The following is a 115343-nucleotide window of genomic DNA, read 5'->3' on the forward strand; positions in this document are numbered from 1 at the left end:
TGACGTGCATACTGTACCATGGCTGGATCAGACAGTGTTAATGCGATTTTAACTTGATTCTCTCGTGCAATTTGACGTGCTTGTTTGACAGCTAGACGTGCACTATCACTGGTAGATAAATATCCTTCAATATATAACCATTTGGCTGTTTTTAATGGCTCAAAGTCAATTTGAGCTGCACTTAATTCTGCTGTAATACCGAGATAAGTATGCATGGTTCGTTCAGAATCCTGACTGATCAGTACCATACATGTACCTGTAACACCTTGGCTCACAGATTGTGTAGATGTTTCAATATTGGCTTGATTGAGACCGTCTAGATAGACTTTACCTAAATCATCATCACCGACACGACATGCATAAAATGCACGACCACCTAAAGCGCTGAAGGCAAATGTCGTATTTGCAGCCGAACCGCCAGATGCTTGACCTTTATAGTTTTGAGTTTTGAGTAAGTTGTTGTATAAGTGACTTTGTGCTTCACCATCGGCGAGCTGCATGGTTCCTTTTTGTAGGTTTTGTTGAGTTAAAAAGTCATCAGATACACTGAATTCTTGGTCAATTAATGCATTACCGATTGCAAAAAGATCAACAGTTGCCATGTTTTTTGAATCACATTGAAAAATAAATGTAAGTGTACACGAATGCTCATGATTTCAGTAGATTAATCAATAAAATTCAACTTTCTTGATTTTATATGGTGAGCATAGTGAGTAGATGAAAATTGAGAATTATCAATGAATATAGAAATTAAAGAAGTCAATCAATTGCCCGCAGATATTAAGGATCTTGCTCAAGCTGCACAACATGAAGGATTAACACTGATTGATACATTGATAGATGAATACCAGAGTGGAAAAAACCGTTTTAGTTTATCAGGAGAATATTTGTTGATGGCTTATCATGAGCAAAAGTTAATTGCTTGTGGTGGATTAAATTTACAGTGGAATGATCAGCAGATTGAAAATCGTATTGGGCGGGTGAGACGTTTTTATGTATTGCCTGAATATCGTAAGACAGGGGTTGGTAAACAAGTATTACAGTATCTAGAACAAAAAGCACGCGAACACTTTTCAGCCTTATGTTTATATACATCGACGACTTCTGCAGTGCATTTTTATCAAAAAATGAATTATGTCTATGTGGACCATCATCCTAATTATAATTATTTTAAATATTTGACCTAGAATTTTTCGTCTGATTGATTTTGATAGCACACAGCTGTTATTGAATCCAAGTAACAAAATGATATTGATCATCGCCTTGGCTTGAAAATCCTGATTGAAATACAAGGAATATAGAGACTGTATCATTTTTACCTTATTTTTAAGGTATAATTGCCCATATTATATTAATATTGATTTAGGAGATGACATGACTGTAGATGTCGCTGAAACCACTTCTCAAATTGTTCATCCAGCGTTTCAGTTGGTACGTCAACACCATGTTGAAGCCTTAGATATTTTAGTCGAAGAATATCAACATAAACAAACTGGTGCCGTTCATTATCATTTAGCAACCAATCACGATGAACATGTCTTCTTGGTTGCATTTCGTACTCAACCGATGGACTCGAAAGGAGAAGCACATATTTTAGAACACACAGTATTATGTGGTTCTGAAAAATTTCCTGTCCGTGATCCTTTTTTCTTAATGATTCGTCGCTCACTGAATACGTTTATGAATGCATTCACAGCAGCAGATTGGACAGCATATCCCTTTGCAACACAAAATAAAAAGGATTTTCAAAATTTACTCTCAGTCTATTTAGATGCTGCATTTGCAGCAAATTTAAATCCTTTAGATTTTGCACAGGAAGGCATTCGTGTTGAGCTTGAAAATGATCAACCTGTATATAAAGGGGTGGTATTTAATGAAATGAAGGGAGCAATGAGCTCACCGACCGATCAGCTTTATCATCAATTGGCTTATCATCTATTCCCTGAAACCACTTATCATTATAATTCTGGTGGCGATCCTAAAGACATTCCTGATTTAAGCTATGATGAGTTACTACAATTTTATCAATCACATTATCATCCGAGTAATGCGGTCTTTATGACCTTTGGTAATCAGTCCGTTTATCAATTACATGAACAATTTGAAGCATTGGCTTTGCATAAATTTAAACAAGGTCAAACACTGTATTCCAAACCTGAGCGTCGTTTAACTGCACCGATTGAAGTATCTGAAACCTATGCTGTTGACTCAGAAGATCTTAATAACAAAACCTATCATATTTTGGCCTGGTTATTGCCACAGGCAAGTGATATCAAACTACGCTTAGGTATGCGTTTGGTTGAGGGTGTTTTATTAGAGGATTCAGCATCACCGTTACGTCATTACTTAGAAACTTGTGGTTATGCACAATCTACTGGCCCAATTATGGGGGTGGATGATTCTAATTTTGAAATGACATTCTATTGTGGTATTCAAGGATCAAATCCACAATATGCACAGCAATTTAAGGAAGGCGTCTTTAAGGTTTTACAGCAGGTTGCTGAAAACCCAATTGATCCTACCTTAATCAATGCAATTTTACATCAAATTGAGCTACATCAACGTGAAATTAATGGCGATGGCATGCCATATGGTTTAAGCCTAATTATGAGTGGCCTAAGCAGTGCAATTCATCATGCTGATCCAGTCCATGTTTGGGATGTTGATTCAGCCATTGCGCAAGTGAAAGAAGAATTAAAAGATCCAATGTGGTTATCTCGGTTAATTCAAACCTACTTGATTGATAATCCACATCGTGTACAAATGACTTTGCAACCCGATGCGACTAAATCTGCACAAGATGCCGCTGCAGAAAAAGATCGTTTAGCGTTACTGGCTCAGCAACTCACAGATGCGGATAAAGCAGCCATTCGTGCACAAACAGAAGCATTGAAATTACGTCAAGATACCCCTGATGATTTAACTTTATTACCTAAAGTGGGTCTGGAAGACGTGCCACCTACGCTACAGATTGTCCAAGGTCAATTAAGAGAAATTCTTTGCAATCATGTGGATACACCTTTAAATTTGTATTTTGCAGGAACCAATGGAATTTATTATCAACAAGTACTGATTAAAATTCCTGATGAAATCATCAAATCACCTTATTTTAATTTATTATCTATTCTGCTAGGTGAAGTGGGTGCAGGTTCATATAACTATCTTGAACTGCAACAATTACAAACAGCTGTAAGTGGTGGCCTCGGTATGGGGGCGTCTGTACGTTCTAAAGTGGATGATAAAGCACAAATCAGTGCTTGGTTAACTTTAACCACTAAATCCTTGGTTCATCACCTTGATGCAATTCAATTGTTAAAAGTAGCCTTTGAGCAACTAAGGTTTGATGAGAAAGATCGTATTATTGAGCTATTACAGCAGCGGAAAACACGTTGGGCATCACGTATATCAGGCTCAGGGCATAGCTATGCCATGCAAATTGCCAGTCGTCATCATAGTGCCTTAGCATTACGTGATTACCATAGTACTGGATTGGGTGCATTAAATTGGCTGAATGATTTAGTGACGAATATTGAGCAAGATGAAACGGCCTATGAACATTTGATTACTGAGTTAAAATCGATTCATGAACAGTTATTAAAAGCACCAAAACAATTTTTATTGGTGTGTGAAGAGCATCAAGCTGATCGTTTGGTTGATGAAATTCAAGTTGTTTGGGATAAATTAGCGATTCCAGATACCCAGAATGCACTCACTCCAGTCGCTTTTGCAAACACTGCTGGAGATGAAGCATGGTTGATTCAAGCCAATGTACAATTTTGTTCTTCTGCATATGCTGCTGTCGAAGTGTCACATCCAGATGCAGCAGCGTTAATGGTACTTGCAGCATATTTACGTAATGGTTTTTTACACAGTGCTATTCGTGAAAAAGGCGGAGCATATGGTGGTGGTGCCAGTTATGACGGTAATGCATGTTCATTTAGATTCTATAGTTATCGTGATCCACGCTTAACAGAGACTTTCTATGATTTTGATGCCAGTATTGAATGGTTATTGTCTGCACAGCAGCAACCCTACCAGCTTGAAGAAGCAATTTTAGGTTTAATCGCTAGTATGGATAAACCAGGTTCTCCAGCAGGTGAGGCAATCACAGCATGTTATTCTTATTTGCATGCACGTACACCAGCATTTAGAAGTCAACTCCGTGAACGCTTATTAAATGTGACTCTGGATGATTTAAAACGTGTTACTCAGCAGTATTTACGTCAGCAGCAGCCAGTTAAAGCAGTCGTGGCACCTGTCACAAAACGTGATGAATTATTGGCTTTAGGTTTTAATATTCAACAGGTTCATTAAAATGGCTAATCAATAGGAAAAAATATGGCGTTTCATTTTTTTGAACGCACAACATTGTCACTGAGCATTATCATGCTCAGTGCTTTGTCTGTTGCAAAAACATATGCAGAAGATTTTACAGTTTCAGTACAACCTTCAACACCACAAGCATGTGCTTATTTAGAATCTAATGTTGATCGTTTAAATTGCTATGATCAATTATTTAAACCGGATACAGCAGCAACCCTAAACTTTGTTTCGGAACGTCAAGCAGCGAGAGAGTTGAGTCCAGAAGCAGAGCGTAGCTGGACGGCTAAAGTAAAAGATACAGCGGAAACATTAATTCCAACCGCTGGCGCACCTTTAAGCACCAATACATCTTGGCTGGATCAACGTTGGGAACTGAGTCCTGAGAGTAAATTAGGGACGTGGAACTTACGTGCTTATCAACCTATTTATTTATTGCCACTCTTTTGGACCTCAAAGAAAAATGAACAGCCCACGAGTGCCAATCCAGTTAATCGCGTCTCTACAGATGAAAAACAAAATTTAGACTCTATGGAATCTAAATTTCAAATTTCATTTAAAACCAAAGCACTGGAAAATATTTTTGGTGACAATGGTGACCTTTGGTTGGGCTATACACAATCCTCACATTGGCAAGTTTATAATTCTGATGAATCACGACCATTTCGTGAGACCAATTATGAGCCTGAAGCCAGTTTAATGTTTAGAACCAATTATGAGATATTGGGTTTAAATGCACGTCTATTAGGACTTAGCTTTAATCATCAGTCAAATGGCCGGTCAGATCCATGGTCGCGTAGTTGGAATCGCGCTATGCTCAATATCGGTTTAGAACGTGATAATTTTATCTTGATGATTCGTCCATGGTACAGAATTCCTGAAAAGGCCAAAGATGATAATAATCCGGATATTACAGATTATATGGGCCGCGGTGATTTGACAGCATTGTATCGTTGGCATGAACATCAGTTTTCATTGATGCTACGTCACAGTTTAAAAGGTGGTAGCCAGTCCCACGGTGCAGTTCAATTTGATTGGGCCTTTCCAATCGGGAAGCGATTGCGAGGTCATTTTCAACTGTTTGATGGATATGGTGAAAGTTTAATTGATTATAATCATCGTGCGACCTATGTGGGTATAGGGATGTCATTATTAAACTGGTTTTAAGTTAAATATGATAAAAATGCCAATCGAATCGATTGGCATTTTTCTGCTAGATGAGTAAATCAAGATTAACCAATTTGAATATCAGCTTGAGGATATTTAATGCGTGATTTTTTGGGTGTTGCAATCAGATAGGCTAAGGTTAACGGACCTAAACGGCCTGCAAACATCAATAACATTAAAATACATAAACTGCCAGGGCTAAGTTGATCGGTAATACCACGTGATAAGCCCACTGTACAGGCTGCAGAAACAGCCTCAAACAATAAGTCTAGAAATCTTTGTTTTGGTTCTAAGATTAATAAGCTAAATAAACCTATAAAAATTAAACTGACTGTAATAAAAATAACGGCTAAGGCTTTAAATGTGGTAAGTCTTGGTACAGAATGATTAAAGACATGTAATTCTTCAGAGCGTCTTAAAAAGGTAATGACACTTAAAATGACAATTACAAAAGTACCAACTTTAATACCACCTGCTGTACTTAAAGAGCCGCCACCAATAAACATCAGTAGCATGGTGACCAGTGCTGATGCATTGGTCATATCAGACAATTCCAGACTATTAAAACCAGAAGAACGAGGAACAGTGGCATGAAACCAAGCATTAATGGCTTGATCACTGAGAGACATGGGTGCAAGTGTTAAAGGATTAAATGCTTCTAATGACCAAATGGCAATAAATGCAATCAAATTAATAATCGCAATTGAACTTAAAATCAACTTACTATTAGGAGACAGCGTACGCCAGCGTTTAGCGCGTTTAATATCCATTAACACCACAAATCCAGTACCCCCAATAATATACATCATACTAATGGTAAACGTAATTAAGTGCTTGTCAGCAAAGCTCATAAGACTATTGGGAAATAGAGAAAACCCTCCATTATTAAACGCTGAAACGCTATAAAATGCGGCATAGAAGAATGCTTTTAAAAAATCGTAATCTTCCATCCATGCAATAGTGAGAATGACGGTACCAATACTTTCAAAGAAGAGTGAATAAAGTAGTACCCCTTTAATTGTAAACGACACTTTGGCCAGACTGGTTTGACCAATCGTTTCTTGTGCCATCATTTGTTGTTTTAAGCCGATTTTGGCTGATAAACTTAACGCGGCCAATATGGCAAAAGTCATAAATCCTAAACCGCCAAACTGCAGTAATAACATAATGATAATTTTGCCAAATACGGTATATGTTTCTCCAATGTTAACGACAGATAATCCAGTAATCGTCACAGCCGATGTGGTGGTAAACAATGCATTTAGCCAGCTTAATTCCCCATAGTGGGCAAAGGGAAGTTTAAGTAGTAACGTCCCCAAAATAATAAAACTTAAAAAACCCAAAGCCAGCAGCGTAGGTGGGCTTAAATTAATCGTATTGTTTTCTGTATTGCGCATCTTTATCATGGCTTCAATTTACAGCAGTAAAGTATTTAGATAATCGACGTAATGATTCCAGTTGTCCTTCAACCACTAAAATATCATGTTGTTGTAAGACTAAGTTGGGATCAATGGTAAATAAAAGCTCAGTCTCTCTTTTATGTAAAATAGTTTTTACTTCTGGTACATGGTCCATGATGCTATGTAGGCGTGTTCCAACGAGATTTTCTTTAATTTCAACTTTAACAATATAGTGATTATCGCCAATAGACATATAGCGACTGACCATTGGATAACTAAGGGATTGTGCAATACGAATGCCCATATCTTCTTCAGGATGAATAATTTTATCGACGTCTAAGTGTGCTAAAATCATATGGTGAGCTTTAGACTTTGCTTTGACCCATATTTTTTTAACGCCCATGTTTTTTAAATTCAGTACACATAGAATGCTGGCTTCTAGACTTTCACCAATCGCAACAATGACAGCATCATAATTGCGTAGATTAAGCTCATTTAAAACATGTTCGTCGGTTGCATCTGCAATCACTGCATAGGTAATTTGGTCTGAAATATTTTCGACATATTTTTTTTCAGCATCAATGCCAAGTACTTCATGTTTTAAGCGTACCAACTCTGTCGCAACAGTTGCACCAAAGCTGCCCAGACCAATCACAGCAAATTGAGCCATATATTTATCACCCTTTTTTAAATTGCATACATTATTTTATTATGTTGAGTTATATCTTATCGTGATGTTAAAGATATTCAACACTAACATAGATTCAGTAAATCAATGTTATGGATTGATATGAATCTGACCACTTTAGGTAAATGGTCATATCAATACGGTAAGATCTGTTTTATGATCAAATAAATACCAGAAAAATATCTGTTGAATTGATATTTTGAATAAACTTGACCTGTTGCAATAGACAGCTCATTTGCGCAATGATAAAAGCATATGTTAGATCTTGCATCACACTCAAATGGTTTAATCAATCATATCAGCATAAAAAAACAGCCTATATTAAAATAGGCTGTTTTTTTATATTTTGAATTACACGTTTATTTTAAGAAACGTTGATAACCTAAATTATCTGTAATTTCACTATAAGGATAGCTAATCTGTTCAAGTGTTTCAATCAGCCCATCTGGATTTTGCTGTGCATCAGTCGCTTCTAGACCTACCAATACGCGACCTTCTGCAGCGCCATGATTACGATAATGAAATAAGGTGATATTGTGCGTAGGTCCAAGGCGTTCAAGGAAGGTGAGTAAGGCACCTGGACGCTCTGGAAACTCAACACGGAATAGGCGTTCATTTTGAATATCGGCATGACCACCAATTAAGTAGCGAATATGTAGTTTCGCCACTTCATCGTCAGATAAGTCGTCAACATCAAACTGTGCTTTCAGTGCTTCGTAAATATCTACACGTTCTTTGTCACCAGCTTTTAAACTAATACCAACAAATACCTGTGCAGAAGAGGCTTCACTGGCACGATAGTTAAACTCAGTAATATTTCTGCCTTGTAATACACGGCAAAAATGTAGAAAAGAACCTTTTTCTTCTGGAATAGTCACTGCAAAAATAGCTTCACGACGTTCACCCAGTTCAGTGCGTTCAGCGATATAACGTAGACGGTCAAAATTCATATTCGCACCACAAACGATGGAAACAATATTTTTGCCTTCTAAATGATGCTCAGCTACATATTTTTTAATTCCAGCCAATGCCATGGCGCCAGAAGGTTCAACAATACTGCGACACTCATCAAAAGTATCTTTAATCGCAGCACAGATTTCATCGGTGTTAACCAATACAACATGCGGTTCAACGATAGGTCCTGATTCATCTGATTTTTGTAAACGAATGACGTCAAATGGTTTTTCGCCAATTTGTGCCACAGCGGTACCATCTGCAAATAGGCCTACTGACGGTAAAATGACACGTTCACCTGTTTCTAGTGCTGCTTTTAAGCACGCAGATTCATCATATTCCACAGGAATGACTTTTACATGTGGCGCAACATCGCCTAAATAAGCGGCTACACCAGCAATTAAACCACCACCACCAACAGCAACAAAAACATATTCAACATCACGCCACTGGCGTAAAATTTCGTTAGCAATTGTGCCTTGCCCAGCCATGACCAGCTCATCATCATAAGGTGGAATAAATGTCATACCATCAGTGCTAGCGCGTTGAATGGCATATTTATTTGCGACATCAAATGAATCACCATGTAAAACCACTTCACCGCCTAAGCGCTTTACCGCTTGAACTTTAATGTCTGGCGTGGTTTTAGGCATGACGATAATGGCACGAATACCTAACTTTTGACCAGATAATGCCACGCCTTGAGCATGGTTACCTGCTGAAGCAGTAATAACGCCACGTTCCAACTGAGATTTCGGTAATTGACTAATACGATTATAGGCACCGCGTAGTTTGAAGGAAAAGACAGGTTGTAAATCTTCACGTTTAAAGCGAATATTATTGTTTAGCCTTTCACTAATTCGTGGCGCTGCTTCGAGTGGAGTTTCGATTGCAACATCGTATACCGTTGCTTGTAATATTTGTCGAACCAAACGAGACAGCATGTTAATTTTCCATCTAACAGTTTAAAATAGTCTTTTATTGTAACAAACCCGATCACATTTGCGTTTTAAAATTAAAGCAAATGTAAAAAATAGTTGAGTGATATCCTATGAGTCTATATGCAACCCAAGATGAAAAAAAGCAAGCAGCAGCTCAGGCTGCTTTAAAACACTTGCCTAAAGGTGGCATTTTGGGGGTTGGAACTGGGAGTACTGTTAATTTTCTGATAGATCTTTTACCTGAATTACAGTTAGAAGCTGCAGTTGCAAGTTCTGAAGCAACTGCACAACGACTTAAAAAACTAGGTATTGAAGTTGTGGATATGAACCATGTTGGTGGTTTAGATGCTTATGTTGATGGTGCAGATGAAATTGATCGTCATCTTCATATGATTAAAGGTGGCGGTGCTGCACTGACACGTGAAAAAATTGTAGCATCAATTGCCAAAAAATTTGTTTGTATTGTTGACGATTCTAAATGGGTTGAACAGTTAGGACGTGATTTTCCTTTACCTGTTGAAGTGATTCCAATGGCACGCTCTGCAGTGGCACGTAAATTGGTCGCTTTAGGTGGTGATCCTGTATACCGTGAAGGTGTTATCACTGATAATGGTAATGTCATTCTAGATGTTTTTAACTTGAATATTCTCAATGCACTTGAAGTTGAAAAAACCATCAATGATATTCCTGGTGTGGTTTGTAATGGTATTTTTGCTTTAAATCGAGCAAATATTGCGATTGTTGCAACCAATCAGGGGATTGAGGAGCGTACTGCGGATTAAGATCATGATAATCTTGCTGCACTTACAAAGTCCATAAATGTGGACTTTGTAAGACAATGATTATTTTGCTGTTATGTCGCAATTTAAACGATAATTGATTATTTTTAGTGCTGAGTATAAAACACTGCAATGTATATCAAAAAATTTTGTAGTGTGTATTTTATATCTTATTAGCTTGACTGTATAAATATCAAAAAATAAAGTGCTGGTTATCTTCATGGACAATTGAATCATGCGCTGTTAAATGAAAGTACATCGGGTTAAAAATTTTAAATGAAGCTTCGGTATTGAGAATCACAATGGTTTTAAGTGCATGAGATGGAGATAAAAGCATAACGATGACGCTAAAGGATCTTCCACATATAAAAATTCGCCGTCACTCACGAGCTAAACATTTACGTTTACGTATCGATATTGATCAGATTTATTTAACGGCACCGCAATTTTGCAGTCAAAGACAAATTCAGCAGTTTATTCAACAATCTGAAGATTGGTTAATCAGCACATGGCAATTACAACAACAAAAACGACATGATCTGCAACACAATTTACCAAAGTACTTGCGACTTTTTAATCAGCAACAGCCAATGACCATTATTTACCAACCACAAAAAGCAGTATTTCAGTGGCATGAGAGAGAGCAAATTTTATATATTCGCCAACAACAGCCGATTCTATCCTTAAAGCAGTTTGTGATTGCTTATGCCAAAATACATTTACCGCGCTATCTACAAGATATAAGCCAACAAATAGGCTTGAAGTTTCAACAATGTACAATTCGTCAAGTTAAAACACGTTGGGGAAGTTGTAGTCGTAAACAGGATATTATGCTCAATAGTGCTTTGGTATTATGTGATCAAGATGTTGTAAAATATGTATGTATTCATGAGTTGGTACATACAAAGCATTTCAATCATGGTACTGATTTCTGGTTAGAAGTACAACGTCATGATCTTGACTATAAACAACATCATCATGATTTAAAGCAATATCATTTGCCTGATTGGTGGAGCGAAAAATAAATAATTGTGGTGTTATTCAAATATATAAAATCTGAATTTCGGATAAGAGTTTTTCTTTAAAATCATGAAACAAAAGCAAAATTATGATCAGTTTCTAGTATTATAAAATCAAAATATTGACGTTGTTATGCTTAAAAGATAGCGAGTCATCCAGATCAAGAACTCTATTGCCTTCAGTGGTATTCAGATAAAGATATTTAAATGATAAATAAAGCGAGATTAAAATCGCTTGATGCGATTGAATAGCGCGATATATTCGTGTTGATAAGCGATTTAAATTTAGCCTAAGCCATTTAGTTTAGTAGGATAAATACTGCGGTATATATACTAAAAATATCATATAATAAGCAAAGTTATTTTCATAAAAATAAGATTCATATTATTGATTTTTACTCACATTAGGATTTCAGCCCAAAAAAGATACAAAACAATGAAAAAAGCTTAGAAAGCTGATTTATATTGTCATACTATATAGCATAGCCAAGAAATTGATATTTATAAAATACTGAGGTAATGCGTGTGATTTCTGTCGGAATAGTTGGTGGTACGGGTTATACGGGTGTTGAGCTGTTACGTCTTTTGTTAAGTCATGACCATGTAAAGGTAACTGTTTTAACGTCGCGTACTGAAGCAGGCCGTCGTGTCGATGATATGTTCCCGAGTTTACGAGGTCATACCGATTTAGAATATTCAGATTTAGATCTTGATGTTTTAAAACAATGTGATGTGGTGTTTTTCGCAACACCACATGGTGTTGCTATGAAGTATGCAAAGGAATTGTTGGCAGCAAATACTAAAATTATTGATTTAGCAGCAGATTTCAGATTGAAGAATCTTCAGCAATTTGAAAAATGGTATGGTTTAGCGCATGCTTGTCCTGAAATTTTAGCACAATCAGTCTATGGACTATCTGAACTCAAACGTGAACAAATTAAGCAAGCTAGAGTAGTTGGAAATCCAGGCTGTTATCCAACCACTGTACAGTTGGGTTTAGCACCAGTATTGCAATCACTTGAAGCATTAGTCAAACCAGAAACAATTATTATTGATGCAAAATCGGGTGTATCAGGTGCTGGACGTAAAGCCAGCCTTGCGATGATTTATAGTGAAAATGCGGATAATTTCAAAGCTTATTCAGTGGCTGGCCATCGCCATCATCCTGAAATTGTTGAGGCCTTAGAAAGTATTTCGGGTCAAAAAGGTGTGTTTGATCATATTCTGTTTGTACCGCATTTGGTTCCTATGATTCGTGGTATGCTTAGTACCATTTATATCGATCTAACGGATCAAGGCTGTCAGCAAGATTTACAAAGTTTATATGAACAATTTTATAAAAATGAACAATTTGTTGATGTTATGCCGGCAGGAAGTTCGCCAGAAACACGTAGTGTCCGTGGTGCTAACCAATTGCGTATTGCACTATATAAACCAAGTCCAAAAAAATTGGTCATTTTAGTCGTACAGGATAATTTAGTAAAAGGGGCAGCAGGGCAAGCAATTCAGAATATGAATATCATGTTTGGCTTTGCTGAACATATGGGATTAAGTGGCATTGGCCTTTTACCCTAAATAATAATTTCCTTGGCACACATTTAGCATCAGTAGTACGGGCTGAATGTGTGTTATAAATATTTTGATATGAGATGATGATGAACAAAACTGAATCAGACAATACACAACCTCTAGATGTAAAAAAACCGTTTTTAAGTACCAATATACCGATTGTGATTGGGGCTATGGTATTGGTATTGGGCAGTGGTTTAATTGGTTATACAGTAGGACATCGTCAAGGTTTATCGACATCAGGTTATGATGCAGATACTGAACAGTTGGCGGAAGTCGTTAAATTACAAAAAGAACGGCTTGATGTACAAAATAAAATTATTAATTCATCAGTACAAGAGCGTGATGTTGCGATTGCAAATGTAGATGATTTATTCAAAAAATTACAACAGGCTAAAGCTGATCAGGTGCAGATGCAAGGCATGACCAGTTTATATCGTAGTATTTTAAAACAGCGCGGTGGTTTAAGTCTAACCGTACAAAATTTATCAATTAAACCTTTGCCTGAAAATGCGTATGAATATCAACTAGATTTAGTTCAAGTATCTCCAAATAATCGCAGTGCATCGGGTCAAGTTGAATTGCATTTAATCCGTGGTAATGAAATCTTAGTTGTGCCAATGGAAAATAGTCGATTTAATTTTGATGATTTTGAACGTCTAACAGGACGCTGGACGATGCCAAAAGGTTTTACACCGCAATACATTGAAGTACGGCTTACTGGTGCAACTCCTGTTGCCAAACGTTTTAATTGGGCCAAAGGAGAGCGTGTTGAAGTTCCTTCAACAGTTCTTTCGGAAATTCCACAAGTAGAGCCTCGTGCTCAATAATTCAAGTATTTAAAATTTATGTCTGTACAAAAACGTCACATTTGCTTAAATCAAGTTAAAAAATCATTTGTGCAATCAGGATATATTGATTGGCACTTAGATGTACGCTTAGGCCAAGATCATGACGCAGAGGCTGATCACGAAGGGGATGTTGTGGCTCAAACAGCACCTCCAGTACTTAAACGTCCGCCGTTATATGTCGTTGTGTTATTGAATGATGATTATACGCCGATGGACTTTGTTATTGAAATTTTACAACAATATTTTGCAATGAATCTTGACCAAGCTACTGAAGTAATGCTAACTGTACATTATGAAGGAAAAGGTATTGCTGGGGTTTATCCAAGAGATATTGCAGAGACCAAAGCAAATCAAGTTAATCATTATGCTCGTTCTAAAGGACATCCGTTATTATGTCAGATTGAGCCTAAAAACTAAGGGGGTTGCATGCTAAGTCGACAATTAGAAGTATCATTACGCTTGGCTGTTAGCATGGCTCGTCAAAAACGGCACGAGTTTTTGACGGTTGAACATTTGTTATTAGCCTTACTTGATAATGATTCAGCAGTAAATGCTTTAAAAGCATGTGGTGCAGATATTATTTTATTACGCAAAGAACTTGAAGATTACGTTGAACAACATACGCCAAAACTGGCTGAAAATAGTGATCAAGCACCTCATCCAACGGAAAGTTTTGATCGTATCTTACAGCGTGCAATTTTTCATGTGCAATCAAGTGGTGGCGATCGTGCGGTTGAAGGTGCAGATATTTTAGTGGCGATGTACTCTGAACGGGATTCATTTGCAATTTATTTATTAAAACGTCATCAAATTAATCGTTTAACTTTAACTCAATATCTTTCTCATGGCTTACATACTAAAGAAGAACAACAAGTTGAAGAGGAAATTGAAGATATAGAAAGTGAGCAGGTATCGTCTTCTAATGCTGGCCCATTAGAACTTTACACAACCAATTTAAATACGGAAGCCAGTAAAGGTAAAACAGATCCACTAATTGGACGAGAAAAAGAAATTGAACGTGCAGCACAAATTTTATGCCGCCGTCGTAAGAATAATCCTCTATTGGTTGGTGATCCAGGTGTAGGAAAAACCTCGATTGCTGAGGGGCTCGCTTGGTTAATCGTGAATGGAAAAGCACCCAAACCACTTGCTGATGCGGTAATCTATAGTTTAGATATTGGTGCCTTAGTCGCAGGTACAAAATATCGTGGTGATTTTGAAAAACGCTTAAAACAATTGTTAAGTACGTTAAAGAAAAAGCCAGAGTCTATTTTATTTATTGATGAAATTCATATGATTATTGGTGCTGGTTCTAGTATGGGCAGTACAATGGATGCATCAAACTTGATTAAACCTGCCTTAGCAAATGGTACTTTACGTTGTATTGGCTCAACCACATTTCAAGAATATCGTCAAGTTTTTGAAAAAGATCATGCATTATCACGCCGTTTTCAAAAAGTGGATATTAACGAACCTTCCATTGCTGAAACGATTGATATTTTACGGGGTCTAAAATCAAAATTTGAAGATTTCCATCATGTAAAATATGATGATCAAGCATTGGTCGCAGCGGTAGAACTTTCGGCAAAGTTTATTAATGATCGTTTTCTACCCGATAAGGCAATTGATGTGATTGATGAGGCTGGAGCACAGCGTCGATTAAAATCTGAGCAACAAGATAGTCTAATTACAGTTGAAAATATTGAAGATATTATTGCTAAAATCGCAAGAATTCCTCCAAAAACAGTTTCTAAAGATGATAAAGCAATTTTATCGAATTTAGAGCGCGATTTAAAACGTGTGGTATTTGGTCAAGATGAGGCGATTGATGCATTATCTTCAGCGATTAAATTATCTCGTGCGGGATTAAAAACACCAGATAAACCTGTGGGAAGTTTTATTTTTGCTGGACCAACTGGTGTAGGTAAAACAGAAGTTACTAAACAGTTAGCCAAGTTTTTAGGGGTTGAACTGATTCGTTTCGATATGTCTGAGTATATGGAGCGTCATGCCGTTTCACGCTTGATCGGGGCACCGCCAGGTTACGTCGGTTTTGATCAAGGTGGATTGTTAACCGATGCGATTCATAAAAATCCTCATTCTGTATTATTACTTGATGAAATTGAAAAAGCACATCCAGATGTGTTTAATTTATTGCTTCAAATTATGGATCATGGTTCATTAACAGATAATAATGGTCGTAAGTCAGATTTTCGTAATGTGATTTTAGTATTAACGACGAATATCGGTGCTGAAAGTATTTCGCGTGTAAGTATTGGTTTTACTGAGCAAGATCATAGTCGTGATAACCAAGAAGCAATGAAAAAAGCATTTTCACCAGAGTTTCGTAATCGTTTAGATGGGATTATTCAGTTCCAGTCGTTGCCAAATAATATTATTGAAAATGTGGTTGATAAATTCTTAACTGAACTACAAGCACAGCTAGATGATAAAAAAGTGGTCTTGGATGTAGATAAACATGCTCGTGCTTGGTTGGCTGAGCAAGGTTATGATCGTTTAATGGGTGCTCGACCAATGCAACGTTTAATTCAAGAGCATTTGAAAAAACCACTGGCAGAAATGATTTTATTTGGCGAATTGGCAGAACATGGTGGCAATGTAGCCGTTTCTGTAAAAACTGAAAAAGGTCAGGTGATTGGGCTTAAACTAGAAGTATTTGAAGATCAAGTTGCAGAGCCTGCAGAAGTATAGTAGTCATTCATGATAAAAAATCACCTATCATATAGGTGATTTTTTTTATCTATAAAATCATTAAGGTATGATGTCATGTGTTTGATCACATATCATTAGCATACGATGATGAATGTATCGATAATGTCATATCGTAAAGTAATTAACCGCAAGTTAACTCAGAGTTTTTATCATGGATATAAATATCACCAAAGTAATGATGACCTTCTTTTTATTTTTCATTACGGCCGTTGCTGAAATATTGGGATGTTATTTTCCGTATTTGATTTTAAACCAAGGAAAAACGCACTGGTTATGGCTACCAACTGTATTGAGCTTGGCTATTTTTGTTTGGTTATTGACACTACATCCTGCGGCATCAGGTAGAATTTATGCAGCTTATGGCGGGATTTATATTTTTACTGCTTTATTATGGCTTAAGTTTGTTGATCAGGTTGCCTTATCTAAGTGGGACCTTATGGGGGGCTGTGTAGTACTATTTGGTGCTGCGATTATTATATTACAACCCCAAGGTCTAATACGCTAATTTAAGATTAAAGTGCGCTTTTTAACTCAGATCTATGCGCTTTGACTTGTTTCGCATATTTTTTTCCTTGTTTTTTCATTTGTCTGTTGGTGTTATACGCTGTTGGCCCTACGTTGTAGTGTGCCAGTGCTTTTTTTAGGCTATTCGCATTATGTTGATATGTATTTAAAATATATGCACCACAATGAATATTAACTGATTCATCAAATAGATCGCCTTGACAAATATTTTGCCAATATTTAGGCATGACTTGAGTCAGACCCACAGCACCAGCAGGTGATACAACTTTGCTGCGATAAGATGATTCCTGTCGAATAAGTGCTGCCAACATTAAAGGATCTAAATCATATTGATCTGCTGTCTCTACAATAAGTGGTGCAATCCGGTCTGCAGTGGAGGGTTGGACGGTATATGCTTTTTGTAATCCAATTGAAAGTTTAGCAGAGCGTTTAGCCACAGATCCTGAACCTAATGGAGCACATCCTGTAATCAGTCCGATAGTGATAACAACCAGACTTATTTTAGCCATAAGAGAATTACATAATTTAAATTTTTTTAAATTCAACAAAATAATCGCCATATTTCACAATAATAAAATTTTATTACCAGTGACTAGTAATGAGGTACTAAATAGTATTCAGACTTTAATCTGAGGTCAATTCATGTTGTATGATTTATTTTTAAATAAACGTTTTTATTGTATGATTTTTTTGCTATTACAAGCAAAATTGATGTGATAGCAACAAAATACTCCAACATAGACCTAGAAAAGTTTTATAATCGAGCTGTTATCCGGCTCTATCTACGATATTCATATGACACCCGCATGTAAAATTTTAAAATCACATAAAATAAGTTTTTCAATTCATGAGTATGAACATGATCCTCATGCCAAAAGTTTTGGTTTAGAAGCTGCTGAAAAGTTAGCTTTATCTGTAGATCTGGTTTTTAAGACTTTAATGCTGAGTGATGATAAAAATTATTTTATTGCGATTTTACCTGTTAACCATCAGCTTAATTTAAAGAAGGTTGCCCAAGCATTTGGCTGTAAGAAACTGCATATGGCAGATCCTAAAGATGCTGAGCGATTGACGGGATATTTAGTTGGTGGAATTAGTCCATTAGGGCAGAAAAAGCGTTTAAAAACAGTTATTCATGCTTCTGCTGCTGACTATGAAAAAATTTATGTGAGTGGTGGGAAACGCGGTTTGGATGTGGGTTTAAATCCTCATGATCTGGCTCAGATTTTATCTGCTCAGTTTGTCGATATTGTGGATGAATAATCTGGTTTTTTGTTGATCAATTTTTCTTATTTTTATTCTTGTTACTCACAATATTACTCACAAAATAATTGCTAAATAAAAAAAGCCACCCGAATTGGTGGCTTTATAATTTTAACTAATTGTGCAAAATTCCCCATCATAAACTTTGATTTAATGATAGGAGTAAGTCAATCTACATCACGTATCACTGATTGAACATATGAATTTAACCAGTAACTTTTCCGACCATCTTTATATGGCTTAGTATAGCGACCATCTCTAATTCGAGCATCAAGCGTTTCAGGTTCGATATTTAATAATCTCGCAAATTCTGCACGACCAACTCGACTTTCATGTTTAGTGAGTAATGCTCGTTTCAAATATTGCATTTCATCAAAAATAGCTTGGAGTAAGTCATTATCACTTTCTTTCATAGATCCCATTCAACTAATCTCCTTTAATTTCACTTCTTTCAGCAGCTCTCGTACCCGATTAATTTCTGATTCAGTGTGATATGTGCCTCCAGCATTAATATCTAAATAAAAACTTAATAAGTCAGCTTTGTTTGCGAAATCATACATTTTTATGACAACAGTTAGATCTCGCAAAATAATTCGTGCTGGTAGTAAGCTATAAGAGATTCCAAAAATATTTAGCTCACCAGCAATAAATTTTCTAATTGCTGTTAGTCGCTGCAATCCATCAATACAAACAACTTGTTCAATCAAGTCACCAGTTATTTTTGTTTCACGCCATGTTGGATTGTTAAATCGAATAGTTAATCCACTTTCATCAACGATGCGTCGAAGCACATTTTCAATGTAATGTACCTGTTGATCTTGAGTCCAAACATGGCCGCGTTGAAAGTCAGGATTTAAGTCAATTCCATATTTCGTATCTTTATTTTCATTTTTGATCCATGTCTCTAAATAACTAAATCCACAATGAAAAGTTCGGATAGGACGTTCAATAGGTTTAATATGGCTATAGAATTGATCCGCTGTCATTTTCACATTCACTATACTTGCTCCTGTGCTTCGATCATGGCTTGTAGCTCTTTCTCAATATGTTTAATTTCAGCAAAACTATCAGCACTATATTGCTTTGCTTCATAAGCATAATCACAAAGTGATTCAATTTTAGATTTCTCAACCAAAACAAACCCTTCAGGCACAGCTACTTTTTGGGCTTTAGCCTCATCCAATTCCTCTAATGTAACTTCAACTAGATTTTGAAAGCTTAAAGATTCACTCTCACTTCCATTTTCTGTATTGTTAATTTTGAATTTGATAGATGAAATATCTACATTTTCGTTTTCAAGTAGCACAATTAAAGATTTAATAACTACTTTTGCGCTAATCATTGTATTTTTAATATCCATCACGCCACCTTTTCCTTAGCCCACCACGCAACTGGACCATCTTCGGTATCATTTATTGAAACTAAAAACCATCCATCACCATTGGGTGAAGTAGGTTGCCAATCTTTGGTGGCATCAATGTCACCGTCACCCCAATATTTATCAGCCAATTCTTCTGAGCAATCCCATTCCATTTCTTTTCGGGATAATGAAATATTGAAATGTTTCAACATTCTTTCATGCTCAGAATATGTCATAAATTCACGACCATTAAGCACTTGGCTTAGGTATTCATCTAAAACTGGATGAACCCAAAATCCATATTCATCACGAATAATCTCAGCAGGTGCTAATTGTTTTATTTCCATCACGCCGCCTTCATTTCTTTTTTGCATTCTTTAACAGCTTCTTTTAGCAAAGTAAGAGCACATGGATCAGGTAGAGAAACACACATTAATAAAATTGACATAGCGTGTTTAGCTTTTTGTGTACCACTGCTCATCATGTGATTCGCAATGTCTCTATCGATACCAGCAAACTGCTCAATTTGAAATTGATTCATTCCCATCACGCTCTCCAAATCGCTTCTTTAAATTTTGCATCAACAATAAGACTGTCAACTTCACTAAAATTCACGTCGTTGAAAACATGTGTCATCTTTGCACCGAATACAGTCAGTATTCGAGTAATGGTTGAGTATTCAAATCTCATGACATGCTCTCCAACTCTTTGCGACGTTTGAGGACACACGCCATTAACTTCGGTTGAATATCAATATGACGACCAGCAACATCAATCTCTAGCGCGTCCAACTCGGTCAGATCCGCTGCGTTCTTAATTTGAACTATTAATGACGGTGGCTCACTCTCAACTTTATTCAATTCATCAAGCTCAACAAGTCTTACATTAATAGCTCTCATCAATGGCTTGCGCTGTTCTTCGGTCCACTGCGTTGTATATTTAACCAATGCATTGGCTTCAGCCGGTGAATTTGCTTCTTTTGCACGTGCAACAAGATCATTAAGACGTTCTTGGTAAATCATATTCTCAGCTTCTTGCTGCAGTTTTCTTAGCTCAACTACTGAAAGTTCACCAGAATCATTTTTAGGTGTATGTTGCTCAGGATCCAATTCAGCTAATTTTTCACTAAAACATGCATTAAGATCATTATGCTCTTTATCACTTAAGGTACCATTCGCTGAAAAAACAGAGCGGATCTTCACTAAAGCTTCGGGTGTCGTTGCTTGCTGAATTTGATACTCAAATGAAGCATAGAGATCATCAATCGTACCTTGCACGACAGTAAGTTTTGGCTCTTCAGTTATTTTTTCACTCAAGCTATCTTCAACAACATCGATAGGGCCTTGCTCAACGATAGTGATTTCAGATTTTGGTCCTTCAGTCTTTTTGCGTGAAGTACGTTTCTTTGGTTCTTTAGGTTCTTCACCTAAGCGCACAACACTCAAATCATTATCAAGTTCGCAACCAAGGATTTTAGATAAAGCTTTTAATTGAAGCTTGGCATTTTCAGCATCACGTTGAACAAAGCCACTGTTTATAGCTTCAATTAATGCGCTAGTTTTGAAATTAACAACACAGATAGAAGGGGAATATGTATTGATAACAAAAACTTCTTGGCCCTCCTGGTATTCATCAAGAGTAAGTGGCTTAGTAAATTCAATACCAGCAACACTGATCATTTCAATCTTGATGCAAAACTCATAACCGGCTTTAGCGAAAATCGTAGCAGGGAACTGATCAATATCATTGAAATCAAGCATTTCACCGATAGCACGGCACATTACATTTTTGCCAGAAAGCATGGCATTAAAAGCTTCTTGAGCAGAGATTAAATTATTCATTGTATTGGCCTTAGTGATGAAGTTGATTTGAATTTTGTTTTTGACTATTGTTGTGCAAAGGATTTGCCCAACCCATTTGATCTGCACGTGCATCACAAGCACGCTGAATCGCTTCACTGTACTCAGTTGGGCCAAATGTATTTATAGCCTTGTCTAAAGTTGCCGGATTTTTTGCAGTAGAGATTGCTTTGAGAGCATCATGAAATCTTTGCTTTAATGTTTTAGGCTGTTGCTGTTGCTGTTGCTGTTGCTGTTGCTGTTGCTGTTGCTGTTGCTGTTGCTGTTGCTGTTGCTGTTGCTGTTGCTGGCCAGCATTACGACTATTATTTCTAGACTGCTGATTATTGTTTGATTTACCATTTATCTGATTGTGATATTCATCAGAGTCATAATCTTTGGTGTCATCGATAAGGAATAGGCCATTTAAAGCATACTTTCTAGCATATGAGCTAGATGCACCAAAGGTTTGAGCGATATCCATACCTTTTTTATTTATATCGATACCAGCATGTGCTGTAGCAATAGTCTCTTTACCTTGGGCATCTGTGAATACAACTTTTGCAGTCACAACCAATGTTGAGCCAATTTCTCTTATTTCATCAGAAATAACTAAGGTAGCGTTATGAGCAGCAAGTAAAGGTTTAACTGCTTCTAATATGTCCTCGCAATTACGATAGTTATATTTACCAAAAGTATTGGTTTTGCTTTTAGGTGCTTTAAGTTCTTGCTGGATAGTAAGAAGTGCGTTAACAACTTGATTATTAGAAGACATTACACAGCCTCCGCTAATTTATTTTTTTCAATGAAATCAGATAGCAATAAGTTGATATTGCGATGATCGTTGTGATCAGTGAAATCGTTATAAGATTTGCCGTTTATATCTGTGATGCTTTCAATTGCAAGATTTGTGATATCAATTGCTGTGTAGTCGGAACCTATAGGCCCATAGCTATCAGGATGTGCATCAAAGTTAAAACTAACTTGAATGCGAAATTCATCAACTTTTATTACTGCGATACCGGTGTTATTTGGGAAAACTTGTAAAGTTTGTACGCCGTAATCAGTCGGTTGACTAATACTGTAGTCAGGCTGATATACAGGTTGTTCGGGAATAGCGAGAGCTGCTAGGCTGCCAAAAGTTACAACGGCGGTAAGTACCATTGCTTTAGGGTTGAAAGGAATTGAGTTTACGTTCATAATTGCCTCGTTGTTAGAAAAAAGCTCCGTTGATTTCTCAGGTCTGTCGGGGCTTTTTTATTGTTGGTGAGATAAATATAGATATTCCGATATTATTAGTCAATAGGTAAAGCGATATTTATATAGAAAAACCGATATTTTTTTAAATTTGCTTTATAATAGACAAAAGAAAACCCACACGGCGTGGGTTAAGGAGTTTGTTATGCATCCAACTAAGTCAGAATTAGAAGATATTCGAGAAATGCTGGTAGATATTCAATTAGCACTAAGCTCAAGTCACAATACTATCACTACAGATGATGTAAGTGCTCAGCCTGATGAAACGCATTGGCGAATTAATCATAAGGAATACTTAGAAAAGACTAATAAAATTGCGGATATTCTAGGTATTAACCTCTGTAGTTCCCCTCGATGTGTTGGTGATACTGAGGGTGAGGTTGCATCGCTTGTACCAACAAAAAATACAGAAGCGGATATTCTTACACAACAGGCTAATGGGTGTCGTCTACTGCAACACATATTGAGTCAAGCTAATCTAAAAAAAGATCAGCTTGATGATATTAAGCTCTATTTAAATCCAAATGAATTTCTAAATTCTAAAAAGAGCTGAGTTTTGGAAGGGGTGGCATAGATGGAGCATTGATAATTTTCGCAAATACACCATAAACGTGTCCACATTGCGAGCAATGAGCGATATTAAACCACGTATCACCTCTTTTTGACTCCTCTACACTATTTGAAGAAACAATATATTTTAAGCCTTGAACTTTGCAATCAGGGCATTTAGGTTCAGCTATATTTTGACTCATTATCTTCTCCACCCGATCTGTTGTAAGGACTGTGTCGGGTTCACAGTTTATTTATTCTTAATTGCATATTGGAATATTTTACGTTACACTGTTACCCATGGATTGGGCATTCCCGGTCGGCAAAGAGCTTTGGTGCAAACATCAAGGCTCTTTGTTTTTTATGAGGGATAAATTTTCAAACCATATCCTAGATAGTTAGAACCAGTGTTAGATCTACCACCTCTGCAATAAAATTTATTTTTTAATATTTCAAATGCCCTATTTTGTTGAGTTGGATTAATCACATATCTACCAATAGGTCTCGCAACAAGATCTGCAAATTGAAGACCAGATGAGTTGGTTTTCTTAGATGCGAAAATTATCTCAAATGGAAATACTTTATTTAGATAATTTCCTGTCGGGTCGCAAATTCTCCTAAAACCTAACTCTAGTTGTGAGTCTTCATTTTTACCACGAGATTCAACAATGATATGAGTTTGCTTCTCGTGCTGACTTTTTTCCTTTAAGAAGAAAAATAGTCGCTCCAAGCAAAACTTCATAGCAACCTCATATGGATTAGCATCTCTATTAATTAGCCTATCTTTTCTGATTACTGCACTAATTAATATGAAGTGATTACGCTCCATAAGCTCATTTAAATCAGTCATTAATAGGTTCATGCGAGTCTTATCAAAGCCTGCAAAATGAGATGTTCTTTTTCTTATATCTCTTTCATGAAGAATAATAATATCGTGACCAAAATGCTTGAACTTTAAATCTTCTACAAATTTAACAATGGTGTTTGTATAGTATTTTTTATGAAAAACACAGAAAGATAAAACAAAAACAGGGAAGTCAGTATCATTGTTGAGCATATCAACACTGCCACTTTCATCCACATAAACAATATAATCACTATAATCCATAGACTTTCACTTGTTGAATTAATATTTATACTCAAACCCCGTAAAGCAGGGCATCCCCAATCAAGACTTAGAATACTTTTCTAAAAACTCATCTACCCATACTTGAGCCGTTTCAAGGTTGGTAATATCTGATAGCTTTAGATTAATGCCTTCTACTTCATTAACGCCCTCAATAATAGCTTCAAAGATATTCAATTCATTGATAGTCTCATTAGCCATTTCCGCAGCGTCATAGCTCTGTTTGGCTTTTTTGAGTGACGCTATTTGCTTGTCAATTCCTGCGCCGATTTTATCCAATGCCAATTTAAATTCTTGACGATTAATTGTTAGCGCCGTTTTAGATTTATTCAGTGTTGCGATCATTTTGGGTTCCTTTTTATGGGGTTATGTTGATTAAGATTTTCTTGTTTTCCTGCGCTTTGATTTGTAGATGTATCGAATACAATCCACAACTTCACCAACAAAATTACAATCCTCATCAAGCTCTATGATATTAGGTTTAAATTCTGGATTAAGTGCTTGTAAATACTTAGAACCATCGGTTTCTATTACTAATTTTTTAAAAGTGGCATCATCAAATTTTCTAACAACAATCATATCGCCAGACTGCATATCACTAAACTGAACACATGGATCCACAAGGATGTAATCACCTTCCTGAAATGTAGGAAAGTTACTTAGCCCTTGAACTTTTAAATAAAAACAATCTTCACACTCTTCTGGTAATGGCAACCATTCTTCAACTTCTGACATATTTACAGACTGAACATTAGTGAATACGCCAGCCTGCACCCAAGATAATACTGGAGCCATCTTAGGGGTAACTACTTCAACATTTGATAAGACATCTTCGCCAATAACTCCTTTTTTGAGTTCTTCGGCTGTCACACCTAATGCAGCTGCAAGTTCCAAAATAGAGCCTGTAGTTTTAGCATTACCTGTCTCAAGATCAGAAATAACAGACTGTTTTACGCCTGACTTTAAAGCTAAATCCTTTTGAGTCATCTTTTTGGCTTTTCGAATTTTTCTAAGATTTTCACCCAAAGTGGTCATAGTTAAGTCCTTAAATAAACTATCGGAATTGTGATACATATTTCAATCGGTTTGGCTATTGCATAAATATCGGAAAACCTATATATTCATTAAAAATATAGGAGACTCTTATGAATAGATGGCAAAAAATGATAGTGGAGCTAAAAGATCATGGTTTCACACAAAAACAAATCGCCGAAAAAATTGGTTGCTCTCAGAACTATGTAAGCAATCTTGAAAATGGCCTATGTGGTAAGCGTCTTGGTTACGACAAAGGGAGGAATCTTGAGAACCTTTGGGTTGAACACACTCAACACGAATATGTTGCATAAAGGAAAAATTATGAGTCTTGAAAAAGAAGATCTTCGTACAAAGCACGATCCTGAAATCATGGATAAGCTCCGTGATATTTCTGCTTATTACGGTATGGAGATGAGTAGACAAGCTGCAATCCTTTTTGAAAAAGCCATTGTTGGTGAGTGGCATATCGTTAATTTAGGGCTTGAACGCATCAAAAGAAATGAGCGGATGAGGGGAATTGTGGTCGGTGATGGGAGTGATGGGGATAGTCGGGTCAAGTTCCCGCTACAAGTTGTAGACAATAAAAAAGCCTGATGTAGAAGATCAGGCTTTTAGGTCATTCATTTAATTAATTAGGAAAAAAATGAACAATCAAATATTAACAGAGATAGAAATTAATCGAAAGATCTATTTCTTTCAAAAAGCTATCGAACAGCATTTTGAAAACAATACGGCGCAAAACTCTCAAGCTGTAGAGAAAGCAAAACGCGAATTGATTGAATTCGCAATGAAGGTGAGACTATGAGTCTTGATGCTACAAACTGGGCTTGGCGTGTCGAGCTTAAGGAAAAACAAGGTGGAGCAAGAAAGGCGCTTAAGCGTCTTATCTTGCTTTCACTAGCAGATCGCGCTGGTGAAGACCATTGCTGTTATCCAAGCATGCAACGCTTGGAAAAAGACACAGGACTTGAGCGTAAAACAGTTTTAAAAATTATTTCTGAGCTATTGGACGATGATTTAATTGCTGATACTGGTGAGCGAAAAGGCGTAACCAAGCGTGTAAAAGTTTATAAATTGAAGGGTGTAAATGGCCGAGAAACAATGCCAGAAACGGCACAATTACAGGATAAAAATTTATCTGAAATAGTACCAACATTGGAACAGTTCCAAAAACGGAATGGTTCCGTTAACGGCATGTTGAATAGTGCCAACAACGGTACTTTGAATAGTGCCGTTATTGGCACACAGAATCTCCCAATAGAATCTACCAATGAATCTAAAAATAAAAAAACTTGGCTTTGCTTAAAAAAACTTCGTGAAGAAATATTTTTTGCAGATGCGAGCATCAATTTTGAAATCATCGTGAATTCAAATTGGCTTGAACGCGAAAGACGTGCATTTGAAATTTACAATGCTGAAAAACCAATGAGTGATGAATTGATGATTTATCACTTCACCGACTGGTTACTCAACGCATATGCGAAATACGAAAAACAAGCCAGTGCAAAATTAAATACTGGCCACAATCAAAATTCTGGTGATCAAGTTAAACCAACTCAACTCTCTGAAAAACAAATCTACGCATTTGCTCAAAAACTTTCACATCATCCTGAATTCTCAGGCAAGTACAGCGAACCAGGTGATTCTTACGAAAAACTGGCAGCAAAAATTGCATTGAAACTTTCAGATCCAGTACAGGCTAAAAAATGGGAATCGTATTTGAAGGAAGTGGGTTTTAACGGCGTACTGGAGGATGTTGCATGAAAAACAAATTAACTCTGACCACTCAACCGAATTGTGTTGTTCACAAGTTTCAGCGTCTAGGCTTCATGTGTTCAGAAACTAACGCTGTGTATGTTCTTGATCAACTTGGGTACCAGTTGTACATGCCGTTGGATGAAGCTGTGCAGTACGGCGAGGTGGTGTCTATTTGTGATTTGGGAGAAGTGGCATGAACACCAAAACAAAACAGCCAAGTACATGTAAGCACTTTAAGAAATTTACATTTGATGATCAGTTGAATATTTTACTTTTTGCTTGCTATGCAACAGAACCGTTTTCTATTCAGGATATTCAAGATGCTGTGATCGATGCACATAAAGCAACGATTCATAGTCAATTGCAGAATTTTGTTGAGCAACGTTACTTGGAAAAAATTGCTGATAACAAGTATCGGGCAACGTTGTATGCAAAAGACATTATGAACGTCAAAGGAGTGCTGATCGCATGACAAATCACGACCAAATTTCTTTAGAAGAAGAATTGTTATTAGAACAGGGGTGGGAAGCGAATGAAAATTGATTTAACAATTGAGCAAATGCGCCAGATTTTAGATGGCGCACCTGAAAGAGCTACCCATTGTTTTTATTATGGGAAAAGCTTTGATTATCGCATCGATTACTACAAGTATTTCTATAACTACTTGCAAATGTGGTTAAGCGATCATGGTTGGTTTCCAGTTCATGAAGACATGATTGAGGGCACTATAAATTTAAATGATATTCGTAGTGCATTAGCAAATGACAACTTACTCACTTGCTGAATACAAAAAACTAGTTAAAACCACACGGCGATCCAAGCGCCGTGTTTCTGCTCCTGGTCATAAAGCGGTTAATGAGTTTGAAGAGAAGTTGGCCAGAGAGCTAAAAGCATTAAATATCGAATTTGAGCGTGAATTTAAATTTCATCAAGCAAGAAAATGGAGAGCTGATTTCTACCTAGTAGGAAAAATGATTTTAATTGAAGTAGAAGGTGGTATTTGGTCAGGTGGTCGGCATACCAGAGGTAATGGCTATTTAGGTGATATGGAAAAGTATAACGCAGCTCAAGAGTTGGGTTATTCAGTAATACGGTTTAGTACTGCACAAGTTAAGTCAGGTATGGCGATTGGTCAGATTGAGAAGATGGTGAATGATGCGTAAGAAAAAACATAAATCATGGTTGTATGTCTTGATATTTATAATATTTCTTGTTGTAGCTTTGACATTAAAAACAATCAACACAATACAGGTCTGTAAAACACAAGATGTCTTCTGGGTAAGTGGTACGCAATACACGTGTGAATGGTTTAAGTGAGGGGAATAGAATGAATGCAGCAGTGACGATTATGCAAGCAGTAGATTGGTCTCGTTTTAGTACTGAGGATTGGTTTAGACAGTTTGGTGCATGGATGAATGGTGATACAGAAACAAAAAAAATGATTTATAAAACTATTCCAACTCGGAAGCTATCACAAAAAGAGCGTGAGGATCTTATTGCTCAGTATATGAGTGATGATAGTTTTAAGGAACCAAAATTACGCCGTGGCGTTGTTTGTCAAATATCTGATAATGAGGCAAGGGCATTTCAGCGTATTATTTTGGATATTCGTCAAATTGACAGTGAACCATTGCAGGACTGGATGGATGCTATATGGCAAGTATGTGTTGAAAATAGAAAATTGCGTGAAGTTGCAGAAATATATGAAACATCAACTATTCAAATTAGGCAGGATATGAAATGTGCTTTAGCTTTTTTAGCTGGCAGATATCCCAATTTAAAATCAGAACTTCTTCAAAAGTAGTTGCTTGTGTACACAGGTTATGGCATATTTGTGTTATAAGTGGTCGAAGTGTTATTAAAGCACTTTGATTAATTAAGAAGCTCGCCAAATGGTGGGCTTTTTTATTTCATATAGGATATAAATTGAAATTTTATTATTGGTGGATTACTGTTTAATCTGGTTATTTAATTAGGATTAATAGATGGCATTTCAAACTCAAGTTCATATAAATATGCGATCAGGTAAGCAGAATATGCATATGGCAGGTTATTTTGCAGACAATGTTGCGCACAATGCTTATATCGAATCAAGCAGAATTACTAATGGAGATGGTGCAATAGATAAGGATGAGGTTATACGGATTCTTTTAGCTAAACATCCTGTTGGAACTGAAATACTTTTACTTTCTATTTCTAATCTTGGATTGCAAGAAAGCTAATTCATTAATATTAAAACAAAATCCCTTTTGAGGGGTTTTATTTTTTAGAGAAATTAAAACAATTAAAAAATGTCTTTTAGCTGCTGGTTTAATGTGTGTAGTAGCAATGGTTGGTTGCGCTCGTGATGCGCAGGTAGCATCTAAGAATCTGTCTTACGCAGCAGATAATTTTGAACTAGATCGTCGAGTTGTTTTTTATAATGGAATTACTGGCGATTATATTTTAACTATTGAGGGTAAGTGCTCATTTGAACCAGTTGGTGAGCGTAAAGTTGATGTGACTTGTAAAACTGGCCCATCTGAATTTAAAAAGCATTCACTGGGTATTTCAGATAATGTTACTTATTTCTCAGAGCAGTTATCTGCTAAGGGTGTGAGTACGTATCACTATAAAGTTGCATTTAAACCACAAGCAATTATCCCTGATGTTGATTTAAAAATTAATTAAAGGTGCACCATGGTCGATCGTGTAGAAATAAACAAAAATATTAAAACACTGTCAGATGAGATTGAAAAATGGCAGAACTTGTCACGTGGTTTAATGACACGTGACGAAATGATTGTGATTGATGGAAAAATCACGGCGTTTAAGAATCGGATTAAGAATTTGCGCGTAATGCTCAATGGAAATTAATCAATACAAACAACTCACCAAAAAATCAGAAATCAAAAGAAAACCCAGAACCAAACCACTACCTAAAGCCACTCAGAAATATTTAGAAGCTGAAGAAACTTTATTTCAAGAACTAGAAGAAAACCTTATTGGTTATCGCCGTAAATTTCAATTTGAATCAACCAGAAATTGGCGATTTGATTTTTATATTGTGAAGCTAAATCTTCTTATTGAAATCGTTGGCAGTCCTTGGGCTGTTGGTCGTGGTGGTAAGAAAATAGCAAACTCTTTCAATAAATATGATTTAGCTGAAGACATGGGTTATAGGATTGAGCGTTTTGATCCACATGCTATTGAGTCAGGACAAGTGATTCGTTGGATTACGGCGCAATTAGAGAGATTAGACGATGGAACAGATCAGACCATTCCCACCGACGGATCTAATTGATCAAGCCGAGGAAGAAGAAGCAATACGACTTGCACCCGCCGTGGAATTGAAAGAATGGGTGATTAAAAACTTTCTAACCATTGGTGGCCAGCTCCACAATCCTGATCATGATCATATCTCCGAGCTACTTCATGACGATGAAACATTCCTAGCATTCGCATGGGCATCATCTGCCGCCGTTGCTAAAAAGAGAATGGTATTGGGCCAATGTGAAAAAGTGATGTTTAACCAAGGCGGATGGAAGAAGGCACGACAAGAACAACAGATGCGTGATTGGTTTGGTTTTGTACCTGTCTATTTAATTACGATCGATGCCACATTTTGTGAACAGGCCAATGATCGTGATTTTTGCGCCCTTATCGAACATGAGCTTTACCACATTGGTGTAGAACGTGACGAAGATGGCGAAGCGCTTTATAGCGACATGACCGGTCTACCTAAACACTATTTGGCTGGTCACGATGTCGAAGAGTTCTACGGCGTAGTTAGACGTTGGGGTGCAAACGAAAGCGTGAAGCGTCTAGTTGAAATAACAAAGAATGCGCCGTTTGTATCTGAAAGAAATATAGCAGCTTGTTGTGGGACGTGCTTAATAGGTTAGTTTCAAATTTTTTTGCCCACTTACCTTGATGTACCTTGATGGATGGTGAGTTATGGCAAGACTGAAAAAAATAGAAAAAATCTTTATTATTCGGTGTCTTGCACAGTTTATGACGCCTACTGAAGTAGTTAAGGACATCAAGGAAAAATTTAACATTGATGTAACACCTCAACAGGTTGAGACATATGATCCAACCAAGGTGGCTGGTGCTGATCTATCCCAAGAATTTATAGACTTATTTAACGAAGCGCGTAAAGAGTATTTAGCACAGCCGATACACAACATCATAGGTGCTAATGATTTAGTCCAGTTACAAATTCTTAGTGACCTTTTAATGAATAAAAAAGGTAATGTGGTTTTAGCAATTAAATTAATTGATCAAATTCAAAAAATTGTGAAAGGCCATTACGAGAAGAAAATAGAAATTACAGGTAAAGATGGTGGTGCAATAAAAACTGAAAATGAGCACATAAATAAGCCGCCAATGCTCACACCTGATGAACTCGCAAAACTCACCCCTCAAGAGCTTTCACGTTTAGCGATTAATGGAAAGTTATGACTTATGCATTAGATGAAATAGCGCCGTTAATTAAAGAATGGACCATTAATACACGCCTACCTGAAATTATTGCTGAAATGACACGGCGTTATTATTACAAGGCAGTCATTGAGCAAAACGATTTAAGCCAACAGGCAGAATTATATAAATGCAAGAATGATCCGATTCACTGGTTTAATCACTGGATCTGGACCTATGATCCACGCGGTATGCCGTTTGGTTTACCAGCAAATCTTCCTTTTGTGCTTCGACCTAAACAAGTTGAATTGGTGGACTGGTTGCTTGAGCGTGAGAGTACTCAGACGCATGGTTTAATTGAAAAGAGCCGTGATGAAGGTATGTCATACGTTGTATTAGGATTTTATTTGCATCGTTGGTTGTTTGTTGAAGGCTTTGCAGGTGGTGTTGGAAGCCGTAAAGAGGAACTTGTAGATAAAAAGGGAGATCCTAAAACGCTACTTCATAAGTTCCGCGACATGTTCAGCAAAATGCCTGACTGGATGAAGCCTGAAAAGTTTGTGGAGAAAATCCACGATAACTACATGCGCATTATTAATCCTGACAACGGCGCAACCATTACTGGTGAGGCTGGTGACAATATTGGTCGTGGTGGACGTACTACAATGTATTTTCTTGATGAATGGGCATTCGTAGAGCGTCAAGAAGCCGTAGATGCTGCAATGTCACAAAATACTAACGTGCATATTAAAGGTTCTACACCGAATGGTATTGGTGATCGTTTTCACCAGGATAGATTTAGCGGTCGTTACGCCGTGTTTACCATGCCTTGGCGCGCTAATCCAGATAAAAACTGGACTGTGGAATATAACGGAAAAGTTATTCATCCATGGTATGAAAAACAGTTAGCCACATTGGATGATGTGGTATTAGCTCAAGAGATTGATATTAACTATGCGGCATCGGTCGAAGGCGTATTAATTCCTAGTGCATGGATTCAAGCTGCTATTGATGCGCATATCAAACTCGGTATTGAACCAACTGGTGATCGTATTGCAGGTCTAGATGTTGCTGATGAGGGTAAGGATAAAAACTCATATGCGGCTCGTCATGGCATAGTACTGAATTATCTAGAAACATGGTCTGGTAAAGGCGACGACATATTCGGGACCACACAAAAGGCTATGGACCTAAGCATAGATCAATCAATAGATACGCTTTATTACGATGCTGATGGCTTAGGCGCTGGATGCCGTGGTGATGCACGTGTCATTAATGAACAGCAACGAGAGAAAGGATTGCCTGAGGTTGTTGTTGAATCCTTCCGAGGATCTGGATCTGTATGTGAGCCTGATGATCAAATGGTTGAAGGTCGATTTAATAAAGACTTTTTCGCAAATCTTAAGGCTCAATCATGGTGGTGGTTGCGTATGCGATTCCAAGAGACATTTAGAGCAATTGAAGGGCGCGATTACGATCCTGATATGCTTATCTCATTATCCAGTGAGCATATAGATTCAAAAGAACTGGCATTACTTACTACCGAGCTATCACAGCCCACATATACAAAGAATGGCACAGGCAAGATTCTAATCAATAAACAGCCTGATGGCACGGCGTCACCAAACCGTGCAGATAGCGTCATGATCTGCTTTAACCCTCAAATCTCAAGTCTGAGTATTTGGAATAAGCTTTAATTCGGGAAATCAAATGGGATTATTAAAATTTACTGCGGATAGTTTTCAAAACTTCGCGGCCCGAGTTGGCTTGGGCGCTGGAAATCAGCATGATCAATCAACATACGGTTTTAACTTTACAAGTCGAGATCGTTTAAAGCTCGAAGCGATGTATCGTAGTTCGTGGGTTATTGGTCAAGTTGTTGATGTTGTTGCTGAGGATATGACACGCGAGGGTATCACCTTACGTGGAATGGATAGCCCTGAAGATGTTGAAGAAATCAACCAAGAGTTAGATCGACTTGAGATCTGGGACAATCTAAGCGACACCATTAAATGGTCACGTTTATACGGCGGTGCTATCGCCGTGATGCTTATCGATGGACAGAATGTCAGTACGCCTTTAAATGTGAATACCGTAGGTAAAGATCAATTTAAAGGACTATTGGTTTTAGATCGCTGGATGGTACTACCTGACTTGCAGGATTTGGTCACTGAATATGGTCCTGATTATGGTAAGCCAAAGTTTTATGATGTGATTACTGATTCAGTTGGATTGTGTAACCAACGTATTCACTATAGCCGTGTTATTCGTATGGATGGTGTGAGTCTACCGTATTGGCAAAAAATTGCTGAAAACCTTTGGGGGCAGTCCGTTGTTGAGCGTTTAGAAGATCGTTTAACGATTTTTGATAGTGCTACCTTGGGTGCAGGTCAATTGGTTTATAAGGCTCATTTACGGACTTATAAAGTAAAAGGTTTGCGTAAGATTATTGGCATGGGTGGTAGTACTTATAATGCTTTAGTTAAGCAGATCCAGCAAATCAGAATGTGGCAGTCCAATGAGGGTATGACTCTCATGGATGATGAAGATACATTTGAAACACACCAATATAGCTTTACAGGTCTGGATAGTTTGTTATTGCAGTTTGGCCAACAGATCGCCGGTGCAACTCAGATTCCCTTAGTTCGCTTATTTGGTCAGTCTCCAGCAGGTTTAAATGCCACTGGCGAGTCAGATTTATCTAACTACTATGACAATATCAATCAACAACAAGAACGGCGTTTACGTACACCGTTGCATACGTTGTTGGCAGTTGTTTCATTGTCTGTGCTTGGTAAGCCACTACCTAAGACATTTAAGTTTGACTTTGCATCACTGTGGCAAATGGATGATGAAAAGAAAGCCTCTATTGCTGAGAAAGTAACTAATGCCGTGACATCTGCAGAAGAGTCAGGATTAATTAGTCGCAAAACAGCACTTAAAGAATTACGTCAATCTGCTGAAATTACGGGTATTTGGTCAAATATTTCTGATGAGGAAATTGATGATGCTGATGATGATCCACCAAGGCCACGCGGAGAAATAAACGATGAAACAGAATCGAATGAATCCGAAACTGGCCAGAAAGATGGAGATCAGATACAGCCAGCAGCTTAGAAAAGTTGCTGGTTATGTTGATACGATTGTTAAAGGTTTTGATGTAAATGATCCGCAGTCATGGCCTTTGATTCGCGCATCCTTGAATGAATACGGTAATACGCTTCACTTCTGGGCTGAGAATGCTGCAGGGAGAATCCTGACTGATGTTGCATTACGTGACGAAAAGACTTGGCTGATTTATGCACAGGACTTATCACGTGGCGTAAGGGATCAGATCAGAAATACTGATATTGGCGCCGTGTATCAGCAATTACTTAATGAGCAAGTGGGTTTAATTAAGTCACTTCCACTTAATGCAGCGCAGCGGATTCATGATTTATCAACACGTGCGCTCATCGATGGAAATCGGGCAAGTGATATTGCTGGATTGATTATGGCTACTGGTCAGGTTGCTAAAGGTCGAGCGAATACTATTGCACGTACTGAAGTAAGTCGAGCGACAAGTGTATTTACACAAGCACGTGCACAAAACTTGGGTTCTGATGGGTATATATGGCGTACTAGTGAAGATCTTGATGTGCGTACAAGTCATAAAGCTATGAATGGGAAATTTGTCTATTGGAATAAACCGCCAACTTTGGATAATTTAACAGGTCATGCGGGCTGTTTGCCGAATTGTCGTTGTTACCCTGAACCTGTAATACCAGAAGATTTTTAGCCACCAATAGGTGGTTTTTTAATGTCTAAGGAAAAAATTATGGATCTTCCTCAACCATCTTTAGTTGGCGTGCTTTCTTTCATATCTGGATGGTTACTAGGTGGGATCATTTATAGATTTATTAAAAATAAAGTTAAAAACCGACCTATTAATCAAAGAGTGATTCTTATCACTAATGGAAAAGTTATGAATATTCAAGAAGCGAGATTAAAGCTAGTTCAGCAATCTATCGACAAGAACATACCTGCTGAACTCATACCTAAAATCGTAGAGCCATTAGCTCAATATATTTGCAAAGGTGTGTATTTAAAAGATTCACCACCAAAAAAACCATAGGTGAACCATGTTTAAAAAGAAACCTAAATCAAAGGCTACAGTAGATCGATCGAATTTCTACACCACTGGTCAGATTGGCCGTACACGAGAAACTACACCAGAGGGCTATTTACTTTGCCGTGATGTGCCAATCGCACGGATTGGTAAGCTGATCTATGGCGATGGTGAGGTGCCAGTCACGGCGGACAGCACTGGATTAATCATTATCGAACGTGATGAAGATGTTTTATTTGACCCACGTACGATCGCAAGTTTTGAAGGTAAGCCAGTAACGGATGATCATCCTGACGATTGGGTAAATCCTGATAACTGGAAAGAATTGTCAAAAGGGTCTGCAAATAATGTTCGCCGTGGTGAAGATATTGATTCTGATTGCTTAGTTGCAGATCTACTCATTACCGATAAAGACATGATCGATGCTGTCATGGCGGACAAGGTTGAAATCTCTTTAGGGTATGACGCTGACTATACCGAGATCAGTGTGGGAAAAGGGATTCAAACAAATATTTTTGGAAATCACATCGCAGTTGTTGATAAAGGGCGTTGTGGGTCACGTTGTAAAATTGGAGATAGTTTCATGCCGAAACCAAATAAAGGCTGGTTAGATCGCTTGCGCAAAGCAAAACGTACAATTGATGAGGCTTTGGAAGAAGCTAAAAACACTGAGGATTCGGAAGAAGAAACCGAAGACGAGGATGAAGAAGAAACCAGTACAAAAACTGGTGATGCTAAATTTCAAAAAGAAATGCGTCAGTTTATGAAAACAATAGATTCTCGCATGTCAGCCTTGGAAAAGAAAAAAACCAAAGACTCGGATGATCCTGAAAAGAAAACCGAAGATGATGACGATGAAGAAACTGAAACAAAAGACGACATCTTGGGTGCTGAAAAGGCAGAAAAACTATCTGAAGAAGGTGTGCAAAATCATACTGGTGATTCACTTAAAGCTGTTTTATCTCGTGCTGAAATTTTAGCACCAGGTATTAAGCTACCAACGACTGATAGTGCCAATAATGGTAAAGCAGTACTTACCGCAAAACGTATGGCGCTTAAACAAGCATATGCTACGGCGGACGGACAAAAAGCAATTGCGCCGTTTATTGGTGGTCAAACTGATTTTGATGCTATGCCTGCTTACACAGTAGACGCAGCGTTTATTGGTGCATCCGAATTAATCAAACAACAGAACAACACAAAAGGTGTTCGTTCTGGAATTAAAACAAGTGATTTCGGTCGTGCACCTGCCACACCTGCTGAAATCAATGCACGTAACCGTGAATTTTGGAATAAAGGGAAATAAGCATGAGTAATGCAATTTTATATCGTATGCCTTCAGGCATTCCTGGTGATGTGAGCCGTAAATCACACTCAACGATTGAAGCTCATATTTTAAATGGGAAATTAGGTGCGTTCGGCATCTTTTGCAAACTAGATGAAAAAGGACTTGTACCGTTAGAAGCAGATGATACTGAAGTTTATGGTTTAATTGTTCGTTCATATCCAACACAGTCCGCCGTGAATGGTTTAGGCGCTGCAGTACCACAAGAAAATATCATTCATGATGTTCTAGTACGTGGCTATATGACAGTGAAATGTAATACTGGTACTGCGAAAAAAGCAGGTAAGGTATTTGTCCGTGTTGGTGCTGGTACCGATCTTAAGCCGATTGGGGGTATTGAAGCTGTAGCAGATGGTGTGAATACAGTTGAATTAAAAAATGCCAAGTTCATGCATGAAGCAGATGCTCAAGGCAATGTAGAAATCTCTTATAACATTTAAATTATTTTTGACGTAAATCACGGCGCTATATGCGTCTTTTTTTACGCCTAAGGAAAACTATATGAGTAAATTACTCTTAGCTACAACCATGGCACAAGCGGTCGCAATGGGGAATCCAATCCGCGCGCGTACACGTGACAACGGTATTGGAATGATGACATTTGATGCACGCACAGTGGATAGCACAGGTGCATTCTTGCTTGGTGAATTAGAACGCCTAGATCAAACGATGCATGACCCACTTGCGAATATCACTTGGGGGCGCGACATTGATTTACGTTCTGATGTATCAATTGCTGATGAAACCTCGTCTTTTACCAACTCAACTTTTGCTGCTGCGGGTGGCCCATCGGGTAGTGGTAAAGCATGGGTGGGGAAAAATACAGATGCAATCACAAGTATTGCACTTGATATTGGTAAGACTGCACAACCGTTGACGCTTTGGGCTACTCAGATTGGGTGGACTATTCCAGAACTTGAATCCGCTAAAGCTGTGGGTCGTCCAGTCGATTCTCAAAAGTATGCAGGCTTATTACTTAAGCATCAAATGGATACTGATGAGCAGGTCTACATTGGTGATGAAGTAATTGGCGTTGAGGGCTTGCTTAACTCGTCCAAAGTTGGTGCAACTAATGTTAATAAAAATTGGAAGTTGGCTACACCACAAGAAATCCTAGATGATGTAAATCTAATTTTAAATAATGCTTGGATAGCATCAGCCTATGCTGTGTGTCCTGATAAATTGCTATTACCACCAGTTCAGTTTGGATTGTTAACAACACGTGTTGTTAGTGAAGCAGGTAATATTTCAATTCTTGAATTCCTGAAATTGAATAGCTTATCTAATTCAGTAAATGGCCGTCCGTTAGATATTCAACCTTCAAAGTGGTGTGTTAAACGTGGTGTAGGTGATACCGATCGCATGATGTGCTATACACAATCTGAAAACCGCGTACGTTTCCCGATGGTGCCTTTACAACGCACGCCGATTGAATATCGTGATTTACGCCAACTGACTACCTACTTTGGTCGTTTAGGTGCTGTGGAATGGGTTTACCCTGAAACTGCTTATTATGCTGACGGTCTATAAGGAGTTGACATGTCTAAGTTAGTACAAATTCTTCTATCTAAGCAGCTTACCGTGAACCTTGGTCGTGATGACCAAGGGGAGGCAAAGACTGTTGTTTTAGAAGCTGGCCTTCAGGAAGTTGAACAGGCAATTGCTGAACACTGGTTTGTGAAGGCGCATTCGCAGGAGATTGCTCCAAATGATGCACATTCACATGAATTGCAAGTAGCTCTTGATGCCGCAAATGCTGTTATTGAATCATTAAAGGTTCAATCTGAAGCAGCGGATAAAAAAATTGCTGAATTAGAAAAATCCAGTGATGCAAAGGATAAAGAAATTGAATCACTAAAGATTCAATTAGCTAAATCTCAGCAATCACAGACCACAGCAACCAAAACAAAAGAGCCAACTAAGCCGAAGGATCCAGAGGGCGAATAATCATGCTAACAGAGTCATCTTTTCGTGAATCTATGCTGATGTTTGCTGATGTAAAAAAGTATCCATCAGCTCAATTTAATTTCTATTTAAAACTTGCGGTTAAGTTGTTACCTGAATCGCGCTGGGATGACTTGCTAGATGATGGTTATACGTTCTTTGTGGCCCACTACTTAACTTTGTTTAATCGCTCAATGCTGGCAGCAAAAATCGGTGGAGACCCCGGTAAAATTGTTGGCAATGAGACATCAAAATCGATTGATGGTGTTGCCAAATCAATGGATGTCTCAGGTGTTCTTATTACTGATGCGGGACACTGGAATCAAACAACCTTTGGTGTGCAGTTCTATCAATTGGCCATGATGGCAGGTGCGGGAGGTGTTCAGCTATGAGTGTCAGTGGAGTTAAAACGACTGGTGAGGGGTTGGCTGCAATACTTGAAGCAATGGGTATGTTGTCTGAAACTGAAGTTTTAGTCGGCATTCCGCACGGCGAAAGTCGTGATGGCGGCATAAGCAATGCTGAAATTGGGTATTTGCTTGAAACTGGATCACCATCCATGAACTTACCACCTCGTCCACACTTAGTTCCTGGGGTAGAGCAAGTTCAGGAATTTGTAGGAATACAACTTACCAAGGCTGTTGATGCAGCTTTTGTCGGTAATAAACAGCGCATGTATAAATATCTTGAAAGTGCCGGTATGAAAGCCACCATGAGTGTTAAGCGTTATATCACCACAGGTGAATTTGAAGCACTGGCACCTTGGACAATTAATGCACGTAAACGCCGTGGCAAGAAATCTGAAAAGCCTCTAATTGATACTAGTCAGATGCGTAATGCACATACCTACGTCATCATGCATAAAGGCAAGGAGGTTGTAAGTGCCTAGTTTAGATGTTTCTGATGTTCTACATGATCCAGATTTCTGGACCTTTGATCTTGTGTGTAATCGCTCTGAATTGGTTATTAATGATAAAGGGCGACCTGAGGCGGTGGTTACAAGCACTGATTTTGGTGGTGTTGTCACAACAAACAACGGCCTGAATATGGATCGCCGTGAAGATGGTACCTTAATTAAGGGAGCCATCAATATTCATACGCAGTTTGCTTTAACTGCTGGTGATACTGATACCAAAGCTGATGAAATTATCTGGAAAACTAAAACTTACATTGTTTCTCAAGTCTTAGACAACTTGCATTATGGCAATGGTTTCATTAAAGCAATCTGTGAACTTAAGCCATTGGGGTAAAACATGGGTGATTCTGCGACTGGTGGGTATATCTCACCAAGCGTAATAGTTGCTCATGACCAAAATCTCGAAGATATCTTTCAAGAATTAATTGTTGGCGTGACTTCACTAACGGGTAAATTTGTTCGTCCACGATATCAGGAAGAACCACCACCAATGCCTAAAGTTGGCACTGATTGGTGTGCTTTCGCTGTTAAGTCAATAATTCCCGATGATGGGCCTTATTTTCAGCAAAATGCCGAAGATATGGATTCTATTCGTCATGAAGAGATTGAATTGTTTTTATCTTTTTATGGTCATAATGGTCAGTCACTTGCAAATATCTTTCGAGATGGTCTCGCTATTCCGCAAAACATCGCTCAGATACGTGAGCATAAAATCAAATTTGTTGGGTGTGGTGACTTACGCACAGCACCTGACTTTCTCAATAATCAATACGTGCACCGCTTTGATGTTGTTGCGACATTTAGACGCAAGACTAAACGAACGTACGCCGTGAAAACCTTTCTTGATTAAATCAAAATAAAACATTAGGAGTCGTCAGAAATGACATTACCTGTTTCTAATGTCGTCAATGTCAGCATTTCACTGGCAGCATTGGCGGCAGGACCACGTTCGTTTGGAACATTATTAATTCTGGGCACAACCAGTGGTGTGATTGATAAAATTGAACGTATGCGTGAATACTCAAACATTACCGAAGTTGGCACTGATTACGGTGTTGACGATCCAGAGTATCAAGCTGCTAAAGCGTATTTTGGCCAATCACCAAAACCACAAACTTTGTATATCGGCTATTGGGCCAAAACAGATGTATCTGCTGAAAAAGTTGAAGATGCAGTTAAAGAGTGTTTAGAGTCGCTTAAGTGGTATGGTTTAACTATTGCTGCCGATTTAACTGATGTCGAGGTTGACTCTGTTGCATCGTTAATCGAAGCTGCTGATCCAGTGCGTATTTTTGGCTATACAACACAGCAAGAAGATACAACGCAAACAACTGAAACTGACACGGCGTTTAAGCTTGCTAAAAAGAATTATCGCCGTACGTTCACTATTTTCTCTAGTGATAATCCTTATGCTGCTGCATCCGTTATGGGTCGTGCGTTTAGTGTTAATTTCAACGGTACAAATACAACAATCACAATGAAGTTTAAGCAGCTCCCCGGTATTGCTGCAGAAGACTTAAAAACACGTGAGGCAAAAGCTCTGGCAGCTAAAAACTGTAACGTATTTGCTGCATATAACAATGACACCGCAATTCTACAAGAAGGCGTCATGTGTGATGGTACATTCTTTGACGAAGTGCATGGTCTGGACTGGTATCAGAATCATCTAGAAACAGCACTTTGGAATCTTTATTACACCACAACTACAAAGGTCCCTCAGACATTTGGCGGTGTAAATCGTCAATGTACAGTGCTTGAGCGGGCATCTGACCAAGCTGTAAAAAATGGATTGCTCGGTGAGGGTCAATGGAATGGTGAAGAGTTTGGAACATTGCAGACTGGTGATTACTTATCGAAAGGTTTTTATGTATTTGCGAATAGCTTGGATGACCAAGCTCAATCAGAACGTGAAGCACGTAAATCACCGATATTTCAAATTGCAGCTAAATTAGCTGGTGCAACACATTTTGCTGATGTTCTTGTGTCAGTAAATCGCTAAAAGGAACAAAAATGACAGCTTACAGCTTTTTAGATACTGCATGTACTTTGGCAAGTGATGATGCAAACATTGACCTCGGTTATGGTGCAGGGGTTGCTGAGGAAGGTATTACATTTGCCATGGCAGGTGATAAAAACACAATGACAATTGGTGCCGATGGTGAAGGTATGCACTCACTACATTGTGATAATTCTGGACAAGTCACGATTCGTTTACTAAAAACATCTCCTGCAAATGCCAAGCTTTCCAATTTATACAATTTACAAAAAAGTTCCACGCGAAAGTGGGGGAAAAATACAATCACAATGAATCATGCAGGCTCTGGTGATAATGGATCTGCATTTAATTGTGCATTCAAGAAATGCCCGGACTTAGCAAATGCAAAAACAGGTGCATTAGTTGAGTGGGTTTTTGATGCAATTAAAATCGATATTAAACTTGGAGCATATAACTAATGCAAATAGGTCAGCATAATTATGAGATCGGGCGTCTAAATGCACTTGATCAACTTCATGTATCTCGAAAAATTGCTCCGATTGTTCCCACAATTATGCCAATTCTTACGGAGTTGTCTAAGGGTGGCATTCATGAGCTTATTGAGCGACTTGAAAAAGTTAAACAAGGCGATACAGCTCAGCTTGAGGAAATTGATCTTAATGGTTTGAGTGATGCGCTATCACCACTCATGGACGCTTTTGCTTCAATGCCTGAAGATGATGTTGATTTCGTTACGCACAAGTGTTTATCGGTGGTCAGCCGGAATGGTGCAAGAGCATGTATTAAAGACACAATTATGTTTGATGATTTGGGTGTGGAACATATCTTACCTCTGACACTCGCTGTGATCCGGTTAAATCTTGGAAATTTTATTCAAGGTCTGCTTATGAAGGCATCGAGCACGAAGCGGGCCGAATAAGTTTTAAAAGCTTACCTGGTGGGGAAGATTGGATTATGCGTCCAATCATCAAGGGTATGTGTAAGTTTGAATCTATTAAAGATGGAACCTTAGATCTGGCTGATATTGCATTAATGAATGATGCCTTGGACGTTTTAGCTGATAACCAATATTTAATAGATCAAGAAAATAGCAAAAAATAATCTGTTGTAAAAAGCGTTAATACAACTTGTGCTTAATGCGTAGATAAAGAAAAACCCCAATAGTTGGTCGCTATCGGGGTTTTGTATTTCCAGTCGAACAAAGCAGAACAAGAGGAAATTAAATCTGTATGGAAGATTTTATCAAATTAGTTAATTGGTGTCTAACGGAGATTAACAAAATGCAATCATGGCGCTTTATTGCAATTTTACTAACAGTAATCACGTGCGTATATCTTTGGAATAAGTAGGTAGTTTTATGTCTCAAGGTGCAGTAATTCGCGATTTTTTAGTCTCATTGGGTTTTACAACTGACAATGAGGGTGCTCGTAAGATGGGTGATACTTTAACAAGTATTACCAATAAATCAGTTGTACTTAAAACCGCATTACTTGCCTTAGCAACAGGTACGGTATTAGCAGTAGCAAAGACAGCAAGCGAATTAGATAAGCTGTACTATTCCTCTCAACGCATTGGTGCCAGTGCTCAAAATATCCGTGCCTATGGTGACGCTGTATCACAAATGGGTGGTGATGCTGAAAGTGCATTACAGTCATTAGAAAGTGTTGCACAGAAAATGCGTAACTCTCCCGGCTATGAGGGAATGCTACAAGGTTTAGGTGTGGCAACTCGTGATAGTAACGGCGCTATGCGAGATCGTGTCGAAGTCATGAAAGATCTATCTAAGACTTTCAAGGACATGCCTTCATATCAAGCCAATGCATATGCTGGTGCTCTTGGTATTGATGAAAAAACCATGTTGGCCATGCGAGATGGTAAGTTTCTCGACAACATGGAGAAGTATCAAAAAATACGCACTCAAGTTGGATTAAATGATGATCTGGCGAAAAGTGGTTCGGAATTTATGGTTGAATTCCGTGATATCTCCATGACGACTAAAGCAATTACTGAAGTTGTTGTCATGACTGCAGGTAAGGCCTTATTACCAATTCTTAAGCTGATTAATAAAACCTTGCAAACTGGTATTGAGATGTTTGATTCTCTTAATCCAAATATCAAAACATTTTTAGCTGCTGGCCTAAAGATCGCAACGGTCGCCGTGGTTTTTGGAGGCTTGATTGGAGTCCTTGGAAAAATTGCTAAAGTGTTGCCTTTGCTTAAAGGTCTACTCTTTTTAATTAAGGGCCTAAATCTTGCGTTTTTAGCTTCTCCAATTGGTATTGTTTTAGCCTTAGCATCTGCAATAGCTTTGCTTTGGGATGACTATAAAACTTGGAAAAATGGTGGTGAATCTTTAATTGACTGGTCTAAGTGGTCAGATGGGATTGAAACTGCTATTGATCGCATAGGCAAGCTTGTTGAGTGGCTAGGTAACCTCAAAGACAAAGTTATAGATATCACTGTCGGCATGTGGGAAGAAGCCAAAAATAAGGTTTTTAATCAAACTACTGATCAGGTTATTGAAGAAGCTAGGGAAAAAGGTAAAGAAATTGCAGTCGCCGTTGCCGAACAGACTAAGGTTGTTGCTGGTGTTACTGCTCAGGCCCTTAAGAGTACGACTACTACGGTTATATCTGGCACCATTAAAGCGGTTGATAGTGCAAATAAAATTGTAAGATTAATAAAAACTGAAGGAACGAAAAGAGTTTACGAAATGTTCGATGGCTCTACTGAAACAAGGACTGGTGGGACTGTTGCTTGGAGAAATAATAATCCAGGCAACCTTAAGTTTGGTTTCAAAGGCAGTGCCGATAAAACCGTTAAAACTAAAAGATCCAAAGAGAAAGCTTTAAGAGATGCCCAGAAGAGATATAGTGGTGTTATTGCTTTAGATCAGTGGGGCAATGCTGTTTTTGAGACAATGGAGGCTGGAGCCATAGCGAAAGCAAAATTGTTAAAACAGCAGCATGGGAATAAAACCATTCCAGAAATGTTAAAAAGATATGCTATTGATGACTATTCTGGCAAGGCAAACCACAAAGCTTATGAGGGGATTATTCATAAAGTCGCCAAATCTAAAGGTGTAAATTTGGTTGGAAAGAAGATTAACGATATGTCTACAGTAGAGTTTGCTGCATTAGCAGAGGGTATGGTGGAGGCCGAGGGTGTAAAAAGTGGAAAAATTTCTAGAGTCCTAAGTACTAATGACCCTCACATGTTATCAAGTTCACGATTAAGCAATATGACACTTAATGCAAACTCAACAAATGCAACACTAATGCCAAACAACTACAGTGCTAACAATAGTACTAGGAGTGTAATTGTTAATCAGAATTATACATCTGAGATGCATATAAATGGCGCTGAAAATCCACAATTGACAGCAAATAGTATTGCAAGAAAAACAGAACATGACCTCTTAAGACTATCTCATAATGCAAAAGGAGTTATGGCTTAATTGAATATACTCTTAAGGAAGTCAATTCGTTGTTTATAGAGTATTGATTGACAGGTTAGATCATATTCAACAGTAGCAGGGCTACCTTGTGTATCTGCTACAACAAAATCTCCACATTGCACTTCTTTGTATTTAGTCCAGAGTTCTTGTGATTTTTTGAGCTCTGCTTTTGCTTGGGTTTGGTTTTGAGCACTTTGATATATTTTATCCAACTGCAGTCTTAATGATTTTACTTCATTATTTAAGCATTTTTGACTCTCAATGGATGTCTTCATATTTGAGCAATCCATTGCCCAAGCCCCGCCACTCAACATTAACGTAATAGTGATAAGTAGTAATTTTTTCATGGTAGTATTCCTGCAAATGAAAATGAGCCATATATATGAAAGTATTGTACTCGATAATTCTTTTTCTACTTCCTAGTCTTGCTCTAGCAAATATAACACCTTTGCAAAATTTACTTTTAATAAATGATTTTGAGACATGGCTAAATAATGGAGAGTCACTTATTAATTGGGAGAATTTTAGAAGCAAGGATATAAATGTTTATAGAGAGCGAAAGGTTCCTAATCAAATATATTATGATTTTAAAAGAAATATATTTAATGCTGAAAAAGAATATGGTGGAAAAGTTGTAAGTATTTATGGTCAGTTTAATAGCATTGAAAGAAATAATGAGGGGGATCCAGTCATTATTTTTGATCTAGGTTATGTTAATAAGCTTTATACAGTAAGTTACACCATAAATGAGGTTGAGGATTTAAAGGTTGGGAATCAACTTAATTTGTACTGTACTGGATTTTTTATGGATAAATTTGGTGATATGAGTGCAACCTGCTCAATGCAAAATACTCCCGCAAGGTTTATTGCTGTTAATAATATTCAACATGAATCTAGTAGGAAATTTTTAGAAAAAAGTGTAAATGAGGTAATACCAATGAAATTACTACATAAAAAATTCAACACTGACACAACTAATCTAATTCAGGCTAAATGTGAAAAAATTGACTCTAAAAATTATAATTTTTGCATGGGGTTAATCACCAAAGATACAAAGACTACTAATTAATAAAGATGATAATAAGAGTAGTTTTTTCATAAATGCTCAAGAATAAGTATATGCTAAAATTTAACACACTTTTTTTTGAAAATGATATGATTCTATATTAAATCATACTTACAACCTAAGGTCATAAGTAAATGAGTCAACCAACCTTGCAACCTGATTATTCTTATTTAAATAATTTCCTTGGAAGAATTGATAAAAAATCAAATCAAGTTGGGGAGTTTCAGCTGGCTAAGATACGTAGCATTATAAAGAAAATGAGAAAAGATGATCCTATTGGGGCTCAATTGGCTGAAGCAAATGTTGAGCTCTACCTATCTAACCTAGATAAATCTATAAATTTACTAGAAGACTTGTTATATAAAACAAATAACTCTTTTATCTCGGCATGGGAGTTAATGTTGAGTGCATATATGGAGCATGGTGATTTAAATAAAGTTTTGGAAACTTTAAATAGGCTTCATGCAGAAAAGCTTTTGCATAAAAAAGAGTTTCGTAAAGTGTATGGACATGCAATTAGTGTTTATTTACTAGAAGATATTATTAAAATGCAAAATTCGTCAACCTATGGCTCTTTCGGTGACATAGTGCTAAACCATGTAGAAAGATTAAGAGAGCTAGATATTTCTATTCAAGTATATAGAACACTAGTATCTATCTTGTATAGAATCTTTTTCTCTACTTATAGTGGTGTTATACAGCCAGAATTATGTTTTAGTGAATCCACATTAACAGTAAGAGCTAATTCAACAATTAATAATCCAGAAGATTTATTCGAAATAAATAATAAATTAAATGATCAAATTATGCTGTGGTATAGCAATTCTAATGATGTAGATCAAAAGCAAATAGAAAAAATATCCGCTTATTTTCGCCACAAAGAATGTGAGCCAAAAAGTATGGTGGTTTAATTTAATTATGTTTGCTCAAAATTTTTATGTAGTTGCAGAAAATCTGTTAGATAATCAGCCAAATGACGAAGCCACTTTAAGAACCGTGGTTGGTCGGGCATACTATGCTGTTTATTTACTCACCAGAGACTGGATAGATTCTAGATTTCCAGATGAAATTAGGGTGGCAGAGGGTAGATCACACGAAAGATATACTAATTGCCTGAATAGTTTGCAGCGAAAATTCAAGGATTTGCAATTAAGCTGCTTTGCTAGAGAGTTAACCAATCTTAAAGACAAGAGGCATTTTGCTGATTATTGTATTTCTAGCTCAGATATTCAAGGGGAAGCTAATACCAAAGAGGCAATACTTCAGGCTAAAAAGCTGCTAAATGATTTGAAGAAATTACAAGATAAGTATTGTTGATTTTAAAATTAAAAAACAAACCACCTTGGGGTGGTTTTTTTATTACCTAAAGAAAAACCCTGATAGCTCTAACTATCAGGGTTTTTAGTTTCCACTCAACCGCAAAGATAAGAGGAAAAACATCTTGTATGGATTATTTTAGCCCAATAATGGAGCTTATGAAAGTGTCTATAGAAAAATATGGCTTATGGCAAACAATATGCGCATTTCTTATTTTGGTAACTGTTCCAATTTTTATCTGGAAATTGCCTGAAATTATCACAGCAATTAAAGCCTAAAGAATAAACCAGTAGCGCCGTAAGGCGTTTTTTACACCCAAAGGAAAGTGAAATGGCAATAAGCGATGTTATTGGCTCAACCATGGCAAGCCCTATTACTGATACAGTCGGCTCACTTTTGGTGGGTGGTAATCGTTCAGTGATGGGTATGTTTGCTGATGTAGTAGTAAAAGAAACACATAAGGATGAATGGATTATCACAGAGCACCCTGTCGAATATGGATCACCAATCTCAGACCATGTTTATAAAGTTCCTGAAGAAGTCACAATGGAGATGGGGTGGTCTGAAAGTGCGGGAAAATTAAACAGCCTGCTTGGTGGTAGTTTTATTGGTTTAAGTATGAGTTTGCGTGGTATATATCAGGGGTTTTTAGCACTAGGTGGTCAGAAGTTAATGATTTCAACTGGTAAGCGTTTATATACAAACATGGTGATTAAAAATATTCATTGTGAAACGGATATGACCACTGAGAATGCTTTAATACTTAAAATCACATTTAAAAAAGTCATTATAGCGACCACAAAAGAAACTGAAGTCTTGATTGAAGATCAAAAGAATCCAGAAGTGACCAGCGGTGTTCAGAATGAGGGAACTAAACAGGCACAACCAGTGAATCAATCACTAGTAACACAGATTTCAGGTTTTGGCCAGACTGGTGGTGCATACACATTAGGGTGGCCGTTATGGTAATCAGTGAGATTCCGTTAAGTGCAAAAAATCAAAAATTCAGAATCAAATTAAATAGCAATTTCTATTATTTAAAATTTGTGTTTCTGGGTCGCTGGTTTATAAGTATTTCAAATGAGCTTGATCAGCCCTTAATTAATAGCTTACCACTAGTTACCGGCATTAATCTGCTTGAGCAGCATCAGCACTTAATCAAAGGTTCTTTTATTGTTGTAAATAACAATGAAGATGAGAGTCAGTCATTTGGTGATTTAGGTACAGTGATTCGATTGTATTGGAGTGATCCAGATGAGTGAGTATTGGAAGCGATACTGCAAATTAACAGTGCAAGTTAAAAATGGTGCAGTACAAGCATTAGATCTATCTGATTTTAGAATTACATTTCGTGTTGCCCAGGCAACTGTAAATAGTCCTAAATTTGCTGAGATTTACATTTATAACTTATCAGAAGAAATGATGAATCTATTGGCAGGTAAGGATAATGAGCAAAAAGGGCAAACTATCATATTAGAAGCTGGATATCAAAGCTTTTATGACATTGTATTTAAAGGAAGTGTTTTTCAATTTCGCCGTGGTCGAGATAATCCGACTGATAAATTCTTGTGCATTATTGCTCAGTCTGGCGAAGCAGCAAAATATGCTATAACTAATGCGTCTGTAATTGCCGGCATTAATGCAATGGAAGAACGCAATATTATTTTAAAAGACTTACAGGAAAAAGGTGTTGATCCACGCTATTTAAACGATATAGATAGCAAAGCCTATGTGCGTGGGCGTGTGTTGTTTGGCCAAAGTACAGAACTTCTAAATAAACTTGCTGCAAATACAGGGTCAGTTTGTCGAATTGAAGATGATCAAATTACCATGATCGAGGAAAATGGTAAGACAAATGAGCAAGCAATTGTTCTAACTCCTTCAACTGGATTAGTTGGAATGCCGCAGCTCACACTTGATGGACTACGATTTACAGCATTACTCAACCCAAGTATTAAATTTGGCTCCCAAATTCAGATTGATATGTCTCTCGTCCAGACTCAGAACTTCGACATAGGTTATGGCCAACAAGGTTTAGATCAACCAGGTAAAAGTATTCAAAGTGCTGCAGGGAAAAATGGTCATTATAATGTTGTGTCTGCCGAATACTACGGTGATACACGTGGTGATGATTGGTATGTTGATGGTGTTGCTGTTGGGGTTAATGCAACTCCTCCAATATCTGGTGTAAGTATCGTGGGGGTAGCTGGCTAATGGCAACATATCAAACAGAGCATAAGCCTGATCATCTAAGTGTTGCAAATGATGCAATAAAGGCTGCGATCGCTAATTTATGGACATGCTTGCCTTGCGCCGTGGAAAACTATAATCCTGATGCTGTTACTGTAGATGTTCAGCCATTGATTCAGATCCCAATTCTTACAGAAGATGGAGGATTAGATCTGATTTCCCTGCCGGTTATTCCTGATGTTCCCGTGGTTTTTCAAAGAGCAGGTGGCTTTGCTATTACATTTCCAATCAAAAAAGGTGATGAATGCTTAGTAAAATTTTCAGATCGAAATATTGATCTTTGGTGGAAAAATGGAGGTATTCAGCCTCCATTCGATAACCGGAAGCACGATCTGTCAGATGGTTTTGCGTACTTTGGACCACAATCACAAGTTAAAAAGATTCCTGATATTTCTACAGAAGATTTAGAAATTCGTAATGATGCTGGTACTTGTAAGATTCAAGTCACACCAGACGGGGTGATTAACTTTATTGGCACTAAATCAGTGTTTCATCATCCTGTTGAGATGAAGAGTACACTTGATGTGGATGATGTAATTAAGTCACTCGTTGATGTTTTAGCTGCATCAATTAGCTTGAAAGACCATCCACACGGTGGTGTTCAACCTGGTAATGGTAATACAGGGAAACCAAAGTAATTTAAATTGAATTGAGGGCCGTCGGAAGACGGTTTTTTTATGCGCTATAGAAAATTAGATGACGATGGTGATTATCGGTTTGGCCATAATCAAAATGACTTTCATGTGAATTCTGCTGAAGGCGTAGCTCAGGCTGTAATGACAAGGCTAAAGCTGTGGACTGGTGAGTGGTTTGCTGATACTTCAGATGGCACAGGATGGGGCACAGATGTACTTGGAAAATACACAAATGAAATGTATGAAATGCTTTTACGTCAACGAATATTAGAAACCTCTGGTGTTGAAAGAATTGATTCATTTGAAAGTTCATTTAATGGAAGCACAAGAAAACTCTCAATTGAAGCAACAATTACAACGGTTTACGGCACATCAAATTTAAGTGGTGAAGTTTAATGGAAATTACAAGTGTAGCTGTAACGATTGATGAAAATGGCATTAGTGCACCGACTTATAACGAGATTGTTGAATACCTAAAGGATGAATATAGAACCATTTATGGCGAAGATGCTTATCTAGAAAATGATTCACAAGATGGGCAATGGATCGGCGTGCAAGCAAGAGCAATTCATGATTGTAATACCGCAGTAGTTGATGTGTATTCAACCTTTTCACCCAAAACAGCCATTGGTGATGCACTATCAAGAAATGTGGCCATTAATGGAATTACTCGAAGTGAACATACCTACTCTTATGTTGATTTAGACATAACCGGGGTATCTGGTACTGAAATCACAAATGGTTATGTATTCGATACCAATAACAATAAGTGGATATTGCCAGTAAAAGTGAAGATCCCAAGCAATGGATTAGTTATTGTTTCTGCTCGTTCTGAGAAAGTCGGATCAGTTTTAGCTCAAATCGGTACCGTGACTAAAATCGGAAAGCTTACTCGAGGCTGGACTGGTGTAAACAATAGATCAACATCGCAACTTGGTATGCCAGTTGAAAGTGATTTGAAATTACGTCAACGACAAGCTTTGTCTGTTGCTATCCCATCTCAATCCAAGCTCGATGGTATCAAAGGCGCCGTGCTCTGTTTACCTGGTGTATCTCGTTGCAAAACTTATGAGAATGAAACAGACAAGATCGATCAAATAGGCTTGCCACCTCATAGTGTTTGTGTTGTTGTTGCTGGCGGTGATGCTAAAGATATTGCGCAAACCATGCGTGCTAAAAAAAGTATGGGGTGTTTGTACTATGGTAATACCAATGTTGTTGTTACTGATAATTTTGGTGATCCAGTCACGATCTCTATTTATCGACCAGATGTTGTCAATATTGGTTTTTATATCAGCATGCTTGCATCTACGGAATATACAACAGAGATTGGTGAAAAAATTAAGCAAGCAATTGCTGATCATGTAAATCAGCTCAACATTGGTGACAAGATTCTATTAAATAAAGTGTTGGTGCCTGCCGGTCTTTTTGGTGATCTGGACTCAATGACTTATGAAATTATTTCTATTTCAATTATTGTAAATGGCTTAGAAATTAATGATGACCATCGTCTTAGATTTAATGAAGTTGCTTATTGTGATACTGACAATATTGAGATCAATATCTCGGGCGGTAATCTATGAATGAAAATAAATACTTGGACTTAATTACAAGTCAGCATAGACAGCCAAAATTTCAAAGTGTTGTATCAGCTACGACTAATCCTGTTATTGACTGCATTAATTTATTGCAAAGCATCAATGAAAAATTTGATATTGATAGTGCTGTAGGTTCACAGCTTCAAATTATTGCCGAGTGGATCGGTGCACCAAACTCTATTGCCAATTCTGTACCAGTACCATTTTTTGGATTTAAAGACCAGTTAGATTCTTTGCCGTTTGGCGAGCAAGATGGCACGTCATGGGGTGGCTATTGGCGTGAATCTGGGATGAATAGTTATAAAGCACTCACAATGTCGAGCACTTTATTTAAAAGGGCGATTAAAGCTCAAATCAAATTAAATCAAAGTGACTGCTCTATTGAATCTGTGAAAGAAGTTATTGAACTAATTACAGATAAGGCTTTCAAGATTAAAGATAACAATGACATGAGTGTCACGTTTAGCTTTTTAGAAAACTATGAAGATTGGGAACGTGAATTTGTGCGAATCATGTTTCCCTTGCCTGCAGGTGTACGCCTAATTTTTGGTGGTGAAGATGAATATTGAAAAATTAACAGAATTTGCCAAAACAGGCGATAAAAATACGGATGAGTTGGATTTAGAACGTGGCTTTCCAAGTCGAATTTATCCTGCTCGTCAGTGGTTCAACTGGTTATTCAATGAGTTAACTAAAAAGATTAATGAACTTATTGATAATAAAGTGGATAAATCAGCCATTTCAGAGTTATCTGAAATCGAAGCAGGGGAAGGTATAAAAACGGATAGTAAATTAATATCTGCAAGTGTTCTCAAAGATGCAATTACTACTCATGCGCCAAAGCCAGCCAACGCATCAACAGAGATTAAAGGCATAGTTCAGCTTAATAACACACTGACTAGTAATGCCACTGATCAAGCATTAACTGCTGCACAGGGTAAGTTTATCTATGATCGTATGTTTGGGGTTGGTCAGGATTATCAGGACGTAAAACTATCTAGAATTTTGGGTACAACCTATACAAATCCTACATTAAAACCAAGAATGATCAACGTATCAATTCGCAATACAACTACTGGAATCAGTGCTGAAACTATAAAAGTAACACTTAATGAAAAGCCTCATCTTTTTAGTAGCGGTGGTCTTGATAATGGCGGTGCTTATAAAGAAGTAAATTTATCTTTACTGATCCCACCCATGGGAACTTATAAAATAGAAAGTACTAGCGGTGGAATTATAGTAAATTGGCTGGAGTTTTAAAAATGCAAAAATACATCTCAAAAACAGATAAAACCGATATTCGCTATTTTGAACTTGATGTAAATGTTTCTGATTGGATTGATTTGGATAAATATCAATTGATGACAGAAGATGAGATTGATCGTCACGAAAATCCTGAAAAGTATTTAACTGAGGAAGAGAGAATACAGTTGCAGCGTGAGCGTATGCCAATACTCAAGCCGATGGATTTTGATTTAAAACTCAATAAGTTCGGTTTGTATCAACAAGTTCAAGATTTCATTAAAACTGACATTGAATTAAGCATTGCATATAACCGCGCTTTATATTTCAGTCGTACAGATCTATTTATTGAAAAAGCTCGGATTGCTTTGAATTTGACTAATGAAGAAGTTGATCAAATGTGGCAAGAACCGCTGAAATTTTAGTAGTTCAATACATCTAAATTTACCGCCGTGCTGGCGGTTTTTTATTGCCTACAGGAAAATAAAATGGCGAACAATTGGAATTCGATTTTAAGCAATACAAATAACTTAAGAGATGTGCTTGTTGTCTTACAGAAAGTGCTTGCACTATTAGATAACAAGGTTGATTCAACAACTATCAATGATGCGCTAGATAATATTGATAGAATGAGTGCTGATCTTGAGCATGCTATTACTGAAAGCACAGAAGTTGTTGAGGGGTATAAGGATGCGTTAACAAGTAAAGCAGATCAAACTTACGTTGATGATGCTTTAACCAATTTTACAAACGGTGCATCCAAGTTTTATGCAACTTTAGCTCTTGCGAACGCAGATATTGCAAATATTACAATGAAGGACAAAGTTGATGTTGGTGAAGCTGAAATTGGTGGCACGTATTACAAGGCAACTGCAAATGCGACAAGTTTAACTAAGAGCGCTTATGATCCGTTGACGCAAGCGAAAGCAGACGCAACCACCAAAGCCAATGCTGCGGAAGCGAATGCTAAAACCCTTATTAACTCGCTTGTGAATATATCCCAAGACCTTCCATATAATTTAATTGATGCCAACATTTCAGCACCAACAAGCGGTGCAACAAACAGAATCTTTGCTTCTGAAACATCAAAAACAGCGATTATTAAAGTCAATCCAAGTACTAAGTACACGATTGAAAAAACGGAATCATCACGCTTTCGCTTCATTGAATTTACTGTCAACCCAGTTGTCGGAACAACCTTTGGCTTTGTAACGAAGTCCGATGATGTTTCTCATGTTTTGCATGTTGATAGTCTTGATAATGTAGTTGAAGCATTCACTTTCACAACACGAGCAGATACGCAATACTTAGCGGTAAATATCAGTGCGAGTAGTGAAAATATACCTGCTTTGCAAGTAAAAGTGGGTAGTGTTTTTGATTTTACAGCGAATAACTTGTTGTTTAGTAAAGACGCTGTTTTTGGTGGTGCAAAGTTGAGTAATGCAGCGCAAATCAAAATCGGTAAAAACAAGTTCGATGGTTCGTATTTGCAAGATGTTGCACTTACAGGCGATGCAGATGCTGCGAACTATAATAGACCTCTTTCGACAACAGTTAGCGCTCTAACTTCTGTCATTAAAATTAAGCCGAATACGACATACACGGTTAGCAAAACTGCATCTACACGGTTCAGAATTGGTTTAGCTAACTTTGCGCCTACCGTTGGGAAATCAAATATTAAAATGATTGCTGGAGAAACAAACGACGCAGCATTAAACTACACATTTACAAGCGGATCACTTGACCGTTATCTTGTTCTGTATCTTTCAAACACAAATACCATGCCTGACTTTTTGCAACTTGAAGAAGGCACAGTGCAGACAGAATGGGAAACACACGGATATGATTTTAAAGATAAAGCAAAATTTTTAAATGGTGGAGGTGGCGGTGGTGAAATCAACCCCGATGGGTATCTGCTTTATAAAGATATGGGCGTAGGTAATGCCTATTATGCTGAAAAAGGAGGTGCCGATGTTTGGACTAACTCATCAAAAACTGTTGTAGCAACTGACGATACCGCAGCACTTCAAGCGGAAATAAATAAAGGTGGAGTGATTAGTCTAAATGGCTCTAAATCTTATAAAGTATCCGCATCTCTTCTGATTGACCTGACCAAAGTTAAGAAAATTAAAGGCAATGGTGCGACTATTGTAGTCACTGCCGATGTTCCGATTTTAGATATTTTTGGCTCAATGACTACAAATGCTAATCCGAATAATCAAGAATCACACTTAATGATTGACGCTTGCCGAAAAATCCGCGGTATTAAACTAACATCGTCCAGTGGGTTGATCGGATCTGCTGCACGTGTTCGTAACACGTTCAAATTAGAACTTGCGGTCGATGCACATTTTCTAAAAGACGGTTATGTTTTTGAAGATGTGAATCGCAACCCTAATTTTAAGTCAACAGCTTACGCAATGCTTCAAGATTGTTTGCGATTTGCTGAAGGTTCTAATCTACATCAAGGGTCTTTCGATGTGCATGGTTTGTCGTATGCAAATAAGTGCATTCATTTTGATAATCCGTCAGAGATTTACAATTTGCAATTTAATGCGATTGATGCGGAGCTTGGGAATTTTCAAGGTGCAACGACAGCGCTTGTCGAACAACATAGCATTGTGCACATGAGATCAGCGGCAGGGAGTGTAATTGATGATGTAACGTTCACAGGCGGTACATTTGAAGCACACTATCAACCACAGCGATTGATAAAACTTGAGGGCGCGGGATTAGATAGCATCAAAAATATTCAATTCAACTGCCATTTTGGAAATGCGGATAAAAATATTTTTGAGATTCAGGGTGTTAATGGCTTATTAATTAACGGTATTTTGCGCGACTTTAAAGAGTATGCGATTGATGTGTTAGGTGCGTGTTCTCAAGTAACGTTGCACGGGCATATCAACTCATCTGCATCCGCTACGTACGGGGGTGGGATTATTCGCGCAATCGGAGCGTTTAATCTCACTGACGTTGTAATTGATGTGAGCGCTCGTGGAGCGAATCGAAACCCGATTTTGCTTGACTGCAACTTAGATGGATTCCACTGCAACAACAATATTATTGGATTGACTAATCTAACCAATTATGACGATACACTTGGTTTAATTCACATAAATGCTACTGGGCGAGCTGTACGCAATACACACATAAAAGGAAATATTATTAAGAACTCCGTTGCTGTTACTAACATCGTGAAAGTTGTCGGTAGCCCGAGTCGAATCCGCATCACAGGAAACGATGCGTTTAGAGCGGGGGCTTACCCGGCTGCAACGAGTGCAATTATTTCTAATGATAACTATGCGCCAGTTGCTTAATTAGCATGAATGAAAAAAAGGCTGTCGAATTTGACAGTGTTCAATATCGGCTATTCCACGTTGCGCCACATTTTAAGATGAGTGTTGCTAGTCTTGTGATTTAATCTTTTAAATTGAAGGTGTATTAACCCAACAAACCACCACCAACCCCGGTCTTTAATGAGGTCGGGGTTTTTTATTACCAAAATTTAGGAAAGCGTATGACTCAAATACCCGATCAAACGTCTCGTGTTGAAAGAAAAATTGACTCGCTTCAACACGAAGTAAAAACACTAACTGAAATTGTCACACGCCTAACAGTAATTAACGAAGGTCACAACAAAGCAAGTGAGCAAAACTCAAGAGATATTGATGTACTTGAAGATCAAGTATCTGATTTGAAAAACAAAGCATCCAAAGCTGAAGGTGGGGTGAGCACAATCAATAAAATACTCACATTTGCCATGGGCGGAATTTTGGCTCTATGTGGATGGGTAGGTTCATCAATTACTCGCTTATCAGAAGAAAATACGATTTTGAATGAGCGAGTTGCACAAGCTCAAGCCGATATTGAAATCATTGAACGAAAAATGGGGAAGTAGATGAAAGAAGATCCAGACATCAGCAAGACAAAGCCAATACTGGCATACAGTGCGTTAGGAGTAGGGGGATTATGTTTAATCCTCCTTTTTTTTGTGGATATTCCAAGCCAAAACAAAGACATGGTTAATTTTTTTCTTGGTGCAATTTGTGGAGTAATCACAACGGTTTTTGGTTTCTATTTTGGCGATTCTGAACAAAGGAAAAAGAAAGATGACTATTAATCAATCAGAGCATATCGCCCAAGCATATTCGTGGCTACGTGCCATGTCCGGTGGCAAATTAACACAAGAGCAAGTTATTGCTGGTGACAAAGTTATTGCTGCAAATGGCATCGATATTTTTTCGCAAATGATCGGCTTTAAATATGGTCAAGTCACGGGTCAGTTTGATATCTCTGAAAAAGGGTATTCAATCATCCGTGAATCTGAAGGTTTGCGATTAAAAGCATACAAGGACACTGGTGGAGTCTGGACCATTGGCTTTGGCACAATTAAGTATCCGAACGGCACATCTGTAAAATCTGGTGATACTTGCACTGAAGCACAAGCAAATGAATGGCTTAAAAATGACTGCAAGTGGGTAGATTCTTGTCTTGATCAGAATATCAAAGTCAAAATCAATCAAAACCAATTTGATGCGTTGGCTTCATTTGTTTATAACGTCGGTGAAACTGCATTTATCAAAAGCACAATGCTGACACTAATTAATCAAAATAATTTAGCTGCGGCTGCTCATCAGTTTGATCGTTGGATTTTCGACAATGGCAAGCGTATTCAGGGTTTAGTTAATCGTCGTGCCAAAGAGAAGGAGTTATTTTTGAAGTAATGTTTAACTAGAAATAGTAAAAGCCCTCAAGTGAGGGCTTAATTACAATTAAATTGAGATGTTATAACTATATTAAATTCAGGCTAGATAAACTTCCATCCATCAACAATATCTGCCCATTGTTGCAGCATATCTCTACGCTGCTCCATGTATTTCGCATGATTATATGATGCTCTTGTTTTATTTTGATCTGCATGAGCTAATTGTTTTTCAATCCAATTTTCATCAAAATCTTTTTCATTTAAAATTGTTGATGCTGTAGCTCTAAAATCATGAGCTGTAACTGTGCTAAGACCTATATTTTTAAGTGCAACATTTAGTGTTGAATTGCCAATCACTCCATTACTATGGCCATAAACATTAGGAAACACATATTCTTTATTACCGGACTCTATAAATTGTATTTTTAATAATTTAAATAGCTGGTCTGACATTGGTACTAGATGCAATCGGTTTTTCTTGGTCGTTCTTTCTTGATTATTACTTTTTGTTGAAATCGGGAAACTGATAATTTTTAGATCAAAATCAACATAGCTCCATTTCATACGGCGGATCTCAATTGAGCGCAGCATTGTATAAGCCATGGTTAATAGGGCATTTCTAACAGTATTAGATCCTTTAAAGACATCCAAACCAGATCTAAAAAGTTTCTGCTCTTGTTTTGTTAAAGGCCTAGCATGTTCAATCTCTGGACGAACAACAGCACCTCTCACAGCATAGGTCGGGTCATTATCAGTGCGTAGCGTTGCAATTGAATAACGCATTACAGCACCAATAAATTTATGGTTATTTAGTGATGTAACTTCGCCACTTCCTCTTTTACCTGTTTCCCTAACACGCTTAACTGTAGATTTCATAATATGTAGAATATCAGCAGACGTAATATCTCTTACATTTTTATCACCAATTACTGGGAAAACATCAAGTTCTAAAGCCTTCTTAAATTTACTAACATACCCGCTTGACCTGTTAGCCAGGATTTCCGTAATATATTCATTAGCTACTAATTCAAATGTGTTTACGTTGAGATATTTCGCTTCGATTTTTTCTTGCTTTCTATTTTTGGATGGATTAATGCCATCATCAAGAAGAATTCTGGCTTTATCACGTTCTTTTCGAGCATCAGCTAAACCAACAATCGGGTACTCACCGAGACTCAACATTGATGCTTTGTCATTAAACCGATAGCGATAACGCCACAGTTTAGTTCCGCTTGGCCGTATTTCAATGCATAGTCCATTGTGATCAGCTACTCTATAGGCCTTATCACGAGGTTTGAGGCTTTTAATTTTAGTATCGGTTAGCATGTGTGAGTAACTTTAATAAAATAATGATTAATTGAAATGACACTCACAATTGTACTCACAAATAATGATTTTACACAATGTTCTTACATTTGTTTTGATTTGCTAAGGTATTGATTATAAAGATCATATAGGCTTTTAAAATTTTGCTAGATTTGTAAGGATTTTTAAAGTAATATTTTGTGATGATAAAAATTATTTTATTGCGATTTTACCTGTTAACCATCAGCTTAATTTAAAGAAGGTTGCCCAAGCATTTGGCTGTAAGAAACTGCATATGGCAGATCCTAAAGATGCTGAGCGATTGACGGGATATTTAGTTGGTGGAATTAGTCCATTAGGGCAGAAAAAACGTTTAAAAACAGTTATTCATGCCTCTGCTGCTGACTATGAAAAAGTTTATGTGAGTGGTGGGAAACGTGGTTTAGATGTGGGGTTAGATCCACATGATCTGGCTCAGATTTTATCTGCTCAGTTTGTTGATATTATTGATGAATAATCTGGGTTTTTATTCTTGTTCCTCATCATATTAGGCATAAAAGATGTTGGATTGAAATGATCAAGCCACTTATGAGATATCTTTTATATTTTTGAGTTTAAAGAAAATTTCTGCTCAGTCATTTGTTGATTAGGTACTGATTCTATTTTTTAATAAACTGAGCTTATCAATAATCGTTTTTTAATATAACTTATATATTTAAATGAAATATTAACTTGTTTAATTGAAGTAGTGCTTTATACTAATGCAATGAATTATAAATTATTGATTATTAGAAATATATTATGGAAAAATATAATATTAGTTTTACTGTGATAGGGCTAAATAATGAACAATATCAATTAAATAAATGTCGAATAGATTATAAAAAAAGAATTATTTATACTAAAGATCTAGCACAGTATATTCAGTGTGGATATAAGTTAAGCAGAAAGTATACTCATTATGATGAAGAATTCTATTTGGTGACAAAAGTTAGCCAAAAACCATCACTGACCGGTACAATAGCTATTTATATTATGCGCCTAGATCTCTAAGTATAAAATTTTAGTAAAAATCACGGCATAAAATATTAAATATAGGGTAAGGGTAGCTTGATATTACGTTGATTTAATTTATGAATAAATAAATCAACGTTTTATTTGATAATTAAGTTTAATTTATATTTTACGCTAAAATCTGTTGATCATTCGTATATGAAGTGATTAATGGGCACAAATGTTAGACACCCATACTTGTCAGATTGAATAAAAATGCAGCGATATGCCGTTAAACATATTTACTATCATTGCTAGGGTGTGTCCTCATTTAGATTTACACCAAATGAACATGCAGGCGATATAAATCATAGACTGATAATTACGTGCGAGTTTATCAAATCGAGTTGCTATCACACGGAAGTGTTTTAATCTTGCAAAGGCATTCTCAACTAAATGCCTTAAGCGATATAAGTACTTATCAAAATCAGGATTGAATTTCTTACTATTTGATCTTAATGGAATAATAGATATCATTTTTTGATTTCTAGCTGACTGCCTGATATGTTTAGAATCATATGTTCTTTGAGCTATAGAAACCATGAAATTTCATTGTTACTTGAATCTGTTGCCAAATATCATCTGTGAGAAGAGTACGTGCCATTGAAAAATATTGAAATGAAGATAAAGTAGAGCCTAATTCTAGGCGTTTAAATATTATTCCTCAAATGAGGACACGCCCTAGTCATAAGAATGGCTATTTTCTCATCCAGATTTTAATTCGTATAGCCATGTAATATTTTTGCCAATATATGATTTTAATTTTCTCTGCATGATTTATTGGTACTGCAAATTTATTACTTTCAACAACTGTAAGATTGAACCAGGCTTTGGATGAGTTGATATCATCGTGATTGCCCAGTATATTAGCTAGACATTGTATTTGATTATCTAATTAACTACTTGATATTAATTATTATATATAACAATAGACAAGATGAGTTAATCGAAAACTATATATTTGGATCATATTATCTAAAGTAAATATTCCCATATTATATAACCAAGAATAAAGCCAATCAGTGAATATAAGGTAATGATCAAGAAAACAAAACTCGCTTTATTTTTCTTTTTTAAATAATTCATAACCTGTATCTACCCATTCAATCAATGTGTAAACAATTATCAAGCTTTTCTCGTGAATAATCTAGATACAAAATGAATGATAAAAACTATAACAGATAAACTATTTTAGCATTCTTCTGTATCTATTTAAGTGGTTATTATTTTGATAGATCAAGGTGTATTAAAAGCCATCATAATATAAGAAAAACGGATCATCATGTAGTATATTGCGAACAACTCGATGAGGAAAATGTGTATAGCACTTTTTATTTAAATATAAAATACAGTATAGAAAACATTCGCTAACATATTTCATGTATTGCAGTAGCTTTATCACTGGTGCTGGTTGAAGAATCAGACATCGCAATCGAGGTTAACCATTCGATAAAAGCTCTCTCATGTTGGTTGAATTGTGCTGATTTCGGGTAAATCAAAAAATAAGCATAATCGTGTAAGGTGACATCAAATAATTGAACAAGTTCTTGGCAATCTAAATACGGCTTCAGCAGAGAGGGGCAACCTAACATGATACCTTGATGATTTCTAACACTTTGTAGACGAACATTTGTGTCATCAATATAAATATTATGCTGACCTAAAATAGCAGTATTAAATTTTTTTTCAAACCACTCGTTCCAAGTTTGTCTGTCTTCCTCATGTAATAATGTAGCGTGACGTAAATCTTCGAGGTGATAAAAAGGGCCAAATTTATTGAGATATTCAGTTGAGCAAATAGGAGTGAGATCACCAGGAATTAACTTAATAGCTTCATAATCTTGCCAATTATACTTACCCCAGACAATTGCCATTTTAATATGATCTCTTTGAAAATTTGGCGGTAATAGGCTATGAATTAAATGAATTTCTGTTAGTGGATGCTTTTTTAGAAAATAGTCAATTTTATTGTTTAACCACATACTAGAAATAAAAGGTCTTAAACTTAAGTGAATACGTGTTTTACCACGAGGGGTGCGTGATTCAACCAGTGCTTGATTAATGTCTTGAAATGGCTTTTCAAGTTTTGTAAATAATTGTTTTCCTTCTTGAGTTAAGCTGAGCGTTCTATTTTTTCTATAAAACAGTTTATAACCTAAATAATCTTCAAGAATTTTAATTTGATGGCTAATTGCTGAAGGTGAAACCAATAAATCCTCAGAGGCTTTCGTGAAATTTAAACGTTGTGCAGAAACAATAAAAGTTTTCAGTGCATTTAATAAAGGTACTTGCATTGCGATTCCGCTAACCCCAAAAGAATAAGTAACCGAAATTTTATCTAGTTTTGATTATTGAATAACCTATATCATAATGATATTTATTAAATTATAATTATACTGATTTTTTTAATTTTATTTCAATATTTATTTAGATTAAAACAATAATGTAAAGTAATTTGGTTTTTAAATATTAGATTTAATTAACCGAATATACCATTCCTTGATATTAAATAGCCTAAGTAGTATTAAATCTTAAATTCAGTTTAATCATAATCAATTATCATTCTTAATTAATACTAGATTTTTTATATCAGTTAATATATAGATTCTATATTTCTTATCATTTTTTATTTTAAATATATGAGACTCTTACATCAGTAAAATGTGTATTGATCTGAAAAGTGATGAGTGTTCTTCTAGGTATAGGCAAAGATATAATTCTAAATTTATTGTCGACTATAATTTTTTTTCAATTTACTTTTAGAGTAACTCCATTTTTTGCATGAGCACTGAATAACATACTAATTTTGCAAATGAATTTGTATTTACCATCAATTTGTTTCGCTCAAGGAAAAAGTATATGGATAATATCACTGTAAAAAATATTAAACCGGATATTAATGTTAGGGCAATAACGCCAGTAGCCACAGAAGAAATTAGAAAAGGCTCAATTATTGATGAAAGTCCAATGTTAAAATTTCATTGGAAATTATTATTTCAGTCAGCTGGAGGTCCATTTTTAGATGGATGGTTATTGAGTATTATTGGTGTCGCATTGGTTGGCATGCAAATAGAATTGGGCTTAAGTGGATTTGATTTGAGTTTGGCTGGTGCTTCAGCTTTAATTGGTATTTTTTTTGGTGGTTTACTCTTTGGTCGAGTGACTGATATTGTGGGTCGGCAGTTGATGTATACCATTGATTTAATTTTACTTGTTGTTTGCTCTGTCTTGTGTGCATTTGTTGATTCTGCGTGGCAAATTATTTTATTAAGATTTATCATTGGGATAGCAATTGGTGCCGACTATCCGATTGCAACATCATTATTAGCTGAATGGTTGCCAATTAAAAAACGTGCTGCAATGCTAGGTTCACTGGTTGTTGCATGGTTTTTTGGGGCCACCATTGCAACAGCTATTGGATTTTTAATGGCAGAATATCTAGGTGATACGGCTTGGCGCTGGATGCTTGCGACCTCAGCGGTTCCTGGTATGATTATTTTATTCATGCGTATAGGTACTCCAGAATCCCCACGTTGGTTATTGTCTAAAGGTCGTATTGAAGAAGCTAGAGCAGTCGTTAAGCGTGTATATGGGAACGATGTGGGAATCGAATCAATTATGCAGGATGAGTCAAAAATAAAGCTAAAAGCAGGCTTTATGACTTTATTAGAAGGTATTTATTTAAAACGGATTATTTTTTGTGGTGTATTTTACTTGTGTGCTGTTACACCTCTTTTTGCGATTTATACTTTTGGTCCAGTAATTTTAAATGCTTTTGGCATGCAAGAGGGTAATATTTCCAATATTGGTTATGCAGTGATTAGTTTACTTTTTTTAATGGGATGTCTTCCAGCTTTACGTCTAACTGAAACGGTTGGACGGCGTAAACTATTATTGATGTCTTACTTTTTTATGATTATTCCATTTGTCGCTTTAGGTTATGCACCTGATGCACATGTTGGCTTTATTATTTTTTGGTTTGCATTATATGCATTGGTTTCTGGTGGACCTAATATTCTTGAATGGTCATATCCAAATGAATTGTTTCCTACAGATATCAGAGCGACAGCGATGGGCGTTGTAACGGCAATTAGTCGTATTGGTGCAGCAATCGGGACTTTTCTCATGCCGTTGTCCTTAGCACACTTTGGTATTGGTCAAACCATGTATTTTATGGCAATTTTAACGGCGATTGGTTTTGTTGTTTCATTGATCTTGGCCCCAGAAACAAAAGGTAAAACCTTGGTAGAAGCCAGTTCATAAACTGATGGTTTAAAGCACTAAAAGCACTTATTTTAAGTGCTTTTTTATTTTTATATGGTGATGAACTTCAAGTTTTTCTCAATGAAGTATCAATTTTACTCAATATTCAATTTTGTTTTTTTCACGCATGATGTTTTAAGTAAGGATCAATCATAATCGAGTGACACATGAACTGGGCTAAAGTATCACCAATTAATATACACGAATTTGATCAAAGTTATTTCCAACATGAATCTAATTAATGAGAGAACATCTTGATGCTGCACTACCTCAATACCCCCATACCTTATCAACAAAATCCAAGAGCTTCTATTTTTAGTCATCAACAAGCGAAAGAAATATTGGGTTGGGTAGCCACATCTGATTTCAATCAGATACGTCAACATTATCACAATACAAATGTAAAAAAATGACAGTAGGGCTATGATTATGGAAGGAATAAAAAAAGGACAACTCGATTGGACGGGTGATAATCCATTTATTTATCTTAAAACCAATGCACAACAAGATTGGAGCTCATTAAGCTTATATTTTCGTATTGCAAGTTCTGATTATGGGGCGGGTAATGCTGTATTAGTTTTAGAAAATCCCTATGAAAAAGATGCCGCTAATCTACATCGCTTCATCTTGACCGATAATTTGGTCTTGGCACGTTATCTTGTAGAAAATTTTGTTCGATATTTTACTTTATTTCGTAAAGCAGTTGCTTTAGATGCAATTCGTTATATTGATGATGCTTGTTTTATAACAGAGAATTACTTTCCTCAACAACATATTGAAAATATATATTCGCCATCACAACAATTAACGGTAGATTTAATTTGACATGATTTACAGGATGCCATTTGTGTTGATTTACCTGTACGGTTAACACCGACGCAAAAGCATGAAATGATGTGTGTCTTCCATCCCGTATTATCTGCTCAAGTGTTTATTAATGGTGTAGCTTTACCTGGCCATACGGTGCTACGAGATTTTAATGGTCTACCTGTGCAGTCAGCGAGTCTGGCACATAGTGAGACGTGGATTAGAGTCAAAGACATACAGTAATAATTACGATGCAACATGCCTTAGCGCATGATTAATATCAAAAAAATTATCAGGTGAATCTATTTGGATAGATATGAAACAATTTAAAGGTATTTATCCTAAACATCATCATTTACTGTTACATGCTAGACCAGTATTTGAAAATTTTACAGAAACTCCATTTGTAGTTTAAAACTCCTTAATATTGGCTATTTTATTTAAAGGATGGGCAAATCTCCATTGAATGTTTTAACCTTATTGGAAACTCAGCAGATTAAATGAGCGCCTGCACAAGATTTTGATATGACGGGACTATTAGCAGGTATTATTTTATCTTCTATATATTTGATTGAGATTAAAAATGCTAAAAGTTTAAATGAAATGACTTATGCTGCTTTAAATGAGGGAATGACATGGTATACACGCTCAGGTATTTTGGGTGAAAAAATCATTACACATTTATACAGGTTACATAGTGTTTTTGCACATTAGTTAAAACAGATTATTATACAAAAAACATTGCATTATCAGATACTTTACAATAATCCTTTATCCTTGAGGAAGATGAACATGGCCGTATACATGGAGGACAAAAATTAATAGCAGATGATATTTTGATGATTGCTAAAATATATCATCTTGACGTGCCATAAAAAAACAAACATTCCTAAAAAAGTTTTTGGCATTTGTTTTATTATTAATTTTAAAATCTTGTCAAATTGTTAAAGATAAAGCATTGATTGTAAAAATTAGTGGAAATGGATTAAAGTTTGATTATACTTTACCTCAGTAAGCTAATGTCTGGATCACTGTTTCGGCACCAAAAATTAGAGGAAATAAAGAAGAGAAGTATATCAAACAGCAGATACTTGGAGCGCTGAGTGATAGTGCGATTATTGATATTTTCAGTTTGGAAGGGCAAATTCTCGATATTACGACAATTTCCACAAATAATTTAAAAGCGTATCTATTTGTAGATATGTGACTGCGTGCATGAGTTTAATCTAATGCCTTTGGCTTTTCTAGAACAAAGAAAAAGATGATTAGATTTAAAAAAAGTAAGAAAAACAAAAAAGCACCTCTCATTTTATTAGGCATGATTGCAAAATGCGGCACATTAGGACAGATCGGTGCTGGTGTCGCCATGCTGAGTGATGAGATTTTTGCAATTGAGGAGTAATTTCAATATGGAAACACAGTGGTTTAATCAATCTCTTTCACAATTAATAGCAGCTTTAGATACAGAAAAAACAGATTTAGAAACCATAATCAATGCTTTTTATCGACGTATTGAGCATTGTGAAGAGGATGTGCAAGCTTGGCAATATTTAGTTCCTAAAACTGAGTATTTAAACCAATATTATGCACAGGAAGCATTTTATAAAAACTCGATTTTAAAAGGTTTACCATTTGCAATTAAAGATGTGATTGATACTGCTGGTATTCCAACCCGTATGGGATCAAGGATTTATACAAATCGTATTCCTGTTATAGATGCTGCGGTCGTTACAGCAATTAAACAGGCTGGTGGTATTATTTTAGGTAAAACAGTAACAACAGAATTCGCACTGTTTAAAGTAGATAAAACGCGTAACCCACATGATATTAATCGAACACCTGGTGGTTCTTCGAGTGGTTCGGCAGCAGCAGTTGCTGACTTTATGGTGCCTTTTGCTCTAGGGACTCAAACAGCGGCATCAGTTATACGACCTGCATCATATTGCGGTTGTTTGGCTTATGTGGGGAGTCATCAGCAGTTTTCACTCAGAAATATTCAGCCTTTAGCTCAATCTTTAGATAGTCTTGGTATGTTTGCGCAAAGCTTTGCTGATATTCGCTTGATGCGTCAAGTTTTACAATTAAGACCTACGACTTATCAAGCTCATCCACTTGCTAAAGTAATTAATATTGCACTATGTTCTGGTGAGCAGTTTGCTGATATTGATGTAGAGATGCAGCGGGCTTTTTTAGACTTACAACGTCAATTATCAAATACCAGAATCCAATATAAAGAGCTTCCAAATTCAATTGATTTAAGTCGGTTAGGTGATCATCATATACAAATTATGGCCTATGAGGTGGCAAGAAATTTACAGTCTGAATATGAGACTGGAATGTTGGATCACACTTTAATGGCATTAATAGAGCAAGGTTTACGATTACCTTATACAGAATATTTAAAACATTTACAGCAAGTACAATATAGTAAAGAGCGTTATATCCAGTGGATATCAAGTAATGATATCCATGTTACAATGGCACCAGCAGCCACAGGAATTGCCCCTTTAGGATTACAAGAAACAGGCAAACCTTCAATGAGTCGTCCATGGCAGGTAATGGGATTGCCAGTCACAACATTTCCTATGGCATATTGCAATCAACTTCCTTTGGGTGTGCAATTAATTGGTTATCCGCAGCAAGATGATGAATTACTTGAGGTCAGTGAGTATTTATACCATTTATTATTAAGTCATACCGGAGTGTAATGTGAAATTTGAATTAGACCATTGCATGATCAGAGTAAAAAACTTATAAGAATCTGTAAAGTAGGGCATAGTGCTACCATTGAATTGACCTCTAATTGGGGTCAAGAACATGCTTATACTTTTAGACGATGCATTGGGACATTTTGCCTTTATGGTTAAAGATATTAAAGAGGCAGTACAATATCTGGAACAACAATGCATTACGATTCAAACACCAGCCAAAATTATGTAAGATGGCGTATGTATGTTAGCTGTTGTATTAGGGTGTGTCCTCATTTAGATTTACACCAAATGAACATGCAGGCGATATAAATCATAGACTGATAATTACGTGCGAGTTTATCAAATCGAGTTGCTATTGCACGGAAGTGTTTTAATCTTGCAAAGGCATTCTCAACTAAATGTCTTAAGCAATATAAGTACTTATCAAAATCAAGATTGAATTTCTTACTATTTGATCTTAATGGAATAATAGGTATCATTTTTCGATTTCTAGCAGACTTCCTGATATATTCAGAATCATATCCCTTGTCCGCGATTAGATAATCTGCTGTTTCAATTAGATCTATTAGGTGTTCTGCAACTTGGCTGTCATGGACATCACCCCCAGTGATTTTAAAATCAATCGGTAATCCATTCGCGTCGGTTGCAAGATGAATCTTTGTTGTGAGTCCTCCACGAGATTGTCCAATTGCACGCTCGAAGCCATGCCGAGCTCCACTTGCATGCTGATGCGCGCGTATGTAGCTTCCATCAATGAATACCCATTCTTGGTCCAAGCTGCCTCGTAGTTTGAAAAAAATTTATCCCATAAGCCTTTCATAGCCCAGCGATTAAAACGGTTATAAGCAGTTTTCCAAGGGCAAAACTCTTGAGGAATATCACGCCATGTCGCACCTGTGCGTAGTTTCCATAAAATAGCTTCCATAATATTTCTACTGTTCTTTGAGCTATAGCAACCATGAAATTTCATTGTTACTTGAATCTGTTGCCAAATATCATCTGTGAGAAGAGTACGTGCCATTGAAAAATATTGAAATGGAGATAAAGTAGAGCCTAATTCTAGGCGTTTAAATATTATTCTTCAAATGAGGACACGCCCTAGATTCTGATGGTCATGTGATGGAATTAATTGAGAAGATGAGGTCATATTGATTAAGTTGAAAATTTAATCAATATGATCTTTGCTTGATATCAATTATTATAGCTAAATAGCCTAAGTATTTTAAATATTTTCTAAACGTCTGAAATAGGGCAGATCATTATGATATTGCTCTATTTTGTTCAATAATAATTTCTAATCCTTAAAATATTTTTTAAAACAATAATTTATTATTGTAAAACATCATGTATTATCCTTTTTATATAAAAAATTAATTGAGAAAATATTCTAAAAATAAGTAAAATTAAAATATAAGATTGAAAATAATTGAAGCGATATTTTAACTATTTTATTCTAATTTTTAAATATCTAAAATAGCCTAAGAAAAAATTATATTTAAAAATGAAATTGCAAATACATTTTATAAAAAGTAAATTAAATCTAACTAATAAAAAAAATTAAAACATCTTGTTGATAATTATAGATTTTTATATTTATTAATCTAAAATGATAAGTACCTTTTAATCCATGAAAAGTATAATTTTCTAATATTAATATAAATAATACTTGAAAAAAGTTAATATATTAACTATAAAGTTAACATGTTAATTAAATTTCAAATGCTCAACTATTTAAGCATTTGATAATAGCAAGAGAATTGTTTATGACTGAAATCAGCAAAATCAACAGCAATGGAAATATCTTTGGTGTCGCTTTAAATTACCAATGTCTGTATGAAAAATTACAAGCGCAATTTAACGAAAAGCCATATCTCAACGAACCTAAAAAACCTGTTTTGTTTATTAAAACGCCGAATACACGTAATCATTCGAATGCGATTATCGTTAAGCAAAAAGATGAGATTTTACAAGCTGGGCCAACCATTGGCATTGTGATTGCAAAAGATACTATTCGTGTCAAAGCCAATCAGGCTGATGAATATATTGCAGGCTATGTGGTCGTTAATGAATTAAGTCTTCCTGAAGAAAGTTATTATCGTCCTGCAATTAAAGCAAAATGCCAAGATGGTTTTTGTGTCATTGGTAGCGTTGTTGATAAATCTCAAGTTATTGATTTATGCAACTTAAACTTAAAAGTTTATGTTAATGATGAACTAAAACAACAAGGTACAACAGCCAATTGGATACGTACGCCTACACAAATTATTGAAGAAATTTCTGAATATATGCCGCTTTATAAAGGGGATATTATTTTAACAGGTACACCATATGGTCGGGTAAACCTACAGAATGGTGATGAAGTTCGTATTGAAATTGATCAATTAGGTTCAGTGACCAACACCATTCATGAAGAAGGTAAATAATTTATGAAAACTGCACGTATCCGTTATTGCAATGAAATTTTACAAGTGATGGTGAATGATCAATTTCAGGTAACTTTACCATCTGGTGAAATTTTAAATGAAAATCAAGTCGAGTGGTTACCACCAGCAACTGGAACGATGTTTGCACTTGGACTGAATTATGCTGATCATGCAAGAGAATTGGCATTTGAACCACCTAAAGAACCTTTGATTTTCATTAAAGCACCCAATAGTTATATTGGTCATAACCATCAAACATGGCGTCCAGATCATATTGAATATATGCATTATGAATGTGAATTAGTTGCTGTGATTGGAAAAACTGCAAAAAATGTCAAGCGTGAAGATGCTTTGGATTATGTCGCAGGTTATACCCTATGTAATGATTATGCTATTCGTGATTTTCTTGAAAATTATTACCGACCAAATTTACGTGTTAAAAACCGTTATGCAACAACACCTGTTGGTCCATATATTATTGATCAAAGTCTTGTACCTACACCAAACAATCTTACTTTACGTACTTGGGTTAACGGCGAATTACGTCAAGAAGGAACAACAGCAGACATGATTTTTGATGTGCCTTTTTTAATTGAATATATTTCTTCTTTTATGACATTACAACCAGGTGACATGATTGCAACAGGTACACCTGAGGGTCTTTCGGATGTTGTGCCTGGTGATGAAGTCGTGGTTGAAATTGAAGGCATTGGTAAATTACGTAATTACATTATTTCAGAATCTGAATTTTTTAAAACAGTTTAAATGTTAAGGGACCAACATCATGATTAAACATTGGATTAACGGTAAAGAAGTTGAAAGCAAACAAACTTTTACCAATTACAACCCTGCAACCAATGAAGTGATTGGTGAGGTTGCAAGTGGTGGTCAAGAGGAAATTAATCTTGCTGTTGCAGCAGCTAAAAAAGCCTTTCCTCAATGGGCGAAAACCCCTGCAAAAGAACGTGCACGTTTAATGCGTAATTTAGGTGAATTAATTGATCAGAATGTTACAAAAATTGCTGAACTTGAAACGCTAGATACAGGTTTACCTATTCATCAAACTAAAAATGTATTAATTCCACGTGCATCACATAATTTCAACTTTTTTGCTGAAGTATGTACACGGATGAATGGTCATACCTATCCTGTAGATGACCAAATGTTAAATTATACATTGCATCAACCTGTAGGTGTATGTGGCTTAGTCTCACCATGGAATGTACCATTTATGACGGCAACATGGAAAACAGCACCATGTTTAGCTTTAGGAAATACAGCGGTATTAAAAATGTCTGAGCTTTCCCCATTAACGGCGAATGAGCTTGGTCGTTTAGCAATGGAAGCAGGTATTCCTGAAGGCGTATTCAATGTGGTACAAGGTTATGGTGCTACAGCTGGTGATGCGTTGGTCAAACACTCTGATGTACGTGCAATCTCATTTACTGGTGGTACCGCGACGGGTCGCCGTATTATGGCCAATGCCGGTTTGAAAAAATATTCTATGGAGTTAGGAGGTAAATCTCCTGTTGTTATTTTTGAAGATGCGGATTTGGAACGTGCATTAGATGCTGCATTATTTACAATTTTCTCATTAAATGGTGAACGTTGTACTGCTGGTAGCCGTATTTTTATTCAAGAATCAGTTTACGATGAATTTGTACAGGAATTTGCACGTCGAGCAAAAAATATCTTGGTTGGTGATCCACAAGATCCAAATACCCAAGTGGGTTCAATGATTACGCAGGCACATTACGATAAAGTTACTGGCTATATTAAAATTGGTATAGATGAAGGTGCTCAATTGGTTGCTGGTGGACTAGAACGTCCACGTGGACTTTCAGAACGATTGAAAAACGGACAATTTATTCAGCCTACCGTATTTGCACACGTCGATAATCATATGCGTATCGCACAAGAGGAAATTTTTGGGCCAGTTGCATGTTTATTAAAATTTAAAGATGAGGCAGAAGCACTACGCTTAGCTAATGATGTTGAATATGGTTTAGCGTCTTATATTTGGACACAAGATATTGGTAAAGCACACCGTATCGCCGCAGGTATTGAGGCAGGTATGGTATTTATCAATAGTCAAAATGTGCGTGATTTACGTCAACCTTTCGGTGGCGTTAAAGCTTCTGGTACGGGACGTGAAGGTGGTGAATATAGCTTTGAGGTCTTTACAGAAATTAAAAACGTTTGCCTTTCAATGGGTAGTCATCATATTCCAAAATGGGGCATGTAAATGCTCCTCAGGATTTTTATTTTTTAAACATTACAATATTCAGGAAGAAGAAAATGGGGAAGCTCGCACTTGCTGCAAAAATTACACATGTACCTTCGATGTATTTGTCCGAACTACCTGGGCCTCAAAATGGTTGTCGTCAAGCTGCAATTGACGGTCATATTGAAATTGGCCGCCGTTGTCGTGAATTAGGGGTTGATACTATTGTTGTGTTAGATAGTCATTGGTTAGTGAATAGTGCATTTCATATTAACTGCGGTGAACATTTCAAAGGAATTTATACCAGTAATGAATTGCCACATTTTATTAAAGATATGACGTTTGAATACGACGGTAATCCAGAGTTTGGTCAATTAATGCAACAAGAAATTGCCAAAACAGGTATTCGTGTTCAAGCACATAATATAAAAAGCCTTGAACTGGAATATGGCACCTTAGTACCAATGCGATATATGAATCAGGATCGTGTCTTTAAAGTTGTTTCAGTATCTGCATTTTTAACCTCTCATGATTTACAGGATAGTCGTAAATTTGGTGAGGGTTTATTGGCTGCTATTGAAAAATATGAAGGTACTGTTGCTGTATTTGCCAGTGGTTCTTTATCTCACCGTTTTATTTGGGATCGTGAAGTTAGTCGTGGTATGGATGCGTATACACGTGAATGGGATTGTCAAGTTGATAAACATGTAGTTGGCATGTGGCAACGTGGTGAATGGGCAGAGTTTACCGCAATGCTGCCAGAATATGCTGAATATTGTTTTGGTGAAGGTGGTATGCATGATACTGCAATGTTACTGGGGTTACTGGGCTGGGATCAATATGATAAAGCCGTTGAAATCATTACACCTGCATTCCCAAGCTCTGGAACAGGACAAATCAATGCTATTTTCCCAGTAAACTAATTGGAGTTAAGCGAATGCCACATTTTATTGCTGAATATAGTGCAAATCTAAAAGAAGATATTGATTTTAAAATTTTTTTTGAAAAAGTGAATCATTTTTTAGGTGCTACTGGTGTATTTCCTTTAGGTGGTATACGTAGCCGTGCCGTGAGAATGGATGATTATCGGATTGCTGATGCAAAACATGACTATGCCTTTATTCATATGACCTTAAAAGTAGGTTCTGGACGCGACTTAGCGACACGTCAAAAAGTTGCTGAAGATTTATTTAAATTAATAGATGAATACTTTCAGCCACTTAGAGATAAGCGACTGTTGGCAATTTCATTTGAAATGATAGAACTTGATCCAGTATTGAACTTTAAGTCTAACAATATTCATCAATTTCTAAATACACAATAATAATATTGGATTTCGTATTATGCTTGATCAAGAAAAAATTAAAGCACTGGCATTACAATTAGACCAGGCTGAAAAAACACGTACACAAATACGTCAATTTTCATTGCAATATCCACAAATTACCATTGAAGATGCTTACGCTATTCAAAAACAATGGGTGACGCATAAAATTAATGCAGGACGTAAGCTGATTGGTCATAAAATTGGATTAACATCACGCGCAATGCAAGTATCTTCAAATATCACAGAACCTGACTATGGTGCTTTGTTAGATGATATGCAATTTGAAGAAGGATCAGATATTCCTTTTGATCGCTTTATTGTTCCACGCGTTGAAGTTGAATTAGCATTTATTTTAGCAAAAGATTTAACAGGTCCTCATTGTACGATTTTTGATGTACTTGATGCGACAGATTATATTATTCCTGCTGTTGAAATTATTGATGCACGTTTACACAATGTTGATCCAGAAACACAAATCACACGTAAAGTATTCGATACTATTTCAGATAATGCTGCAAATGCTGGCATTGTATTAGGTGGACGCCCGATTAAACCGGATCAACTTGATTTACGCCGTATTTCAGCCATTTTATATCGTAATGGTGTTATTGAAGAATCTGGAGTTTCTGCTGCGGTATTAAATAATCCAGTTAAAGGAGTGGCATGGTTAGCCAATAAACTACATCCTCATGGTGTGACCTTAAAGGCAGGTCAAATTATTCTAGGGGGATCGTTTACTCGTCCTGTTGCCGCTCGACCAGGTGATACTTTTCATGTTGATTATGATCAACTGGGTTCAATCGCATTTCGTTTTGTGTAATAGGTGAAATGTCATGGATACCACAAATTATTTTAAACAAAAGTTAAAAACAACACAGCAACTGGGAATGTGGCTTGGCTTGGCCAATGGCTATTGTGCTGAAATTGCAGCAAATGCTGGTTTTGATTGGTTATTAATTGATGGTGAACATGCACCAAACGATTTGAAATCGATTCTATATCAATTACAAACAATAGCTGCTTATCCTAGTCAAGCTGTTGTTCGCCCTGTCACTGCTGATGTAGGGTTAATTAAACAGTTATTAGATATTGGTGCACAAAGCTTACTTATTCCAATGATTGAATCAGCAGAGCAAGCCGAACTTATGGTCAAAGCAACACGTTATCCGCCAGAAGGAATTCGCGGCGTGGGTGCAGCTCTGGCACGTGCATCCCGATGGAATAATTTAACAGATTATTTACAAGATGCGGATGAACAGATTTGTGTGATTATTCAAATTGAATCAAAAAAGGGCTTGGATAATCTGGATGATATTTTAAAAGTTGAAGGTATTGATGGTGTATTTATTGGACCTGCTGATTTATCTGCAGCATTAGGATATCGTGGTAATCCTGGGCATCCAGAAGTTCAACAAATCATTGTATCAGCTATTCAAAAGATTCGTGCTGCGGGCAAGGCAGCAGGAATATTATCGGCTGATGAAAAGCTAGCTAAACAATATCTCGCATTAGGTACAGAGTTTGTCGCTGTCGGTGTTGATACCAGTTTATTAATGAAATCGATGAATCAGCTTTTAGCAAAATTTAAAGATCAAGATGGGGCAGATTTACCAGCCTCAACCATACCTAGCGTCTATTAAGGAGAATATAGATGCAATTAAAAAATCCGACTTTACTCAAGCAACAAGCTTATATTGATGGTATGTGGATGGATGCAACGGATAACAAAACGCTTATCGTTACTAATCCTGCAACAGCTGAAAATATTGCCAGTGTACCAAGCATGACTAGGTTACAAATTGAAGAGGCGATTCAAGCTGCTGATACGGCATTTGCAACATGGAAATTAACCACTGCAAAAGAACGTTCAATATTATTACGCAAATGGTTTGACCTAATTATTGAAAATCAGGAAGATTTAGCTGTTATTTTGAGTACAGAACAGGGAAAACCACTGGCTGAAAGTCGTGGTGAAATTTTATATGGTGCTAGTTTTATAGAGTGGTTTGCTGAAGAAGCAAAACGTACTTATGGTGATGTTATTCCTCATGATAAACATGGTCGCCGTCTCGTAGTCATTAAACAACCTGTAGGTGTCGTTGCGGCAATTACACCATGGAATTTTCCGAATGCCATGATTACACGTAAAGTAGGACCAGCACTTGCAGCAGGTTGTACGGTAATTATTAAACCTGCATCAGAAACACCTTTATCTGCTTTAGCTTTAGTTACTTTAGCTGAACAAGCGGGTATTCCAAAGGGTGTCATTAATGTCGTGACAGGAAGTTCACGAGAAATTGGTGCAATACTCACCAGTCACCCTGCTGTTAAAAAGTTATCTTTTACTGGATCCACTGAAGTGGGTAAATTATTGATGGCACAATGTTCCTCTAGCATGAAAAAGATCAGTATGGAGCTAGGAGGAAATGCACCATTGATTGTCTTCAATGATGCTGATTTAGATCGGGCCGTTGAAGGTGCTATGGCCTCAAAATTTAGAAATAGTGGCCAAACTTGTGTATGTACAAATCGAATTTTAGTTCATGCTGATATTTATGACATTTTTATTGAAAAACTTGCGCTAGCCATTAAACAGTTAAAAGTTGCATCTGCATTTGAGTCAGGTGCACAGCAAGGGCCATTGATTAATGAAAAATCAGTAGAAAAAATTCAAGAGCATATTGCAGATGCTGTGGATAAAGGTGCAAAAATTGTCACTGGTGGCCAACGTCATGCTTTAGGTTATACTTTCTTTGAACCAACGCTTTTAATTGATGTCACGTCCGAAATGTTAGTCGCAACAGATGAAACATTTGCGCCATTAGCTGCAGTATTTAAATTTACTGATGATCAAGAAGCAATCAGTATGGCAAATGCCACTGAATTTGGTTTAGCATCTTATATTTATACAGAAAGTTTAAGTCGGGCTTGGAAAGTCGGTGAAGCTCTTGAATATGGTATGGTCGGTATTAATGAGGGCTTAATTTCAACAGAAGTGGCACCATTTGGTGGGATTAAAGAATCTGGTACTGGTCGTGAAGGTTCAAAATATGGTATTGATGATTATCTAGAAATCAAATATATGTGTATGGGTATTTAATTTAAATAAAGTAAAAAAGGATTTTAGAATCCTTTTTTATTATTTATTAAACAAATAATAAAATAATTAATATATTTATTAATCTTATAGAATCATTATAATTAAAATTTATACCAGACGAATTTTTATTTAAAAATATATTAAAATCAATATGTTACTTAAATAAATCAGTGATTAATAGTTGTTGTGTAAAGTACCATTAAAAGCATGGAAACTACATTTATTTATATATTTATCATATCTAAAATGCAATGAGTTTTAAATAAAAACAATTATTTAAATCAAATCATATTTTAGATACGGAAGTATTTTCAATATAGGACAGCGCCTATAATTTTTAGCAATAATTCATGAAGAGTTATTGCCACTAAAGAAATTAATCAGTGGATGCTTGCAAAAAAGTGCTTTGGCAATTGAACGAATAAACCAATCTATACTTATTTATCTACAGTCATGCATATGGTTTAAATGTCAATATATTCATAACACACTTTGCTTGCTTGATTTATACATACTCACAGGGAAAGATGGATTATGTCTTCTACTACGATGTCGAATGAGATTGTTACAGAAAAAATGTCTACCAACGATCGTAAAGTTGCTTTTGCAACTATTATTGGTACAACGATCGAATGGTACGACTTCTTTATTTATGCTGCTGCTGCGGGTCTGGTATTTAATACATTATTTTTCTCTCCTGCTGGCTCTCAATTAGGAACATTACTTGCATTTGCTACAGTCGGTTTAAGCTTTTTATTTCGTCCTTTAGGTGCATTTTTAGCAGGATATTTTGGTGACAAAATTGGTCGCCGTGCAATTTTAGTGGTCACTTTAATTGCAATGGGACTATCGACTGCATTAATTGGTCTATTACCAACCTATGAAAGTATTGGTATCTGGGCTCCTGTTTTTTTACTGCTATTACGTATGCTTCAAGGTTTATCTGCAGGAGGGGAATGGGGCGGAGCCGTATTGATGGCTGTTGAACATGCACCTGTCCATAAGCGTGGTCGTTTTGGTTCATTTCCTCAAATTGGTGTACCACTCGGTTTATTACTGGCTTCAGCAATTTTTGCACTCATGAGTGGTGTCATTGCGCCGGGTGATGCATTCCTTGAATGGGGTTGGCGGATTCCTTTTTTATTTAGTATTATTTTATTATTTCTTGGACATTGGTTGCGTAAATCCGTAGAAGAAAGCCCTGTATTTGAAGAAATTAAACAACGTAAATCAGCTTCAAAAACACCAATTAAAGATTTATTTAAACATCATACTGGACTGGTGATTGTTGCAGCACTGGTCTTTGCAGGTAATAGTGCAATTGGTTATATGACCACCGGTGGTTTTATTCAAAATTATACCACTAATCCAGAAGGTCCATTAGCTTTACCACGAACACCTATTTTAATCAGTGTGACGATTTCAGCAGTAATTTGGCTAGCATTTACTTGGTTTTCAGGGGGATTATCTGACAAAATTGGTCGACGAAAAACATATATCTATGGTTTTATCATTCAGTTTTTTGGTGTTATTGCATTATTTCCATTGGTTAATATTGGAGAAATTTGGTCGGTTTCACTTGGATTATGTGTATTGGCTGTCGGTATTGGGATGACATATGGTGCACAGTCTGCCTTTTATTCTGAATTATTTCCAGCATCTATTCGTTTCTCTGGTGTTTCTATTTCTTATGCATTAGGTGCAATTTTAGGCGGTGCATTTTCACCATTAATTGCTTCTTGGTTGGTAACAACAACGGGTTCTACCAATGCTGTTGCAGTTTATCTCGCCATAATGACGATTATTGGCTTAATTGCCACACTTTTACTTAAAGATCGCTCAGGTATTCCATTAGGTCCAGATTATGAAGCAGAACAAAATCAATCTGCTTTTATTTTTTCAAAAAAATAATATCTCTGATTTTAATCACCGCTCTTTAAAGCGGTGATTTATTTTGAATCACCCAAAAAACGGCATAAAAAATAAATTGAATCTTAGCACCATTCGAGTGGACTGGCGCTTAGGATTTAGTGATGTTCTTTTCACTACATTTAAAGCTCATAAACGATGAAAAGTACCATTTTAAGATGGGAAAATACATTAATGTTTGCTGTTTTTTTATGAATAATGCTAGTCAGGATAAGTTGTTAAAGGGTTTGAGATGAGATCATCATCCCAAACTTCTTCACTAGCAATGAAAAAACAAAGGAATAGATTATATGGAAAATACCACAGTGCTTCATACAGATCATCTCGTTGAAATGGAAACCGTACATTACGATCATATTAAAACCACGTATACAGCGGCAAAAATTGCCAATACGGCGCGATCGACTAAAAGTATTTTGGAACAAATCAAAGAAGTTTTACCACTGATTGCAGCAAATGCAAATCAAGCTGAACAATTACGTCGTGTTCCAGATGAAAATATTCAATTACTGAAAGCTATTGGTTTACATCGCGCATTTCAGCCTAAAATTTATGGTGGCCTAGAAATGAGCTTACCTGAATTTGCAAACTGTATTGCCATGATTGCTGGTTCATGTGCAGGTACAGCATGGGCATTTAGCTTGTTGTGTACGCATAGTCACCAATTGGCAATGTTTCCTCAGCAATTACAGCAAGAAATTTGGCTGAAAAATCCAGATGCGACGGCAAGTAGTTCTATTGCACCTTTTGGTAAAGTAGAAGAAGTTGATGGCGGTATTAAGCTGACAGGTGATTATGGTTGGAGTAGTGGTTGTGACCATGCTGAATATGCCATTGTTGGTTTTAATCGCTTTGATACTCAAGGTCATAAAATCTATTGTTTTGGTGTCATTCCTCGTAGTGATTATGAAATTATTGATAATTGGTTTGCAGGTGCAATTAAAGGTAGTGGTTCAAAACAATTAAAGATTGATGAGTTGTTTATCCCTGAGTATCGTATACAAAAAGCAAAAGATATGATGGAAGGTCGGTCTGCTGGTTTTGGTTTATATCCAGAAAGTAAGATTTTCTATTCACCATATCGTCCTTATTTTGCGAGTGGTTTTTCTGCGGTCAGTTTAGGGATTGCTGAACGCATGTTAGAAGCATTTAAAGAAAAACAAAAAACACGTATCCGTGCCTATACTGGAGCAAGTCTGGGAGCATCAACACCAGCACTGATGCGTTTAGCTGAATCAACACATCAAATTGCAGCAGCCCGAGCATTTTTAGAAAAAACTTGGGAAGATCATCGTATACATGGTGAAAACAAGACTTATCCATCTCAAGATACTTTAGCATTTTGGCGAACCAATCAAGCCTATGCGATTAAGATGTGTATTGAAGCTGTAGATCGTTTATTTGCAGCAGCTGGGGCAACCAGCTGGTTGGATGGACAAGAAATGCAGCGTTTATTTCGAGATTCACATATGACAGGTGCACATGCTTATACAGATTATGATGTTTGTGCACAAATTTTGGGCCGTGAGCTTATGGGTTTAGAACCAGATCCAACCATGGTTTAAATATAAAATATAGGGAAATAGTCATGAACTCAATCATCCAAAATACTGCAGCTATTTTTGATCCAAAATCATTTCGTCGTGCATTGGGTAATTTTGCCACGGGTGTTACGATTATGACTGCACAAAATGCAGCGGGTACTAAAGTGGGAGTAACTGCAAATAGTTTTAATTCAGTTTCTCTTGATCCACCACTGATTCTATGGAGTATCGATAAACGTTCTTCAAGTTATGATATATTCGCGCAAGCCAGTCATTTTGCAGTGAATATTCTAGCAGCAGATCAAATTGATCTTTCCAATCAGTTTGCGCGTTCTAAAGAAGATAAATATACTGACATAGCCTACGAGTTAGGGGCAGGGCAAGCACCTATTTTAAAACAATGTTCTGCTGTTTTTGAGTGTGAGCGTTTTAATATTATTGAGGGTGGCGATCACTGGATTATTATCGGTCGGGTTGTTCACTTTCAGGATAATGGCCGTTCACCGTTATTATATCACCAAGGGGCATATTCTTCTGTGTTGCCTCACCCAAGTTTAAATAGTCATGCTCAGGCAGGCAAAGCGGTGCTACCTGGCCGTTTATATGACAATATGTATTATTTGCTCACACAGGCAGCACGTGCTTATACCAATGATTATCAGCCAAAACAATTGGCATCTGGCTACAGAACCAGTGAAGCTCGTATGTTATTGGTTCTAGAAAGCAAGACAGCACATTCAAAAAAATGCCTTGAACGTGAAGTTGCAATGCCTATACGTGAAATTGAACAAGCAACCGAACAGTTAATTAATAAAGGGTTAATGGTTGATACTGAACAAAGCTATGAATTAACTGAACAAGGAATAGCAACAGCTCAAATGCTTTATCAAATTGCTGAAAGCCATCAAAAAGAAGTATTTGCAGACTACTCTGAACATGATAAGGCATTGTTTAAAAAAATGTTAAAGGATTTGATTGGTCTTGAGTAAAATCAGATGATAAAAAACTGCTTTAGCAGTTTTTTATCATTTAAGTATCAAATGAGTATCCAAAAAAAATGATATATAGATGATATCTTTAATTAAATAATCCAAAATTAAAATAAGAATTTTTCTTTTAAAATCATAAGATAAATATAATTTTATGATTAATTTTTGGTATTGTTAGAGCAAACTAAAGTTCCTTTTATCCCTAAAATTAAAAATCAGTATTCTCCTTTACGTAAGCTGGGTTTTAGCTAAATAGCATTTATTTATATATTTTTTATTATTTTCTCACGATGTGATTTTTTAATTCTATTATCCATGCTATTAATATTGGTTTTAATGTAATAAATTAATTAATAATTAGATATATTATTAATTTTTTAATATTTATGAGAGTGAAAAAATTACATACATATAATTTTACATTATTTTATTTTAGTTGATTATCAACCTAGTGATAATATTTAAAATATACTTTTACTTTTTAAGTTTTAAATCAGTTATAATTAATATATTTATTAATTTTATAGTGGTACTTGATGAAAAAAATAAGACCTTCCGTTACTCTCGCACTTTTACAAGCACGGGAGTCCTTAATGACTCATTTCCGTCCTGCATTGAATGATGTTGGTATTACAGAACAACAATGGCGAATTATTAGAATTCTTGCACAATACGGTGAATTAGAAAGTACCTTGTTGGCAGAAAAAGCATGTATCCTCAAACCGAGTTTAACAGGAATTATTCGTCGTTTAGGCGAAATGGACTTGGTCACTCGACGCCGTGGTGATACAGACCAACGTTTTGTTTTTATTGATTTAACACGGGCTGGTGAAGAAGTTTTTAAGCAAATGTCTGTCGAAATGGAAAAACGTTATCAAAATATTCATCAGCAAATTGGTGATGAAAAAATAGAAAAATTACTTGATCTGCTAAAAGAGGTACAAAAGCTAAAAATAGATTAGTGTTGAGGTATTTTAATCCATATAAATAGCATGAGATAACTTGCTAAAACTAAACTATAGACCCACATTAAGTGTGGTGGAAAAAATATTGAGGCCAGTAATCCAATGATTAATCCACCCACAGCATCAAAACCAAAACGTGTAGAAGTATAAATGGAAATAGCTCGCCCACGTAACGATTCCTCAGTTGAATTTTGAATCATAATATTGGTTAAAATATTAGTGGTAGAAATACCAAAACCCAATAAGAACATGGCCAGTGAGAGAATAATCATGGATTTTGATAAAGCTAAAATCATTAATCCAATACTACAAAGTGCCATATTATGTATAAATATTTTGTTATGATGACTAAAATCTTTTTTGCTTGCCAGTAATAAAGAAGAGAGTAAAGAACCAATACCTGCACAGCCCCAAAGTATACCTAAAGTTTTTTCATTTCCTGCAATAATATCACGCGCAAAAACTGGCAATAAAGTTACATAACTGGATGCAGTTAAGTTAATCACGATGACCGTACACATCATTCGTCTAAAGAGTATATTTTGATACATGTATTTTAAGCCTTCAATAAATACATGTCCGACCTGACCTTGTACTTTAATAGAGTGTACAGACCTCATACGTAATACGGCGACCGCTAAACAAAGGTATGAACAGGCATTAATATAAAAGCACATTTCAGCACCAATTAAACTTAATAGTAATCCTGCTATTGGTGGTCCAATAAAGCGTGAACTATTAAATATCATGGCATTTAATGCTAAAGCATTAGGAAGTAGCACTTTATCTTCAATCATTAAGCTAATTAAAGATTGACGTAATGGTGTATCGATTGCAGTCAAAATACCCAATAACAATGACATACTAATCAAAATACTTGAGGTAAAAAAATCAAAATGATAAAACACTCCTAATGTCATGGTTTGTATAAATAACAAAATTTGAATAATAATCAGGAATTTTTGTTTATTTAACTTATCAATCCATGCTCCTGCAATTGGGCTAACAATAAGTTGAGGAATTAATGCACAAAAACCAATAATACCTAATAATGCAGCTGAATGTGTTAAATCATAAATAATCCAAGCCAAAGTTACTTGTTGGATCCAAGTTCCTAATGTAGATAAAGAATGGCCAATAAAGTAATTTCTAAAGTTTTGGGACTTAAGTGAAATGAAGGTTTGCACGAACAACCATAAAATAAAAAAAAGTTAATATATTAATTATTTTAATCTTTTAATAAAAAATTTAACATCAATATTTAACTTAAACTATGGTGAAATATAATTTTTATACATTTAAATTTTATACCATACATTTCCTGTATAATTTTGCCAATGTGATCTGACAAAATCAGGAAAATGATCCACCTTCAACCAACCTGTTATTGGCCGTCGATGATGATCATTTGGCAGAGCTTTAGCACAATGTGACTCTGCGTAATATATGCTTTACAGTTGCTGGAAGTATCATTCGCTCTTATTGAAGAATTAAAGCATAATAATATGCACCCAAATAGAGTTAAGCTAATAATCCTAAATTTCGCGCAGTATAAATTGCTTTTGATCTGTTGCTGACCGAAAGCTTTCGATAGATATGCTTGATATGACATTCGATTGTATATTTAGATAAAAAAAGTGCCTCTGCAATTTCTCGATTACTCATTCCTTGAGAGACTAAATTAAGAATTTCTAATTCACGTTTAGAAAGTAAATCATTTGGTGCTGTCGTCAAATTTTTGTTGATTGATTTAAAGTTAATTTTTTCTAAAATTTGCTGCGCAATAAAAGGATCTATGGGTGCACCACCACGTAATGCACTACGAATCGATAAGATAATTTCAAAGTCATCCCGTTCCTTTAAAATATAACCCGTAGCACCGATTTGAATCGCGTGCAAAATCGTTTCTTGTATACTCCAAGCCGAAATAACTAAGACTGGTGTAATCTGATCCTTTTGACGCAAGGCCTGAATAAAGTCAAGACCACTGCCATCAGGAAGCCCTAAATCTACCAAAGCAAAGGCAATATGATGTTGTGCTAATACCTGTAGAGCCTGTTTTACACTTTGTGCAAAAATTAACGTATCTTGAATATAACCTAGCTTGAATAATAATTGTTTTAAGCGTTGTTGCATAATGACATCATCTTCTAATATCAATAAAGGCGCTGGTAATATAAGTTCCGTTGCTGTCATTTTCTTCATTCTTAGCGCTAAATTATTTCCATTCAAGCATAAGCTGAATTGTATTGTTTTACCATCACTATAATTTGTGATTTTATTTGTTAATTGTATACTTTTAATTGATTAAATCTTTTATAAAATTTCAAATTATTTTATTTATCATTAAATATGATAAATATATAATCTAATACTATATTTTAAATAGTATATAACTAATAAAAAAAATATTGTTTTAAAATAAATAAACAAAAATATTATATTTAACTCAATCAAGGAGTTTTATATGAATAAAATTGCAGTTAATATCTTAAATGTAGAAAAAGATTTTAAGCTTAAAGATGGCCACTTTAAAGCAGTTAATCATGTTTCAATGCAGGTTAATCAAGGTGATATTTAAGGCAAACTCATTGGAGTTGAGTGTTATGTCTAAAAAACAAATACATTTTAATGCATTTGAAATGAATACGATTAATCATATGGCACATGGTTTGTGGGCACATCCAGAAGACCAAAGAGTCAACTATAAAACAGCAGAATACTGGATTAATCTTGCTAAATTATTGGAAAAAGGTTTATTTGATGCCATATTTTTAGCGGATATTGGTGGTGTTTACGAGCCTTATGAGGGGGGGGTATAAAGCAGCAGTTAAACGTGGCATGCAATCACCAATTAATGATCCATTTATTAATGTGGGATTAATGCTTGGTGTAACAAAACACTTAGCTTTTGCAGTAAGTGCGTCAACTAGTTATGAAGATCCCTATAATTTAGCACGACGTTTTTCAACAATTGATCATTTATCGAATGGTCGAGTTGCATGGAATGTTGTGACATCTGCTCTAGAATCTGCAGCACTCAATCATGGTCATGATCAGATTATTGCACATGATAAACGCTATGCGATCGCAGATGAGTTTTTAGAAGTCTGTTATAAACTTTGGCAACATAGCTGGGAAGATGATGCGATTAAAATTGATCGTAAAAATCATATTTATGCAGACCCAGAGCAGGTACATACCATTAACCATCATGGTCAATATTTTAAAGTTCGTGGTCCACATTCATGTGAACCATCTCGACAAAGAACCCCTGTTATTTTTCAAGCAGGATCGTCTACAACAGGTAAAAAATTTGCAGCCAAACATCAGGCTGTTATACAAGGACGTTTAGCCAATGATATTAAGCTATTTGGGTCATTAACAATTATAGTAGGTAAGACAAATGCCGATGTTCAGCAAAAATTAGAGGATTTAAAGCAATATTTTTTAGCAGAAGCATCATTTATTCAATTTTCGGGCAGTACCGGTATTGATTTAGCAGCATTATCTGATCATGAAGTATTTGGCCGTAGACATTCAGAAGGTAATCAATCTACAGCTCAACTTTATGATCATAAACAAGCATATACCGTTAAAGATGTAAAAAATGAACTGGCAAAATTTGCAGCACGAACAGTTTTAGTCACGGGTACGCCTGAAGAGGTTGCTGATCAAATTGAAGAATTGATGGATTATACCGATTTAGATGGCTTCAATATCTATCAAGCAATCACGCCAGCAACATTACAAGATGTTATTGAACTGGTCATTCCTGAATTACAAAAACGTGGACGTTATAGAACGGAATATCATGATAGCTCTTTAAGAGATCGCTTATTTAACACTGGTAATCGTATTTCACCTAGACATCTGGCGAATCAACAAAATATTGGAGTTTAAGCAATGACGAGTTTAATCGCGCAAAATCATTTAACGATATTAAAAAAATACGACTTTGTTGAGAGTGAAATCTTTCAAGATTATTTAAATTTTTTAGAAAAAGATGCTCTCGATCGTTTGAAAAACGGTGGCCAAGGACCTTATCAAGCGATTGCTGTATTTAAAAAACTAAAACTAGGTGCTTTAAGATTACCGGTTACATACGGTGGTCAAGGTATTAGTATTGAGGAATTATTTAAAGTACTGATTGAATTAGCACAATATGATAGTGATGTACCTCAAATTCTTAGGGCGCACTTTCAGTTTACTGAAGAAGTTTTGCGTTCAAATGATCCTGTCTTTAAAGAATATTGGATGAATGAAATTTTGGCTGGTCATATTATTGGCAATGCCTATACAGAACCAGCAACAAAAGAAGCAGTTGGAAATGGCCAATATCATACCAAGCTCACAAAAATTGACGAACAAGTTTTTGAAATAAGTGGAACAAAAATATTTTCTACCGGAACACTTTATGCCGATTATGTGGCTGTTCGAGTCAATGATGAGGCTGGCGAAAATTTGTCTGTGATTATTCCAGTCACTCGTGAGGGGGTAAAGTGTTTAGATGATTGGGATGGTATTGGTCAACGATATACTGCTAGTGGAACCACTATTTTTAATCAGGTGAAAGTATATCCTCATGAAATTAATCATATTGCGATTGAACAAGTAAAATATAAGCCTTTTACTCAGTTATTTTTACATGCCATTATTGCTGGAAATGTCAAAGCAGTTGCTCGAGAAGCTGCAGAATTGGTACGTCAGCGTAAACGGACATTTGTTTATGCATACCATTCAGATCCAAAACAAGACCCACTTTTACTTGAAAAAGTAGGTGAGATATCAGCAACAGCTTATATCATTGAAAGTGCTGTTCTTAGTGCTGCACATGCACAGGACCAAGCATTAAAAATTATCGATCATGGTATTATTGATTATCAGCTCAGTCATCAAGCTTCGTTACAAGCTGCTTTGGTTAAAATTGCGATAGAGCCTTTGGCTTTAAAAGCAGCTGGAGATTTATTTGAAGTGACAGGTGCATCATCAACACGAATTATATGTGCATTAGATCGTTATTGGCGTAATATTAGAACATTAAGCTCGCATAATCCAGCGAGTTTTAAAGCTACACATATTGGAAATTACTATGTTAATCATGTAGATATACCACAAAACCCTTATTTCTAATTTCTGCTGCTGATTAAGGTAATCAGGATTTTTTTAATTATTGATTTATATTTCGACCAGACACATAGCATCGGTAAGTGATGGTCGAAAATATAATAATGATCTTGATGATCATCATATAGTTGAATGATTTAAAAAATCTGCCCACCACTGCATCATTTTACTACGATGATCTAAATAGTCAGCATGGTTATATGTACCTCGAACTGTATTTTTATCCGCATGAGACAACTGGGCTTCAATCCATTCACTTTTAAAAAGATTAGATTCATTTAATACTGTGCTCATACTTGATCTTAATCCATGTGAAGTTAATTGATCTGTGGAATAACCCATTCTACGAATTGCATTATTCAATGAATTAAAATGTAATCTCTGATTTTTATGAATTGGACTTGAGAAAATATATTCACTCCCATAAGACCACTCAATTGCAGAGCTTATCACTTCAATGGCCTCGTTAGATAACGGGATAAGATAATCTGGAATTTTTTGTCCTTCAATGACCTTTCTTCTTAATTGCTTGACTTGAATTGCGGGGATACGCCATAATTTTTGATTAAGATCAATATCATTCATTTTAGCATTTAATAACTCTGTACCACGAACTCCTGTCAGTGTTTTAATTTGCAATGCTTTTCGTATAATTGGATGACAGTTAGCTGTTTTTAATTGTTGATAAAATTGCTTAATTTCTGTGTGATTAAGAAAAGCATAATTTTTTTTCATCTTTGTTTTAACTAAAATTTTATTTAATCCTGTCGCAATATTTAAATCAATATAACCTACCGAAAGGCCGTAATCGAAAATTTGACTTAAATAGCTACACGCTTTTTTACAGGGTTCTTTTACCTGACGATTTTCGATATTGCGAATCACTTTAACTAAATCTGTTCTTTTTAACTCAGCAAATGCGATGTTACCAATTAAAGGCTCAAAATCATTTTTAATACATTTTTCAGCCAATACCAAAACACCACTTAAAGGATAATCGCCAAATGAATTTTTTTTCTTAAATGCAAGCCATTCTGCTGCTACATCAGAAAATGTCATAATCTTTTGATATTGAGCAGCATGTTGCAGTGTATCTAAAAAATTTACTCTTTCCACAAGAATATTTCGAGTATTTATTTCTGGATATACACCCAAGCGTTTTACTTTACGTTTACCATTAATATCGTAATATCTGAGTTTCCAGTATTTTAATCCTGTTGGATCAACAACAAAACTAAGGCCATCTCCAAATGAGAGTTGATATGTTTTATCTCTTGGTTTGGCTTTTTTCAAATATGATTCAGTCAACATGTTTTGTCATTTCCACTATCAGCTCAGTTTAAAAAAATTTTTTTGAATGAATAGGGTGATTGCCACCTTGAATTCATATTATTTAATATGGCATAGTTTGATGTTATGCGTAAGTAACGCATAACATGATAATCATAAGATATTGTTTTATATAAATATATATATTTAATTTTTAAAAAAATGACCAAATGAGTGACCAATGATATTTAGCGTTATGGTCAGCTTTAGATATAAAATAATGATAAATCAAGATAAAATAGATCAGTATGTGCTGCTTAATTTAAAATAGCTCTAGGTATTACTCAAATCAATATAACAACAGAATAGAATGAAATATAAAATCATTACTATTACTCAATAAAAAAAGAGTAAATCAAAATTACTCTTTTTAATAAAAACAATATATCAACGCATTGTGACAAATTCTTCAGCCGAAGTGGGGTGAATAGCAACAGTATTATCAAAATCTTTTTTGGTTGCGCCCATTTTTAATGCAACAGCAAAACCTTGCAGAATTTCATCCATACTATAACCAATTCCATGAATACCGACGATTTTTTCTTCTGCACCAGTACAGACTAACTTCATTTTGGTGATCTGCTTGTGATTGGTGATTGCAGTATACATAGAGGTAAACGAAGATTGATAAATTTTAACCTGATCCTGACCAAAGCGTTCTAATGCTTGTTTTTCGGTGAGCCCGACAGTTGCGATTGGTGGATGGCTAAATACAACAGTAGGAATATTTTGATAATCTAAATGCTCATCATCTTGATGGTTAAACAAACGCTCAGAAAGTCGTCGTCCTGCTGCTACTGCAACAGGTGTTAATTCAACTTGACCTGTGATATCACCAACTGCATAAATACCCGGTTGAGTTGTATTTTGATAAGCATCTACTTGAATAAATCCTTCAGAATTTAACGCTACAGCTGTAGCTTTCAGGTTAATTTCTTCGGTTGATGGTTTTCTTCCTACCGCCCAAATAAGACAGTCTACAATATGTTGATGACCATTTTTTAAATAGATCAAAAGAGAGCGATCATGTTGTTGAATGATTTTATCAATTTCACTTTCAGTATGAACATTAATTTTTTCATCACGCATATGGTTTAATAATGTTTCACCAAGAAAATCATCTAATGCACGCAGTGGTTGATGTTTACGAATAAAAAGCTCAACCCTAGATCCTAGTGCATTTAATACACCAGCCAGTTCTACAGCAATATAACCAGACCCAACAATCGCTGTACGTTTTGGCAGTTCATCTAACTCAAAGAAGCCATTGGAGTCTATACCATATTCAGCTCCTTCAATTTCAGGCTTAAAGGCATGTGTTCCTGTCGCAATCAAAATATGATCAGCACTATATTTTTGATCATTGACTTCAATGGTTTTAGCATCTAAAAATTGGGCAATTCCATGAATAACATCAACATTATTTTGATTTAAACTATTTTGATAGGCACTTTGAATTCGATGAATGTATGCTTGTCTATTACAAATTAATTTTTGCCAGTCAAATGATTTTAATTCATTATTAAAGCCATAATCTGTACCATATTTATAAATTGCATCTGCAATTTGAGCTGAATACCACATGACTTTTTTAGGCACACAGCCGACATTGACACATGTGCCACCAATATCACCTTTTTCAATCAGCAAACATTTTTTACCATATATTGCGGCACGATTGACAGATGCAATACCACCACTTCCACCACCAATAACAATATAATCATAATATTGAGACATAAAAAAATCCTATATTTAGTGCAAATAGTTAAGACTCGATCTCAATTATTATGATGCTAAAATGAATCGCAATAAATTTAAAATCATATATAAATTGTATTCATATGGTGGATTATGATCTTACAATTTGGATACTGTAAATCGTACCGATAGGGGATTTTCTTTAAAGTTTAGTCAGTTGCTCTTAAATTTTTTCGTAAAATTTTTCCGACATTTGATTTAGGCAACTCAGTTAAAAATTCTATATATCTGGGTTGTTTATATGGTGTAAGTTTATCTGCAATAAAATTAAAAATATCAGTTTCAGTTAGATCTGGATCACTTTTAACAATAAATAATTTAGGTGCTTCACCGCTTTTGGAATCAACAACACCAATAACTGCCACTTCTAAAACTTGAGGGTGCTGGCTAACAACTTCTTCAATTTCATTTGGATAAACATTAAATCCAGAAACCAAAATCATATCTTTTTTACGATCAACAATTTTAATAAATCCGTGGTGGTCAATCACACCAATATCTCCTGTTTTAAAAAAACCATGATCTGTCATTACCTTAGATGTTTCTTCTGGTGCCATCCAGTATCCTTTCATGACTTGAGGTCCCTTAATTGCAATTTCTCCCTCTTGCCCTGACTCAAGCTCTCTTCCATAATCATCAATGATGATGACTTGAGTTGATGGCACTGGAATACCAATCTTTCCGGTAAATTCATCAATATTAATTGGATTTAGAGTTACTGTTGGCGAAGTTTCAGATAATCCATAGCCCTCAATTAGTGGTTTTCCTGTTAAGTTATGCCAAGCTTTTGCAGTCGTGGCTAATGTTGGCATACCACCACTAATAGCAATTTTTAAATGATTAAAATTAACTTTTTTGATATCTTGATGATGTATGAGTGCATTAACTAAGGTATTTACTGCTGGAAAAAGTGCAGGAGGATATTGAATCATTTTATTGACTAAATATGATGTGTCACGGGGATTGGCAATTAATACACAAGTTAGGCCAAGATATTGAGATAATAATGATAATTGGAAAGCAAAAATATGATACAAAGGTAAAGCACAAATCATATTTTTATGTAGCAATATGCTTGATGCTTTCATTCAACTTCATCAAGTTGATTATCAAAATACAAATTTAAACACTCTGAATAAAGGTGATGGTTATTGTCATCGACAAGTGGAAGGCTGGATTCGCCGTTATGATCATGCCAAAACACCAGATGTACCTGATTTTACAATCATAAAGAAATGGTTACTCCAGCATATTCCACAAGACAGTAAAATTTGTTTGATTCATAATGACTGGCGATTCGATAATATGATTTTAGATCCCGATCGTCCAACACAATTAATTGCTGTACTTGATTGGGAAATGGCAACTTTAGGAGATCCATTAATGGATTTGGGGTGTGCGCTAGCGTACTGGATACAAGATGATGATAATGAATTATTAAATGCGATGAGACGTCAACCCACACATTTAGCAGGAATGCTTACACGTCAACAAGTGGTTGAGTATTATTTAGATAAAACCAATTTGATAACTCATAATTGGAATTTCTACGAAGTTTTTGGGCTGTTCCGATTAGCGGTTATTGTACAACAGATTTATTATCGTTATTACCATAAGGAAACTCAAAATCCAGCTTTTAAAGATTTTGCTATTTTTGTAGAACTGATGTACACACGATGTTTATCATTGATAGATAGCAGAGGTTCATCATCATCGCTATTTCCTAAATAAAACTATAAATGCTGATATAAACGATAAAACATGAAAAAGGAATTGGAAAATATGACCACGAATCTTTTTGATCTAACTGGAAAAGTTGCTTTAATTACTGGTGCGAGTCGAGGTATTGGTAAAGAAATTGCCATGCTACTTGCAGAGCAAGGTGCTTATGTTATTGTTTCAAGTAGAAAAATTGAAGATTGTAATATTGTAGTTGATGAAATTATCAATGCCGGTGGACAGGCAGAGGCCTTTGCATGCCATGTTGGTAAAATGGACGACATTATGGCTATTTTTGAGCATATTCAATATCAGCATCACCGCTTGGATATTCTCGTGAATAATGCTGCGGTAAATCCTTATTTTGGACATGTGCTTGATACTGATTTAGCAGCTTATAATAAAACGATTGAAGTAAATATCCGTGGTTATTTTTTTATGTCAATTGAGGCCGGAAAATTAATGAAATCTCAAGGCCATGGTGTGATTGTAAATACAGCTTCTATCAATGGCTTACAACCTGGAGATCAACAAGGAATTTACTCCATTACCAAAGCTGCTGTTATTAGTATGACTAAAACTTTTGCTAAAGAATGTGGACCGCTCGGTATAAGAGTAAATGCATTATTACCTGGATTTACTCAGACTAAGTTTGCAAGTGCGTTATTTAATGATATAAGCTTGTATCAAAAGATAATAAATGATATTCCATTACGCCGTCATGCTGAAGCCAAAGAAATGGCAGGTACAGTTTTATATCTGGTATCAGATGCATCAAGTTATACCAATGGCGAGTGTATTGTTGTTGACGGTGGTTTAACAATTTAACAAAGCATATAGATTGATACGCAGTATTTATTTAAATTATCTATATTTATCTTAAAAGTCTTAAACACTTGATATGACATAAATTAATATTTGTACATATTGTAATACATTGATAAGATCGGATGTTTTAAGCCATGATAATGTTAAATTTTACAGAGTATCAATTGGACTTTGATTGTTCATAAATCAAGTCCATCCATACTCAGCATCAATTAATATGATCAATATCTAACAAATTAATAACAACCGATAGTCATCTTCTTGGTCAATAGGAGCTCGATGAATACAGGGGGCAACTGGTTGAGTTGGATGATCTACTGCTAGGCGCCAAAGATGCCCAGTACCTAAGTTAACAGGTTTACTATCTGGTTTAGGCTGATAATGAAGATCAAAAAAATTATCCTTTAAAAATGTTTCAAATTCTGGTTCAGATCCATGATGAGGTGCTTGGAGTTTTTCTCGAATATCTGGAATTACAACTTTTTGCTGGGCCTGATCGGACGATAAAATATCACTTGCAGGGCCATAGTAAGTACATAAGAACGTATCCACCTCAATCGGAGAGCGGTCAACATGATACGAATAAACATCAGTACTAATAAAATCTAGTGCTTCATCGCGGACATAATTTTTAATTAAATTAAGTGAGGGAGATGCTCCTAAATCAGTTAACAACTGTAGATCCTGTAAAATAATCTCTCTTGCTTGATGACCTTGCTCTGAAAGCTGTAATGCCAAAAGATCTTCAGCAAAAATTTCTGTAATATTTTCTTGTAACTGTAGTTTTGTCACAATTTCTTTAAAATCACCAACCAGATTACGATGCCAGCAAACTGCATTCATCTGGCCATGAAAAGGTGTATTAACAAGTTTGCAAAAGCTATCAACTATATTGAATTGTTGATGATATAAGCATGTATCGGTCATGTTAACTGTAAATCCCAGTATACAATGTACTGTATATATAAATGATAATTTCATGGTCATAATATTGAGATTTAACAGTTTTGTAAAATAAATCAATTGCTAAAAAATGCAAAAGAAGGTAATTCAAAATTATAATATTGATAGTTTTTTATTTTAAAGTATTAAAAGCCCTGATTATCAGGGCTTTTAATCATTACAATTAGAAGTTATAGCGAATACCTAAAGCATAGTCTTGTGATCTTAAATCAACTTTAGTATCTAAACGTCCATTTTCAACATTGTTATTAAATTTAAATTTACCAGCATCCACATATTTATAGCTTAAGTCGAGTGCAACATTATCTGTAACACTATATGCTACCCCAACGCCTGCAGACCAAGTAAAGTGGTTTTTGGTAGATGAAATAGAACTATTTGATTCTACTTCTGTTTGTTGATTTTTAACTCTGGTTATACCCACACCGACACCCACGTAAGGTGTAAATTTTGATGTATTTTTAAAATCATAGTAACCATTTAACATCAATGATTGGCTTCTTAATTCATTAGCTAATACCTTCTCCCCAAATGGTGTTTTCCCAGTACTTTCTGCCTTTCTAACAATAGTCTTATAATCTGCTGTTGGCGAAAAGGTTTCTTTATCTTTATAGGTATATTCTAATTCTGCACGTGCATTAATAGGGCTGATTGCGCTAAAGTCAAAGCCCACTGCGGCTGAAATTGCAGGATAAATAGCTTTAGTTTGATTATCATTCGTCCAAGTTGTCGTTGTATTTAATACATTATTTGTCTTTACATCTTCGCTATTTCTATATTTTGTATCACTAATTCCAGCTTTTAATGATGCATAAACGCCGTTATCAGCATTAGCTAAACCGGAAAATGACAATAAAACCACTGATGCCAATAAAATTTTTTTCATAATATTCTCTACCTTCTCAAGCTGAGGGATTGTTTATAAATTTGAGATTAATTGATCAAAAAATAAAATAATTTTTCATTAGTTATAGTAACGCAAATTTTATAATTATCAATTGAAAATTTAAAAAAATATTATTATATTTATATTTTATAATAATTTTATAATTTCAACAAGATAAATGTATTTTTTTATATTAAATAGTACATATTATTTCCTTTACTAAAAAATTATATGTCAATTTATAATTAAATCACTCATTACATATATAAATATTATAGTGATTAGGCAAGTTAAGCGTGTAATTCATTTAAACAGACTGCTCAATTGACCAGTCTGTTTAAATTTTAGAGTTGAGCAAGGTGGATAATTTGACTAATTTTATCAGCTGTTTCCAATAAAGCTGGTGCAAGTGCTTCAACTCGTTGTTCATTGAGCCGAACTGAAGGGCCTGCAATACTTACTGTGCCAAAAGGCATACCCGTAAAAGGATTAACAATAATTTTTGCCATTGCAGTCATACCAAGCTCATAAGTATCATGAATTAAGCCATAGCCACGATCTTTGGATGCTTGAACTAATGCTTTGAGTTCATCCATGTTTTTAGGTGTATTGGGACCGAACTGCTGTGCTTTTTCAAAACCCTCACGTGCCACAATACGTTCAAAATCAGATGGTTTTAGTGCTGATAAATAAGTTAAACCACATGAAGATGCCGGTAGGTACGCTACACTCCCTGAATCAGGATCATATTTTAAACCTGATTTTGAGCCTTGCGCTTTAGCAATCCAGATAATATTCTCATTTTCAATCATACCCAAACGTACTAATTCAGCAGATTCTTCTGCCAATTGATTTAGATATGGCTGAAAAGTTTCAGTAATAGAACGAGAAGATAGATAGGTTAATCCCATCGAAGCAACTTTTAATGTCAATTTATAGTGTTGGCTTAACGCATCTTGATATATATAGCCCATATCTTTCATTGATGTTAGTAAACGATGCATTGCTGACTTTGGGATATCTAAATCCGTTGAAAGTTGGCTTAAAGCACATCCATTTACATTTTTTAATAAGGCTTCTAGCACAGTCAAAGTGCGATCATTATTACTTAGCATAAAAAATCCACATTAATATCCAAATATTTTTTGGAACACTGTTCCAAAAAATTAAAAAACAGATTATATTACAGCATAGATTCTACTCTAAATGATTTTGCTACGAATCTACATGGTTCTAAATGAAAAAAATGAAACAGTACAGTTCATTTCATTTTGAACCTAATTTTAACCTTATTTATGTATGGAAACGCATAAAAGAATTGTTGAGCGCTAAGGGAGCAAGTGTATGCCACAACAGATCGATTTAAGGGAATTTATTAATGAAAATAAGGTATCACCTTTACAAAAACTAGTCATCTTTTTGTGTTTGATGATTGTCGTGGTCGACGGTATTGATATTTCGATTATGGGGTTTGTTGCACCAGTAATCAAACAAGAATGGGGTATTAGTACGACAGATTTAGCACCTGTGATGAGTGCTGCATTAATTGGTCTTGCGTTAGGTGCTGTAATCTCAGGACCATTAGCAGATAAATTTGGCCGTAAGAAACTATTAACGATTAATTTAATTGGATTTGGTATTTTTACATTACTTGCTGCACTTTCCAGTAATGTAACAGAATTGATGATCTATCGATTGATTGCTGGATTGTTTATGGGTGGCGTTATGCCACAAGCTGTAACTCTAGTTACAGATTATTCACCGATGCGAATTAATGGTCGAATGGTCACCATTATTTTAAGTGGTTTTACAATTGGAGCCGCAATTGGTGGTTTCTTAGCCGCTTGGATTATTCCACATTTTAATTGGCATGCCATGATGATTATTGGTGGATTATTACCGTTAATTCTAGCTGTTATCGTGATGTTTACACTCCCTGAGTCCATTGGTTACAAAGTTTTAAAACAACATCCAAAAGAAGAAATCAATGCGTTGATTAAACGTATTGCACCTGATTTTGATATGAGTAATAAAGAAATTGTCTTACCTAAACCAAAGACCAATACGATTAATAATCCAGTAAAAACGGTATTAAGTCCATTTTACTTCTTAGGCAGCTTCTTATTATGGTGGAGCTATGCTTCCGGTTTGTTTGTGGTGTATTTATTGGGAAGCTGGTTGCCAATGATGAGTAATGAGCTCGGTTTTAGTATTAGCGAAGCTTCATTAATTACGGCAATTTACCAACTAGGTGGTCCAATTGGGTGCATCGCATGTGGTTATTTAATGGATAAAATTAACCCACATATTGGTCTGATGATTGCTTATGTATTTGCAATTTTCTTTATGATCATTATTGGTGAAATTGGGCATAACTTTATGCTCTACAGTATGATGTGCTTCTTTATTGGTATGTGGATGAATGGTGCAAATGCAGGTATGAACGGAATTTCCAGTGCCTTCTATCCGGTATTTGCACGTGCGACAGGAAATAGTTGGATGCATGGGATTGGCCGACTTGGTGCTGTAGCGAGTGCATTTGCAGGTGCATACTTTCTGAGTTTAGGTTGGGCAGCAAATAAGATTTTTCTGGTTTTATGTTTACCAGCTATGGGGATTATTATTGCATTACTGATGATGAAAGCATTGTATTCTGCCAAAAAAATGCAACAACGTGAACTAGATAATGCTCAGGCATAAGCTAAAAAAAATTTAAATCATTTACTGAAATTAAGAGGATATTGAATTATGAATATTCAATTGAATGGATCAACTCGTCTCTATTTTGTGGTTGGACATCCTATTAAGCAAGTTAAATCACCAGAGGGTGTGACACAGGAACTATTGAATAAGGGTCTAAATGCATTAGTTTTACCGATGGATGTTAAACCTAATAATTTTCCAGCATTAATTAAAAATACCAAAGAGATACTGAATAGCGATGGCTTAATTATCACTGTTCCACACAAAATTACGGCTTTGCAATGCTGTGATAAAGTTACTGATCGCGCTAAATTTATTGGTGCAGTAAATACCATTCGCCGTTGTGCTGAAGGATGGGAAGGTGACATGCTAGATGGTACCGGCATGATACAGGCTATTTTAGAAAAAAATATTCAACTCAAAGATAAGCGTGTGATTTTGGCTGGGGCTGGTGGTGCAGGTAAAGCAATTGCTTTTGAACTATTACTTGCAGGTGTTGGTGAGTTAGCTATTTTTGACTTAGATGCTACACGTCAACAACAATTGGTCGAACAATTAAATCAATTACATACAGCTAAAGTCATTGCACACCATAATAATCCAAATGGATTTGATGTTGTTATCAATGCAACACCAATGGGTATGAATGGTGATCAATCTGCTGCATTTTTATTAGATCAATTAACGCCTGAAATGTCTGTCGCAGATGTTGTCACCAGTCCAGTAGATACACCATTTATCAAACATGCCATGCAATTGGGTTGTATCGCAGTCAAAGGAACGGATATGTTCATGAAAGTCCGTGATTTGATGGTGAATTTTTTACTGGAAAATCAGTTAAAAGATGGAGAAAAACATGATGCAGCATGATGATCAGCAGCACCAATATTCTTTATCTTTTTTAACTGTTGCAGATGTCAGTCCTGTCGAAGCAATTAAAATTGCAGCAGAATGTGGTTATGCGCAGGTTGGGCTACGCTTTTTACCGGCTGCCCAGCATGAAATTGAATATCCTATTTTAACGGATAAAAAACTGCTTAAAGAAACCCAAGCTGCATTAAAAGACAGTTGTGTAAAAGTTGCAGATGTTGAAATTGTACGTTTAACACATGATTTTAATAGTCATCAATATCTACAATTTTTAGATGTCGCACAGCAACTTGGTGCGAAACACATATTAATTGCGGGTAATGATAATGAACAAAGTCGCTTGATTGAAAATTTTGCACGCTTTTGTGAATTAAGCAAACAATATAATTTAACCTGCGACCTTGAGTTTATGCCTTGGACTGCAGTTAAAAATTTAACTCAAGCGCAGACGATTGTTGAACATTCTGGTCAATCAAATGCTGCAGTTTTAATTGATTCATTACATTTTGATCGCTCAAATTCAACGCTTAAACAAGTTAAAGCATTACCGGCTTCACAAATGAATTATGTGCAGTTATGTGATGGCTTTGCCAAATATGATCCAAGTGATGATGGATTGATTGAGATTGCTCGCAATAATCGTTTAGTGCCAGGGCAGGGTGATATTGATTTACTTGGATTAATTGCAGCTTTGCCAAAAAACATCACTTTAGCAGCAGAAGTTCCTAATTTGCAACTTGCCAAATTACCGGCGTTACAACGTGCACAAATTAATTTGCAAGCAATTAAAGCCTTGGTGGCTTTAGCACATGCGGAAATTGTAGTGAGGTAACAATATGAATGCGTCAACTCAACACGATTTTACGGTGGCAGAGACCTCCATTCACCATGAACAGCAATGTGATGTTTTGGTCATTGGTTCTGGTGCGGGTGGATTATCTACCGCTGTGACTGCGGCAGATCAAGGTTTGGATGTGATTGTTGCCGAAAAAGCAACCGTCTTTGGTGGAACAACAGCAGTTTCTGGTGGATGGCTATGGATTCCTAATACGCCACATGCCCAACATGCGGGACAGGCTGAACCGATTGAAACGCCAAAACAATATCTAAAAAATGTTTTAGGTGATCAGTATGATGAGCAAAAAATTCATACCTATTTAACCAAAGCACCTGAAATGGTAGATTTTTTTGAAAAATCTACAGATGTTAAATTTAACATTGGTGCCGCTGTACCTGATTTTTTTCATATTGAAGGATCACGTGTGGGTTGGCGTTCAATTGTAGCAGCACCTTTTGATGGCCGAGAACTAGGTTCTAATTTGCATTTACTCAAGCCAGCAATTCCTGAAACGATGGTTTGGGGGATGGGAATTGCTTCTGGTGCAGATATGAAGCATTTCATTAATACCTTTAATACATTTTCTTCATTTATCTATGCGACTAAACGTGTTTTACGCCATGTTACTGATTTACTATTGAGGAACCGTTCTACACAAATTGTCAATGGCAATGCGCTTGTCGCACGCTTATTAAAATCAGCTTTAAATCTAAATGTTAAACTATATTCGAATCATGCCGCTATACAGTTGTTATATGAACAAGATCGCGTTGTAGGTGCAATTTTTAAAACCCCTGAAGGGCTGGTTAAAATTCGTGCCAAACAAGGTGTTGTTCTTGCAACAGGTGGTTTTCCACATGATGAAAAACGTAAACAACAACTTTTTGAACACGTTTCTTTAGGCACTCCACACTACTCAGCAGCACCTGAAACGAATACAGGTGATGGTTTAAAACTTGCTGAATCTGTAGGTGCTAGTGTATCAGAGAATCTTCCATGGGCTGGAGCTTGGGCCCCTGTGTCGTTAATTCCTCGTTTGGATGGCACACTTGGGCGGTTTCCACATTTAGTTGAACGTGGTAAACCAGGTTTAATTGCGGTACTTAAAAATGGGCAACGTTTTACCAATGAAGGTGATTCGTATCCAGCCTTTATTAAAGATATGTTAAAAAATACAGTTAAAGGTGAATTATCACGCTGCTGGCTCATTTGTGACCATAAATTTATTCGTCGCTATGGCTTAGGTGCTGTAAAACCATTTCCGATTTCAATGCAACCTTGGTTGGAAAATGGCTATCTAAAATCTGCAAACAATCTTGAAGCATTGGCAGCACAATGTGGCATTCAAGCAGAAGCACTGAAAAATACAGTCACGACTTATAATATTCATGCGAAAAATGGAATAGATCCTGAATTTCATCGGGGTACAACTCCGTATCAAAAAGCACAAGGTGATGCTGATCATCAGCCTAATCCATGTATAGCACCAATTGTACATGCGCCATTTTATGCGGTTGAAATTGTTCCTGGTAGTTTAGGTACTTTTGCTGGTCTTCACACCGATACAGCGTCACGTGTACTTGATAAAAACACTCAATTACCAATTCCAGGTTTATATGCTGTTGGTAATGATATGAACAGCATTATGGGGGGGCAATATCCAAGTGGTGGCATTACTTTAGGACCAGCCATGACGTTTGGCTATCTTGCCGGACAGCACTTGGCAGATACAGCTTTAAATGCCTGTACAAAAAATATGGATGGAACATAATCATGGAAAAAACCGTAGATTTACTGGTGATTGGTGCGGGTGCTGCAGGTATGTCAGCAGCGCTATTTGCAAAATTAAATGGGCTAGATGTTTTGCTTTGTGAAAAAGATCATCAAGTTGGCGGAACAACGGCAACATCAGGTGGCACGATTTGGGCCCCAGGTTCACATCTTAGTGAACAAGCGGGGGTTGCCGATGATATTGAACAAGCTCGAAATTTTCTAAAGTCAGTTGTGGCTGATCGAGGTGGTGAATATCTTCGAGATGCTTTTTTAGATTCAAGTCCGAAAATGATTAGAGATTTAGCTCAACATACCACAGTAAAACTTAACGCTTGTTTAGCACATCCAGATTATATTAAAAATCAGCCTGGTGAGGCTTTTGGTGGTCGTGCACTTGCACCAGCAGAATTTGATGGTCGTTTACTTGGATCTGATTTTAAATATTTAAAACCACCACGTCCAGAATTTATGGGTTTAGGTGGCATGATGGTTAATCGTAATGAATTAAATGCGTTGCTTAACCCATTTTCATCAGGAAAAAATTTAATAACGACGTTTAAAGTTGTAGTACCTTACTTATTATCACGCCTAAATTATCCACGTGGTACACGTTTAGTAATGGGCAATGCTTTAGCAGGCAGCTTGTTTTATAACTTGAAACAACAGCAAGTTGCTGTTTGGTTAGATTCTCCATTACAAGAACTCATCTATGAAAATAATCAAGTTGTTGGCGCAAAAATTTTACATAAGCAAAAAGTTATTACAGTTAAAACTCGTAAAGGTGTGGTATTAGCAACTGGTGGTGTAGGCTGGAATAGTGAATTACGTAACCGTTTATTTCCAAAAGGGATTATTGATGATTCACTTTCACCTCGCTCAAATACAGGTGATGGTTTAATTCTTGCCAATAAAATTGGTGCACAAATCGATCCATCTGTAGATAGCAGCGTATTATATTTTCCATGCTCTATTCATACACATAAAAATGGCTATAAAGCGATTTGGCCACATATTATTTTAGATCGTGCGAAACCTGGTGTTATCGCGGTGAATGCTGATGGACATCGTTTTGTCAATGAATCAGATTCATATCATGATTTTTGTATGGCACAAATTAAGTCGAATAAAACCCAACAAAAAATTGTGTCTTATCTGATTTGCGACGCAACTGCAATACAAAAATATGGATTGGGTTTCGTTTTGCCAGGTGCTAAAAAACTTAATTATTATTTACGTGAAAAATATTTACATAGTGCCGATAGCCTAGAGGATTTAGCTCAAGAGGTTGGAATAGATGCAAAACAATTAACCCAAACTGTTCAACGTTATAACTCATTTGCAGAAAAAGGCATTGATATTGATTTTGGTAAAGGTTCAGGGGTAATGAACCGTTTTAATGGTGATCCAGAGATAAAGCCGAATCCATGTTTAGGTCAATTAACTCAAGGCCCTTATTACGCACTCGCAATTACGCCAATGGACTGTGCGAGTAGTGGCGGTCTAGCTGGCGATGAGTTCGGACGTGTATTAAATGAACAGCATCAGCCAATCATAGGATTATTTGCTTGTGGTAATGACTTAACTTCGATTTTTAAAGGCACATATCCAGGACCTGGAACAACCTTAGGACCAGCAATGGTTTTTGCATGGCGAATTGCACAATTTGCTTCAGGTAAGCTTCACCCCAAAACCAATTCACAACCAAACTTACAATCACATTCAGCACTAAACTTTACACAGGAGCATGTTTGCGCATGAAATTTTATCAATTAATGAATATCACGATTAAAATGGGTACTGCTGCTACAGTCGCTAATGGCATTCAAGAATATTATGCAAATACAGATGTTACAGCTAAATTGCTCGGTGTCTGGTTCTCTGATATTGGTCAATTGAATCAAGTCATCGTTTTAAGTAGTTTTGATTCACAACAAAATATTGATATTGAAAGAGCGCGTTTAGCAGCACAAGAAAATATTTTTGCTAATGCTGAAAACATTATTAAATATTCTGTAGAAAATTTTGCAGGCTTTGATTTCTTACCAGAAGTTGAATTGGGTGAGTTTGGTCCTGTTTATGAAATTCGTACCTATGAATTAAAACATGGTGGTTTACCACATGTACTAAATGCATGGAATAATGCAGTTCCAGAACGGACCAAATACTCAAAATTAACCGTTGCAATGTATGCTTTAGATGGTACACCACGTATTGTCAGTATTTGGCCATATGAATCATTAAATGCACGTTCAGAAATTCGTGCTCAATCAGTTGCAGATGGTATTTGGCCACCTAAAGGTGGACCGCAATGGCTTACCTATGAAATGCAATCAATAATTGCATTACCGACTGCAATTTCCCCACTGAAATAAGTTTTATATTAAAATCCGGCGCTTTAAGCACATTATAATCAGTTAAGTGATATTGATTTTAATTAATCTTTTAGGCCGGTTTTTTATTCAAAATCAATTTTATAAGCTATAACGAAACAGATTGAGAAGTATAGAATGAATAGCAAAGTCGATTTTTCAAAAGTTATTTTTGGTGCTAATGTTTTTGGTTGGACAGTTGATTTGGAAAAATCGATGTCTTTATTAGATTATGCTTTGGCACATGGTATTTCTAGTATTGATACGGCAGATATGTATTCAAATTGGGTCACAGGACATCGTGGCGGTGAATCTGAAACAGTGATTGGCGAGTGGTTAAAACGCAGGCCATCAAATCGTGAGAAAATAACGATCATTAGTAAAGTTGGCGCACCTTTAAGTGAAACAGAAAAAGGACTGTCAAAAAAATATATCAAACAAGCGATTGAAGCATCACTTAAGCGTTTAAATATAGACTATCTTGATGTTTATCTCAGTCACTATCCAGATCCAGCAACCCCAATAGAAGAAACATTGATGGCCTATGCGGATTTAATTCAAGAAGGCAAAATATTAAAAATAGGGGCTTCTAACTATTCGCCTCAACAACTTGAACATGCTTTAGCTGTAAGTCAAACACAAAATTTACCAAAATATGAAATATTTCAACCCAATTATAGTTTAATTAAACGTCAGGAATATGAAATAGAATATCGGCCAATTTGTGAAAAAAATCAGCTTAAAGTCATTACTTATTTTAGTTTAGCGGCTGGATTTCTTAGTGGGAAATATCGTGATATTTCACAACTTGAAGGCTCAGCGAGAAAGCGTCAGTTAGAACATTATTTTAGTGAACAAGGTTTGAATATTCTAAGAAGTATGGATGAATTAAAGGATAAATATCAAGCTGAACTTTCCGAAATTGCATTAGCATGGACCATAGCACAACCAAGCATTACTGCACCTATTGCATCTGCAACCTCAATTCAGCAACTTTCATCTTTGGTTAAAGCCATGACGTTACAACTCGACATAGCAGACATTGAACGGCTTTCACAAGTGAGCCACTATTTACAGCAATAATTTAAGGATAGCCAAAGTCATTATGATTTTTAATTTAATATATCAAATCATATGAAAAATATGTAATAGAATAAATGGTCGCGCCGTTGATTTCGATAACTGATCTAAGCCGAAATCAATTTAAGTCGAAGTAAAAAGACTATGATAGAAAATCTTTTAATTGCGTAAAATTAATTTAAATCCTGTTTAGAAAACAGGATCTCTAAAATTTTTACTTCACCGCAAAGAAGAACAGTCTAAGCAGATTGATCCAGGCACTGAAGCTCTTCAATATAGACGGTTCGCCGTTCTTTTGCTGCAAGTTGAATGCATTCTAAAAGTTGAATATTACGAATAGCATCCTGAGGTGAGGAGAGTGGCTCTGCTATACCATTTATTACATCGATAAAATGCGTGAGCTGACAAATATAAACATCTTGATCTTTGTTTGGTTCAATTTTATTTTTAATTAAAGGTGTTGACCAACTTTTGATTTGATCCTTTGGATAGTTCCAATATTCTAAATTAGGTATACTCAATGCGCCTTCAGAACCGCTAATAAAGTAGCAATCCTCATTAGGAGAGGCTGCAAAGCTCATTTTATTTTCTTCAGTATTTTGATCCCAGCCCCAAGGTGAAACTGCAGCATCTGAAGCCAATAACGTACCTAATGCACCATTTTGAAAACGGACTAAAATTGAAATACTGTCTTCAACCTCAAGATGCCTATTTTTATGGGATGTCATTGCTTGAACAGATTCAATTTCTCCATTTAAATAACGCATTAAATCGAAATCATGCACCAAATTAATCGCCAGAACACCAGCCCCAGCACTGCGATGCCATTCAATATCAAAGTAGCTATCAGGTTTATATACACTCCATAATACATTGAATGTGTTAATTTCTCCCAATGTTTCCTTATCGATAATCGCTTTTGCTTGCTGAATAATTTTATTGTGGCGACGATGATGTCCAACAAGAATTGGTACATTGAAGTAACATTAATGCTTCGGTCGTATTTAATGCTAGTGGCTTTTCGAGTAAGCATATCACACCATGTTGCATACATTGAATTGCTGTACTGACATGGAAATGGTTTGGATTTGCAATGACTACACCATCTAAAGTCATTTGATTGAGCAGATCTTGTAAATTTTTATAGTTTGGAACATGGTATTCTTGCGCCATGACATCTGAAAATGGATCACAAATTGCCACAAGTTCAGTATCTGGATGTTTGAGAATTGTTTGAGCATGCTTTTTACCCATGGCACCTGCACCAATAATAGCGATTTTTTTGTTCTTCATTTAAGCGATTCCTTGCGTATTATAAATAATGATCCATTTGAATTATTTTAAATAATCCAAGCTCTTGAAATGTATCTTCTTCAGAAGGAGAGTATGGATGAGTGGCCAATTGTTCATATAAATCATCTCTGGTAATTTCAGCAATGACAGTGCTATAGAAAAGTTTTTCTATAGCAATCTTTGTTTGAATTGACAGCATAATTGACCACAATGCAAAGCGATTTAAGTCGTTTTGAAATACTTAAATCCCTTTTTTAATCGATGTTCAATTTATTTTAAATAAATTAAACATGTGTATTTTAAAAATAATAACATGATATTAAATAATATGGAACAGTGTTCCATATTTAATTGGTGAATGTTTTTAGGATGAGAGATCTAAATTTTTTAGATCATGTCTATCTAAAGAAAACTCATTATTTATTATCAATTACTTGAATATATATAAGGATAATCATTAATGTCTCAAGTCGATTTATCAAGAATCAAAGAAATTATTGAAGAAGACAATATTACCTCAGTTAATTATCGCTTAGATAATGGTTAGCAGCTTTTAGCTATTTCTTCTGGATCTTACGATGATGGAGATTCACAAAAAGCTTATTTTTTATATACATTAGGGCACACTGAAAAGCAGCCTTTACCAAATGTAAAATTTAATTTTAGATCATAATCATAGCCACGCAGACTTGCGTAGGCTTGACTGATACGCAAGTCGAGTAGCGATCTGATTTCTGCATAACTTATATTATGTTCATTAGGATACTCAGTAACGTGATGTATAATCTAAATCATCACGTTACTGAGCTGTAGCTTCAAACAGTGTTGTGTAGGCTACAGTCTTGGATATTCTATTTAACATAAAATGAAGTTATGCAACTTCAGAATGACTTAATCAGTGAATTTTTTGATATGAAAATTAATGGGATTGGGGTTGCTTCACCTGATCAAGAAATGAAAATGAAGGATCAACAGTTGGTACGTGTTGGTGGTGATGTATTAGGGGCTTTTGATGATGAAGTCATTACTGCACTTACGAATACTCAGGATTTAATTGGTGCAGTTTTAAGGGTTCACTTTTGTTTAGAAGAATTTTTAAATATTTGGTGTAATAAAATCACAAATAATAAAGATTTTTTTGATTTCGGTTTTATTGGATTTGATAAAAAAATAAAGATTGCAGTAAAACTAGGATTACCTGAAAACCTTGAATAGCCACCAAAATTCTAGACACACATAACCATCTTTTGATGGGCCTTTTCATAATCTAATGGAGAACGTTGACCATTGGAACCATGTCTGCGTTTTGAATTATAGAACATCTCTATATATTCAAAGATATCGGATCTTGCTTCAGTTCTAGTTACATAGATTTTCTTTTTAATTCGTTCCCGCTTTAATAGCTGGAAGAAGCTTTCTGCAACAGCATTGTCATGGCAATTACCTCTACGACTCATACTACTTTCAAGATTATGATGCTTGAGAAATGTCTGCCATTCATGGCTGGTATATTGGCTACCTTGATCAGAATGAATTAGGACTTTGTTCTTTGGATTTCTTCGCCACAAAGCCATCAATAACGCATCTAAAACCAAATCTGTCGTGATTCTGGATTTCATAGACCAACCAACAACAAGACGTGAAAATAGATCAATCACAACTGCAAGATACAACCACCCTTCATGTGTACGGATATAGGTAATGTCCGTCACCCATAATTGGTTCGGCTGAGTTGGATTAAACTGTCGATTTAAGCTGTTTGCGGCAATGACCGCTGGAGTACCAGCGTGAGCTCTAGGTTTACGATAACCACGCTGTGATTTAAGACCATCTGCTTTCATCAGTCGATGTACTCGATTGATCCCGCAACTTTCGCCAACATCTTTCAAATCATAGTGAATCTTGCGATAGCCATAGACTCCGCCAGATTCCAGCCAGAATTGTTTAATCAGTTCTGAAAGCTGTTGCCGTTTCCTTGCAGTTTCACTAGTGGGTTGCTTTAACCATGCGTAATAACCACTGTGGTGAACATCTAATGTTGAACATAAACGACGAACAGGCCATATGTGCTGATTGTCCTGAATAAAGGCGTACCTCATTTGGACTGGCTTGCGAAGTACACCGCGGCCTTTTTTAATATGTCCCTTTCTTCAGTAACCCGTTGCAGCTCTTTTTTTAACTTTGCTAATTCTGCACTTGGATCATTAGACTCTATCGTCTTGGGCTGCTGTGGATCATAACGTTTAATCCAAGCATACAAACTATGGGTGGTGGTTCCTAAACGCGTAGCAACCTCGGCCACACTATGACCTTTCTCAGTGACCTGTTTTACTGCTTCAATTTTGAATTCTTCAGGATATCGTTTACTGCTCATAAGCACCTCGTTAATTAGCCATTTTATCTAACTAAAAGGTGTCTACAAAATCGGTGGCTATTCATCGAGGACTTCTTCTCGATACTTCATAACCTCATCAGCCTTTAAATTCTTAAGGTGATATTTAATCAGAGCATGAATTACATCTGATTCTTTCATCAAAACTTTTTTCTCAATGACGAATTTCATCAAGGATTCTTTGATGCTGTCAACTTCGTCATCTCGAATTTTATAAACCTTTGCCATAACTTTGAATCCATTTTAAAAAGTAACTTAGTTATATATTAAACTTAATTAATGGTTATAAAGTTACTTTTAAAATGATTTAATCCAAAGCGTGAATTGGTAACTTTTAAATAAGGTAACTATGGCTGCTATACAGAAGCAACCTAAAGAAAATTCAGTCATTCCAACCTTTGAACATAAAATAGCTAATGTACTGAAAAATACGGTACATCCAACTCAGCAAGCTTCTCAAACCCAAATTTATAATATGCGGGAAACGATTGACCAAATATGCATCATGTATCCAGATATTGAGGTCATAGCCACGCAGACTTGCGTAGGCTCGACTTAAACAGCGATCTGATTTCTGCATAACTTATATTATGTTACTTGGAATACTCATCAACGTGAATTTTGATATTCTAATTAACTTATGTTTACTGGAAGTCTAGTTCATGAAAAAAACTCAAAATATTTATATAAAATTTAATAAGTTATTAGGGTGTGTAGGATAATTTGTAAAACTTACTTCATGAACCTATGAGGATTGGCAGTTTTAGACCAACTTATCTCTAAAGGTAATTACTTTGATAGGGAGTGGTTGTTTAACCCCAGAAAAAGTTCAGTCTCTGAGATCATAAATTTACTTAAATAACTGATGTTATCCAGCAAGAGAACTACTCTCAGAATATTAGACACAAGATAGCTTCAAAATGAAGCTATCTCAATGCTTTTTCCTACATCCTGTGATCATACGCAGAGAGAATCATAATAAAGACTTCATCATAAGACTATATGAAAGGGAGGTATCGAATAAGTTTGATCTCATTCTCACTGATTTGATATCTATTTTTAACTTCGGTTATTTATGGAATAGGTAAAAATTAGGTGTAACCAGAGGGATTTAAGTCTATTACTTACTTCGAATGAGTATGGCTTAGAAAATTTATCATAAAGGTATAATTTTTCAAAAAAATTCCCAAATACATAAAGTAATTCTGTATTATTATCACAGAAGTTTTTCTTTAGAAAATTGTCCTGATAACCAATACGTTATATATTGAAAGAATTTTCTATTTATTTTATGTCAAGCCTAGGTTAGTTAAAAGATTCTATTAAAAGCATATGAAAATATTTTTTTATGATAAGCCAAATAGCTATGCAGAAGACTCTTGTATAGTTAAAGTAATGAATACAACTTGGAATGATTTTGGAATCCAATCAAAAGTAAAGCTTGAACTATTAGTTTCAAATAAAAAAATTATATTGCAAGCATATCATACTGTATATTTTAATAATAATTTTGTTACATTAAAATCAATGACCCAAAAGGAGTTAGAGAGTGAAAACATCAAACAATATATTTTATTAGAATCAGTTGAGGAATATGAAAAATTAAAAAATTATTTTCCTAATAAATTTGATAGTATTCTAAAAAAATTAAATGATATCTCTTTTCTTAGAATGAAGAAAAATAGAGATAAAAATTTCAATTTTTTATTGCAAAGTGATATTTTTAATAAGAGCTTCATCAGATCTAATGAGTCATTTTTAGCTTATTTGTATGGTTATACTGGATTAGGATCTACGCTTACTCTAGATGTAGGGGAGATTTCATCTCTAAACCCTTTAATAAATAAAGAAGTCTTTTTTTATGTAAATTATGAAAAAAATAATGATTTGAATTTTCTACCTTTTAAACATTTTATTATGATTGGAAGGAATGGATCTGGAAAAAGTCAAACTTTAAGAAAATTTGCATTAAAGTATAAAGATAAAAAAGTATTTAATTGTGTTGCTTGTTTTTCTCAATCTGATAAATCAAATTCTTTCTCAAAAAATATAAAAAATGTAAATCATGTGAATTTAACTAAATCTAAAAAAAATATAGAAATCCTTCATTCAATTATTAGATTTAGATTTGATCAAAATAGATTTGAAGACTATGATTTTGATATTTTAATTGATCTTACAAATAACATTAATTTCATGAAAAAAATTGTTCTTTATAAAGACAAAAGTTCCTATTTATCGTTAAAAGATTTAGTTGAATTTAATAGTGGTGAGCAAAATACTCTTGAAAAAATTCAAGAAATTGCAAGTTATAATAGATTTAAAATAAAAAATGGTTCAAACTTTTATGATCTTAGTTCTGGAGAAAATTTTTTCATAAATCTTATTTTTAATTTACTTCATATCACTAGTCAGTATAAAAATAATATATTATTTTTATTTGATGAGCCAGAAAGCTTTCTACACCCAAATTTTATTTCCATTTTTTCAGAAATAGTTTGCTATTTTACCAATCGATTATACTGCATAGCTATTACAGCTACTCATTCTATATACTTGGTGAAAAATTCTCTTCAAGAGAATATTGTTGTTTTTAGAAAAAATGACGAAAAAATTGAATTAGAGAAACCCTCTTTTAATACTTTTGGTGCAAATCTTAATTCATTATCATATTTTATATTCGGCTTTGAATCACCATTAGAACACGAAGAGTCTGTTATTGAAAAAATTGTGGAAATTGAAAGGTATAAACAAAAATCTTTCATAGAACTTATTGATAAATATGGTAAATTTTTATCATCAGAAACCATTGATCGTATATATATGAAGCTGCAAAATGAAAAAAGTTAATTTAGGAATTGATGATATTTCTATTCTCAATGATCTTTATTTATCCAAATCAAAATTAGTAGTTAATTTAAAGGATAGAGAAGACTTCTTTTTGAAACATAGATATAGAATGTATACTTCTTTTGCAGAAAAACAAAAATTAAGCAACTTACGTAAAATACCATATCTTCATAAACAAAGAGCTCAAATTTTTGAAAGTCTCTATTCTTCAAAATTATCCTCTTTAAAGTATATCAAGCAATATAGAGAAACAACTAGCTTCAAAGTTTGTAGTTTGTGTGGCAGTCCTGCAGCAGGGACTTTAGACCATTTTTTACCTAAAGAGATTTATCCAGAATTTAGTATATTTTCTAAAAATCTCATTCCTGCATGTAAATGTAATTTTTCAAAAAATAAAAATATTAGTATGATTTATCATCCGCAATTTTTCGATTTTCTTGAAAATCGCTTGTATTTTATTGATTTTTTAATAATAAATGAAAGTGTAAATTATAGGGGTATTAAAATAAATATAAAACCTTATCACCCATACTATAATTTAATAGAATCTCACCTTGTAAATCACATTCTTAAATGTGTTGATGGTTTTGAAAATGAAATGAGAACACGTCTTCAATCTTTATATGATACACCTCAAACTTGTATCTTTGCCTTAGACTCCGTAGTAACTAGCTTGTCGAAACAACAATTAAGAAAAATTATTCATAATCAATTAAAACGTGAAAATGAAAAATTTCAAACCCCTAACTCCTGGGACTCATTAATTCTATCCAGTTTTTTAAAAAAAGAAGTTTTTAATCAATTTTTTTTGCGAGTTAATACCATTTTATAAATAACCCGAATTCTGCTTAAGAAGTGTATATTGATACTACCCCCTAAAGTAAAATTTAAAATCCCTAGTATAGTTTATTTTTAAAAGCCAATAAATTAAATATACAAAAAGAGCCTACAGTTATTTGATAATGGCTCTTTTTTGTATTCAAAAATCATTTCAAATATTTATATTGTCTGATAACTATGTAAGTAATCCTGTTTCTATTTTATCTGTCATAATTCGTATGAATGAATGATTACTAGCCAAAAGCTCATCCCACATATCGAGACAGTAACTTAGTATTTCTTCATTTTCATCATTTTCTGCTTGATCATACAGTTGCTGAATGACTCTCGTTATAGCATCTGTATCTAAATTATTCATTAATTCTTGAGTTTTTAACTTAAGAATATTTTGGATCATAATCATAATGAGATCACTAAATTGAGCCATTGTCGGGCTTTCTTCTATAGAGTGTAAGACAATATAAACATTATGATTTAATGCTTTTGAATGGACATAAATTTCAAAAAATTCCCTGGCATATTTTTTTGACCAAAATTTTTGACCGAAAAATCTTCTCATTTTTTTCAGAATATCTTCATTTTCTAAATTGACTAATATTTCAAAGATAGCTTTTAACTTTGAATGGTCAAAACCTTTAGTATCATCTCCCAATAGTTGATTTATGACAGAAGCATATCCCAAAAGGCTTTCTACATTTTTGGATTCAAGTCCTAGTTGAAGTTCTGTCTCAAATAAATCATTGAATAGCCATCGAGCAATGACTTGTTTATGACCCTCTTTTTTCACATCTTCATACTTAGATTCGAGCATAGTTTTGACAAGAGATATAAATTGTTCTCTATATTGACCTGTAAAAGCATTATTAAAATAATAATGATAGCCATGACTTAGAGTATTTCTAATGTCTTTTAGACATAATTCTATAAACTTTTCAAAAGCATAATCTTTGTCATAGTTATACATAGGTAATAAGAGATCAGCCGTTGCCATTCTCACCGCAGCATGTTCATCGTTCAATGCATTCTCAATAAGATATTTATGTGAAAGAGCATATTCTTCATCATCCCAAAATTTTCTAGCTAAACCTGTATATGCTGATCCTCGGGTACAGTTAATTGTGTTACTTCTTAGATCATGGCTTGAAATTTCATCCAACCGATCAGGATGACCTACTGTATGAATATTTAATTTATTAGGTAAAGGGTCATCTGCTGATTTCGCGATATCTTCTAATAATGTTATATATTGAGGGGATAATCCTGTGACCTTGGCAGAGAGTAAGCTTTTGAGTGCTCTAGAATATTTAGTTGATGAGAAATGATCTATTATTTTTTCGATCAACTCAATAGGGCAAGGTTCCCATGTTTCTTTTAACTCATCTGGAACTCGACTAAGATCGTTTTCTCTAAGCCCATTATACAAGGCATTAATGTAATCTTGAGGAATATCTACGGGTAATGTTAAAGCAAACTCCGCAAAATTTTGAGGAGAACTAATTACTGCTCTTTCGAACGCATTAGAAAATTGATGAATACTTGCTTCGCTACCGTCTTTTCGGATTCTATTTTCATTAAATTTACTAGGATCACTAGTAATAAGCTTTTTCCAAGCCTTATGTGAAAGTTTGAATGTATTTTTTAGTGGGGAGGTTACAATCCTTGCTATGCTATCAAATCGATGACAAAAATCATCTTCTGCATATTTCTCATATTTGCGATTAACAACAGCTATTAACTGCTTGGTTCTATTGGAAATTTTTAATGGATCTAATCTAGGTAGTAAGTGGTATTGGGTCTTCCCCCAATAAGGATTGTAGTAATTCTTACGAGTAGCTTCTAAACGCCATTTGATTTGATATAACTCATAGTCAGGAGAGAAGTAATATATCATTCTTTCAAGTTGTTCAAAGTTCGTTTGACTACAATGTGGAGAGAATTTTTCAATTATTTTCCCAGCCAACTTCCAGATTGGTTCTTCATTATCATTCCCAAGTTTAAATTTTTGATTTGGGTTGTCTAATAACCACTCTATCACTTCATCAGCATATTGAACGTCTAGATTTAGAAGTACATTTGCATATATACGATTAAAAATTAGATTAGTATTGTCTTTATATGAACTGAGCAATTGAAGTAATTGAGTTGGTTCTAAAGTAACGTTTTTGGAAGCTTTAATTATTATCTGAAACAAACACTTGTAAATAAATTCTTCTAAATTTGTTCTAGTTCCATATTCATGTGACCATTTATAGCCATCAAAATATTCATCCTGTTTGTTGGAATCAAGAAAAGTATTCAAGATAGGTATGAAAAGTGTGAGTAGTTCTTGTGGATGGCTTTCTGCAAGTTTTTCTACACATTCGGTATCGTAATCAGACCATTTTTCTCGAGAGGTTAACCTTAAGTGTAGTTCTTCATTACATATAAGCTCTAATAGATACAAAGCTCTTAATGGATGCTGTCTAGTTAAATCATACCAAAAAATATAATGACTATTAGTGCCAGCTTTTATAAGTTGTATACGAAAATCAAAGAGTTCATCCGAATCATTCTTCATATTACAGCATAAACAGTTGTATATCTTTTGATTCCACTCAGATGATTTATTCACGAACTTAGATAATTCATTGATTAACAAGTTTGGGGTTTTATCAGAAACTGAGCTTAAAAGTTCTAGAGCTTTAGATTGCGTATCACCATCCTCATCTAACCAATCACTTAGATAATGACTTTCCGATAGATATTGAACGAGAGCAGGAGTACCACTGCAACTTAATCTTATAAAATTAGGGGCGAATTCAGCATCATCCATAATTTTATTAATCAGCTTTTTGAGAGGAGCTTTTAAGTTTTCTATATGGCGTAATACACTAAATACTAATGACTTCAAATGAAATCGAATTTCAGGGTGGTAAAGAACTGCATCAATGCAATTGCAGAAAATGTTTTCATTTTCTTCATATAACA

130 protein-coding genes and 4 pseudogenes (2 of these 134 cut by a window edge) are annotated in these 115343 nt (G+C 35.7%); 96 read left to right on the forward strand and 38 right to left on the reverse strand.

What is annotated here, in order from left to right:
- Positions 1-602, reverse strand: partial view of an adenosine kinase gene (locus QSG86_RS11660; protein ID WP_317031646.1) — the 5' portion only. The gene continues 403 nt to the left of window position 1, outside the view; the window shows 602 of its 1005 coding nt (coding positions 1-602); its start codon is at positions 600-602; the stop codon falls past the left edge of the window.
- 135 nt (positions 603-737) lie between these two features.
- Here QSG86_RS11660 and QSG86_RS11665 point away from each other — a divergent pair, with 135 nt between their 5' ends.
- From QSG86_RS11665 to QSG86_RS11675, 3 genes are all read left to right on the forward strand, one after another.
- Positions 738-1187 carry a GNAT family N-acetyltransferase gene (locus QSG86_RS11665; protein ID WP_317031647.1) on the forward strand — a complete coding sequence of 150 codons (450 nt, stop codon included), beginning with the start codon at positions 738-740 and terminating at the stop codon, positions 1185-1187.
- A gap of 187 nt (positions 1188-1374) precedes the next feature.
- Complete coding sequence (locus tag QSG86_RS11670) at positions 1375-4314, forward strand: insulinase family protein (protein WP_317031648.1); 2940 nt, start codon at positions 1375-1377, stop codon at positions 4312-4314.
- Between the two features lie 24 nt (positions 4315-4338).
- Positions 4339-5487 (forward strand): phospholipase A, encoded by a 1149-nt coding sequence (locus QSG86_RS11675; RefSeq protein WP_317031649.1) that lies wholly within the window; start codon positions 4339-4341, stop codon positions 5485-5487.
- Between the two features lie 65 nt (positions 5488-5552).
- On the opposite strand, the gene QSG86_RS11680 is transcribed toward QSG86_RS11675, so the two are convergent.
- The 3 genes from QSG86_RS11680 to ilvA form a co-directional block, all read right to left on the reverse strand.
- A complete protein-coding gene (locus tag QSG86_RS11680; RefSeq protein ID WP_410487467.1) occupies positions 5553-6893 on the reverse strand; it encodes a TrkH family potassium uptake protein in 1341 nt (446 codons plus the stop codon).
- A 4-nt stretch (positions 6894-6897) separates the two neighbouring features.
- Positions 6898-7557: a TrkA family potassium uptake protein gene (locus QSG86_RS11685; protein ID WP_317031651.1), complete on the reverse strand. Its 660-nt coding sequence runs from the start codon at positions 7555-7557 to the stop codon at positions 6898-6900.
- A 377-nt stretch (positions 7558-7934) separates the two neighbouring features.
- Entirely contained in the window at positions 7935-9473 is a 1539-nt protein-coding gene (gene ilvA / locus QSG86_RS11690) for a threonine ammonia-lyase, biosynthetic (protein ID WP_317031652.1), read from the reverse strand.
- A gap of 107 nt (positions 9474-9580) precedes the next feature.
- Here ilvA and rpiA point away from each other — a divergent pair, with 107 nt between their 5' ends.
- The 7 genes from rpiA (at position 9581) to QSG86_RS11725 (ending at position 16926) form a co-directional block, all read left to right on the forward strand.
- A complete protein-coding gene (rpiA, locus tag QSG86_RS11695) occupies positions 9581-10252 on the forward strand; it encodes a ribose-5-phosphate isomerase RpiA (RefSeq protein ID WP_317031653.1) in 672 nt (223 codons plus the stop codon).
- A gap of 338 nt (positions 10253-10590) precedes the next feature.
- On the forward strand, positions 10591-11274 hold the full coding sequence (locus QSG86_RS11700) for a YgjP-like metallopeptidase domain-containing protein (RefSeq protein WP_317031654.1): 684 nt from the start codon (positions 10591-10593) through the stop codon (positions 11272-11274).
- 513 nt (positions 11275-11787) lie between these two features.
- Entirely contained in the window at positions 11788-12843 is a 1056-nt protein-coding gene (gene argC / locus QSG86_RS11705; RefSeq protein ID WP_317031655.1) for an N-acetyl-gamma-glutamyl-phosphate reductase, read from the forward strand.
- Between the two features lie 77 nt (positions 12844-12920).
- Entirely contained in the window at positions 12921-13667 is a 747-nt protein-coding gene (locus QSG86_RS11710) for a DUF6776 family protein (RefSeq protein ID WP_317032568.1), read from the forward strand.
- 18 nt (positions 13668-13685) lie between these two features.
- Complete coding sequence (gene clpS / locus QSG86_RS11715) at positions 13686-14105, forward strand: ATP-dependent Clp protease adapter ClpS (protein ID WP_317031656.1); 420 nt, start codon at positions 13686-13688, stop codon at positions 14103-14105.
- Positions 14106-14114: 9 nt separating this feature from the next.
- The gene (gene clpA / locus QSG86_RS11720) at positions 14115-16400 is read left to right on the forward strand and encodes an ATP-dependent Clp protease ATP-binding subunit ClpA (RefSeq protein ID WP_317031657.1); all 2286 of its coding nucleotides are present in this window, start codon (positions 14115-14117) and stop codon (positions 16398-16400) included.
- 172 nt (positions 16401-16572) lie between these two features.
- Entirely contained in the window at positions 16573-16926 is a 354-nt protein-coding gene (locus QSG86_RS11725; RefSeq protein ID WP_317031658.1) for a YnfA family protein, read from the forward strand.
- Between the two features lie 7 nt (positions 16927-16933).
- Here the strand turns inward: QSG86_RS11725 and QSG86_RS11730 are convergent, their stop codons facing one another.
- A complete protein-coding gene (locus QSG86_RS11730) occupies positions 16934-17455 on the reverse strand; it encodes a lytic transglycosylase domain-containing protein (protein ID WP_317031659.1) in 522 nt (173 codons plus the stop codon).
- Positions 17456-17741: 286 nt separating this feature from the next.
- Between QSG86_RS11730 and ybaK the strand changes: the two genes are divergently transcribed.
- On the forward strand, positions 17742-18209 hold the full coding sequence (gene ybaK / locus QSG86_RS11735; protein ID WP_317031660.1) for a Cys-tRNA(Pro) deacylase: 468 nt from the start codon (positions 17742-17744) through the stop codon (positions 18207-18209).
- Between the two features lie 167 nt (positions 18210-18376).
- Here the strand turns inward: ybaK and QSG86_RS11740 are convergent, their stop codons facing one another.
- Genes QSG86_RS11740 through QSG86_RS11780 form a run of 9 tightly spaced genes read right to left on the reverse strand, consistent with a single transcriptional unit; the run spans position 18377 to position 22607 of the window.
- Entirely contained in the window at positions 18377-18577 is a 201-nt protein-coding gene (locus QSG86_RS11740; RefSeq protein WP_410487495.1) for a hypothetical protein, read from the reverse strand.
- Positions 18578-18631: 54 nt separating this feature from the next.
- Positions 18632-19207 carry a DUF262 domain-containing protein gene (locus tag QSG86_RS11745; RefSeq protein WP_317031662.1) on the reverse strand — a complete coding sequence of 192 codons (576 nt, stop codon included), beginning with the start codon at positions 19205-19207 and terminating at the stop codon, positions 18632-18634.
- On the reverse strand, positions 19207-19569 hold the full coding sequence (locus QSG86_RS11750) for a hypothetical protein (protein WP_317031663.1): 363 nt from the start codon (positions 19567-19569) through the stop codon (positions 19207-19209). The genes QSG86_RS11745 and QSG86_RS11750 overlap by 1 nt, the downstream gene beginning before the upstream one ends.
- Complete coding sequence (locus QSG86_RS11755; protein ID WP_317031664.1) at positions 19569-19943, reverse strand: hypothetical protein; 375 nt, start codon at positions 19941-19943, stop codon at positions 19569-19571. The genes QSG86_RS11750 and QSG86_RS11755 overlap by 1 nt, the downstream gene beginning before the upstream one ends.
- A complete protein-coding gene (locus QSG86_RS11760) occupies positions 19916-20116 on the reverse strand; it encodes a hypothetical protein (RefSeq protein ID WP_317031665.1) in 201 nt (66 codons plus the stop codon). The genes QSG86_RS11755 and QSG86_RS11760 overlap by 28 nt, the downstream gene beginning before the upstream one ends.
- On the reverse strand, positions 20116-20259 hold the full coding sequence (locus QSG86_RS11765) for a hypothetical protein (protein WP_317031666.1): 144 nt from the start codon (positions 20257-20259) through the stop codon (positions 20116-20118). Before QSG86_RS11765 ends, QSG86_RS11760 begins: the two co-directional genes overlap by 1 nt.
- Positions 20256-21410, reverse strand: coding sequence for a hypothetical protein (locus QSG86_RS11770; protein ID WP_317031667.1), 1155 nt, complete (start codon positions 21408-21410; stop codon positions 20256-20258). Before QSG86_RS11770 ends, QSG86_RS11765 begins: the two co-directional genes overlap by 4 nt.
- A 10-nt stretch (positions 21411-21420) precedes the next feature.
- A complete protein-coding gene (locus tag QSG86_RS11775; protein WP_317031668.1) occupies positions 21421-22182 on the reverse strand; it encodes an ERF family protein in 762 nt (253 codons plus the stop codon).
- On the reverse strand, positions 22182-22607 hold the full coding sequence (locus QSG86_RS11780; protein WP_317031669.1) for a hypothetical protein: 426 nt from the start codon (positions 22605-22607) through the stop codon (positions 22182-22184). Before QSG86_RS11780 ends, QSG86_RS11775 begins: the two co-directional genes overlap by 1 nt.
- A 202-nt stretch (positions 22608-22809) precedes the next feature.
- On the opposite strand from QSG86_RS11780, the gene QSG86_RS11785 reads away from it, so the two are divergent.
- Positions 22810-23217: a hypothetical protein gene (locus tag QSG86_RS11785; RefSeq protein WP_317031670.1), complete on the forward strand. Its 408-nt coding sequence runs from the start codon at positions 22810-22812 to the stop codon at positions 23215-23217.
- On the opposite strand, the gene QSG86_RS11790 is transcribed toward QSG86_RS11785, so the two are convergent.
- The 4 genes from QSG86_RS11790 to QSG86_RS11805 form a co-directional block, all read right to left on the reverse strand.
- Positions 23204-23416, reverse strand: a complete 213-nt coding sequence (locus tag QSG86_RS11790) for a hypothetical protein (RefSeq protein ID WP_317031671.1) — start codon at positions 23414-23416, stop codon at positions 23204-23206. The two genes, QSG86_RS11785 and QSG86_RS11790, sit on opposite strands and share 14 nt — an antisense overlap.
- 158 nt (positions 23417-23574) lie before the next feature.
- The gene (locus QSG86_RS11795) at positions 23575-24321 is read right to left on the reverse strand and encodes a DUF3800 domain-containing protein (RefSeq protein WP_317031672.1); all 747 of its coding nucleotides are present in this window, start codon (positions 24319-24321) and stop codon (positions 23575-23577) included.
- 60 nt (positions 24322-24381) lie between these two features.
- Positions 24382-24684: a hypothetical protein gene (locus QSG86_RS11800; RefSeq protein ID WP_317031673.1), complete on the reverse strand. Its 303-nt coding sequence runs from the start codon at positions 24682-24684 to the stop codon at positions 24382-24384.
- Positions 24685-24714: 30 nt separating this feature from the next.
- Entirely contained in the window at positions 24715-25374 is a 660-nt protein-coding gene (locus QSG86_RS11805; protein ID WP_317031674.1) for an XRE family transcriptional regulator, read from the reverse strand.
- Between the two features lie 110 nt (positions 25375-25484).
- On the opposite strand from QSG86_RS11805, the gene QSG86_RS11810 reads away from it, so the two are divergent.
- The 31 genes from QSG86_RS11810 (at position 25485) to QSG86_RS11960 (ending at position 45299) form a co-directional block, all read left to right on the forward strand.
- Positions 25485-25685 (forward strand): helix-turn-helix transcriptional regulator, encoded by a 201-nt coding sequence (locus QSG86_RS11810; protein ID WP_317031675.1) that lies wholly within the window; start codon positions 25485-25487, stop codon positions 25683-25685.
- A gap of 10 nt (positions 25686-25695) precedes the next feature.
- On the forward strand, positions 25696-25968 hold the full coding sequence (locus tag QSG86_RS11815; RefSeq protein WP_317031676.1) for a hypothetical protein: 273 nt from the start codon (positions 25696-25698) through the stop codon (positions 25966-25968).
- A 49-nt stretch (positions 25969-26017) separates the two neighbouring features.
- A complete protein-coding gene (locus QSG86_RS11820) occupies positions 26018-26179 on the forward strand; it encodes a hypothetical protein (RefSeq protein WP_317031677.1) in 162 nt (53 codons plus the stop codon).
- Entirely contained in the window at positions 26176-27138 is a 963-nt protein-coding gene (locus tag QSG86_RS11825; RefSeq protein ID WP_317031678.1) for a helix-turn-helix domain-containing protein, read from the forward strand. Before QSG86_RS11820 ends, QSG86_RS11825 begins: the two co-directional genes overlap by 4 nt.
- A 187-nt stretch (positions 27139-27325) precedes the next feature.
- Positions 27326-27604, forward strand: a complete 279-nt coding sequence (locus QSG86_RS11830; RefSeq protein ID WP_317031679.1) for a hypothetical protein — start codon at positions 27326-27328, stop codon at positions 27602-27604.
- A gap of 60 nt (positions 27605-27664) precedes the next feature.
- Positions 27665-27916 (forward strand): hypothetical protein, encoded by a 252-nt coding sequence (locus tag QSG86_RS11835; RefSeq protein ID WP_317031680.1) that lies wholly within the window; start codon positions 27665-27667, stop codon positions 27914-27916.
- Positions 27894-28295: a hypothetical protein gene (locus QSG86_RS11840; protein ID WP_317031681.1), complete on the forward strand. Its 402-nt coding sequence runs from the start codon at positions 27894-27896 to the stop codon at positions 28293-28295. The genes QSG86_RS11835 and QSG86_RS11840 overlap by 23 nt, the downstream gene beginning before the upstream one ends.
- A 164-nt stretch (positions 28296-28459) precedes the next feature.
- Positions 28460-28936: a hypothetical protein gene (locus QSG86_RS11845; RefSeq protein WP_317031682.1), complete on the forward strand. Its 477-nt coding sequence runs from the start codon at positions 28460-28462 to the stop codon at positions 28934-28936.
- Between the two features lie 181 nt (positions 28937-29117).
- A complete protein-coding gene (locus QSG86_RS11850; protein WP_317031683.1) occupies positions 29118-29354 on the forward strand; it encodes a hypothetical protein in 237 nt (78 codons plus the stop codon).
- A 61-nt stretch (positions 29355-29415) separates the two neighbouring features.
- Positions 29416-29802, forward strand: a complete 387-nt coding sequence (locus QSG86_RS11855; protein ID WP_317032569.1) for a hypothetical protein — start codon at positions 29416-29418, stop codon at positions 29800-29802.
- Positions 29803-29811: 9 nt separating this feature from the next.
- A complete protein-coding gene (locus QSG86_RS11860; protein WP_317031684.1) occupies positions 29812-29988 on the forward strand; it encodes a hypothetical protein in 177 nt (58 codons plus the stop codon).
- Entirely contained in the window at positions 29978-30415 is a 438-nt protein-coding gene (locus tag QSG86_RS11865) for a hypothetical protein (protein WP_317031685.1), read from the forward strand. The genes QSG86_RS11860 and QSG86_RS11865 overlap by 11 nt, the downstream gene beginning before the upstream one ends.
- On the forward strand, positions 30375-31016 hold the full coding sequence (locus tag QSG86_RS11870) for a putative metallopeptidase (protein WP_317031686.1): 642 nt from the start codon (positions 30375-30377) through the stop codon (positions 31014-31016). Before QSG86_RS11865 ends, QSG86_RS11870 begins: the two co-directional genes overlap by 41 nt.
- A 52-nt stretch (positions 31017-31068) precedes the next feature.
- On the forward strand, positions 31069-31575 hold the full coding sequence (locus QSG86_RS11875; protein ID WP_317031687.1) for a DUF2280 domain-containing protein: 507 nt from the start codon (positions 31069-31071) through the stop codon (positions 31573-31575).
- Positions 31572-33230 carry a terminase gene (locus QSG86_RS11880; RefSeq protein ID WP_317031688.1) on the forward strand — a complete coding sequence of 553 codons (1659 nt, stop codon included), beginning with the start codon at positions 31572-31574 and terminating at the stop codon, positions 33228-33230. Before QSG86_RS11875 ends, QSG86_RS11880 begins: the two co-directional genes overlap by 4 nt.
- Before the next feature lie 13 nt (positions 33231-33243).
- Positions 33244-34650, forward strand: a complete 1407-nt coding sequence (locus QSG86_RS11885; RefSeq protein WP_317031689.1) for a DUF1073 domain-containing protein — start codon at positions 33244-33246, stop codon at positions 34648-34650.
- A complete protein-coding gene (locus tag QSG86_RS11890; RefSeq protein ID WP_317032570.1) occupies positions 34622-35311 on the forward strand; it encodes a phage minor head protein in 690 nt (229 codons plus the stop codon). Before QSG86_RS11885 ends, QSG86_RS11890 begins: the two co-directional genes overlap by 29 nt.
- A gap of 21 nt (positions 35312-35332) precedes the next feature.
- Complete coding sequence (locus tag QSG86_RS11895; RefSeq protein ID WP_317031690.1) at positions 35333-35647, forward strand: hypothetical protein; 315 nt, start codon at positions 35333-35335, stop codon at positions 35645-35647.
- Positions 35648-35654: 7 nt separating this feature from the next.
- On the forward strand, positions 35655-36947 hold the full coding sequence (locus QSG86_RS11900) for a DUF2213 domain-containing protein (RefSeq protein ID WP_317031691.1): 1293 nt from the start codon (positions 35655-35657) through the stop codon (positions 36945-36947).
- 2 nt (positions 36948-36949) lie between these two features.
- Complete coding sequence (locus QSG86_RS11905) at positions 36950-37426, forward strand: hypothetical protein (RefSeq protein WP_317031692.1); 477 nt, start codon at positions 36950-36952, stop codon at positions 37424-37426.
- A gap of 61 nt (positions 37427-37487) precedes the next feature.
- Positions 37488-38516 carry a DUF2184 domain-containing protein gene (locus QSG86_RS11910; protein WP_317031693.1) on the forward strand — a complete coding sequence of 343 codons (1029 nt, stop codon included), beginning with the start codon at positions 37488-37490 and terminating at the stop codon, positions 38514-38516.
- A gap of 9 nt (positions 38517-38525) precedes the next feature.
- Positions 38526-38933 carry an STY1053 family phage-associated protein gene (locus QSG86_RS11915; RefSeq protein ID WP_317031694.1) on the forward strand — a complete coding sequence of 136 codons (408 nt, stop codon included), beginning with the start codon at positions 38526-38528 and terminating at the stop codon, positions 38931-38933.
- Between the two features lie 2 nt (positions 38934-38935).
- Positions 38936-39322: a DUF4054 domain-containing protein gene (locus tag QSG86_RS11920; RefSeq protein WP_317031695.1), complete on the forward strand. Its 387-nt coding sequence runs from the start codon at positions 38936-38938 to the stop codon at positions 39320-39322.
- A complete protein-coding gene (locus tag QSG86_RS11925) occupies positions 39319-39819 on the forward strand; it encodes a hypothetical protein (RefSeq protein WP_317031696.1) in 501 nt (166 codons plus the stop codon). Before QSG86_RS11920 ends, QSG86_RS11925 begins: the two co-directional genes overlap by 4 nt.
- A gap of 52 nt (positions 39820-39871) precedes the next feature.
- Positions 39872-40180 (forward strand): hypothetical protein, encoded by a 309-nt coding sequence (locus QSG86_RS11930; RefSeq protein WP_410487496.1) that lies wholly within the window; start codon positions 39872-39874, stop codon positions 40178-40180.
- A 3-nt stretch (positions 40181-40183) separates the two neighbouring features.
- Positions 40184-40696: a hypothetical protein gene (locus tag QSG86_RS11935; RefSeq protein ID WP_317031698.1), complete on the forward strand. Its 513-nt coding sequence runs from the start codon at positions 40184-40186 to the stop codon at positions 40694-40696.
- A 30-nt stretch (positions 40697-40726) separates the two neighbouring features.
- Positions 40727-41845 carry a DUF3383 family protein gene (locus QSG86_RS11940; RefSeq protein ID WP_317031699.1) on the forward strand — a complete coding sequence of 373 codons (1119 nt, stop codon included), beginning with the start codon at positions 40727-40729 and terminating at the stop codon, positions 41843-41845.
- Between the two features lie 11 nt (positions 41846-41856).
- Positions 41857-42300 carry a phage structural protein gene (locus QSG86_RS11945; protein ID WP_317031700.1) on the forward strand — a complete coding sequence of 148 codons (444 nt, stop codon included), beginning with the start codon at positions 41857-41859 and terminating at the stop codon, positions 42298-42300.
- Positions 42300-42761 (forward strand): phage tail assembly chaperone, encoded by a 462-nt coding sequence (locus QSG86_RS11950; RefSeq protein WP_317031701.1) that lies wholly within the window; start codon positions 42300-42302, stop codon positions 42759-42761. Before QSG86_RS11945 ends, QSG86_RS11950 begins: the two co-directional genes overlap by 1 nt.
- Positions 42762-42796: 35 nt before the next feature.
- Positions 42797-42943, forward strand: a complete 147-nt coding sequence (locus tag QSG86_RS11955) for a DUF6889 family protein (protein ID WP_317031702.1) — start codon at positions 42797-42799, stop codon at positions 42941-42943.
- A gap of 256 nt (positions 42944-43199) precedes the next feature.
- The gene (locus QSG86_RS11960; protein ID WP_317031703.1) at positions 43200-45299 is read left to right on the forward strand and encodes a phage tail tape measure protein; all 2100 of its coding nucleotides are present in this window, start codon (positions 43200-43202) and stop codon (positions 45297-45299) included.
- Here QSG86_RS11960 and QSG86_RS11965 read toward each other — a convergent pair.
- Positions 45296-45646, reverse strand: a complete 351-nt coding sequence (locus QSG86_RS11965; protein ID WP_317031704.1) for a lysozyme inhibitor LprI family protein — start codon at positions 45644-45646, stop codon at positions 45296-45298. The genes QSG86_RS11960 and QSG86_RS11965 overlap by 4 nt on opposite strands.
- 35 nt (positions 45647-45681) lie before the next feature.
- Here QSG86_RS11965 and QSG86_RS11970 point away from each other — a divergent pair, with 35 nt between their 5' ends.
- The 16 genes from QSG86_RS11970 (at position 45682) to QSG86_RS12045 (ending at position 58134) form a co-directional block, all read left to right on the forward strand.
- The gene (locus QSG86_RS11970; RefSeq protein ID WP_317031705.1) at positions 45682-46368 is read left to right on the forward strand and encodes a hypothetical protein; all 687 of its coding nucleotides are present in this window, start codon (positions 45682-45684) and stop codon (positions 46366-46368) included.
- A gap of 131 nt (positions 46369-46499) precedes the next feature.
- Positions 46500-47276, forward strand: coding sequence for a hypothetical protein (locus QSG86_RS11975; protein WP_317031706.1), 777 nt, complete (start codon positions 46500-46502; stop codon positions 47274-47276).
- A gap of 7 nt (positions 47277-47283) precedes the next feature.
- Entirely contained in the window at positions 47284-47682 is a 399-nt protein-coding gene (locus tag QSG86_RS11980; protein ID WP_317031707.1) for a hypothetical protein, read from the forward strand.
- Positions 47683-48012: 330 nt separating this feature from the next.
- Positions 48013-48651: a phage baseplate protein gene (locus QSG86_RS11985; protein WP_317031708.1), complete on the forward strand. Its 639-nt coding sequence runs from the start codon at positions 48013-48015 to the stop codon at positions 48649-48651.
- Positions 48645-48944: a phage baseplate plug protein gene (locus QSG86_RS11990; RefSeq protein WP_317031709.1), complete on the forward strand. Its 300-nt coding sequence runs from the start codon at positions 48645-48647 to the stop codon at positions 48942-48944. The genes QSG86_RS11985 and QSG86_RS11990 overlap by 7 nt, the downstream gene beginning before the upstream one ends.
- Positions 48937-49896, forward strand: coding sequence for a phage protein (locus QSG86_RS11995; protein WP_317031710.1), 960 nt, complete (start codon positions 48937-48939; stop codon positions 49894-49896). Before QSG86_RS11990 ends, QSG86_RS11995 begins: the two co-directional genes overlap by 8 nt.
- Positions 49896-50570, forward strand: a complete 675-nt coding sequence (locus QSG86_RS12000) for a Gp138 family membrane-puncturing spike protein (protein ID WP_317031711.1) — start codon at positions 49896-49898, stop codon at positions 50568-50570. The genes QSG86_RS11995 and QSG86_RS12000 overlap by 1 nt, the downstream gene beginning before the upstream one ends.
- Positions 50571-50609: 39 nt before the next feature.
- Positions 50610-50963, forward strand: coding sequence for a hypothetical protein (locus QSG86_RS12005; protein WP_317031712.1), 354 nt, complete (start codon positions 50610-50612; stop codon positions 50961-50963).
- Complete coding sequence (locus tag QSG86_RS12010) at positions 50963-52150, forward strand: baseplate J/gp47 family protein (RefSeq protein WP_317031713.1); 1188 nt, start codon at positions 50963-50965, stop codon at positions 52148-52150. The genes QSG86_RS12005 and QSG86_RS12010 overlap by 1 nt, the downstream gene beginning before the upstream one ends.
- Positions 52147-52734, forward strand: a complete 588-nt coding sequence (locus QSG86_RS12015) for a DUF2612 domain-containing protein (protein ID WP_317031714.1) — start codon at positions 52147-52149, stop codon at positions 52732-52734. The genes QSG86_RS12010 and QSG86_RS12015 overlap by 4 nt, the downstream gene beginning before the upstream one ends.
- The gene (locus QSG86_RS12020; RefSeq protein ID WP_317031715.1) at positions 52724-53425 is read left to right on the forward strand and encodes a hypothetical protein; all 702 of its coding nucleotides are present in this window, start codon (positions 52724-52726) and stop codon (positions 53423-53425) included. Before QSG86_RS12015 ends, QSG86_RS12020 begins: the two co-directional genes overlap by 11 nt.
- Positions 53426-53427: 2 nt before the next feature.
- Positions 53428-53832, forward strand: a complete 405-nt coding sequence (locus QSG86_RS12025) for a hypothetical protein (protein WP_317031716.1) — start codon at positions 53428-53430, stop codon at positions 53830-53832.
- A 63-nt stretch (positions 53833-53895) separates the two neighbouring features.
- On the forward strand, positions 53896-56727 hold the full coding sequence (locus tag QSG86_RS12030) for a hypothetical protein (RefSeq protein ID WP_317031717.1): 2832 nt from the start codon (positions 53896-53898) through the stop codon (positions 56725-56727).
- Between the two features lie 200 nt (positions 56728-56927).
- Complete coding sequence (locus QSG86_RS12035) at positions 56928-57308, forward strand: hypothetical protein (protein ID WP_317031718.1); 381 nt, start codon at positions 56928-56930, stop codon at positions 57306-57308.
- Positions 57309-57530, forward strand: coding sequence for a hypothetical protein (locus tag QSG86_RS12040; protein WP_317031719.1), 222 nt, complete (start codon positions 57309-57311; stop codon positions 57528-57530).
- Complete coding sequence (locus QSG86_RS12045) at positions 57520-58134, forward strand: lysozyme (protein ID WP_317031720.1); 615 nt, start codon at positions 57520-57522, stop codon at positions 58132-58134. The genes QSG86_RS12040 and QSG86_RS12045 overlap by 11 nt, the downstream gene beginning before the upstream one ends.
- A gap of 83 nt (positions 58135-58217) precedes the next feature.
- On the opposite strand, the gene QSG86_RS12050 is transcribed toward QSG86_RS12045, so the two are convergent.
- Complete coding sequence (locus tag QSG86_RS12050; RefSeq protein WP_317031721.1) at positions 58218-59441, reverse strand: tyrosine-type recombinase/integrase; 1224 nt, start codon at positions 59439-59441, stop codon at positions 58218-58220.
- A 178-nt stretch (positions 59442-59619) separates the two neighbouring features.
- Between QSG86_RS12050 and QSG86_RS12055 the strand changes: the two are divergent.
- Together QSG86_RS12055 and QSG86_RS12060 are read left to right on the forward strand one after the other, a co-directional pair.
- A pseudogene (locus tag QSG86_RS12055) lies at positions 59620-59937 on the forward strand (aminoacyl-tRNA deacylase); the annotation flags it as partial.
- Positions 59938-60221: 284 nt separating this feature from the next.
- Positions 60222-60473: a hypothetical protein gene (locus QSG86_RS12060; RefSeq protein ID WP_317031722.1), complete on the forward strand. Its 252-nt coding sequence runs from the start codon at positions 60222-60224 to the stop codon at positions 60471-60473.
- A 267-nt stretch (positions 60474-60740) separates the two neighbouring features.
- Here the strand turns inward: QSG86_RS12060 and QSG86_RS12065 are convergent.
- The 3 genes and pseudogenes from QSG86_RS12065 to QSG86_RS12075 form a co-directional block, all read right to left on the reverse strand.
- A pseudogene (locus tag QSG86_RS12065) lies at positions 60741-61007 on the reverse strand (transposase); the annotation flags it as partial.
- A 441-nt stretch (positions 61008-61448) separates the two neighbouring features.
- Positions 61449-61559, reverse strand: coding sequence for a hypothetical protein (locus QSG86_RS12070; protein WP_317031723.1), 111 nt, complete (start codon positions 61557-61559; stop codon positions 61449-61451).
- 281 nt (positions 61560-61840) lie between these two features.
- Complete coding sequence (locus QSG86_RS12075; protein ID WP_317031724.1) at positions 61841-62767, reverse strand: LysR family transcriptional regulator; 927 nt, start codon at positions 62765-62767, stop codon at positions 61841-61843.
- 565 nt (positions 62768-63332) lie between these two features.
- Here QSG86_RS12075 and QSG86_RS12080 point away from each other — a divergent pair.
- The 7 genes from QSG86_RS12080 (at position 63333) to QSG86_RS12110 (ending at position 68483) form a co-directional block, all read left to right on the forward strand.
- The gene (locus QSG86_RS12080) at positions 63333-64736 is read left to right on the forward strand and encodes an MFS transporter (protein ID WP_317031725.1); all 1404 of its coding nucleotides are present in this window, start codon (positions 63333-63335) and stop codon (positions 64734-64736) included.
- A gap of 429 nt (positions 64737-65165) precedes the next feature.
- The gene (locus QSG86_RS12085) at positions 65166-65561 is read left to right on the forward strand and encodes a hypothetical protein (RefSeq protein ID WP_317031726.1); all 396 of its coding nucleotides are present in this window, start codon (positions 65166-65168) and stop codon (positions 65559-65561) included.
- A 66-nt stretch (positions 65562-65627) separates the two neighbouring features.
- The gene (locus QSG86_RS12090; protein ID WP_317031727.1) at positions 65628-65786 is read left to right on the forward strand and encodes a hypothetical protein; all 159 of its coding nucleotides are present in this window, start codon (positions 65628-65630) and stop codon (positions 65784-65786) included.
- A 282-nt stretch (positions 65787-66068) separates the two neighbouring features.
- Positions 66069-66257 (forward strand): DUF1116 domain-containing protein, encoded by a 189-nt coding sequence (locus QSG86_RS12095; protein ID WP_317031728.1) that lies wholly within the window; start codon positions 66069-66071, stop codon positions 66255-66257.
- A gap of 547 nt (positions 66258-66804) precedes the next feature.
- Positions 66805-66945, forward strand: a complete 141-nt coding sequence (locus QSG86_RS12100; protein WP_317031729.1) for a hypothetical protein — start codon at positions 66805-66807, stop codon at positions 66943-66945.
- Positions 66946-66952: 7 nt separating this feature from the next.
- A complete protein-coding gene (locus QSG86_RS12105) occupies positions 66953-68251 on the forward strand; it encodes an amidase (protein WP_317031730.1) in 1299 nt (432 codons plus the stop codon).
- A gap of 109 nt (positions 68252-68360) precedes the next feature.
- Positions 68361-68483, forward strand: coding sequence for a hypothetical protein (locus tag QSG86_RS12110; protein WP_317031731.1), 123 nt, complete (start codon positions 68361-68363; stop codon positions 68481-68483).
- A gap of 40 nt (positions 68484-68523) precedes the next feature.
- Here QSG86_RS12110 and QSG86_RS12115 read toward each other — a convergent pair.
- Positions 68524-69275 (reverse strand): IS5 family transposase gene (locus QSG86_RS12115; RefSeq protein ID WP_410487449.1). Its coding sequence is split into 2 segments (ribosomal slippage): positions 68524-69053 and positions 69053-69275, totalling 753 coding nucleotides; the frame shifts between segments, so codons are not numbered across the junction.
- A 742-nt stretch (positions 69276-70017) separates the two neighbouring features.
- On the opposite strand from QSG86_RS12115, the gene QSG86_RS12120 reads away from it, so the two are divergent.
- The 12 genes from QSG86_RS12120 (at position 70018) to hpaR (ending at position 82752) form a co-directional block, all read left to right on the forward strand.
- Positions 70018-70677 carry a fumarylacetoacetate hydrolase family protein gene (locus tag QSG86_RS12120; protein WP_317031732.1) on the forward strand — a complete coding sequence of 220 codons (660 nt, stop codon included), beginning with the start codon at positions 70018-70020 and terminating at the stop codon, positions 70675-70677.
- 3 nt (positions 70678-70680) lie between these two features.
- Positions 70681-71442 (forward strand): fumarylacetoacetate hydrolase family protein, encoded by a 762-nt coding sequence (locus tag QSG86_RS12125; RefSeq protein WP_317031733.1) that lies wholly within the window; start codon positions 70681-70683, stop codon positions 71440-71442.
- A 19-nt stretch (positions 71443-71461) separates the two neighbouring features.
- A complete protein-coding gene (hpaE, locus tag QSG86_RS12130; RefSeq protein WP_317031734.1) occupies positions 71462-72922 on the forward strand; it encodes a 5-carboxymethyl-2-hydroxymuconate semialdehyde dehydrogenase in 1461 nt (486 codons plus the stop codon).
- 53 nt (positions 72923-72975) lie between these two features.
- Positions 72976-73824 carry a 3,4-dihydroxyphenylacetate 2,3-dioxygenase gene (hpaD, locus tag QSG86_RS12135; protein ID WP_317031735.1) on the forward strand — a complete coding sequence of 283 codons (849 nt, stop codon included), beginning with the start codon at positions 72976-72978 and terminating at the stop codon, positions 73822-73824.
- A 14-nt stretch (positions 73825-73838) separates the two neighbouring features.
- Positions 73839-74225, forward strand: coding sequence for a 5-carboxymethyl-2-hydroxymuconate Delta-isomerase (locus QSG86_RS12140; RefSeq protein WP_317031736.1), 387 nt, complete (start codon positions 73839-73841; stop codon positions 74223-74225).
- Between the two features lie 19 nt (positions 74226-74244).
- Positions 74245-75048, forward strand: coding sequence for a 2-oxo-hept-4-ene-1,7-dioate hydratase (gene hpaH, locus QSG86_RS12145; protein ID WP_317031737.1), 804 nt, complete (start codon positions 74245-74247; stop codon positions 75046-75048).
- 13 nt (positions 75049-75061) lie between these two features.
- Positions 75062-75868 carry a 4-hydroxy-2-oxoheptanedioate aldolase gene (hpaI, locus tag QSG86_RS12150; RefSeq protein ID WP_317031738.1) on the forward strand — a complete coding sequence of 269 codons (807 nt, stop codon included), beginning with the start codon at positions 75062-75064 and terminating at the stop codon, positions 75866-75868.
- Positions 75869-75879: 11 nt separating this feature from the next.
- Positions 75880-77328, forward strand: coding sequence for an NAD-dependent succinate-semialdehyde dehydrogenase (locus QSG86_RS12155; protein ID WP_317031739.1), 1449 nt, complete (start codon positions 75880-75882; stop codon positions 77326-77328).
- Between the two features lie 534 nt (positions 77329-77862).
- On the forward strand, positions 77863-79239 hold the full coding sequence (locus tag QSG86_RS12160; protein WP_317031740.1) for an MFS transporter: 1377 nt from the start codon (positions 77863-77865) through the stop codon (positions 79237-79239).
- Between the two features lie 308 nt (positions 79240-79547).
- The gene (locus QSG86_RS12165) at positions 79548-80822 is read left to right on the forward strand and encodes a p-hydroxyphenylacetate 3-hydroxylase oxygenase component (protein WP_317031741.1); all 1275 of its coding nucleotides are present in this window, start codon (positions 79548-79550) and stop codon (positions 80820-80822) included.
- A gap of 23 nt (positions 80823-80845) precedes the next feature.
- On the forward strand, positions 80846-81790 hold the full coding sequence (locus tag QSG86_RS12170) for a p-hydroxyphenylacetate 3-hydroxylase reductase component (protein WP_317031742.1): 945 nt from the start codon (positions 80846-80848) through the stop codon (positions 81788-81790).
- Positions 81791-82326: 536 nt separating this feature from the next.
- Positions 82327-82752 carry a homoprotocatechuate degradation operon regulator HpaR gene (gene hpaR, locus QSG86_RS12175; protein WP_317031743.1) on the forward strand — a complete coding sequence of 142 codons (426 nt, stop codon included), beginning with the start codon at positions 82327-82329 and terminating at the stop codon, positions 82750-82752.
- On the opposite strand, the gene QSG86_RS12180 is transcribed toward hpaR, so the two are convergent.
- Positions 82749-83942 carry an MFS transporter gene (locus QSG86_RS12180; protein WP_317031744.1) on the reverse strand — a complete coding sequence of 398 codons (1194 nt, stop codon included), beginning with the start codon at positions 83940-83942 and terminating at the stop codon, positions 82749-82751. The two genes, hpaR and QSG86_RS12180, sit on opposite strands and share 4 nt — an antisense overlap.
- Before the next feature lie 334 nt (positions 83943-84276).
- Positions 84277-84951 (reverse strand): response regulator transcription factor, encoded by a 675-nt coding sequence (locus QSG86_RS12185; protein WP_317031745.1) that lies wholly within the window; start codon positions 84949-84951, stop codon positions 84277-84279.
- Positions 84952-85361: 410 nt separating this feature from the next.
- Between QSG86_RS12185 and QSG86_RS12190 the strand changes: the two genes are divergently transcribed.
- Genes QSG86_RS12190 through QSG86_RS12200 form a run of 3 tightly spaced genes read left to right on the forward strand, consistent with a single transcriptional unit; the run spans position 85362 to position 87888 of the window.
- Positions 85362-85577, forward strand: a complete 216-nt coding sequence (locus QSG86_RS12190) for a hypothetical protein (RefSeq protein ID WP_317031746.1) — start codon at positions 85362-85364, stop codon at positions 85575-85577.
- Entirely contained in the window at positions 85561-86658 is a 1098-nt protein-coding gene (locus tag QSG86_RS12195; RefSeq protein WP_317031747.1) for an LLM class flavin-dependent oxidoreductase, read from the forward strand. Before QSG86_RS12190 ends, QSG86_RS12195 begins: the two co-directional genes overlap by 17 nt.
- Positions 86659-86661: 3 nt before the next feature.
- Positions 86662-87888 (forward strand): monooxygenase, encoded by a 1227-nt coding sequence (locus QSG86_RS12200; RefSeq protein WP_317031748.1) that lies wholly within the window; start codon positions 86662-86664, stop codon positions 87886-87888.
- Positions 87889-88002: 114 nt separating this feature from the next.
- Here the strand turns inward: QSG86_RS12200 and QSG86_RS12205 are convergent, their stop codons facing one another.
- The 3 genes and pseudogenes from QSG86_RS12205 to QSG86_RS12215 all read right to left on the reverse strand — a co-directional run.
- Positions 88003-89193, reverse strand: coding sequence for a tyrosine-type recombinase/integrase (locus QSG86_RS12205; protein WP_317031749.1), 1191 nt, complete (start codon positions 89191-89193; stop codon positions 88003-88005).
- 405 nt (positions 89194-89598) lie between these two features.
- Complete coding sequence (gorA, locus tag QSG86_RS12210; protein WP_317031750.1) at positions 89599-90951, reverse strand: glutathione-disulfide reductase; 1353 nt, start codon at positions 90949-90951, stop codon at positions 89599-89601.
- Between the two features lie 170 nt (positions 90952-91121).
- A pseudogene (locus tag QSG86_RS12215) lies at positions 91122-92027 on the reverse strand (AMP-binding protein); the annotation flags it as partial.
- Here QSG86_RS12215 and QSG86_RS12220 point away from each other — a divergent pair.
- Positions 92020-92703, forward strand: a pseudogene (locus tag QSG86_RS12220) (phosphotransferase family protein); the annotation flags it as partial. The pseudogenes QSG86_RS12215 and QSG86_RS12220 sit on opposite strands and share 8 nt — an antisense overlap.
- 51 nt (positions 92704-92754) lie before the next feature.
- Entirely contained in the window at positions 92755-93519 is a 765-nt protein-coding gene (locus QSG86_RS12225) for an SDR family oxidoreductase (RefSeq protein ID WP_317031751.1), read from the forward strand.
- A 228-nt stretch (positions 93520-93747) separates the two neighbouring features.
- Here QSG86_RS12225 and QSG86_RS12230 read toward each other — a convergent pair whose 3' ends face one another.
- From QSG86_RS12230 to QSG86_RS12240, 3 genes are all read right to left on the reverse strand, one after another.
- Entirely contained in the window at positions 93748-94446 is a 699-nt protein-coding gene (locus QSG86_RS12230; protein WP_317031752.1) for a DUF1826 domain-containing protein, read from the reverse strand.
- A gap of 199 nt (positions 94447-94645) precedes the next feature.
- Positions 94646-95368: a porin family protein gene (locus QSG86_RS12235; RefSeq protein WP_317031753.1), complete on the reverse strand. Its 723-nt coding sequence runs from the start codon at positions 95366-95368 to the stop codon at positions 94646-94648.
- A 344-nt stretch (positions 95369-95712) separates the two neighbouring features.
- Entirely contained in the window at positions 95713-96483 is a 771-nt protein-coding gene (locus QSG86_RS12240) for an IclR family transcriptional regulator (protein WP_317031754.1), read from the reverse strand.
- A 229-nt stretch (positions 96484-96712) separates the two neighbouring features.
- Between QSG86_RS12240 and QSG86_RS12245 the strand changes: the two genes are divergently transcribed.
- The 7 genes from QSG86_RS12245 (at position 96713) to QSG86_RS12275 (ending at position 105004) form a co-directional block, all read left to right on the forward strand.
- Entirely contained in the window at positions 96713-98068 is a 1356-nt protein-coding gene (locus QSG86_RS12245) for an MFS transporter (RefSeq protein WP_317031755.1), read from the forward strand.
- Positions 98069-98116: 48 nt separating this feature from the next.
- Positions 98117-98941, forward strand: coding sequence for a ThiF family adenylyltransferase (locus QSG86_RS12250; RefSeq protein WP_317031756.1), 825 nt, complete (start codon positions 98117-98119; stop codon positions 98939-98941).
- Positions 98928-99773 (forward strand): sugar phosphate isomerase/epimerase family protein, encoded by an 846-nt coding sequence (locus tag QSG86_RS12255; RefSeq protein ID WP_317031757.1) that lies wholly within the window; start codon positions 98928-98930, stop codon positions 99771-99773. Before QSG86_RS12250 ends, QSG86_RS12255 begins: the two co-directional genes overlap by 14 nt.
- A gap of 4 nt (positions 99774-99777) precedes the next feature.
- Positions 99778-101550: an FAD-dependent oxidoreductase gene (locus QSG86_RS12260; protein ID WP_317031758.1), complete on the forward strand. Its 1773-nt coding sequence runs from the start codon at positions 99778-99780 to the stop codon at positions 101548-101550.
- Positions 101551-101552: 2 nt separating this feature from the next.
- Positions 101553-103310, forward strand: a complete 1758-nt coding sequence (locus QSG86_RS12265) for an FAD-dependent oxidoreductase (RefSeq protein WP_317031759.1) — start codon at positions 101553-101555, stop codon at positions 103308-103310.
- On the forward strand, positions 103307-103924 hold the full coding sequence (locus QSG86_RS12270; protein WP_317031760.1) for an NIPSNAP family protein: 618 nt from the start codon (positions 103307-103309) through the stop codon (positions 103922-103924). Before QSG86_RS12265 ends, QSG86_RS12270 begins: the two co-directional genes overlap by 4 nt.
- 135 nt (positions 103925-104059) lie before the next feature.
- A complete protein-coding gene (locus QSG86_RS12275) occupies positions 104060-105004 on the forward strand; it encodes an aldo/keto reductase (RefSeq protein WP_317031761.1) in 945 nt (314 codons plus the stop codon).
- A 236-nt stretch (positions 105005-105240) separates the two neighbouring features.
- Here QSG86_RS12275 and QSG86_RS12280 read toward each other — a convergent pair whose 3' ends face one another.
- The 3 genes from QSG86_RS12280 to QSG86_RS12290 are packed head-to-tail and all read right to left on the reverse strand — an operon-like array spanning position 105241 to position 106493.
- Positions 105241-105897, reverse strand: a complete 657-nt coding sequence (locus QSG86_RS12280; RefSeq protein ID WP_317031762.1) for a Gfo/Idh/MocA family protein — start codon at positions 105895-105897, stop codon at positions 105241-105243.
- Between the two features lie 40 nt (positions 105898-105937).
- Positions 105938-106294, reverse strand: a complete 357-nt coding sequence (locus QSG86_RS12285; protein WP_317031763.1) for a Gfo/Idh/MocA family oxidoreductase — start codon at positions 106292-106294, stop codon at positions 105938-105940.
- Positions 106295-106313: 19 nt separating this feature from the next.
- Positions 106314-106493, reverse strand: coding sequence for a hypothetical protein (locus QSG86_RS12290; RefSeq protein WP_317031764.1), 180 nt, complete (start codon positions 106491-106493; stop codon positions 106314-106316).
- A gap of 674 nt (positions 106494-107167) precedes the next feature.
- Between QSG86_RS12290 and QSG86_RS12295 the strand changes: the two genes are divergently transcribed.
- A complete protein-coding gene (locus QSG86_RS12295) occupies positions 107168-107509 on the forward strand; it encodes a hypothetical protein (RefSeq protein ID WP_317031765.1) in 342 nt (113 codons plus the stop codon).
- An 11-nt stretch (positions 107510-107520) separates the two neighbouring features.
- Here the strand turns inward: QSG86_RS12295 and QSG86_RS12300 are convergent.
- Together QSG86_RS12300 and QSG86_RS12305 are read right to left on the reverse strand one after the other, a co-directional pair.
- Positions 107521-108668 (reverse strand): IS3 family transposase gene (locus QSG86_RS12300; protein ID WP_317030298.1). Its coding sequence is split into 2 segments (ribosomal slippage): positions 107521-108422 and positions 108422-108668, totalling 1149 coding nucleotides; the frame shifts between segments, so codons are not numbered across the junction.
- 57 nt (positions 108669-108725) lie between these two features.
- The gene (locus QSG86_RS12305) at positions 108726-108914 is read right to left on the reverse strand and encodes a hypothetical protein (protein WP_317031766.1); all 189 of its coding nucleotides are present in this window, start codon (positions 108912-108914) and stop codon (positions 108726-108728) included.
- A 121-nt stretch (positions 108915-109035) separates the two neighbouring features.
- On the opposite strand from QSG86_RS12305, the gene QSG86_RS12310 reads away from it, so the two are divergent.
- The 3 genes from QSG86_RS12310 to QSG86_RS12320 all read left to right on the forward strand — a co-directional run bounded on the left by QSG86_RS12310 (position 109036) and on the right by QSG86_RS12320 (position 112368).
- Positions 109036-109245 (forward strand): hypothetical protein, encoded by a 210-nt coding sequence (locus tag QSG86_RS12310; protein ID WP_317031767.1) that lies wholly within the window; start codon positions 109036-109038, stop codon positions 109243-109245.
- 836 nt (positions 109246-110081) lie between these two features.
- Positions 110082-111536: an AAA family ATPase gene (locus QSG86_RS12315; RefSeq protein WP_317033349.1), complete on the forward strand. Its 1455-nt coding sequence runs from the start codon at positions 110082-110084 to the stop codon at positions 111534-111536.
- On the forward strand, positions 111523-112368 hold the full coding sequence (locus QSG86_RS12320) for a hypothetical protein (protein ID WP_317031769.1): 846 nt from the start codon (positions 111523-111525) through the stop codon (positions 112366-112368). Before QSG86_RS12315 ends, QSG86_RS12320 begins: the two co-directional genes overlap by 14 nt.
- A gap of 183 nt (positions 112369-112551) precedes the next feature.
- On the opposite strand, the gene QSG86_RS12325 is transcribed toward QSG86_RS12320, so the two are convergent.
- On the reverse strand, positions 112552-115343 hold the 3' portion of the coding sequence (locus tag QSG86_RS12325; protein WP_317031770.1) for a hypothetical protein. The gene runs 1285 nt beyond the window's last position; the window shows 2792 of its 4077 coding nt (coding positions 1286-4077); the start codon falls outside the window, past its right edge — the gene reads right to left on this strand; its stop codon occupies positions 112552-112554.

Origin of the sequence: Acinetobacter sp. SAAs474, from assembly GCF_032823475.1 — a bacterium.
Lineage (GTDB): Bacteria > Pseudomonadota > Gammaproteobacteria > Pseudomonadales > Moraxellaceae > Acinetobacter.

What these genes read in the sequence shown, in the direction of transcription:
- QSG86_RS11760 (WP_317031665.1), bottom strand. Translation starts at nt 20,116, where the DNA reads ATGGGAATGAATCAATTTCAAATTGAGCAGTTTGCTGGTATCGATAGA.
- QSG86_RS12095 (WP_317031728.1), top strand. Translation starts at nt 66,069, where the DNA reads ATGACGGGACTATTAGCAGGTATTATTTTATCTTCTATATATTTGATT.
- QSG86_RS11945 (WP_317031700.1), top strand. Translation starts at nt 41,857, where the DNA reads ATGACAGCTTACAGCTTTTTAGATACTGCATGTACTTTGGCAAGTGAT.
- QSG86_RS11665 (WP_317031647.1), top strand. Translation starts at nt 738, where the DNA reads ATGAATATAGAAATTAAAGAAGTCAATCAATTGCCCGCAGATATTAAG.
- QSG86_RS11995 (WP_317031710.1), top strand. Translation starts at nt 48,937, where the DNA reads ATGAGTGAGTATTGGAAGCGATACTGCAAATTAACAGTGCAAGTTAAA.
- QSG86_RS11850 (WP_317031683.1), top strand. Translation starts at nt 29,118, where the DNA reads ATGGCATTTCAAACTCAAGTTCATATAAATATGCGATCAGGTAAGCAG.
- QSG86_RS12245 (WP_317031755.1), top strand. Translation starts at nt 96,713, where the DNA reads ATGCCACAACAGATCGATTTAAGGGAATTTATTAATGAAAATAAGGTA.
- QSG86_RS12120 (WP_317031732.1), top strand. Translation starts at nt 70,018, where the DNA reads ATGACTGAAATCAGCAAAATCAACAGCAATGGAAATATCTTTGGTGTC.
- rpiA (WP_317031653.1), top strand. Translation starts at nt 9,581, where the DNA reads ATGAGTCTATATGCAACCCAAGATGAAAAAAAGCAAGCAGCAGCTCAG.
- QSG86_RS12190 (WP_317031746.1), top strand. Translation starts at nt 85,362, where the DNA reads ATGTCTAAAAAACAAATACATTTTAATGCATTTGAAATGAATACGATT.
- QSG86_RS11700 (WP_317031654.1), top strand. Translation starts at nt 10,591, where the DNA reads ATGACGCTAAAGGATCTTCCACATATAAAAATTCGCCGTCACTCACGA.
- QSG86_RS11770 (WP_317031667.1), bottom strand. Translation starts at nt 21,410, where the DNA reads ATGAATAATTTAATCTCTGCTCAAGAAGCTTTTAATGCCATGCTTTCT.
- gorA (WP_317031750.1), bottom strand. Translation starts at nt 90,951, where the DNA reads ATGTCTCAATATTATGATTATATTGTTATTGGTGGTGGAAGTGGTGGT.
- QSG86_RS12310 (WP_317031767.1), top strand. Translation starts at nt 109,036, where the DNA reads ATGGCTGCTATACAGAAGCAACCTAAAGAAAATTCAGTCATTCCAACC.
- hpaH (WP_317031737.1), top strand. Translation starts at nt 74,245, where the DNA reads ATGCTTGATCAAGAAAAAATTAAAGCACTGGCATTACAATTAGACCAG.
- QSG86_RS12165 (WP_317031741.1), top strand. Translation starts at nt 79,548, where the DNA reads ATGGAAAATACCACAGTGCTTCATACAGATCATCTCGTTGAAATGGAA.
- QSG86_RS11795 (WP_317031672.1), bottom strand. Translation starts at nt 24,321, where the DNA reads ATGGATTATAGTGATTATATTGTTTATGTGGATGAAAGTGGCAGTGTT.
- QSG86_RS12225 (WP_317031751.1), top strand. Translation starts at nt 92,755, where the DNA reads ATGACCACGAATCTTTTTGATCTAACTGGAAAAGTTGCTTTAATTACT.
- ybaK (WP_317031660.1), top strand. Translation starts at nt 17,742, where the DNA reads ATGACACCCGCATGTAAAATTTTAAAATCACATAAAATAAGTTTTTCA.
- QSG86_RS11905 (WP_317031692.1), top strand. Translation starts at nt 36,950, where the DNA reads ATGAGTAATGCAATTTTATATCGTATGCCTTCAGGCATTCCTGGTGAT.
- QSG86_RS12235 (WP_317031753.1), bottom strand. Translation starts at nt 95,368, where the DNA reads ATGAAAAAAATTTTATTGGCATCAGTGGTTTTATTGTCATTTTCCGGT.
- clpS (WP_317031656.1), top strand. Translation starts at nt 13,686, where the DNA reads ATGTCTGTACAAAAACGTCACATTTGCTTAAATCAAGTTAAAAAATCA.
- QSG86_RS11980 (WP_317031707.1), top strand. Translation starts at nt 47,284, where the DNA reads ATGTTTGCTCAAAATTTTTATGTAGTTGCAGAAAATCTGTTAGATAAT.
- QSG86_RS12205 (WP_317031749.1), bottom strand. Translation starts at nt 89,193, where the DNA reads ATGTTGACTGAATCATATTTGAAAAAAGCCAAACCAAGAGATAAAACA.
- QSG86_RS11775 (WP_317031668.1), bottom strand. Translation starts at nt 22,182, where the DNA reads ATGTCTTCTAATAATCAAGTTGTTAACGCACTTCTTACTATCCAGCAA.
- QSG86_RS11790 (WP_317031671.1), bottom strand. Translation starts at nt 23,416, where the DNA reads ATGAGTCAAAATATAGCTGAACCTAAATGCCCTGATTGCAAAGTTCAA.
- QSG86_RS11875 (WP_317031687.1), top strand. Translation starts at nt 31,069, where the DNA reads ATGGCAAGACTGAAAAAAATAGAAAAAATCTTTATTATTCGGTGTCTT.
- QSG86_RS11965 (WP_317031704.1), bottom strand. Translation starts at nt 45,646, where the DNA reads ATGAAAAAATTACTACTTATCACTATTACGTTAATGTTGAGTGGCGGG.
- QSG86_RS11845 (WP_317031682.1), top strand. Translation starts at nt 28,460, where the DNA reads ATGAATGCAGCAGTGACGATTATGCAAGCAGTAGATTGGTCTCGTTTT.
- QSG86_RS11730 (WP_317031659.1), bottom strand. Translation starts at nt 17,455, where the DNA reads ATGGCTAAAATAAGTCTGGTTGTTATCACTATCGGACTGATTACAGGA.
- QSG86_RS11890 (WP_317032570.1), top strand. Translation starts at nt 34,622, where the DNA reads ATGGAGATCAGATACAGCCAGCAGCTTAGAAAAGTTGCTGGTTATGTT.
- QSG86_RS11970 (WP_317031705.1), top strand. Translation starts at nt 45,682, where the DNA reads ATGAAAGTATTGTACTCGATAATTCTTTTTCTACTTCCTAGTCTTGCT.
- QSG86_RS12040 (WP_317031719.1), top strand. Translation starts at nt 57,309, where the DNA reads ATGAAAGAAGATCCAGACATCAGCAAGACAAAGCCAATACTGGCATAC.
- clpA (WP_317031657.1), top strand. Translation starts at nt 14,115, where the DNA reads ATGCTAAGTCGACAATTAGAAGTATCATTACGCTTGGCTGTTAGCATG.
- hpaR (WP_317031743.1), top strand. Translation starts at nt 82,327, where the DNA reads ATGAAAAAAATAAGACCTTCCGTTACTCTCGCACTTTTACAAGCACGG.
- QSG86_RS12270 (WP_317031760.1), top strand. Translation starts at nt 103,307, where the DNA reads ATGAAATTTTATCAATTAATGAATATCACGATTAAAATGGGTACTGCT.
- QSG86_RS12090 (WP_317031727.1), top strand. Translation starts at nt 65,628, where the DNA reads ATGATGTGTGTCTTCCATCCCGTATTATCTGCTCAAGTGTTTATTAAT.
- hpaD (WP_317031735.1), top strand. Translation starts at nt 72,976, where the DNA reads ATGGGGAAGCTCGCACTTGCTGCAAAAATTACACATGTACCTTCGATG.
- QSG86_RS12105 (WP_317031730.1), top strand. Translation starts at nt 66,953, where the DNA reads ATGGAAACACAGTGGTTTAATCAATCTCTTTCACAATTAATAGCAGCT.
- QSG86_RS12015 (WP_317031714.1), top strand. Translation starts at nt 52,147, where the DNA reads ATGAATGAAAATAAATACTTGGACTTAATTACAAGTCAGCATAGACAG.
- QSG86_RS11710 (WP_317032568.1), top strand. Translation starts at nt 12,921, where the DNA reads ATGATGAACAAAACTGAATCAGACAATACACAACCTCTAGATGTAAAA.
- QSG86_RS11960 (WP_317031703.1), top strand. Translation starts at nt 43,200, where the DNA reads ATGTCTCAAGGTGCAGTAATTCGCGATTTTTTAGTCTCATTGGGTTTT.
- QSG86_RS12285 (WP_317031763.1), bottom strand. Translation starts at nt 106,294, where the DNA reads ATGAAGAACAAAAAAATCGCTATTATTGGTGCAGGTGCCATGGGTAAA.
- QSG86_RS11835 (WP_317031680.1), top strand. Translation starts at nt 27,665, where the DNA reads ATGAAAATTGATTTAACAATTGAGCAAATGCGCCAGATTTTAGATGGC.
- QSG86_RS12305 (WP_317031766.1), bottom strand. Translation starts at nt 108,914, where the DNA reads ATGGCAAAGGTTTATAAAATTCGAGATGACGAAGTTGACAGCATCAAA.
- QSG86_RS11895 (WP_317031690.1), top strand. Translation starts at nt 35,333, where the DNA reads ATGTCTAAGGAAAAAATTATGGATCTTCCTCAACCATCTTTAGTTGGC.
- QSG86_RS11880 (WP_317031688.1), top strand. Translation starts at nt 31,572, where the DNA reads ATGACTTATGCATTAGATGAAATAGCGCCGTTAATTAAAGAATGGACC.
- QSG86_RS11920 (WP_317031695.1), top strand. Translation starts at nt 38,936, where the DNA reads ATGCTAACAGAGTCATCTTTTCGTGAATCTATGCTGATGTTTGCTGAT.
- QSG86_RS12155 (WP_317031739.1), top strand. Translation starts at nt 75,880, where the DNA reads ATGCAATTAAAAAATCCGACTTTACTCAAGCAACAAGCTTATATTGAT.
- QSG86_RS12080 (WP_317031725.1), top strand. Translation starts at nt 63,333, where the DNA reads ATGGATAATATCACTGTAAAAAATATTAAACCGGATATTAATGTTAGG.
- QSG86_RS11900 (WP_317031691.1), top strand. Translation starts at nt 35,655, where the DNA reads ATGTTTAAAAAGAAACCTAAATCAAAGGCTACAGTAGATCGATCGAAT.
- QSG86_RS12265 (WP_317031759.1), top strand. Translation starts at nt 101,553, where the DNA reads ATGGAAAAAACCGTAGATTTACTGGTGATTGGTGCGGGTGCTGCAGGT.
- QSG86_RS11825 (WP_317031678.1), top strand. Translation starts at nt 26,176, where the DNA reads ATGAGTCTTGATGCTACAAACTGGGCTTGGCGTGTCGAGCTTAAGGAA.
- QSG86_RS11975 (WP_317031706.1), top strand. Translation starts at nt 46,500, where the DNA reads ATGAGTCAACCAACCTTGCAACCTGATTATTCTTATTTAAATAATTTC.
- QSG86_RS11755 (WP_317031664.1), bottom strand. Translation starts at nt 19,943, where the DNA reads ATGCAAAAAAGAAATGAAGGCGGCGTGATGGAAATAAAACAATTAGCA.
- QSG86_RS11765 (WP_317031666.1), bottom strand. Translation starts at nt 20,259, where the DNA reads ATGAGATTTGAATACTCAACCATTACTCGAATACTGACTGTATTCGGT.
- QSG86_RS11685 (WP_317031651.1), bottom strand. Translation starts at nt 7,557, where the DNA reads ATGGCTCAATTTGCTGTGATTGGTCTGGGCAGCTTTGGTGCAACTGTT.
- hpaI (WP_317031738.1), top strand. Translation starts at nt 75,062, where the DNA reads ATGGATACCACAAATTATTTTAAACAAAAGTTAAAAACAACACAGCAA.
- QSG86_RS11885 (WP_317031689.1), top strand. Translation starts at nt 33,244, where the DNA reads ATGGGATTATTAAAATTTACTGCGGATAGTTTTCAAAACTTCGCGGCC.
- QSG86_RS12070 (WP_317031723.1), bottom strand. Translation starts at nt 61,559, where the DNA reads ATGAATTATTTAAAAAAGAAAAATAAAGCGAGTTTTGTTTTCTTGATC.
- QSG86_RS12255 (WP_317031757.1), top strand. Translation starts at nt 98,928, where the DNA reads ATGATGCAGCATGATGATCAGCAGCACCAATATTCTTTATCTTTTTTA.
- QSG86_RS12275 (WP_317031761.1), top strand. Translation starts at nt 104,060, where the DNA reads ATGAATAGCAAAGTCGATTTTTCAAAAGTTATTTTTGGTGCTAATGTT.
- QSG86_RS12045 (WP_317031720.1), top strand. Translation starts at nt 57,520, where the DNA reads ATGACTATTAATCAATCAGAGCATATCGCCCAAGCATATTCGTGGCTA.
- QSG86_RS12260 (WP_317031758.1), top strand. Translation starts at nt 99,778, where the DNA reads ATGAATGCGTCAACTCAACACGATTTTACGGTGGCAGAGACCTCCATT.
- QSG86_RS11750 (WP_317031663.1), bottom strand. Translation starts at nt 19,569, where the DNA reads ATGGATATTAAAAATACAATGATTAGCGCAAAAGTAGTTATTAAATCT.
- QSG86_RS12110 (WP_317031731.1), top strand. Translation starts at nt 68,361, where the DNA reads ATGCTTATACTTTTAGACGATGCATTGGGACATTTTGCCTTTATGGTT.
- QSG86_RS11740 (WP_410487495.1), bottom strand. Translation starts at nt 18,577, where the DNA reads ATGCAATATTTGAAACGAGCATTACTCACTAAACATGAAAGTCGAGTT.
- QSG86_RS11870 (WP_317031686.1), top strand. Translation starts at nt 30,375, where the DNA reads ATGGAACAGATCAGACCATTCCCACCGACGGATCTAATTGATCAAGCC.
- hpaE (WP_317031734.1), top strand. Translation starts at nt 71,462, where the DNA reads ATGATTAAACATTGGATTAACGGTAAAGAAGTTGAAAGCAAACAAACT.
- QSG86_RS11990 (WP_317031709.1), top strand. Translation starts at nt 48,645, where the DNA reads ATGGTAATCAGTGAGATTCCGTTAAGTGCAAAAAATCAAAAATTCAGA.
- QSG86_RS11865 (WP_317031685.1), top strand. Translation starts at nt 29,978, where the DNA reads ATGGAAATTAATCAATACAAACAACTCACCAAAAAATCAGAAATCAAA.
- QSG86_RS11680 (WP_410487467.1), bottom strand. Translation starts at nt 6,893, where the DNA reads ATGATAAAGATGCGCAATACAGAAAACAATACGATTAATTTAAGCCCA.
- ilvA (WP_317031652.1), bottom strand. Translation starts at nt 9,473, where the DNA reads ATGCTGTCTCGTTTGGTTCGACAAATATTACAAGCAACGGTATACGAT.
- QSG86_RS12160 (WP_317031740.1), top strand. Translation starts at nt 77,863, where the DNA reads ATGTCTTCTACTACGATGTCGAATGAGATTGTTACAGAAAAAATGTCT.
- argC (WP_317031655.1), top strand. Translation starts at nt 11,788, where the DNA reads ATGCGTGTGATTTCTGTCGGAATAGTTGGTGGTACGGGTTATACGGGT.
- QSG86_RS11830 (WP_317031679.1), top strand. Translation starts at nt 27,326, where the DNA reads ATGAACACCAAAACAAAACAGCCAAGTACATGTAAGCACTTTAAGAAA.
- QSG86_RS12025 (WP_317031716.1), top strand. Translation starts at nt 53,428, where the DNA reads ATGCAAAAATACATCTCAAAAACAGATAAAACCGATATTCGCTATTTT.
- QSG86_RS12125 (WP_317031733.1), top strand. Translation starts at nt 70,681, where the DNA reads ATGAAAACTGCACGTATCCGTTATTGCAATGAAATTTTACAAGTGATG.
- QSG86_RS12010 (WP_317031713.1), top strand. Translation starts at nt 50,963, where the DNA reads ATGGAAATTACAAGTGTAGCTGTAACGATTGATGAAAATGGCATTAGT.
- QSG86_RS12085 (WP_317031726.1), top strand. Translation starts at nt 65,166, where the DNA reads ATGGAAGGAATAAAAAAAGGACAACTCGATTGGACGGGTGATAATCCA.
- QSG86_RS11935 (WP_317031698.1), top strand. Translation starts at nt 40,184, where the DNA reads ATGGGTGATTCTGCGACTGGTGGGTATATCTCACCAAGCGTAATAGTT.
- QSG86_RS11670 (WP_317031648.1), top strand. Translation starts at nt 1,375, where the DNA reads ATGACTGTAGATGTCGCTGAAACCACTTCTCAAATTGTTCATCCAGCG.
- QSG86_RS11815 (WP_317031676.1), top strand. Translation starts at nt 25,696, where the DNA reads ATGAGTCTTGAAAAAGAAGATCTTCGTACAAAGCACGATCCTGAAATC.
- QSG86_RS11780 (WP_317031669.1), bottom strand. Translation starts at nt 22,607, where the DNA reads ATGAACGTAAACTCAATTCCTTTCAACCCTAAAGCAATGGTACTTACC.
- QSG86_RS12020 (WP_317031715.1), top strand. Translation starts at nt 52,724, where the DNA reads ATGAATATTGAAAAATTAACAGAATTTGCCAAAACAGGCGATAAAAAT.
- QSG86_RS12320 (WP_317031769.1), top strand. Translation starts at nt 111,523, where the DNA reads ATGAAAAAAGTTAATTTAGGAATTGATGATATTTCTATTCTCAATGAT.
- QSG86_RS11725 (WP_317031658.1), top strand. Translation starts at nt 16,573, where the DNA reads ATGGATATAAATATCACCAAAGTAATGATGACCTTCTTTTTATTTTTC.
- QSG86_RS12100 (WP_317031729.1), top strand. Translation starts at nt 66,805, where the DNA reads ATGATTAGATTTAAAAAAAGTAAGAAAAACAAAAAAGCACCTCTCATT.
- QSG86_RS11915 (WP_317031694.1), top strand. Translation starts at nt 38,526, where the DNA reads ATGTCTAAGTTAGTACAAATTCTTCTATCTAAGCAGCTTACCGTGAAC.
- QSG86_RS12200 (WP_317031748.1), top strand. Translation starts at nt 86,662, where the DNA reads ATGACGAGTTTAATCGCGCAAAATCATTTAACGATATTAAAAAAATAC.
- QSG86_RS12140 (WP_317031736.1), top strand. Translation starts at nt 73,839, where the DNA reads ATGCCACATTTTATTGCTGAATATAGTGCAAATCTAAAAGAAGATATT.
- QSG86_RS11860 (WP_317031684.1), top strand. Translation starts at nt 29,812, where the DNA reads ATGGTCGATCGTGTAGAAATAAACAAAAATATTAAAACACTGTCAGAT.
- QSG86_RS12185 (WP_317031745.1), bottom strand. Translation starts at nt 84,951, where the DNA reads ATGACAGCAACGGAACTTATATTACCAGCGCCTTTATTGATATTAGAA.
- QSG86_RS12005 (WP_317031712.1), top strand. Translation starts at nt 50,610, where the DNA reads ATGCGCTATAGAAAATTAGATGACGATGGTGATTATCGGTTTGGCCAT.
- QSG86_RS12315 (WP_317033349.1), top strand. Translation starts at nt 110,082, where the DNA reads ATGAATACAACTTGGAATGATTTTGGAATCCAATCAAAAGTAAAGCTT.
- QSG86_RS11940 (WP_317031699.1), top strand. Translation starts at nt 40,727, where the DNA reads ATGACATTACCTGTTTCTAATGTCGTCAATGTCAGCATTTCACTGGCA.
- QSG86_RS11820 (WP_317031677.1), top strand. Translation starts at nt 26,018, where the DNA reads ATGAACAATCAAATATTAACAGAGATAGAAATTAATCGAAAGATCTAT.
- QSG86_RS11985 (WP_317031708.1), top strand. Translation starts at nt 48,013, where the DNA reads ATGGCAATAAGCGATGTTATTGGCTCAACCATGGCAAGCCCTATTACT.
- QSG86_RS11785 (WP_317031670.1), top strand. Translation starts at nt 22,810, where the DNA reads ATGCATCCAACTAAGTCAGAATTAGAAGATATTCGAGAAATGCTGGTA.
- QSG86_RS12035 (WP_317031718.1), top strand. Translation starts at nt 56,928, where the DNA reads ATGACTCAAATACCCGATCAAACGTCTCGTGTTGAAAGAAAAATTGAC.
- QSG86_RS12240 (WP_317031754.1), bottom strand. Translation starts at nt 96,483, where the DNA reads ATGCTAAGTAATAATGATCGCACTTTGACTGTGCTAGAAGCCTTATTA.
- QSG86_RS11675 (WP_317031649.1), top strand. Translation starts at nt 4,339, where the DNA reads ATGGCGTTTCATTTTTTTGAACGCACAACATTGTCACTGAGCATTATC.
- QSG86_RS11910 (WP_317031693.1), top strand. Translation starts at nt 37,488, where the DNA reads ATGAGTAAATTACTCTTAGCTACAACCATGGCACAAGCGGTCGCAATG.
- QSG86_RS12195 (WP_317031747.1), top strand. Translation starts at nt 85,561, where the DNA reads ATGAGGGGGGGGTATAAAGCAGCAGTTAAACGTGGCATGCAATCACCA.
- QSG86_RS11805 (WP_317031674.1), bottom strand. Translation starts at nt 25,374, where the DNA reads ATGACCACTTTGGGTGAAAATCTTAGAAAAATTCGAAAAGCCAAAAAG.
- QSG86_RS12170 (WP_317031742.1), top strand. Translation starts at nt 80,846, where the DNA reads ATGAACTCAATCATCCAAAATACTGCAGCTATTTTTGATCCAAAATCA.
- QSG86_RS12030 (WP_317031717.1), top strand. Translation starts at nt 53,896, where the DNA reads ATGGCGAACAATTGGAATTCGATTTTAAGCAATACAAATAACTTAAGA.
- QSG86_RS11950 (WP_317031701.1), top strand. Translation starts at nt 42,300, where the DNA reads ATGCAAATAGGTCAGCATAATTATGAGATCGGGCGTCTAAATGCACTT.
- QSG86_RS11925 (WP_317031696.1), top strand. Translation starts at nt 39,319, where the DNA reads ATGAGTGTCAGTGGAGTTAAAACGACTGGTGAGGGGTTGGCTGCAATA.
- QSG86_RS12295 (WP_317031765.1), top strand. Translation starts at nt 107,168, where the DNA reads ATGCAACTTCAGAATGACTTAATCAGTGAATTTTTTGATATGAAAATT.
- QSG86_RS12050 (WP_317031721.1), bottom strand. Translation starts at nt 59,441, where the DNA reads ATGCTAACCGATACTAAAATTAAAAGCCTCAAACCTCGTGATAAGGCC.
- QSG86_RS12075 (WP_317031724.1), bottom strand. Translation starts at nt 62,767, where the DNA reads ATGCAAGTACCTTTATTAAATGCACTGAAAACTTTTATTGTTTCTGCA.
- QSG86_RS11810 (WP_317031675.1), top strand. Translation starts at nt 25,485, where the DNA reads ATGAATAGATGGCAAAAAATGATAGTGGAGCTAAAAGATCATGGTTTC.
- QSG86_RS12250 (WP_317031756.1), top strand. Translation starts at nt 98,117, where the DNA reads ATGAATATTCAATTGAATGGATCAACTCGTCTCTATTTTGTGGTTGGA.
- QSG86_RS12060 (WP_317031722.1), top strand. Translation starts at nt 60,222, where the DNA reads ATGGAAAAATATAATATTAGTTTTACTGTGATAGGGCTAAATAATGAA.
- QSG86_RS12000 (WP_317031711.1), top strand. Translation starts at nt 49,896, where the DNA reads ATGGCAACATATCAAACAGAGCATAAGCCTGATCATCTAAGTGTTGCA.
- QSG86_RS12290 (WP_317031764.1), bottom strand. Translation starts at nt 106,493, where the DNA reads ATGCTGTCAATTCAAACAAAGATTGCTATAGAAAAACTTTTCTATAGC.
- QSG86_RS11840 (WP_317031681.1), top strand. Translation starts at nt 27,894, where the DNA reads ATGACAACTTACTCACTTGCTGAATACAAAAAACTAGTTAAAACCACA.
- QSG86_RS11955 (WP_317031702.1), top strand. Translation starts at nt 42,797, where the DNA reads ATGCGTCCAATCATCAAGGGTATGTGTAAGTTTGAATCTATTAAAGAT.
- QSG86_RS12230 (WP_317031752.1), bottom strand. Translation starts at nt 94,446, where the DNA reads ATGACCGATACATGCTTATATCATCAACAATTCAATATAGTTGATAGC.
- QSG86_RS11800 (WP_317031673.1), bottom strand. Translation starts at nt 24,684, where the DNA reads ATGATCGCAACACTGAATAAATCTAAAACGGCGCTAACAATTAATCGT.